Genomic DNA, 107,161 nt, shown 5'->3' with positions numbered 1-107,161 from the left:
GGTGGTGACCAGCTTCCGCCCGTTTCAGGATTGTTACCCAAAAGGGTGAATAAATCTACACTGGCACTCGTTTCACATAAAGTGATACTTCCATTACTTCCGGCATTTGGAATCGGATTAATCGTTACTGTTACGGTGGCTGAAGCAGGGGGACATTCAGTAGAAGAACTTACAGTATAAGTAAAAATATATGGACTTCCCGATAACGTTAATGAACTAACATCTAAAGTTCCTTGATGATTATTTGTTAGGAAAATTGGACCCGACCATACTCCCGTATTAAATGGAGATCCTCCCAAAGAATCAAATAAGTTGATTGGCCCACTAGATAATAACTGATCCTCACAAAATGAGACAGTTCCATTTGTACCAGCGTTATTTTGTGTTTGGATTGAAACAAGTACTTCAAATCGTTCAGAACTTTGACAAGGAGGATCAACGGTAGTAGCATAATAGGTTTGACCATCAACTAAAATAGTATCTAAAGGTAATGGTATTCCTGAAGTACTTGTTAAATACCAATTATTATTCCCAGATGCAATTAAATTAGCAACAGTAGGAGGATTTGAATTATCTTGACAGAAGATTTGAAGAGGAGGACCAGTTGGAACAGGCACAACTCCAAAAGTTACAAAAACTGTAAAACGAGATGTTTCACAACCGGTATCAGGATTAGTTTGGGATGCATAATATAACGTATTAGGAATCAAGACAGTTGAAGGATCTAAAGCTGTTCCTCCCGTAGGCACATTGTACCATCTAATATTATTTCCTACTAAAACTAAAGTAGATATAGTTGCAAGTTCAGGTGAATCTACACAAGGGCCTTGAAATGGAAGGCCTGTTGGAGCTGAATAAATTGTCACAACCACTCTAACTCGTGTACCACAATTTCCACCACTACTATCAGCAAAATAATCTTCTCCATTCACTAAACCAAGCCCAGATGCTAAAGGTGTCGTAGAAGTATCCGTTGCAAACCAAGCCACTCCACCACCATTGTTTGTAGCTTGTAAACTCGCAATTGTAGGTGATTGAACGTCACAAAAAGATTGACTCAAATTGGTGACTGTCGGACATTGAGCAATTGAAAAAGAGTAAAATAATAAAAACGATACATATAAAAATACCGTTTTCCAATTACCTTTGTTCCGATAAGTTTGAATTTTATTTTCTTTAGTTAAAAACATATATTGTCTAAACTTTTAGTTTACAATTTTTTTATCTGAATCAATATCATATTGAAGGATATAAGCTCCTTTATTAAAATATCCTCCATATTGATTTTTATAATATTGAAATGTATAATTTAACTGATTTGTTACTTCGTCTTTTGCCAACGTTTCTAAACTTTTATTTTGATAAAGTCGAATCAAAGCATCAAACGTAAGATCAAATCCTTGAATAATTATAGGCGAAGGAGCAATACCATAGTTTTGTTTACATTTATTTTCAAATACTTTTAAAGCAACTTGATTTTTTCTTTTGGAATAAGAAGGATAAATCATTTTCAACGCTTTAAATCGCATTTCCGACAAACTTTCATTGAGTACCAATTCTTTAGGTTTTAACAATGCTAATTGAATTTGATACTGTTGCATATCTTTCAATAAAGCGGTTGTTGTATTGAGAATCAAACCTGATTTATCAGTATTTAGCAAAACAAAATTAATTCTGTTCATTATTAGCTCTTTGTTGATTACTTCCTCCTCAAGAACACCTTTTGAGGAAGACTTGACAAATCTGGCTTTGGGAAAATGACTTTCTATAAAATCATGATTCAACGAACTTATTTCGTCACTTACAACAATTAGATTTCCATTTTTAGCAGCTATATAATTTAAAATCATGATAGCTAAATCATTTTGAGATGGAATACCCACATAAGTTGACCCAACTTTAGTATTACCTTCTTCAATTTGATTTACAATTAATGGAATATTGCTTTTGAGAGCAAAATCACTCAACTTCTCGGTATTTTTTTGATTTGAAAAATAAAACAATGCATTACTTTGCTGAAGATTTAATTTTTTCAAATTTGAAAAATCAATTCTTGCTTCCTTGTCAATTCCTAAAGTCACTAACTTTTCGTCTAAAGAAACTCCAAGTTTTTTTAAGGAATCAATGGCTATACTTGCTCCTAAATAAAATTCCATTTCTTCTTTGTATGAAATAGTTTGACTTGGTGATTTCAAATATGTCTCGTAACTTTCTTTTGAAAATGGAACAAGCAGAGCAATTTCTTTCTTCTCAATTTTATTTAATGAACTCACCAACCCTTTAACCTCGATGGTTTTTTCTAAAGCGGTACTTTTTTCAATTGAAGCTGGTTTACTTTCATTCATTTCAGTTTTTGCTACTACAGGAATAGCTGAAATTGCATTTGATGGTAATTTAATAATCGTTCCAGCTTTTACACCTTCATTCAAAATCGGATTAATTTCCAACATTTTCTCCTGACTAACTCCCGCTATTTTTGAAAGTCCAAATAATGTTTGTTTAGGTTGAATTTCATAATCTACCCAATCAGTTATGTTTGAAGCATTTGTTTCTTCAACAATAAGTTCTGATTTTGGCGTAGGTTTTACTTCACTATTTTCTGGTACTTCTTTTTTTGACTGAGCAGCTACTACTTCTTCTTTTGGCTCATCTTTTGCTGTTGAAATAACTTGTTTAGGAGTAATCTCATCTTTCTTAGTTATAACCTCTTGTTTTATTTCTTTAGAAGCAATTTCTTGATTTTTGGTGAAAGGTAAAACAACTTCATGACCAGTTTGCAACATTCGAACAATATGTGGATTCAAACGCTCTAACTCTTCAATGGTTACTCCATATCGTTTTGATAATCCATATTTGGTTTCTCCGGCTAAAACAATATGAACATTACTATGAGAAATTTCAGTTGTCTTTGTTTTTTGTTTTGTTGGAATTTTTAAAATTTGACCACTTCTTAAAATACTCTGCAAATTATTAACATCAATAAGCGTATTTACTGTTGTTCCATATCTTTTTGACAAACCATATAATGTTTCTCCCGGCTGAACTTCATAAGAAATATAATCAAAACTAACATTTGAATTTTCAGTTTGAATTGCTTTGGGCCTGCTATCTCTCCCTCCTTTAATTATTAGAAGATGACCTTCTTGAAGCATTCTCACAATATGTGGGTTTTGCCTTTCTAATTCTTCAATACTAACACCATATCTTTTTGAAAGTCCAAATTTGGTTTCACCTTGTTGAACGCGGTGTGATATTACTTCGTTTTCCTTATTAATTGAATTAGAAATTTGTTCTGGCTTATTCACAACTACCTTGGTCTGTGGAATAATTAAAACACTATTTTCTACAATTCCATTAACTAAATCAGGGTTGTTTTTGTAAAGATCATTAGGTGTAACTTTATATTTTTGAGCAATAGAAATTACTGTTTCATCTTTCTTAACAGTATGTTTTACAGCATTTTCTTGTGCTAAAGCGGTCCAACTAAACAATTGGAACACACCAAGAAACAGCCAGTAGTTTTTCTTCATAATTGAATTTGTAATCGGTAAATAAAAACTTACTTTTTAATCATTAAAAATACAAAAAAACCTCCAGAAGATAAACACTTCTGAAGGTTGTTATTAAGATTGTTATTAACAATTTTTTAATAGACAAAAATGGCTCTTTCGCCCATAAATTCATTTACTTGATCAGCCACTTCTTCAATGATTTCTTCATTAGTGTGGTTTTGAATTACTCTATCAATAAAGTCAACTACTGTTTCCATGTCTTTTTCAACCAAACCTCTAGTTGTAATTGCAGGAGTTCCAACACGAATTCCCGATGTAACAAAAGGTGATTTATCATCAAATGGAACCATATTTTTATTCACTGTAATTTCAGCCTTAACTAAAGCATTTTCAGCTTCTTTACCGGTAATATTTTTGTTGCGTAAATCAATCAACATCATGTGATTATCCGTTCCGCCGGAAATAATATCATAACCTCTTTTCACAAATGCTTCTGCCATCGCTTTTGCATTTTTTTGAACTTGAAGAGCATATCTAAAAAATTCATCAGACAAAGCTTCACCGAAAGCAACTGCTTTTGCTGCAATGATATGCTCTAAAGGACCTCCTTGATTCCCAGGGAACACTGCTGCGTCTAATAATGATGACATCATTCTGATTTCTCCTTTTGGTGTTTTGATTCCGAAGGGATTTTCAAAATCTTTTCCCATTAAAATCATTCCACCACGAGGTCCGCGTAATGTTTTATGTGTTGTAGTAGTGATGATATGACAATGTGGTACCGGATCATTCAATAATCCTTTGGCAATTAGTCCCGCAGGATGGGAAATGTCAGCTAACAAAATAGCTCCCACACTATCCGCTATTTCTCTAAAACGTTTAAAATCCATGTCTCGAGAATAAGCAGATGCCCCTGCGATAATCATTTTAGGTTGCTCTTGTATTGCTATTTCCTGAATTTTATCATAATTCAATCTTCCTGTTTCTTTCTCAACTCCATAAAAAACAGGTTGATATAATCTACCTGAAAAATTCACCGGAGAACCATGCGTCAAATGTCCACCATGAGATAGATCAAAACCTAGAATTTTATCACCTGGTTTCAAACAAGCAAAAAATACAGCTGTATTCGCTTGAGAACCTGAATGTGGTTGCACATTTGCATATTCAGCTCCAAATAAAGCTTTTGCTCGATCAATAGCAATTTGTTCAATTTGATCTACTACTTCACAACCACCGTAATAGCGTTTTCCGGGATATCCCTCTGCATATTTATTGGTCAATACAGAACCCGCAGCTTCTAAAACTTGATCACTTACAAAGTTCTCAGAAGCAATAAGTTCTAATCCATGAATTTGTCTGTCTTGTTCATCTAAGATGAGTTCAAAAATTTGTTCGTCGCGTTGCATTTGATAATATTTCGTTAAATTGAGCTCAAAAATACGAATTATGTTTGTTAAATTAATAGTAAACTATATATTTGATTGATAATTTTTCAACACAAAAAAATAAACAAAAATGCCCATAACTGCAAATAATCCTAATCGAAAATCTTGGCTTAACGTGCCTAAAGACAGTGATTTTCCTATTCAAAATATTCCATTTGGTGTTTTTTTAACCAAAGATGACATTATTACAATTGGTACAAGAATTGGAGATTATGCTATTGATTTAGGTGCCATGCAACAATTAAATTATTTTGAAGGAATTGAACTAACCGATGATATGTTCATGCAAGATACCCTAAATGATTTTATTTCTGATGGTAAAAAAACATGGCGATTGGTTCGAAACAGAATTGGAGATTTATTTGATATTGAAAACCCTAAGCTTAGAGATAACAAAGAACACCGAGATATCATTATTTTTAACATCAATGAAGTTGAAATGCAATTGCCGGTATTAATTGGTGATTACACCGATTTTTATTCCAGTAAGGAACATGCTACCAATGTTGGAAAAATGTTTCGTGACCCTGAAAATGCTTTGTTGCCAAATTGGTTACATATTCCTGTAGGATATCATGGAAGAAGTTCAACGATAATTCCTTCCGGTATTCCGGTTCACCGACCAATGGGTCAAACCTTACCGGCTGGAGAAACACAACCCGTTTTTGGACCATCACGTTTGGTAGATTTTGAATTAGAAACGGCATTTATTACCACTGATGCCAATATTATGGGAGAAAATATTCCGGTTGCAGAAGCAGAAGATTATATTTTTGGAATGGTATTATTGAATGACTGGAGTGCTCGAGACATGCAAAAATGGGAATATGTTCCGCTTGGTCCTTTTTTAGCAAAGAATTTTGCTTCTTCTATTTCACCTTGGATTGTAACGATGGATGCATTAGAGCCATTTAGAACAAAAGGACCAAAACAAGAACCTGCTCCACTTCCTTATTTACAACAAAAAGGAAAACACGCCTACGATATTAATCTAGAAGTTTATTTAACACCGAATAATAGCGAACCTAATTTAATAAGTTCTTCTAATTTTAAACACATGTATTGGTCAATGGCTCAACAATTGGCTCATCATACTTCTAACGGTTGTAAAGTAAATTCTGGTGATATGATGGGATCCGGTACCATTTCCGGTCCAACACCGGAAAGTTTTGGTTCAATGTTGGAATTAACTTGGGGTGGAAAAAATCCAATCAAATTATCCAACGGAACCGAACGAAAATTCATAGAAGACAATGATACCGTAACGATGAAAGGATATTGTCAAAATAGCCAAGTCAGAATTGGTTTTGGTGAAGTAACCAGTAGACTACTTCCAACGTTTGTAAGACAGTAAAATTTTGCTCCGGTTAATGACCGGAGTTTTTTTTAAATCTAATTTCTTTTTTCTATTCACTTTTTTCTATTCTCTTTTTTCTATTCTCTTTTTTCTGTTTTTACTTCTAATAAAGGCACATTTTAGCCCGGATTGAAGTGGGAAGCCTTTTGCAGGATTGTTGTATTTTTTCTTGCTAAAAAAGAGTGACCGCAGGAAACTCCTTTTTTGGCTTAGAAAAAAACAACAAGACAAAAAAGCTTGGAACGAAAAGCCGGATTAGCTTCAAAAAAATTATATTTGTAAGAAATTAAATCTCATGAAAAAAATTACATTTCTTTTATTGTTATTTTTTAGTTTTTCTTGTGGTGTAAAAAGCACGATGAAAATGCTCAATTCAGGTGATTATGACAGGGCAATTGCATCGGCGACCAGTAGTTTGCGAAACAATAAAAATGCAAAAGGGAAACAAGATTATGTGTATGTTTTAGAAGAGGCATTTGCTAAAGCTAAAGAGCGAGATTTACGAAATGTAGAAGCGTGGTCAAAAGAAAATAATCCAGCTAATTTAGAAAAAATATACAATACCTATCTTTCGCTTCACAACAGACAAGAATTGATTCGACCATTGTTGCCATTAAAACTTTTAAAGGAAGGTAGAGATGCCATTTTTCCGATGGATAATTATACAACTGAAATTTCAAACAGCAAAAATGCTTTATCTAATTATTTGTATACCCTTTCCAAAAACAATTTAAAGACGGCCAATAAATTACAAGCCAGAAAGATTGTGGATGATTTAGTGTATTTGAATCAAATTAATCCCGGATTTAAAGATGTAAACAATTTGATAGAAGAAGCCCGTTTTAAAGGTACTGATTTTGTACACGTTTATACAAAAAACGAAACCAATATCATGATTCCTAACCGCTTGCAAAATGACTTATTGGATTTTAGCACATACGGTTTAAACGATAAATGGACGGTTTATCATAGTAATAGACAACAAGGTATTACGTATGATTTTGGTATTATATTAAACTTTAGAGCAATCAATATTTCACCGGAACAAATCAGAGAAAAACAAGTTATTCAAGAAAAACAAATTAAAGACGGTGTAAAAAACTTGGTGGATGCTAATGGCAATATTGTACGTGATAGTTTAGGGAATCCTATAAAAGTAGATCGATTTATTACTGTGAAAGGAACAGCTTATGAATTTACACAATTTAAAGCTTGTCAAGTTACTGCGAAAGTGGATTACATTGATTTTAACAACAATCAATTGATTAACTCATTTCCCCTTGCAAGTGAGTTCATTTTTGAACACATTTATGCTACTTTCAGAGGTGATCGTCGAGCTTTTGACGAACAATATATCACTTATTTTGGCAAAAGAGGCGTTCCGTTTCCAAGCAATGAACAAATGGTTTTTGATACCGGTGAGGATTTGAAAATGAAGTTGAAGGATATTATTAGTAGGAATAGGATTAGAAGGTAATTCTTAAACAAAACGCTTCAAACTCTCTACATTTATTCCATCATGTGATTCATGATAAACACATTTTCCGTCTTTAATTAAAAGGATTTGTGGCGATTGATGCATCACTTCAAATCGATTTGCGATTTCGTTGGAAATGTTTCTGTATTCTAATAAGTCTAGAAAATACGATTGTAATTCTTCTTCTGAAAAATCATATTCGTTTTCAAAATTTTTCAATACAAACCTACTGATGCTGCATCGGGTGCTGTGTTTAAAAATCAAAACCGTTTGTTGATGCGATAACTCGATAAGTTCGTTGAGCTGACCTAAATCGGTGAGCATCCTCCATCCTACTTTGGATGGTTTTTCATTTTCTGAACTTCCGAATAAATTGGTAAAAAAACTCATTTTGTCTTATTTTAGGACATTTTGACTTGTTTTAGTCTCGATTTTGTGTGGCAATCAGTCATTTTGTCTTCTTTTTTGAATTGGAATACATATTGACATTAGGACAACAAAGATATTGAAAATCAATTTAGAAATCATCTGATAAAAATATAGTACTATGAATTTAAAAAATTTAACCATTAAATCGCAAGAAGCTTTGCAACAAGCTCAGCAAATTGCACAAGGTTTTGGTCAGCAACAACTGGAAAACGAACACATTTTCAAAGGAATTTTGGAAGTGGATGAAAACGTTGCTCCATTTATTTTGAAAAAAATGAACGTGAATGTGAACTTATTTTCACAGATTTTGGATAGCACAATTCAAAGTTTTCCAAAAGTTTCCGGAGGCGAGTTGATGCTTTCTCGTGAAGCAGGAACAATGCTAAACGAAGCTTCTATCCTTACCAAAAAAATGAACGACGAATATGTTTCTATCGAACATTTGATATTGGCCATTTTTAAATCCAAAAGTAAAGTTGCACAAATTTTAAAAGACCAAGGTGTAACCGAAAAAGGATTGGAAGCCGCCATTTCTGAATTACGAAAAGGCGAACGAGTTACTTCGGCTTCAGCTGAAGAAACGTATAATTCCTTGAATAAATACGCCAAAAACCTCAACGAACTAGCCAAAAACGGCAAACTCGATCCCGTCATTGGTCGTGATGAAGAAATCCGAAGAGTGTTGCAAATTCTTTCACGCAGAACTAAAAATAATCCGATGTTGGTGGGTGAACCCGGAGTTGGTAAAACCGCCATTGCCGAAGGTTTGGCACATCGAATTGTAGCTGGAGATGTTCCCGAAAATCTAAAAGAAAAAATCGTTTTCTCATTAGACATGGGAGCTTTGATTGCCGGAGCTAAATACAAAGGTGAATTTGAAGAACGTTTGAAATCGGTTGTAAAAGAAGTAATTAGTTCGGAAGGTGATATTGTACTTTTTATTGACGAAATTCACACTTTAGTGGGTGCCGGAGGTGGCGAAGGTGCGATGGATGCTGCCAATATTCTAAAACCGGCTTTGGCTCGTGGCGAATTGCGTGCGATTGGTGCAACGACTTTAGACGAATACCAGAAATATTTTGAAAAAGACAAAGCTTTGGAAAGACGTTTTCAGAAAATTATGGTGGATGAACCGGATACCGAAAGTGCCATTTCGATTTTGCGTGGAATCAAAGAAAAGTATGAAACGCATCATAAAGTGCGAATCAAAGACGAAGCGATTATTGCAGCTGTTGAATTATCACAACGCTATATTTCCAATCGATTCTTGCCGGACAAAGCCATCGATTTAATGGACGAAGCCGCTTCTAAATTGCGAATGGAAATCAATTCCAAACCCGAAGAATTGGATGTTTTGGATCGAAAAATTATGCAATTAGAAATCGAAATCGAAGCCATTAAACGCGAAAATGACGAAGCTAAACTGAAAATTTTAGGTCTGGAATTAGCCAACTTAAAAGAAGAACGCAACGAGATTTTTGCCAAATGGAAATCTGAAAAAGAAGTGGTAGATAACATCCAAAACGTGAAAATTGAAATTGAAAACTTTAAATTGGATGCCGAACGTGCCGAGCGTGATGGCGATTATGGAAAAGTTGCCGAAATCCGTTACGGAAAAATTAAAGAAGCTCAAGAGCGTTTGGATAAATTGCAAATGCAATTACAAGAAAATCAGTCGGGAACTTCCTTGATTAAAGAAGAAGTAACCCGAGAAGACATAGCCGAAGTGGTTGCAAAATGGACCGGTGTTCCCGTGACAAAAATGCTACAAGGTGAACGCGAAAAGTTACTAAAATTAGAAGACGAATTGCACCATCGTGTTGTAGGTCAAGAAGAAGCTATCGAAGCGATTAGTGATGCTGTTCGAAGAAGCCGTGCCGGATTACAAGACATGAAAAAACCAATTGGAACCTTTCTTTTCTTAGGAACAACCGGTGTTGGTAAAACCGAATTAGCGAAAGCCTTAGCCGAATATTTATTTGATGACGAAAATGCCATGACCCGAATTGATATGAGCGAATACCAAGAACGTCATGCCGTAAGCCGATTGGTTGGTGCTCCTCCCGGATATGTGGGATATGATGAAGGCGGTCAGTTGACCGAAGCTGTTCGACGCAAACCGTATTCAGTGGTTTTGTTGGACGAAATTGAAAAAGCTCATCCCGACACGTTCAATATTTTATTGCAAGTATTAGATGAAGGAAGATTAACAGACAATAAAGGTCGAGTAGCCGATTTCAAAAACACCATTATCATTATGACTTCCAACATGGGAAGCCACATTATTCAGGAAAAATTTGAAAATTTATCCGGTGGTACCGAGGCTTCGGTAGAAGCCGCAACCGAAGCTGCAAAAGTAGAAGTGTTGGGATTATTAAAACAAACTGTTCGTCCGGAGTTTATCAATCGAATTGATGAAATCGTCATGTTCACACCTTTATCCAATGCAAACATTAGAGAAATTGTGGGCTTGCAGTTAAAAAGTGTTACTAAAATGTTGGCTCAGCAAAACATCACGATGGATGCTACTCCGGAAGCCATTGATTATTTAGCCAAGAAAGGTTATGATCCACAATTTGGAGCCAGACCGGTAAAAAGAGTGATTCAACGTGAAGTTTTAAACAAATTATCTAAGGAAATTTTAAGCGGAACTGTTAAAACCGACAGCATTATTTTACTTGATAGTTTTGATAACGAATTGGTATTTAGAAACCAAAGTGAATTAGTAAAGTAAAAGTTTTCATAAATTGGTTAGTTAGGTTGAAAACACCAATTCAGCAATGAATTGGTGTTTTTTTTTATATCTTTAACAAAAGAAAACTTATGAACTATTTGTATTTATTTATCTTTTTTTTTTTACCGATTAGCCTATTTTCACAGGACTTAAACAAAGTGCCTAATCACTATAAATATGACAGTAAAACAATCAAATACCTTTTCTTAGATATTGATGGTACCGCATTAACTGAAGAAGAATATTATAAGAAATGGAGAGATACGAGTTTACATGTAACGGGTTGGCATTATATAAAAAAAGACAGTGGATATATTCATCGGCTTCACGATAAGGAGTTTAATTATTTTCAATTAGAATATCGTTCTTTCTTAGATTTGATTGAAAAAATGACGCAAAAAAAATTAAATGATAGTGCTTTAATCTTGATTGAGTATGTTTTTAAAGATGATTTATGTTCCAATAGTTCTACCAATTATTACCATAAAACTGCCATAGAAGAAAAAAAATATATGTCTAACCAGTATAAGAAGTTTTTTAAAAAACAGAACAAAAATTTGTATTATTTTGTTTTTTTTGAAGAGGGAATCGTTCTTCATAATTCTAAAAAAGAAGATGAATATTATTTTACGGATCAAAATAATGAACTTAAAAATACGTTCTTTAAAAACGAAACGCTTTGTGGTGCTTTAATGATTACCAATACAGATGCAAAAGCATTTGTTAGAAATGGAGAATTTCGTCCTGATCAAATGATTCATTATCTAAATCCAAAAGTTTGGAAAACTATTTTTTATGAAGATTAATATCAAATATTTTATTATTTTCTTGTTAATGTTTACTTCTGCCACTATAATAGCTCAAGAAGAACAATACCAGAAAAAACTTCATCATGTTAATACTGTAGAAAAAATCTTTTTGACTAATGAAGTAGAAATCCAACCCAAATTAATGTATGGCGAAAATGCGATGTATCGTTTCATGTCACGCAATTTTAAGTTTCCAAAAAATGAAAGTCCTGTAACAGAAATCATTTGTAGTTTTATTGTTGAAATAGACGGAACGATTTCTGACATCAAAGTGATTAATAATGTTCCTGAATCGTATCAAAAAGAGGTTATTCGCGTAATGAATAAGTTTGATGAACCTTGGTATCCGGCAGTAAAAGACAAAAAGCAAGTGCGATGCCAATACATACTTCCAATAAAAATCAACTTAATTTAAACCTTGAGAAGGTTAAAAAACCAATAAAGTTAGAATGAATTGACTTTAAAAAAGTAAATTTGTATTCATTCAAAAAAATTCAGTTGTGCGATTTACACTGCTTTTTATATTTATCTCACAATTACTTTTTAGTCAAAAGGTAAAATTTGAATCAGATATTAACGTGGCTTTTGATAAAGCAAAAAAAGAAAACAAACTTGTATTTGTTGAATATTATAATTCTACTTGTACTATTTGTTTAAGTATTGAACCTCTATTTGACAATGCAGAAATGGCCGATTTTTACAATCAACATTTTGTAAGTTACAAAATCAACACACGTGATGGAATGAAGTCAAAAGACAGTTTGTTTATGGCATCACAAAAATTAAAATTTCAAGGTGTTCCTTTTTTTCTGTTTTTTGATACGGAAAGAAATTTTGTGCATTATTCAGGTGCAAAAGCAGAAGTTGATTATCTCATCAATATTGGAAAAAAAGCTCTAAATCCGGAAGAACGAACAGGAAGTTTAGCAAAGAAATATAATAGTGGTGATCGAAGTATTAAGACACTTTACTCCTACTCAGATTTGGTTCAATTGTATCAAGATGTTGACTTGTGCAATACAATTTCAAACGAACTTTATCAAGTTTATCCAAAAGAAAACCTTAAGAATAATCAAAGTTATTTAATTTTAAAGAATACCGTAAATCATATAGATAATGGCTTTTTTCAATACTGGTATGAACATTTAGATGATTTAAAAGATTTTGAAAAAGGGGCTAAAAAAGGAACAGAAATAAAAGTTTTGGAAAAAATTCTGTTAGAATCTATCCAAAAAGATAAAGATAAATGGGATTTAGCAAAAATTCAAAAAGTAAAAGCTTACACTATCGGATTAGGATTATCCAAAACCGGAAATGATTTTTTATGGGAAGAAGAATCAAAAGCCTTAAAAAATGAAAAGAAAAGTGTAGAACTTTTTCAATTGATGTCTGAACTTTTAGAAGAAAATAAAAATAATGTATATGGAACATTATTTATAACTGAATTTTATTTAAAACTATTCAATAATAAAGTAGAATTGGAAAAATTATCTCTTGAATTAGATCATTTAAAATCAAAAGAAATGGAACCTGAACAAAAAGGAGATTGGTTCCTTCAAAAATTAATTATACTTCAAAAACTTCAACAAAAAGAAGCATTTTTAAAACTTAAAAATGAAGCTTTAACCTTTTATAAACAAAATCAATTGGATTTAAATTTAATAGAAAATTTATAAAAAAACACCAGCAATAAGCTGGTGTTTTACATTAAAAAAACTAACTAAAAATCCTCACCGGAAGGATAAATTCTATTAATTGGAATGTAAGTGTTTGATTTTAAAACAACTTTATCATCAGTAATACCCCAAATTGTTGTTTCCACAACTTTTTTAGAAGTATCATCTTCAAAAAATATGCGCATTTTATTGCGATACATATTTCCGTATGCCATACCTCGAACTAACTCTGCTATTCGTTTCCTTTTTAAAGATGTATCTTGTAAAACATCTTCTTCAGGAAAAGTATAATCACAGATTACCTCTTTCTCCACTGGTTCGAAGAAATATAAACTTGATGCAATCATATGATTTTAATTAATTGTAAAACTTAAACGTTTTGTATATTCTGTTTATGGGAATTCCTATACCACGCGTTAGAATAACACGATTTTTGGTTACACCACAAACTTTGGCTTCAACCACTTTTTTAGATTGGTTGTCTTCAAAGTAAATTTTGATTTTGAAATAATCCAAATTGCCGAAAGTAAGAGCCATCTTCAACTCGTTAAAACGTTGCTGAATTGCTTCATTTCTATTTAAAACATCTGATTTAGGAAAGATGAGAGATGAGATTCTCTCATTTTCAATGGATTCGTAAACAGTTGCCATAGTGCTAATTTTTGGTTAATAATAGATTTAAGGGGACTCAAATTTAACAAAAAAATAATATCTTTTACAAAAAGAACACTTTTTTTTAGCAGTTTTATTAATTTTTGTGGTTTACCGTAAAATATTTGTATAATTTAACATTCAAAACATAATTGAGATCATACAAAAATCAACAAAATAAAAAAGTGTATAATCGGAAGGATTATTAAAAAGAGAATAATTAAAAAATAAAAATAAAAAATCCCTTGAGCTTGGCTCAAGGGATTTTACTGTCGGGATGACTGGATTCGAACCAGCGACCCCTAGCACCCCATGCTAGTACGCTACCAGGCTGCGCTACATCCCGAAAAGAGATGGCAAAAGTAGTAGTTTAAAAGAATATCGCAAAAATTACTGAATAGAAATTTTCATTTTATTACTTTTATAAAAACTATTCTCATGAAATTTATTTTCTCATTTTTATTATTAGTTGTATTTCAAGTTTCAATTGCACAATCCGAAACTACTACCCTATACCTTATTCGTCATGCTGAAAAAGCAGATAGTACACAAAACCCTGAACTTTCTGATGAGGGTTTGAAAAGAGCTGTCAGGTGGACAAAATATTTTGAAAAAAAAAACATAGATTTCTTTTATACTACACTCACTCGAAGAACGCAAATGACTTGTAGTACAATAGCAACATCCAAACAAAAAGATATGATATTTTATGATGTAGCAAAATTTTCATTAAAAGAAATCATTGAAAAGCATTACGGTAAAACCATATTAATCGTGGGTCACAGCAACACTATTCCATCACAAATCAATGCATTTTTAGAAAAAGAAATTTATCCACAAATAGAAGATAATCAATTTGGAAATTTATATACTATTATAATTAGTGGAGATAAAATTGAGCACAAATTGACTCATTACAAATAAAAAACCACGAATTTCAAAATTCACACAAATTAATTTGTGCTTATTTAGGAAATTCGTGGTAAACTTTAAGCTATCAAGAATTATTGAACAGCAGTTAACGCATTGATAATTCCGTGACCAAATTGCGAATTTTTAGTTGGATAAAATTGGGATGATTGTTTCATTTTAGTCAACACTTGAGCTTTTGTCCAAGTTGGATTTTTAGCCCAAACCAATGCTGCTATACCAGCTGTTGTTGCAGTAGCAACAGATGAACCGCCTACGTAATCCGCTTGGTTGTTATAGTAGCTCAACACAGGTACTTTGTTTCCGGTTCCTGAACGTTCCATCATAATAGTAAAATCAATCTCAGCACCACTGTGACATACATCGCATTTTTGATAGGTTGATGCTTCTTTTATTCCAGTAACAGCAACAGTCTCCGGCATCCAAGCTGGAAAAATTACGCCTACAAAATTGGTGAATGAGGTTGACGTTCCTCCAGCACAAAAAATTAATTTTCCTTTGTTATTGGCGTAACGCACACCATCTTCTATTTTTCCAACAGAGAAAATATGCCCCATTGACATTGAAATTATCTTAACATCAGTACGATTTCCCAAAGCAGTGAAGGCATTTTTCACACCATTTTGTTCATGATATCCGTTTAAAACTACATCTGATGAAGCACGATAGGATACTAAATTTGCATTGTAGGCTACACCCATTGGTAAACCATTATTATTTCTTGGAGCTGTAGCAACTGATGCCATGCTTGTTCCGTGTCCACAAAGGTCATTTACACCATCTGTTGAAGTGGACCAAGGCCAAATGGAGTCAACATAAACACCATATTTTTGTACAAATCTTCCTGATGATTGACCCGTATTAAAGTTACCATTCATAAGCGTTTGTTGCGGAGATAATCCAGTATCAACCACACCAATTGTTACTCCAGCACCAGAAGATAAATTCCATGCCGATGGAATTGCGTGTTTATAAAATGCCCATGGAACTTGTGCATTTGGAGAAATTGTAGTTACATCTGAAGTACTAATTGTTGATGTACTATAACCACAACCAGAATCAGATTCCATTTGATTGTCTTCTGGATTTCCTTGATTTTCGATTGAAAAATAACGATAATCAGCCGGCTCAACATAACGAACAAATTTGTTTCGTCTTAAAGCCTCTAGTGTTTCTTGTTTGGTAATAACCACATCAATCAAATTCAAATATGTATCTTCTGAAAAAACCAATTTATCATTTTGATCTCCTTCATAACGTTTTAAAAGAGATACGATTTCATTTTGCATTTTTGTGGCATCCGGCGATTTTGTTCGGTCAAAATCATCTTTGTTTTTACCGAAACCAATAGTAACTAAATTTTTACTTTGTAAAACAGCACTCCAAAGCGTATGAGTATCAACCTCTCGCCAATAGAATTTTTTCCCATTTTGATTAAACGAATTAATTAAATCGTTGATTTGTCGAGCTGTTAATGGATCTTTTTGATTAGAAATCACGATTAACTCCTCACTTTTTTGATTTTCTTCTTGTGAACAAGAAATAGCAAATAAGCTAAATAAAACGGCTACTCTAAGTACATTTTTTATCATAAAATTAGTTTTTAATTCAAATATTAACGAATTTAATACTATTTTTTGAATTTTGAACGACAGTTAATAAAAAGTTAATAAAAAAATAAAGCCGAACGTTTTCACATTCGACTCTATCTTTCGGATTTACCCGATTACTAACCAATAATTTATTTAGAATTTCATTCCAAAACCTAAACCAATAATCCAAGGATTAATTTCAACTTCAGCTGGAATAGATAAACCTTCTGCTAAATTAGAAGCATCTACTGTTACATCCGTTTTTAAGAAAAGTCTTTTTACATCAAAATTTACAAAGTACTTTTCATTCAACATCACGTCAAAACCAACTTGTGCTGCAAACCCAATTGCATTATCATATTCAATTCCTTTAACAACATCTCCTTCTTTTACATTATAAAAAATTGTATAGTTGATACCGGCACCAACATAAGGTTTAAATTTTTTCTCTTTTAATGGAAAAAAATGATATTGAGCTGTTAACGTTGGAGGAAGTAACATTACACTACCTAAATCAACATCAAAACTAGTTGGACCGCCAATTGCAGAAATATCAGAACCAACTGTTCGAACATCATGTTTAGCTGTTCCTAAAATTAATTCAGCAGCAAAATTTTCAGTAAAGAAATAAGTGAAATCTAATTCCGGTACAATTGCGTTTGATATGTTTACATCTCCCCCAATAATTCCGATTGTTGCTTTTTCATTAGGAACAACACCAATTCCACGTAAACGAACTTGCCATCTACTAAAATCTTTATCACTTTTTTGCTCTTGTGCTTGGGTAAAATTTGTCATGAATAATGACGAAAGAATACATGCAATAACTATTTTTCTCATTTTGTATTTGTATTAAAATTACAGTTCAAATGTAAAATCAACTAATCTTATAAAACCTGATAAAAATCATTTACCAAAAAATAATTCTTAAGTAATAAAAGGGATAAAAAAAACACATTTTTATTTTACATTTGCATTCCTATGCAAAAAACAATAAACATACTCAATAAGCGAGCTAAATTTGACTATGAAATTATCGATCGGTATGATGCTGGAATTGTATTGACCGGCACCGAAATCAAATCAATTCGTTTGGGGAAAGCTTCTATTGCCGAAAGTTTTTGTGAATTTAGTAATAGTGAATTGTTTGTAATCAATTCAAACATCGAAGAGTATTCATTTGGCACGCATTATAACCATAAAGCAAAAAGCGAAAGAAAACTCCTTTTGAATAAAAAGGAATTAAAAAGTCTTGAAAAAGATTTACAAAACAAGGGATTAACAGTTGTACCTCTTCGTTTATATATCAACGAAAAAGGATATGCTAAAATGGAAATTGCTCTTTGTCGTGGAAAGAAAAACTATGACAAACGTGAAACCATTAAAGATCGCGACAGCAAAAGAGACATTGATCGGATAAAAAAGAATTTCTAATTTAAAATAAAGTTTAAAAAAGTATAAGATTATTTTGTATTTCAAAATTTATGACTAAATTTGTCATGACAAAATAATGAAGTATGAAAAACTTATTAAAAACAGCTCGTGAAAATAAAAATTTAAAAACTAGAGAAGTAGCTCAACTCCTTGGTATTGATCAAGCATTGATTAGTAAGTTTGAGAATGGAAACCGAAAACCTACTCGTGACCAAATAACAAAACTTGCCTCAATATTAGAAATAGATTATGAAACCTTGATGGTGGCTTGGTTAAAAGAAAAAATACTATATGAAATTGGAGATGATGAAAATTTTGGTCTAAAAGCATTGATGGTTGCCGAAAGCGAAATGAAATACAATGCCACTTTTAAGCGAGACACGATTTCAAATTCATTAAAAAGCATACTAAATGAAATTGATGTTTTAAAGAAAGTTTTAGATCAAAAAAGAGCATTTGACAGTTATAGAATTGCACAAGCACTAGAATTAGAATATACGTTTGAAAGTAATCGAATTGAAGGAAATACGCTAACACTCAGAGAAACAGATTTGGTTATTAATGAAGGTTTAACCGTTTCCGGAAAAAGTATGCGTGAGCATTTGGAAGCCATTAATCATCAAGAAGCGATTGGATATATTAAACAATTAATGGAAAAAGGATTTAGCTTTTCTGAACGAGAATTATTAACCATACATAATCTTATTTTAAGAGGAATTATTCCGGAAGATGCCGGAAGATATCGTCGCGTTCAAGTCATGATAAAAGGAAGCAGCCACATGCCACCTCAACCCTACATGGTTGCAAAAGACATGGAAGATTATTTTATTTGGTATGAAACCCATAAAAACAAATTGCATCCGGTGGTTTTGGCTGCAGAAATGCATGAACGATTGGTTACTATTCATCCTTTTATTGATGGAAATGGCAGAACCTCTCGTTTGGTCATGAATTTAATTTTATTGCAACACGGTTATGTTATTGCCAATATTAAAGGTGATTATGACAACCGAATGAAGTATTATAATGCATTAGAAACTGCTCAAACAAATGGCAATAAAGAAGATTTTTTGCTTTTTATTGCCCAAATTGAAAAGGAAAGTTTAGAGCGATATATCAATATTATTGGATAAAAAAAGCCCGCTTTTCGGCGGGTTTTGTTTTTACTTTTTGCTTAATTTCTTGGTTTGAATTTTATTTCCTTCTTTAATTTGGATTGTATAGATTCCTGATAGCAACTGATTTGTTTCGATGATTTCTTGATTAGTGATTTGTTTTTGTAAAACAAGTCGGCCTTGCATATCAAAAAGAGAAATTTGAGCAAAAGAGATTCCGTTTACAGAAAAACTTTTTGACATTGGATTTGGAACGACTTGAAAATTAGAAATGTCGAAATTGTTTGTTGCTAATGAACAATCAACTGGAGTTCCGGCAACAGACGCAAAAACACCATTGTTTACTGACCAATGTTCCCACGTTCCTCCTGAATTTGAACCACTTTGCCAATTGCTTAAATCAAAAAAATGATCTCCGGTCATTGTTCCTGGTACTTTATATACTTTTAAAGCTTGTCCGCCGTAATTCCAAGTCAACGGAGAGCCAGATTGAATAGTTTCTATATCGTTAGGATTACTACAATTGGCTTGCACAAAAAAAGCATATTCTTGATAGGCCGGATATTCGCCAAAAACTCTGGCTTTTCCGTTTTCGTCAATGCAAATTGCAACGTATTCATTGGCAGCAACTCCTTTTACTTCAAAATTAAAATCATTTTTAAATCGGGCAATAAAAGTGCTTTGTCTTCCTCTTCTGTCCGGATTATCATAATGCGTATCGGTAATCACATCTTCTAAAAACGGAACGGTAAGAAAATCATCGTAACCCAACGTTACATTGGGATGATACGGATTATTCATCGCCTGTGAAGATGTAACCGAACCATTTTGAGCATTGAAATATTTTCCACCCAAAATTGCCATTCCGGCACTTGTTCCGCCTATCGGTGCGTTTTTTACATTGATATGATGGTTTAATAAATCTTCTAAAGCATTATTTTTAAAATACGATACATAATTCCATTGATCTCCACCGGCAAACCAAATCATTTCGGCATTGGCTACTTTATCTAAAACGTAAGGATTTGTAGCTCCGGCAACGGATGTAATGACTAAGGTTTCTACAGAATTAACGGTAATACCTAGTTGTGAATATAAGTAATTATTGTACCCATTACTGCCCGAACTTCGCAAAACAAATACATCACCACCATTTGCTTTTTGAAGTAACCATTTCATGGCTTCATCATGTTCGGTAGCACCGCCCATTAAGCAAACTCCAAATTCTGGATTTGTGGTAATATTGGTTGTATTTCCGGTAAAATAGCTCGTATAACCTTGAGCATTTAAAAAGAATGGAGCAAGTAAAAAGAGTAATTTTCTAATCATAGCTTTAGTTTTTTATAAAAATAGTGAAAAAATCTTTTGGTTATTACGATATAATGGAAGTTGTATATTTTTTAGACCTGACAGGTTTTAAAAACCTGTCAGGTCTAAATTCGAAAATGAACAAAAGAAATTCAATCTTAAATTACATTCTAATTCTTATCTTCCAGCAACGGCACAAATCGAAATTCTCCAAATTCGTGTTTTTCAAATTGGGTTTCGTTTTTGCGAATTAGTAAGGTCATGATTTGCTCTTTTTCGCCGAGTGGAATGACTAACCTTCCTCCTATTTTTAATTGAGCCATTAATGGTTTTGGGATGATTGGTGCTCCGGCTGTTACAATTATGCTGTCAAACGGAGCATAGTTAGGTAAGCCTTTGTAACCATCTCCAAAAGTTAAAAGTTTTGGTCTGATACCCAATTTTGGCAACAATAAAGAAGTGGTTTTGAACAATTCGTTTTGGCGTTCTACGGAATAAATTTTGGCTCCCAATGTGCATAAAACAGCTGTTTGATAGCCGGAACCGGTTCCGATTTCCAGAATTTTATCGTCTTTTTTTACTTCTAATAATTGAGATTGAAAAGCTACGGTATAAGGTTGTGAAATAGTCTGCCCGGCACCAATTGGAAAAGCTTTGTCTTGGTAAGCAAATTGCTCGAATCCGGAATCAAGAAACAGATGTCGTGGAATTTTTTTGATGGCTTCCAACACATTTTTATCGGTTATTCCTTTTTCGGATAACAGCTTTACTAACTGATTGCGAAGTCCTTGATGTTTTTCTGTATCTCTCACTTGGGGTTTGGGTTTGTTTGGGTAAAATTAAAGTATAAATAGTGAACTTGCAAATGTTGGGAGATGGGAGTTGGGAGTTGGGAAAAACTGTGACTGATCCCGAAAGTTTTCGGGAGTGACTGAAAACTGAGACTGAAAACTGACTACTGAACACTCCCCTGCCCCCGATTGTAGTGGAAAGCATTTTGCAGGCCATTTGGTCATTTTCTTGACAAAAAATTGCGACCAGCGGAAGCACATTTTTTAGCTTAGAAAATGCCAAGTGGACAAAAAATCTTGTAACGAAAAGCGGGATAAGGCACAAAAAAATAGTGAATCAAGAATTTTGAATGATGATTTTTGAATTTTGATTGCAAGATGCTCTCATTATTACTATTTTTGATAAAATTTACATTTATGCTTAAAGTTGGCGTTTTGGGTGCCGGACACCTTGGAAAAATACACTTGCGATTACTTAATCAATCTTCCAAATACGAATTAGTTGGTTTTTATGACGAAAATGCTGAATATGCCGAGAAAATTGCGGCTGAATTTGGTTATAAACGTTTTGATACGATTGCCAAATTAATTCACGCTGTGGATGTGATTGATATTGTGACTCCTACGCTTTCGCACTATAAATGTGCTAAAGTTTCGATTAAATCGGGCAAACATGTTTTTATTGAAAAACCGATTTCTACCACGGTTGAAGAAGCGGAAGAAATCATTGCTTTAGCAAAAGAATACAATGTTAAAGGCCAGGTTGGTCATGTGGAGCGATTTAATCCGGCTTTTATTGCCGTGAAAAATCAAATTGACAATCCAATGTTTATTGAAACGCATCGTTTGGCGGAATTTAATCCGAGAGGAACGGATGTTCCGGTGGTTTTGGATTTGATGATTCATGATATTGATGCGATTTTGAGTGTGGTAAAGTCGAAAGTAAAAGCAGTTCATGCCAGTGGTGTTTCGGTGTTGAGTCAGTCGCCCGATATTGCCAATGCTCGAATTGAGTTTGAAAATGGTTGTGTAGCGAATGTCACTTCGAGCCGAATTTCGATGAAAAATATGCGAAAATCACGCTTTTTTCAAAAAGATGCGTATATCTCAGTGGACTATTTGGACAAAGTGTGTGAAGTAGTAAAAATGAAAGACGCACCGGAAGTTCCTGGAGATTTTGATATGATTTTGCAGAATGCTGAAGGTGTGAAAAAACAAATTTATTTTGACAATCCGGAGGTTTCGATGAACAATGCCATTTTGGATGAATTGGAAACCTTTGCTGACGCGATTAACAATAATACTACTCCGGTGGTAACGTTGGAAGATGGAACGGAAGCGTTAAGAGTGGCGTATATGATTATTGATTCGATGGAAGAAAAATAATTTGTTTCAAGTTTCAGGTTTCAAGTTTTTACGAAACCTGAAACTTGACACGAGCCTGAAAGGCGACTGGCGAAGCAAACCCGAAACAAAAACAAACTAAAATAAAATGAAAACAATCGCAGTAATTGGAGCAGGAACCATGGGTAACGGAATTGCCCACACCTTTGCTCAAAGCGGATTTACCGTAAAACTTATTGATATTTCTGAAAAATCGTTGGAAAAAGGAATGGCAACTATTGCATCCAATTTGGATAGAATGGTGACAAAAGGAACCATTTCGGAAGACGACAAGCATAAAACGATTTCAAATATTATTACTTATACCGACATCAAAGATGGTGTAGTGGGTACGGATTTAGTAGTGGAAGCCGCTACTGAAAACGTGGTATTAAAAATGAATATCTTTAAACAATTAAGTGAGGTTTGTGATCACAATGTGATTTTAGCAACGAACACTTCATCTATTTCCATCACACAAATTGCGGCTCAAGTGGTTCATCCAGAACGCGTAATTGGAATGCATTTTATGAATCCGGTGCCGATTATGAAATTGGTTGAAATTATTCGTGGTTACAACACTTCGGATGAAGTGACCAAAATCATCATGGATTTATCATTAAAATTAGGCAAAACGCCAACGGAAGTGAACGACTATCCCGGTTTTGTGGCCAATCGTATTCTAATTCCCATGATTAATGAATCTATTGAAACGTTATACAACGGCGTTGCCGGCGTTCAAGAAATTGATACCGTAATGAAGCTTGGAATGGCTCATCCGATGGGACCACTTCAATTAGCCGATTTTATTGGTTTGGATGTTTGTCTTTCGATTTTAAATGTGATGTATGATGGTTTCAAAAACCCAAAATATGCTCCTTGTCCACTTTTAGTGAATATGGTAATGGCCGGAAAATTAGGTGTAAAATCCGGAGAAGGTTTTTATGATTATTCGGAGAGTAAGAAAGCGGAGAAAGTTTCGAAGCAGTTTATAAAATAGAGTGATTAGTGAATAGTAATTAGTGATTAGCGGCCACTAATTACTATTCACTAGTTACTATTCACTTTAAATCATGAGCAAAATAATCCCCTTTAAAGCCGTTCGTCCCACTGCGGATAAAGTTGGCTTGGTAACGTGTAGAAATTATGACGATTACAGTTCGGCTGAGTTGGCGGCTTGGTTGAGTTTTAATCCGTATTCGTTTTTGCATGTGATTCATCCGGCGTATGTACATTCGCAAAAAATCACCTTAGATAAACGTTTCAAAGGTGTGGCTCATAAATACCAAGATTTTAAGACCGATGGTGTTTTTGTTGAAGAAACAAAACCCGTTTTTTTTGTATATGAAATTCATACGAAAACCAATTCATTTACCGGAATAGTAGCCGGAACTTCCATTGAAGATTACAAAAATAATGTCATCAAAAAACACGAAGACACGTTGCAATATCGTGTGGAATTGTTTAAAGATTATTTACATCAAACAGGTTTTAATACGGAACCGGTTTTAATAACTTATCCGGATAATAGTTCGATTAATCAATGGATTACTGAAAAGAAAAAAAGTATTCCACTATACAATTATTCCACCACAAACAAAGAGAAACATCAATTGTGGAAAATTGATAATGAAGCAGAAATTGAGTGGTTGCAAGAACAGTTTGACAAAATTCCGGAGTTGTATATTGCAGATGGTCATCATCGTTCAGCTTCGGCAGAATTATTACATGATGAATATAAAGCTGAAGGAAATGAAAACTTGAACTATTTCATGAGTTTTTTAATTGCCGAAAGTGAAGTAAAAATTTATGAATTCAATCGAATCATTCGCGATTTGAATGGATATGAAGTCAATGATTTTTTAGCCCAATTAGATGAACATTTTATCATCAAAAACAAAGAACAAGAATTGTGGAAACCGCAAAGTAAATTTGAGTTTGGGATGTATTTGGATGGGAATTTTTATGCTTTGTTTTATAAGTTGGAAAATAGTAATCCTACAATTTTAGAAAACTTAGATGCTCAAATTTTGTATGATAAAGTATTGCAACCATTACTTGGAATTGAAGATTTACGCAACGACGAACGCATCGAATACATTCCCGGAAAGCAATCCATTTTAACCATTAAGGAATTGATTGACGAAGGTGAATTTGAAGTTGGTTTTATGCTTTATCCTTCCGATATTTCAGAAATTAAAGCCTTGGCAGATAATAATTTGATTATGCCACCGAAAAGCACTTATATCGAACCGAAGTTTAGAAGTGGGTTGATGGTGTATGAGTTGTAGAGTAACGATTGATGATTAACGATTTTTGATTTAAGAAAAAAGAATATAGAAAAAAGAGAATAGAATATAGAAAAAAGAAATAGACAAATATTATAAACATTTTACGCCATGCAAAACACAATTGTATTTTATCAATCAGAAAAACAGAATGTAACTATCAATGTTACTTATCTCAACGAAAGCTTTTGGCTTTCGCAAAAAATGATTGCTCAACTTTTTGGAGTTGACAGAACTGTAATCACAAAACATCTAAAAAATATCTTTGAAACTAATGAATTAAACGAAGATTCAGTTAGTGCAATTTTTGCACATACTGCGGAAGACGGCAAAAACTACAATACAAAATTCTACAATCTAGATGCCATTATTGCCGTTGGCTACCGTGTCAATTCAAAAGAAGCGACACAATTTAGAATTTGGGCAACTCAAACATTAAAAGAATTTATCCTAAAAGGTTTTGTTTTAAACGATGAAATGTTGAAAAACGGAAAACCATTTGGTAAAGATTATTTTGATGAATTATTAGAGCGAATCAGAGAAATTCGTTCAAGTGAAAGAAGATTGTACCAAAAATTAGGCGATATATTTGAACAATGTAGTGCTGATTATGCTAAAAATGCGGAAGAAACTAAATTGTTTTTCAAAATGGTTCAAAATAAATTACACTTTGCTATTGCAGGAAAAACAGCAGCAGAAATTATTTATGAAAGAGCTGATAAAACAAAAGATTTTATGGGGTTAACCACTTGGAAAAACGCCCCAAAAGGGAAAGTTTTGAAAAGTGATGTTTCTATTGCTAAAAATTATCTGAACGAGAATGAAATAGGTGACTTGAATTTATTAGTCAGTGCTTTTTTGGATTTAGCCGAATTTCAAGCTCGTAGAAATCAAATCATGACGATGAAAGATTGGTTAGAACGCACCAACAAATTCTTAGAAAGTAATAGTTTAGATGTTTTACCAAATGCCGGAAAAATTTCACACGAACTAGCCATTGATAAAGCACATTCAGAATTTGAAGAATTTAGAATCATCCAAGACAAAAAATATATTTCTGACTTTGATGAAAGTATTAAAAATTTAAATAAATAAACTCAATTTTGTAATTTATAGAAGAAGAAATCACAATTAAAAATGAAAAAAATACTATTCTTTATTTTATTCATTAATTTTAGTTTTTCACAAAATGAAAAATTAACAATTACAAAAATTGATAGTATTTGTGAAGAAAATGGAATTTATGGAATATCAGAAGGTCATATTAAAATCAATAATGAAAAAAAGAAACTGATTGGATCGGGTAGATTTTCAATAAAAACATATTTAAATTACTATAATCAAGAATATTACAACAACTTAAGTCGAGAAGAAAAAAAAAGGTATAATAGAGAAAAAGACTCCGAATTAATTAGAGCAGATTACAATGAAAATATTTCATATGATGATAATAAACCGGAATCTATATTTGCTCAATTTTATTACTACAAGAACCAACTATTTTGTTTAAAATTAAAAATATCAAAAAATGAAAAAGTTTTAAACTTTTTACTTAATCAATCTGAAATTGAAAGTGAAAAGAAAATTAAGAATGAATTAGGTCTGGAATTAAATAATTGGATTATTGAAAAGAGTCGCGAAATACTCGAATTTCATAATAAATAGCATAAAATGTCAATATCAAAAAACCTATCTAAAATAAAATCTACCCTACCCTCCCACGTAACCCTAGTTGCTGTTTCCAAAACCAAACCGGTTGCAGATTTGATGGAAGCCTACCATGCCGGGCAACGCATTTTTGGTGAAAACAAAATTCAGGAAATGTCGGAAAAATGGGAACAAATGCCCAAAGACATTCAATGGCACATGATTGGCCATGTTCAGTCGAATAAGGTGAAATACATGATTCCGTACGTGAGTTTGATTCATGGTGTAGATAGTTTGAAATTGCTAAAAGAAATCAATCGTTTAGCTGCCAAATGGAAAAGAACAGTTGATTGTTTGTTGCAAATTCACATTGCGGAAGAAGACACAAAATTTGGTTTAGATGAAAAAGAAATACATGAAATTCTGAATTCAGAAGAATTGAAAACCTTTGAAAATATTCGTATTGTCGGTTTGATGGGAATGGCTACTTTTACTGAAAATCAAGAGCAAATTAAACGGGAATTTTTACATTTAAAAACTATTTTTGACCAATACAACCAACTGCAAACTGACAACTGTCAATTGACCACTTTATCCATGGGCATGAGTGGCGATTACCAACTCGCTATCGAATGTGGAAGTACGATGGTTCGGATTGGAAGTAGTATCTTTGGCGTTCGCTAATTTGCCAATTTGAAAATGTGCCAATTTGATAAGACTATAAACCGACAACATATAACAGACAACTGATTTGTACGCAATCTTAGACATAGAAACCACCGGAGGTCAATACAACGAAGAAGGAATCACCGAAATAGCCATTTATAAATTTGATGGTCATGAAGTCGTGGACCAATTTATCAGTTTGGTGAATCCTGAAATTCCGATTCAGCCGTTTGTGGTAAAATTAACCGGCATTAACAACGCCATGTTGCGTTCGGCTCCCAAGTTTTATGAAGTAGCCAAACGTATTATTGAAATAACTGAAGGTTGCATTGTGGTGGCTCATAATGCTTCGTTTGATTATCGAATTTTACAAACCGAATTCAGAAGACTGGGATTCAAATTTCAAAAACCAACGCTTTGCACGGTAGAATTATCCAAAAAATTATTACCTGGTCATGCTTCATATAGTTTAGGAAAATTGGTTCGTGCACTCGGAATTCCAATGGCCGACCGCCATAGGGCCAGTGGTGATGCGATGGCAACGGTGAAATTATTCAAAATGCTTTTGGCAAAAGATGTTGAAAAAGAAATTTTAAAAAGCTCCGTAAAAACCGAAATTAAATCGGGCATGTCGCCTAAATTATTGGATATTGTAGAAAATCTTCCCTCCAAAACCGGAATCTATTATATTCATAATGAAAAAGGGGATTTGATTTATATTGGTAAAAGCAAAAACATTAAAAAACGGGTCAATCAACATTTTACGGGTACCAATCGAAAAAGTAAAAAAATACAAATGGAAGTTTACACGGTTACGTATGAAGAAACCGGTAGCGAACTTATTGCTCTCTTGAAAGAAAGTGAAGAAATTAAAATCAATAAACCCATTTACAATCGGGCTCAACGAAAAACGCTATTTCAATGGGCTTTGTATCCTGTAAAAAATGAAAATGGGTACATTAGTCTTTCCCTCCAAAAAACAGATGGTCGTAAGAAAGAAATCACTTCATTTTCTTCCATTCAAGAAGGAAAAAATGCATTATTCAAAATAACAGACCAATATCATTTATGTCAAAAAATTAATGGTTTGTATGAAACACAAAATTCATGTTTCAAATATAAAATAAAAGAATGTGACGGAGCGTGTATTGGTGAAGTGAGTCCAGAAGAATACAACGAAAGAGTTCAGGAATTTATCGACAATAATGAGTTTGAGAGTCAAAACCGAATCATTATCGACCGAGGCAGAAGTTTGGAAGAACGTTCGGCTATATTGATTGAAAACGGTATTTATAAAGGATTTTGTTTTTTTGATTTGAATTATCAGATTACAAATGTAGAAGTGTTACAAAACATTATTATACCGATGCAAAATAATCGTGATACCAAAAATATCATCAATGGCTATTTGCGAAAGCACAAAGTCATGAAGATTATTCCGTTTTAATTTAAGTATATTTGTAGTAAAGCGTTGTAAAATGAAAGAAGCTAAATCGCAATTTGATGTATTCCGGCAAAAAGCCCATATCATCATTTATGGTACCAACACAGTAGCGGGACGCTTATTCGATTTAATTCTTTTAGCCTTAATTTTACTCAGTGTGGTTTTGGTCATGCTTGAAACCGTAACGGGCTTTGATGAAAAATACCATGACCAACTTATTTTATTGGAATGGACAATCACCATCTTTTTTAGTATCGAATATATTCTTCGGATTATTTGTATCAATAAACCTTGGCGATACATTTTGAGTTTTTATGGCATTATCGACTTAATCGCCATTTTACCGATGTATTTGTCATTATTTCTTATTGATACACATCTTTTTGTTATTATAAGAGCTTTACGATTGTTACGTTTATTCAAAATATTGAACCATCCTCACTTTTCGGGTCAGTCACAACATTTAAGAAAATCATTAATTGCCAGCAGAGGAAAAATTGTGGCATTTATGTATTTTGTTTTAATCAGTTGTATTTTGATTGGTTCGTTGATGTATGTTGTGGAAGGAAAAGAAGCGGGTTTTACCAGTATTCCAACGAGTATTTATTGGTGTATCGTTACATTAACTACAGTTGGTTATGGTGATATTTCTCCCATTACACCTTTAGGTCAATTTATTGCTTCGATTGTAATGATTATGGGTTACGGAATCATTGCCGTGCCAACCGGAATTGTTACGGCCGAAATAGCCAAAAATGAATACAAAAGAGGTCGTGATTCCAAAAGACATCATTGTATGAATTGTGGCAAAGATGACCATGGAGTTGATGCTAAATTTTGCTACAATTGCGGTGAAGAGTTAGACGAAAATTCATAAAATAGTGTGACAAAATCAAATTACCTAATTACAATTATTGGTCCAACGGCTATTGGCAAAACTGCTTTGAGTATTGCTTTAGCTCAACATTTTGGTTGTGAAATAATTTCGTGCGATAGTCGTCAATTTTTTAAAGAAATGAAAATTGGTACAGCTGTTCCCAATGATGAGGAATTAAAGGCAGCTAACCATCATTTTATTCAACATAAATCGATTTTTGAATTGTATAATGTTGGTGATTTTGAACGGGAAGCTCTTTTAAAATTGGATGAATTATTTGAAAAAAATAATATTCAAATTATGGTGGGCGGATCAGGTTTGTATGTAGATGCTATTTTGAAAGGTTTTGATGATTTTCCGGATATTGACCCAGCTGTTCGTGAGGAAATTAAAACAGATTATGAATCTAAAGGTTTGGAATTTTTACAGTACAAATTAAAAGAACTTGATCCTTTTTATTTTGAAAAAATAAGTTCTGAAAATCCGCAAACTTTGCAAAACCCGCAACGGATGATGCGATTTGTAGAAGTTTGTTTAGGAACCGGAAAACCGTATTCTTCTTTTTTGAATCAGAAAAAAAATAAACGAAATTTTATTCCGATTGTAATTGGGTTGGATGCCAATAGAGAAATAATGTATGAACGAATTAACCGAAGAGTGGATTTGATGATACAAGATGGTTTATTGGAAGAAGCCAAAAACGTGTACCCAAATAAACACTTAAATGCCCTGCAAACCGTTGGTTACAGAGAATTATTTGATTATTTTGAGGGTAAAACCAACTTAGATTTTGCCATTGATGAAATCAAAAAAAATACACGTCGTTTTGCGAAACGTCAACTCACTTGGTTTAAACGAACTGAAAATGTCAATTGGTTTGATTTTGAAACTGATGTGAATGAAATTATTATTTTTATACAATCCAAAATAAAAAAATAATGCCTATTTCAGCCCATTTTACCCCCGAATTTTCCAAGGAATGGGAAATCAATTTTATTCAATGCTATCCAAACGGACAGTTGAAACATACCGAATTGTGTAATATTTTGCAACTTACGGCAGGTTTACATGCCGAGTTGGGTGGATTGAGTTTTAGCGATATGCAAGTTTTTCATCAGGCTTGGGTATTGAGTAGAATGCGTGTAGAAGTGATTGATTTACCCAAATGGCGAGATGTGGTTACTGTAAAAACGTGGATTGTAGAAATGAAAGATTCGCGTTCGGTTAGGGCTTTGGAGTTGTATTTGGGTGACCAAAAATTGGCCGGAGCTCTTACTTATTGGGTGGTTATCAATACCGAATTACGGAAACCGGAAGCATTGGCTTTGCCATTTGAACATTTTACTTTTTATCCGGAGAGATTGCCGACAGTTAAATCTTTTGAGAAAATTGATTTGAATGTTGCTTTGCAATTTTTAAAACATAAAACCATTTTATTATCTGATTTGGATATTGTGAATCATGCCAACAATGTGAAATATTTAGAATGGTGTTTGGATGGTTTGAATGCCAATGTTATTTTGAAAAATAAAGTTCAGGCATTTGACATGAATTTTTTGAGGGAATTGCATTGGAATGACGAAATAGAAATACAAACTTCATTGGAAGAAAATCCGGAATTGATGACGGTGACCAAGAACGAAAAAAACAGTTTTGCACTGAAATTGGAATATAGCAGGTAATCCTACCCCAGATTGTAACGGAAAGCATTTTGGGTAAAAAAATCTAGAATTCTTAAAGCAAAAAAGCGACCAAAGGAAGCTCTTTTTGATTTGTAGAATTCTTTTTTTTTGACCAAAATCTTGTAGTGAAAAGCTGGAAAAAGGTTCAAAAAAAAGCTCCCAAAAATTGAGAGCTTTTCTAGTTACTAGGCAACTTTGTTTTTGATTACCAATCGGAAACCTTCGCCGTGAATGTTCAAAATTTCAACATCTTCGTCAGATTTAAGATACTTTCTCAATTTGGCAATATATACGTCCATACTTCTGGAAGTGAAATAGTTATCATCTCTCCAGATTTTGGTTAAGGCCAATTCACGTGGCATCAAATCATTTTCATGAAGAGCCAACATTTTTAATAATTCGTTTTCTTTAGGCGATAATTTGATTGGTTCATCATTACCAAAAGTCAAGAAACGTAATTTAGAATTCAAATGGAATTTACCAATTTGGAATTCGAATTTCAAATTATCAGTTTTGCTTTCTGATTGTTTGCGTTGCATAATGGCTTTGATTTTCATCAACAACACTTCAGAATCAAAAGGTTTGTTTAAATAATCATCTGCCCCCACTTTGTATCCTTTTAATACATCTTCTTTCATGGTTTTGGCAGTTAAAAAAATAAGCGGAACTTCCTTATTTTTTTCACGAATTTCTTTTGCAAGCGTATATCCGTCTTTGTAAGGCATCATTACATCTAAAATACACAAATCATAAGTGTCTTTTTTGAATTTTTCAAAGCCTTCCATTCCATTTTTTGCTAAAACAACATCAAAGTCGTTTAACATTAAATAGTCTTTTAATATCGCTCCAAAATTTGGATCATCTTCTACTAAAAGGATTTTTTTGTTTTCAGTTTCCATAGGTTAATCTATTAGTGGTATTTAATTTATTATAGGCAATTTAATAAAAAAGGTACTTCCTTTTCCCTTTTCGCTTTCAACGGATATTTCGCCGTTATGTTCTTCTACAATTCTTTTTACATAAGCAAGGCCTAAACCGTGCCCTTTTACATTATGAATATCACCGGTGTGTTCGCGGTAAAATTTTTCAAATATTCTTTTTTGAGCATTTTTAGACATTCCAGCTCCTTGGTCTTTTATTTTTATGATTAAAAATTCTTTTACATTTTCAGTATAAACGTCAATTTTTGGAATTTCGGGTGAATACTTAATAGCATTATCCAAAATATTAACCATGACATTTGTAAAGTGTACATCGTTTAAAAGTACGGTTGTTCGTATGGCCTCAAAATGTGTTGTAATGGTACCTCCTCTATCTTCAATAATTAGACTTACGTGATCAATAGCATCTTCAATTAACGCTAATGCATCATGTGGTTCTTTATTGATTTCCAATTCTTTCTTTTCTAATTTAGAAATACGCAACACATTTTCAACTTGAGCATGCATTCGTTTATTTTCATCTCTAATCATTTGAAGATAACGGAAAACTTTATCTTTGTCTTCAATTACTTTTGGATTTTTAATGGCATCTAACGCTAAATTGATGGTAGCAATAGGCGTTTTAAACTCATGCGTCATATTGTTTATAAAATCTGTTTTGATTTCAGAAATCTGTCGTTGTTTAAAAAACTGATTTAAGGCATTTACATAGGCAATAATAATAATGAGTGTAAACATCAACGAAATAGAAGCTATTCCGATTAAATCAGAAAAAATAAACTTCTTTTTTTCTGGAAAACTTACCAATAATTGATAGCGGCTAATTCCATCATTATCTGCAAAAACGGGAATGCTATAGGTATCATCCTTATTGAATTTAAAATTTTCAGACTTCACTTTAGTTGCGAGTCCGTTACTGTAAATTCCAAATTCAAATGGAGTAATTACACCATATTCATTTAATTCTCTCTTAAGAAGTTGTTGCAATTTTTCTTTTGAAACTCTACGCTGAATGGGATAAGTGGAGGCAATATCATTAAAGGATATATCATAAAGCAATTTATCCAAAATTTTTAAATCGCCTGATTTTTCAATCTTTACATCCGGATTTAATGCGTTTTGTAAATTATTTTTATCGATTCCGTTTAGATATACTTCTGTTTTTCTTTTGGAAGAAAAGCTTTTGACTTTTAAACTGTCACTTTTTTTATCAAAGAACGTAGGAGAAATAGTAAAATCTTGTGAACTTATACTATTCGAATAAATAATAGTTTCGTTGGTTTGAGCATTTCGTTGATAATAACCAAATTCTAAAAATTCTGAATTTAATTTATCACTTCCCGTACTATCTTTATATTCTTTTATTCGCTCTACAAAAGAGAGCACTTCTTGTTTTTGAAGCTGATCAGCAACGTTTCCCAACACTTGTTTGACATGAAACTTAAATTGCTCCTGATTGTTTTCTAAAGATGAATTGAACCAATAGACTTGAACAAAAATAATTCCAATAAGTGAAATACTCATTAAAAATATAAGTAGTCTAAATAACAATTTATTCATCGATACAAATTTAACATTTTAACATTTTGGATGTTAATAGATTAACCTAACATTAACATCCAAGCATTTTATTGTATTTTCTTCAACGCTTTAACAATTTCATCAACCTGATTTTCAGTAGATTCTAAAGTACTATTTTGAATAACATAATCACTATGCTTTATTTTAAAATCATCATCCAACTGATTTTTTATTCTATCCTTTATAGATTGTTCATTTGTGTTATCTCTACTAATAATTCTAGAAATACGTTCAGAAAGTGGTGCTGTTACGGTAATAACAAGGTCACAATCTTTGTTTCCGCCGGTTTCAAATAAGATAGCCGTTTCTTTCATTACAAAAGGGAAATCTCGATTTTTTTTAAGCCAACTCTTAAAATCTTCTTTAACTGCCGGATGCACAATTTGGTTTAAATCATTTAGTTTTTCTTTGTTGTTAAAAACTTTTTCTGCTAAAAATGTACGATTTATTTTTCCGTTATTGATGACTTCTTTTCCAAATTCATTCTCAATTGCTTGAATAATTTTGGATGTATTCATCAGTTTTTTAGCTTCCTCATCAGCGATATAAACAGGTATTCCTTTGGCGGCAAACATTTTGGCAACAGTTGTTTTACCACTTCCTATTCCTCCGGTTAAACCAATTAATTTTGACATGTTTTATTTTTTAAAAAATAATTCAGGTAAGGCTGATTCCGGTTTTCTTCTCAAAATTTGTACCAAAATAAATGATTTTAAAAAACCAATCCCGTAACCATAAAACTGAATAAACGTTGCGATTAAGGATAAAGACGCAATTTTTAAGCTTTTGTTACTCCACCATGAACTTATAAAAAGGGAGATGAAATACACTAAAAACACTAAAATTGGTAAGTAAAATGTAAAGAAAATTAACACTACAATTGAACCAATACATCCTAAAATAAAAATAGTTGGAAAGAAAAAAGTTAGTTTAGCATACTCCGGATACCAACTGTTTAAAATTGGTCTTGCCTTACCAAATTTATTAACTTGAGTAAGGAACTTTGACCAATCAATTCTTCTTTTATGATAAACAAAAGCATTTGGAATCAATTGAGTTTGAAATCCTAATTTCCACAAACGTATGGATAAATCAGGATCTTCCCCAGGATGAATATTTCCAAACCCATTTGAAGCTTCAAATGCTCTTTTTGAAATTCCCATATTAAAACTTCTGGGTTGAAACTTTCCAATTTTTTCAGATCCACCTCTAATTCCTCCAGTTGTAAAAAAAGAAGTCATCACAAAGTTGATAGCTTTTTGAATGTCTGAAAAAGAATCTAAAGCCTTATCCGGTCCACCATAACAATCTGTATAATTTTCATTTAAAACTGAATTTACTATTGAAAGATAATATTTTGGAATAATACAATCTGAATCAAAAATGATAAAATAATCACCATTTGCTTGCTGCATTCCAAAGTTTCTGGAATTACCAGGACCTGAATTTGGTTTAAAAAAGTAACGAATGGTTAATTGAGCCTTAAACTTTTCTACTATAGAATCGCATTTTACATTTGAACCATCTTCAACTATAATTATTTCATAGGGTTGATTATAATTTTGATGAACTAAACTTTCTAAAAGCTCATCTACTTCATCAGGACGATTATAGACCGGAATGATAATTGAAAAATGCATCTTAATGTTTTAACAAATATACGGCATAAAAAAAGCCACACAAATTGTGTGGCTTTAAAATTTAAAAAGATAAAACTATTGTTTTACAATTTTTATTGTTTTTTGAATATTGTCTTCAGTTGTAATTTTCACTAAATAAGTTCCAACTGATAATGATGATAAATCAATTTGGCTTTCATTAGCATTAATTGTTTTAGAAAGCAATTGTTGACCTAATAAATTTGTCACATTTACATTTCTAATTGAAGTTGAATAAGCAATATTCAAGATATCTTTTACAGGGTTTGGAAATGCTTTAAAATTATCTGCATCGAATGAAGGAGCACTTAATGATTCTCCACATAAAATTGTTCGAACACGGTTTACATCAGCTGTTTCACAATTGTCATTTAAGTGGATGTAAAAACGAATTACACCCGTAACATCTGATGTCCAAACAACTGGAGTTGTACCATAAACAATTGGAGTAGAACCATCTTCATTACCGATTGTAATAAAATCTGTAGCGACAGAACTATTGAAAGAATAAGTTTGACCTGAAGTAACATTCACATTAGAATATTCGCCAGCCCATGCATTATCGACAATTTGATTTGGAGTAGTACCATCACATGTTTGAGGTGTGTAAGTGGCTGCAGGGAATAATTCCCCGTCTAAACAGAATCCTGGCGAATTTTGAATAGTAAAACTCCATACCGGACAACCAACAGCAGTACCACCATCATTAAATGGAACGATTTGCCAATAGTAAGTTGTTCCATAAACTAAACCAGTAATATCAACAGTTAAAGCGTCTATAAATCCTAATAACACTAAATCATCAGGAGCTGTACCAAAATAAACATTATAACCATCAGGAATTCCACCTGTTGATGGTTCTGTCCAAGTAAAAGTTGCTCCTCCTCCAATCAATTCAACATCAACTTGACCGTCAGTAGGAGTAACAACATCTGAACAACCAGGTAATTCATTTAATGTCATGAATTCAAATGGTCCAGTCCATAAACTAAATCCGTCTCCTTCACAATTTGCTCTTACATAGAATGCATATGCTGTACCAGGTACTAAATCTGTCACAACATAAGGATTAACAACATTTGTAGCTGTTGGAGCTGTTGGCTCTCCACCACCTACTTCTCCTATATAAATATCCCAAGAAGTTTCGGCACATCCTGCATTCCAAGATAAAACTGCAGATGTTTGTGTAATTTGAGAAGCAGATAAATTTGAAGGTTGCGGACAAGCAACAGCGGCAGTAATTGTTACATCATAATCTTCTGTTTCACCCCAACCATAAGAAATACATGGATCAATTGAAGTACCTGTAGTGTTCCATACGTCTCTTACTCTCATTCTGTGTGTTCCTAGTGGTGGATTACAAGCTAAAGTAATTGAGAAAGAAGCAGAGCCGTCAGCAGGAATTGAAGCAGTTGTAAAACCAACTCTCTCTGAAGCTTCAAATAATCCATTGTCATTATAATCAATCCAAACTGCAACGTTTTGACCCCCAAATTCACCAACAGTAACATTTACAGTATAGGTGTTACCAGCTTGTAATTCTGCAGTATAATTTGGTTGACCAGTATAATATGTATAGGATGGACCTCCTGGTTCAGCACCAGAATTATTCGATAATGTAGTTCCGGTAATTTCGATATTTGAAATTAAATCTCCATCTACAGTTCCATTTGCATAAATTGGAGTACAATAACATTGGTTACCAGGATTTAATCCTACCATTACAGGAGTACTAGTAGTACTTGAAGCAGTAGGAACACAAGTTACAATACATTGATAATACGTTGCAGCATTTTGAGTCGTAGCATAAGTAGCATTTGTTGCTCCATTAATGTTTGTAAAATCTACACCATTAGCAGAAGACTGCCACTGATAAGTGATTCCACCTGCAGCAACAACATTTTGTAAACTCAAATTAAATGAAATTCCGGCACAAACAGAAGCTTCAGAAGAAACTGTATCTCCAGGAGCCGGAGCACCAGTACAATCAGATGAAGCTGTTACAACTAAAGTGTAATCTTCTACTTGGCCATAACCAGTTCCTAAACAAGGATTTAAATATTCAGTTGTTCCAAAAATCTTTTTTACTCTCATTCTGGTAGTTCCTCCCAAAGCACTGATTGGAACAACTAAATCTTGAGTAGCTTGAATAGCATCTAGACCAGTAGAATTTAGAATAGTTTGTGTAATTTCATACGTTTCACCTGGATCAGCAAAATCATTGTCTTGGTTCCAATCTACAAAAACCACAAAACGATTGGTGAAGTTTCCATCTGTATTTCCTTTTAAGGTAATGGTATACGTTTGACCAGCAGAAACTGCACCAGAAACTTGCGTATAATCTTCATGCGGTGTAGCACCGGCAACAACTTCACTTGAAGGACTATTAATCCCAGCAAAGTTAACAAGAGTAATTGGCTCAGTAGCAAACTGAAAAGCCAATGGCCCACAATATGGTGCGGGAAATTGGGCAAAAGCCAAATAACCGACCATCAAAAACAAATAAGTAATTTTTTTCATTTTTAGTTGTTTATTATTAATTCGATAAAGGTAAAAAAAATACCCATAATTGAAAAACTATGGGTATCATTTTTTATGTTAAATGTATTTATTCCTTTGTAAAATATTCCATAACATCTTGACTTACACCCATGTTTGAGAAACCACCATCATTGTATAAATTTTGTAATGTTACTCGTTTGGTCAAATCAGAAAACATGGCTACAGTGTAATTCGCACAATCTAAAGCTGTAGCATTTCCAAGTGGTGACATTTTATCAGCGTAGGTGATAAAACCATCAAAACCTTTTACACCTTGTCCCGCTGTTGTAGGGGTTGGCGATTGGGAAATGGTATTCACTCTAACTTTTTTATCTTTTCCAAAAAAGTATCCAAAACTTCTCGCGATGGATTCCAAATATGCCTTATTATCTGCCATATCATTATAATCAGGAAATACACGTTGAGCCGCCATGTAGGTTAATGCAACAATACTTCCCCATTCACTCATGGCATCTTTTTGATATAAAACTTGCATTACTTTGTGGAAAGAAACAGCTGAAACATCCCATCCTTTGTGCGTAAAATCATAGTTTTGATTGGTATAATGATTGCCTTTTCTAACGTTTACTGACATTCCAATGGAATGCAATACAAAATCTATTTTACCACCAAGTATTTCTGTAGCTTTTTCAACTAAATTTTCTAAATCTTCAAGTGATGTGGCATCAGCCGGAATAATTTGTGAACCTGTTTTATCAGCTAATGTTTTAATCGTTCCCATTCTCATTGCAATTGGGGCATTTGTTAACACAAACGTTCCTCCTTCTTCATGCACTCTTTCAGCTGTTTTCCATGCAATAGAATTTTCATCTAAAGCTCCAAAAATAATTCCTTTTTTACCTTTTAATAAATTATACATATGCTATATTTTTAATTGATAGACGGTTCAAATATAATCAAAAATTAGTTCAATAATGCTTTTGCATGATTAATAGCAGATTCAGAAATACTAGAACCGGAAAGCATTTGAGCGATTTCCAATACCCGTTCTTCAATGCTTAATTTTTTAATTTCTGTTTTTGTATTCAATTCATTATCAGATTTATAAACCTTATAATGCATATCCCCTTTAGCAGCAATTTGTGGTAAATGTGTAATGGCAAACAACTGCATTTTACCGCTCATTTCTTTCATGATTTCACCCATTTTATCAGCAATTTCACCTGAAACTCCTGTGTCAATTTCATCTAAAATTAATGTGGGTAAATTTGTATAATTCGCTAAAATAGATTTTACAGCCAACATAATTCGAGACATTTCACCACCGGAAGCAACTTTTTTCAATAAGCCAAAATCAGAACCTTTATTGGTTGAAATAAGAAATTGGATCGTATCTTTTCCGTTTGAATAAAAAACATTAGTAGCCGTAATTTTCAAATCAAATTGCACATTTGGCATACCTAATTGCACTAAAATTTTCACTAATAAATCATTCAATAATGGAATACTTTTTATCCTATTTTGATGAATTTTTGACGCTAATTCATTTAATTCTAATGTACAAGCTTCAATTGCTTTAAAAAGACTATCCTTTTGCTCTTCAAGAGTTGTAACAGAAATAACTTTGTTCTGCAATTCATTTTGAATTTGTAATAGTTCCTCAACAGAAGTAACCTGATGTTTCTTTTGTAAACTATTAATTACTTGTAATTTTTGATGGATATTTTCCAATTGAATAGGATCATGAACGACGGTTTCTGCCATTTGATTCATTTCAGCAACAATGTCTTTGAGTTCAATGGTCAAACTATCTATTCTATTAAAAAGCTCAGCATATTCATTAGAAAAAGTACTAATTTTTTGAATGGCCGTTTTCACTTCTTTTAAATGAACTAACAAACCAAATTGATCTGATTCTGCTAACGAAATTGATTTTTCAAATTGTTCTTTGATTAACTCAGCATGAGTCAATTTTTCTAAATCTGACTCAAGCTCAAGTTGCTCATTTTCAATTAACTTAGCCTCAACTAATTCATTGTATAAAAACGAATTATAATCTTGCTCTTTTAATGCAGCAGTTAACGAATTTTCCAACTCTTCAAATGAAGACTTTAATTTTCGAAACGCTTTTAACTTAAGTGTATAATTTTCTAGTAGAACTCGATTATCAGCAATGGCGTCAATTATGGCAAACTGAAAATTTTCTTCGGCCAACTCACTCGTTTGATGTTGTGAATGAATATCAATTAACATTTCACCTAATAAGACTAATTCTGAAAGATTTACAGGACTATCATTGATAAATGCTCTTGATTTTCCTGATGGAAGAATTTCTCTTCTTATGATTGTTTGTTCTTCATAATCTAATTCATTTTCATCAAAAAAAGACTTTAATTGATATTTTGAAATCATAAAAACACCTTCAATCACACACTTTTCGTCTTTGTTTTTAAGACTTGATAAATCAGCTCTTTTTCCTAATATTAATCCCAAAGCACCCAGCAATATTGACTTTCCGGCCCCAGTTTCACCGGTTATAATTGAAAATCCTTCCGAAAACGAAATGGATAATTCTTCAATTAAAGCAAAATTTTTAATGGTTAAGTGCGTCAGCATTAACAAAAAAAGGTTAGATTATGAAATTTATTCTACTAAAAAATTAGTTCTTAATTTGATTCCACTTAATGGAATTTGTAGGCGAAACTCGATTTAAATTATCGGTTAAATCAACCAAATCAACATTTGGTCCACCGCTAAAAATGGATAAAATTTCATCTGATTTTGCATCAAAAAAGACTCTTGTTAAATACGCATTTGGTCGTACTCTGTGAATCTTGAACAAGGTTGAAAGAGCCTCTTTAACGTTTTCTTTTCCTTTTTTTACATCATTTGCCATCTTATCCAATCCATTGGTATGGTATTCAAAAAAAGCTTGACGAACCGGATCAAAAGTTGAAGAAATCATATCATTTGCCAAAAAATAACGATTTAGCAAACCATCTGCTTGAGCCCATCCTTTATATCCTGAACCTTGAGCTAAATTTACAACATTTTGAGCCATATCTAAATATTGGTCTCCACCTCTAAACTCAAATGAATCTGCATCATAAGCCAAAATCATATAACTATAAAAGGCAATCATAGCAATTAAATTGGAATCAAAAGAATTAGGATTATAATTTAAACTTTCAAATTCTAAATATCTGAAGGAAAAATCTTTGTCATTAATATTCAAAATAGGAGTGCTATAAATGGAATTAAAAACCGGTCGAGAAGCTTGCACTTGAAGTGTAGCGGCAAAATTCGTATTATTTACTTCCGAAATATTGATAAAAAACGAACATTCAATTCTTTCGTTTTGTTCTATTGTTTGAGTGGTCCATTTTGTTTTGTTTATAAAATCATTAAGTGAGGTCTGTAATGTTTTAAAAACTTGCGGATTTACTGTAGTAACTTTATCAGAATTTATGGTTACAACAGCACTTAATTCTTGTGCTTTTCCTTCTAAAAGCAATGCTAAAAACAAGAAAGTGAAAACTTTATTCATTTTAAAATATTATTTTATCCAAAATATCTTTTGCTACTTCTTCTTTTGATTTTAGTGGCATCGGATTGATTTGAAATGATTTATCAATAAACGTAATTTTATTGGTTGATTTTCCAAATCCGGCTCCTTCATCATTGAGCGAATTTAAAACAATCAAATCTAAGTTTTTTTTCTGAATTTTCAACTTTGCATGCTCAATTTCATTTTCTGTTTCTAACGCAAAACCAATTAAAAATTGATTTTTCTTTTGTTCACCTAATGAAGCCAAAATATCTTTGGTTTTTTCTAATTCAATTGAAAAAGCCTCTTCTGTCTTTTTTATTTTTTGATTGGCTACTGATTTTGGACGATAATCAGCAACCGCAGCTGCTGCAATTGCAACATCTACCTCATTGTAATACCGATGACATGCTTCAAACATTTCTTCGGCGGTAGTTACTTTAATCAATTGCACATTTGAATGTTGAATGTTCAAATGTGAAGGTCCGCTGATCAAAATAACCTCTGCTCCTCGATTTGCAGCTTCCAAAGCTAAATCATATCCCATTTTTCCGGAAGAATGATTTCCTATAAAACGTACTGGGTCTATAGGTTCGTATGTTGGTCCGGCTGTAATCAGTATTTTTTTTCCATTTAATGGCAATTTACTACTTAAATCATTTTCTATGAATGCCAAAATATGTTCTGGTTCAGCCATTCTTCCTTCACCAGACAATCCGCTGGCAAGTTCACCCTTTTCTGCGGGAATCATACTATTTCCAAACAATTGTAGTTTATGAAAATTATCAATAGAAGTTGGGTGTTTATACATATCCAAGTCCATCGCAGGAGCAAAGTAAACCGGACATTTTGCGGAAAGATAAACGGCCATCAACAAATTATCACAATTACCGTTGGCCATTTTTGACAACGTATTAGCGGTTGCCGGAGCAATAATCATCAAATCTGCCCAAAGAGCTAGTTCCACATGATTGTTCCATAGCTCATTTTCTTCTTCGGTATAAAAAGTAGAAAAAACAGGTCTTTTAGAAAGTGTAGATAAAGTTAAGGGGGTCACAAAATCTTTAGAGGCAGGTGTCATGACCACTTGGACATCAGCACCTGCCTTTATAAAAAGTCTAACCAAATTTGCAGTTTTATAAGCGGCTATTCCACCGGTAACTCCCAGTAGTATTTTTTTACCTTTTAAAACTGACATAGGTTTTATTTTGTAGTATCTCTGTGATAAATCTTACCTTCTAACCATTCTTGAACGGCAAGAGCGTGTGGTTTAGGTAATTTTTCATAGAATTTAGAAACTTCAATTTGTTCTTTGTTTTCAAAGATTTCTTCTAAACTATCGTTGTAAGTAGCAAATTCATCTAACTTCTCGATTAATTCTTTTTTAATCTCAGAGTTAATTTGATTTGCTCTTTTGGCAATAATCGTAATTGCTTCATACACATTACCGGTATTTTCCTCTACAAGTCTTTTGTCATAGGTAATTGTGTTTACAGGAGCTGTTGTTTTCTTTAAATCCATGCTATCTTCTATTTAGAATATTGTTGTAAATTTTCATTAATTTTTGCCATCAAATCGTCGGCTTTTTCTGTGTATTCTTTTGTATTACTCATTCGAGTAAATTTTTCATATGCTTCCTTGGCGTTTAACAAACGTTCTTTCACTTTTTCAGGAACGCTATTTATGGCCAAATGATAAGCTGAATCAATTTTGTAATATAAAGCGGCATCTCTATATGGAGTTCCAGGATAATCTGCAATAAAATTTTCTAATGCAATCAAAGCCGATTTATAATCATAAATGGTATTGTATTGCTTGGCAATTTCAAATGCTTTCTTTTCTACTTTTTCTCTAAGCTCTTTAACAATAACATTTGCTTCAGACATATACGTTGACTCAGGATAATTATCGATAAATGCTTGCATTTTATCAATTGCTTTGTGCGTATCTGTTTGATCTAATGAATATCTAGGGGAAAGCTTTGAGTAGCAAAACGCTCCTAAATAAGCACATTCTTCTAATTTTTCACTTTTTGGATAGGAATTCGCAAAACTTTCAAATTGATAACCGGCTAAATAATATTGGTTGGTTTTATAATAACTTTGAGCAAACATATAAAACATTTTCTCGGCTTGAGGTTTACCTCTATAAGATGGTGCCATTTGCTCAAATAAACGTATCGCCTTATTATATTTACCGCTGTTGTATTTTTCCTCAGCAACACTATATTTTACTCCCATATCTTCACTTTTAAGTGCTTTCTGATAAGGAGTGCAAGATACAAGCACAATAAATAATAAAGATAACGTATAAAACTTATTCATTTGATGAATTTTAGTAATTGATTTTAATGCTAATTCAGCATCAAAAACCGAACTGCAAATTTAGTTATTAATTACAGACTACAAAACATTTTTTTTATCCTCTGAAATCGGTGTAAAAAAACAAAAAGATGCTCTATTAAAAGCATCTTTTATGTTTAGATTAACATTATTTTGCTGGTGGAGCTACCGGACTGACGAAATTTTTCATTTCATTGTCAAATAAGTACAATCCTCCTTTGTCATCACCAATTAAATTTATTTTATCTAATATATATCTTGCATTGGCTTCCTCTTCAATTTGCTCAGCCACATACCATTGCAAAAAGTTATGCGTAGCAAAATCTCTTTCGTCCAATGTAATACCAACTAAATCATTGATACTATTTGAAACTTTAATTTCGTGCTCTAACAATTGTTTGAACAATGCTTTATAATTTGATAAATCTAATTTAGGTTCTAAAGTTGCACAAACTTTAGCCTCTCCTCCTCTTTGGTTTACATATTTGATTAATTTCAACATGTGCATTCTTTCCTCATCAGATTGATTATACATAAAAGTAGAAATTCCTTCAAAACCTTGAACCTCAGCCCAAGAAGCCATGGCTAAATATACTTGAGAAGAATCTCCTTCCATTTTAATTTGAGCATTTAATGCTTCTAATACTTTATTCGATAACATGTTTTTATTTTTTTATTTAATTATTTACTTTTTTTACAAATTGTTGTAGTCGGTTCGCTAAATCTTCATTCACATTTACTAACGGTAATCGAACCACATTTTCACATAAACCTAATGCTTTGAAAACTTCTTTGATTCCGGCCGGATTACCTTGCTCAAAAATCATGTCAATTGCATCAGCTAGTTCGTAATGTAAAGCATACGCTTCATCTACCTTTCTATTCAAACCTAAGCGAACCATATCTGAAAATTGTTTCGGAAAACCTTCGCCAATTACCGAAATAACTCCTGCTCCACCCGCTAAAACCATTGGCAAAGTTACCATATCATCACCGGAAATCACAAGAAAATTTTTTGGTTTATGTTGAATCAATTTCATCGCTTGAACAATATCACCTGCTGCTTCTTTAATGGCTACTATGTTTTTAAAATCATTCGCCAAACGAATTACGGTAGATGGCAACATATTACTAGAAGTTCTACCCGGAACATTATATAAAATAATCGGTAAAGGTGATGCTTCTGCAATTGCTTTAAAATGCTGATAAATTCCTTCTTGAGATGGCTTATTATAATAAGGTGACACAGAAAGTACGGCCACAAAATCATTTAAATTTCTAGTTTTTAACTCTTCAACCACTTGAAGCGTGTTGTTCCCTCCTACACCTAAAACTAAAGGAAGACGATTTTTATTTGCATCAATTACCGTTTGAATGACCAATTCTTTTTCCGCAGAGGTTAAGGTTGCACTTTCAGCCGTTGTTCCTAAAACTACCAAATAGTCTATTCCATTATCAATTTGAAAATTCACTATTCTGGTTAACGCTTCAGTATCAACAGAAAAATCTTTTTTGAACGGCGTTATAAGTGCCACACCCGTTCCAATTAATGATTGCATATTATATTTTGTTAAGTATTTTTAAATATTTAAATAATTCTTCGGTAAAAAGTTGATAATTTTCCACTTTTGTATCAATCATAAAGTGATTTAACCTTTTGTCAACAGAAGAAAAACCCACTTTAAAATTTGCTTTTGAACCATGAGTGACAATGACCAAAGGTGTTTTTTTCAAATCATAATAATTGATTAACAAATCAAACGGTTGAGCTTTAAAATACACTACATCTTCTTTGTCAATGCTTCCCATCCAAGAAACATCTTTTTTACTGAAATGTGGATAATTAATTTCTTCCTTTTTTTTATACGCTTTTTTGTATGCTAAAACACTAATATTTTCTGGCAAAAAACCATATTCTACTAATAGTTTTATAAAATCATGTTTGTGTTCAAAATAGGTTTCATCAATCAAAACGCCAACTGTTTGAATTCGATTAGGCGAAATGTCGGTTGTAACATTTAATGCCTTTTTTTTAACGATTCTTTTTGCGGATAAATTCTTGAAAAACTTTAAAAACATTGTACCTTTACTTGAAATACAAATTTATTGAATTAAAGTCATTATTTAATGCGAAATCTTAAAAACAAAATCAATTTTATAAAACATTTAACCGTTTTCACATTTTTGTTCCTTTTATTGTTGGGTTGCAAAACTTCTTATCACAATTATAAAGTTGAAGGAAAACAAATTCCGATTGTCAATCTTCAAGAAGACCATTCCACTTTAGATGCATTTATTGCTCCATATCGCTCACACATCAACAAAGATTTGGACAGTATTTTAGCCTATTGCCCGGAAACGTTAGATAAAAGTAAAGGCGAATGGCAAACCAATATTGGTAATTTTATGGCCGATGTTTGCATGAAAGAAAGCAATATAATATTTGAAAAACGTTACGGAAAATCAATTGATATTTGTATACTCAATCATGGCGGAATTCGTTCGATCATTCCAAAAGGAAATGTAACTACCCGAACCGCATTTGAAGTCATGCCGTTTGAAAACAATATGGTTGTATTAGCTTTAAAAGGAAAAACCGTACGTGAAATAGTTAATTATTTATTGGTAGAAAAAAAACCACATCCTCTAAGCGGCATGGAATTAATATTGGACAAACAACTTCAAATCAAATCGATTTCCATTCAAAACCAACTTTTGGAAGACGATAAAACATATTATGTAGCAACCTCTGATTATTTAGCAAATGGGGGTGATAATATGGTTTTTTTTAAAGAGAATATTCGGTTTTTTGATTTAGAATATAAAATCAGAAACTTGTTAATAGATTATTTCAAAAAAGTGGATACACTTGAAATTTCAACCAAACCTAGAATAATTGTAGAATAAAATGAAAAGAAGAGATTTTCTTAAAAACACGTTAGCAAGTTCAACATTAGTTGGTTTAGGTGGACTTTCATTGAGTAGTTTTGACACACTAAAAACCAAAAAACTTACTATTTTGCACACTAACGATGTGCACAGTCATATTGATGCTTTTCCGGTAAACCATCCAAAATATCCTGGAATGGGTGGAGTGGTTCAACGTGCAAAACTGATTGAACAAATTAAAAAAGAAAATTCAAATGTTTTGTTATTAGATGCCGGAGACAGTTTTCAAGGCACTCCCTACTACAACTACTATGGAGGAGAATTGGAATTCAAACTGATGTCAAAATTGGGTTATGAAGCAACAACCATTGGCAATCACGAATTCGATAATGGAATTGATGGATTAGCCTCTCAAATGCAACATGCGAAATTCCAGATATTATCTGCTAATTATGATTTTAAAAACACCATCATGCATCCTTTTGTAAAACCTTATCAAATTTTTATGAAAGACGGTATCAAGGTTGGCGTTTTTGGTTTAGGAGTTGAACTAGCCGGATTGGTAGATAAAAAGATGTACAAAGAAACCGTTTATTTAGACCCGGTAGAAACATCAACTGAAATGGTTCGCATTTTGAAAAAAGTTGAAAAGTGTGATTTAGTGATTTGTTTGTCACATTTAGGATATTCTTATAATAATGAACCCAATAAAATTTGTGATCTAAAACTAGCTGAACTAACTCAAGATATTGATTTAATTATTGGTGGCCATACACACACTTTCATTGATAAACCGGTAATTGCAAAAAATGCAATTGATAAAGAAGTCTTAATTAATCAAGTGGGATGTTTTGGTATCAACTTAGGAAGAGTTGATTTTTATTTTGATAACGATTCCTCTATTGTTGCCAATGGAAAATCAATCCTTGTTTAGTTATTTATGTGTTTTTAAAGTATTCCATTATTTTTTTCCTTTTTAGATTCAACAAAAATGATGAATCGATAAAATGCGTAATAAGCAAAAGCGTTTAAACTCATCGCAATCGGTCTGAAAATTTTTAAATCGATATAAAATTTTTCAATGAAAATGATAAAATGCAGTGTAACAAATGACAAAACACAAATTAATAACCAAGAACTTACCGCACTATCATTCATTATATAGGTAGAAAGTGCCAATCCTCCCAATAACGAAATTAAACTATTGTGGACTATCATGATGTAATACACTTTTTCGTTTAATAAATCTGTATCAAAAAAGATGTAGAAAAAAATCAAGAAAAAAGGAACAGAAGCTAAGATTACTGGAATAAAATCTTTTATTTTCATCACTCTTATAATATAATAAATATTTATTAATCTATGAAAAATAAATACCACTAAACCAATGAAAATATAAAAAAGATCATTTGGTATAAACAACACATTCGTTAGTAAAGAAGTGGTGATAGTTAAGTAAAACAAAAGATCATTCTTTACAGAACTTTTAAAATATAAAACCATTAAAACAATGGAAATTAACGGTTTAAAAACATAAATCAAAGGTAAAATCCTGAAATATTCCGCAGTAACTTCTACTAAAGCTACACATAAAAGAAGAATGGTCCAAAACTTTAGATTTTTCATTTTAACAAGATTAAAAATCTGCTACTAAAATTACTAATTTTTTAATCAATATTAGTTTTATTTCAAAAAAAAGTAAACAAATAAAAAAAGTCAGGCAATAAACCTGACTTTTCTTTACTATCTGAATTTGAATTTTACTTCACTTCTTCAAAATCAACATCTTGAGTTTGATCACCACTTGCATCAGCTTGTGGTTGAGCTTGTTGTGCTCCTTGTCCTTCAGCTTGAGCTTTGTACATTTCTTCTGAAGCATTTTTCCAAGCTTCGTTGATTTTGTCTAATGCCGGTTGAATTACCGCAACATCTTTGGATTCAAATGCCACTTTCAATTCGGTTAAAGCCGCTTCGATAGGTTGTTTATTAGCATCTGATAATTTATCGCCAAACTCTTTCAATTGTTTTTCCGTTTGGAAAATCATACTATCTGCTTCATTCAATTTATCGGCTTTTTCTTTAGCTAATTTATCTGATTCAGCATTAATTTCCGCTTCTTTTTTCATTCTTTCGATTTCTTCCGGTGTTAATCCTGAAGAAGCTTCGATACGAATATCATGTGATTTACCGGTTCCTTTATCGGTTGCCGAAACTTTGATGATACCATTTGCATCAATATCAAACGTTACTTCAATTTGTGGTACACCTCTTGGAGCAGGCGGAATTCCATCTAAATGGAAACGACCAATTGTTTTATTGTCATTTGCCATTGGTCTTTCACCTTGCAACACGTGAATTTCTACCGATGGCTGATTATCAACCGCCGTTGAAAACACTTGTGATTTTTTAGTTGGGATGGTTGTATTCGACTCAATTAATTTGGTCATCACACTTCCCATAGTTTCAATACCTAATGAAAGAGGCGTTACGTCAAGTAACAATACATCTTTTACATCTCCGGTTAAAACTCCACCTTGAATAGCAGCACCAATGGCCACAACCTCATCCGGATTTACACCTTTAGATGGTTTTTTTCCGAAGAATTTTTCCACTTGCTCTTGAATAACCGGCATACGAGTTGAACCTCCTACTAAGATTACTTCATCAATATCAGAGGTAGATAATCCGGCATCTTTCAATGCTTTTGCAACCGGTTCCATCGAACGTCTTACTAAACTTTCAGCTAATTGCTCAAACTTCGCTCTGGTTAACGTTTTTACCAAGTGTTTTGGTCCGCTAGCGGTAGCCGTTACATAAGGTAAATTGATTTCTGTTTGCGTAGAAGAAGACAATTCAATCTTCGCTTTTTCAGCGGCTTCTTTCAAACGTTGTAAAGCCATTGGGTCTTTACGTAAATCTACTCCTTCTTCGCTGTTGAATTCGTTGGCCAACCAATCGATGATTACTTGGTCAAAGTCGTCACCACCTAGGTGTGTATCTCCATTTGTAGATAACACTTCAAAAACACCGTCCCCTAATTCAAGAACAGAAATATCAAATGTTCCTCCTCCTAAATCGTATACCGCTATTTTTTGATCTTTTCCGGCTTTATCCAAACCATAAGCTAATGCTGCCGCAGTAGGCTCATTGATGATTCGCATTACTTTTAAACCTGCAATTTCGCCCGCTTCTTTTGTAGCCTGACGTTGAGCATCATTAAAATAAGCCGGTACAGTGATTACCGCTTCTGAAACCGTTTGACCTAAATAATCTTCGGCAGTTTTTTTCATTTTTTGAAGCGTCATGGCTGACAATTCTTGTGGAGTGTAAAGACGACCATCAATATCTACACGAGGTGTATCGTTGTCACCTTTCACCACTTTATATGCCACATTTCCGGCTTCTTTAGAACTTTCCGAATATTTATTACCCATAAAGCGTTTGATTGACGCAATGGTTTTTGTTGGATTGGTCACTGCTTGTCTTTTGGCAGGATCACCTACTTTAATTTCCCCTCCTTCAACAAATGCAATTACTGATGGAGTTGTTCTTTTTCCCTCTGCATTTGCTATTACTACCGGTTCTCCACCTTCCATTACAGAAACGCATGAGTTAGTAGTTCCTAAATCGATTCCAATTATTTTGCCCATAATTATAAATTTGTATGCTTGTTTTTAATTTCGTTTTGTTAAACTTACTTCGCTAAATGACAAGTATTATGCCAAGACCAAAAACCAATAAAAATGTCATATTTTGACTGACGAATCAGAAAAAATATGACATTTTGACATTTTTTTTACTTTACTCTACCAAAAACAACGCGTTACTAAATAATAAATTGCCATTTTCCCAAAAACCTCTGAACAACGGATTATCAATCATGTAAATCACTTTTCCTTGTCCGTAATGATCAATAGCAAAAGTTACCGTTTCTTCTAATGACTTTTTCAATTTATAACCAATAAAACCGGAACTTTGATAATTTTTGGGGACATAAATAATATTTTGAGCTCCTTTCAACAACTTATATTTGTTTTCAGAAGTTTTCAAACTATAATATTGTTCTCCTAATCCATACGATAAAGGATGAGTTTTGTCTAATTTATTTTCAACAATTGCCCCCGGAACAAATGAAGAGATTGATCTTCTTTCTGCATTTTCAACTTCTAAAAACCGATCGGCAAGTTCTTGTTCTTCCAATATTTTTTGTGCTTGCGTTTTTTCGTCTTCGGTGGCAAATTTTGTTAAATGAAATCCTTCTCTGTCTTCAAATTGAGAAACTGCTCCGCCAATAGCAATCACTTTTCCTCCTCTGGCAATAAAATCATCTATTGTTTTCTTTTGGTTGTCTGAAAAAGAATACCATCCTTCCGGTAAAATTAAGGTGGTATATTCCGCTAAATTAACGCGATTAAAATTTTGAACATCAACAATACTGGTCGGATATTCAACCACTTGGTCCAAATAAAACCATACTTGTCCAAAATCAATGTTACTTACACCATTACCACTTAAAACCATCACTTTTGGAGCTTTTAACAAAGGATAATTTTCGCCTCCTAAATCGCCTCCTTTTTTAGCCATTCCGGTTTCAAGTACTTTATAATCGCTCTTTTCAGCTATAAGAGTAGCAACCTTTATTTCAAAATTTTCGACCTTACTATTATCACCTTTCGTCACAATTAATCCACCACGCTGAATCACAACATCACCAAAAGTGACTTCCTTTGAAGCATATCGTACTTTAATATTATTTTGATGTAAAAGACTCAGTACCCTTGCAGAAGAACGATTATTCCATGGAATATAGTACGCATAAACATTATTCGATTTTTCAGGATTAATAACTGACTGTTTTGATTTGGTTTTGAAGGCTACTTTACCTTTTAAAGCATAACTCTCAATTCCATAAGCATGAGGAAGCGACCAAGCCGTAATATCATAAGAAAGACTATCTGTTAATTTATGGTGAGGTTCAAATAAAACCTGAGCCAAAACTGCTCTTGGTTGGTCAACCGAAATGATAATGTCATTCGGTTCAACTGAAAATACTTTTTCAGCATTTGATTGATAATGATAACCGTTAAGTTTTCTTGATTCATCTGCAAAAGAAGCTTCAATTCGATTACGGTTTAATAGTTTTAAAAGTTCCGCATTTTTTGGATGATCTTTTACAATATAAGTTTGGTACTTTCCTTTTGGTTTAGTGCGACTGTCTTTGAAAAAATTTCTGAATTCTTTTGTTAACATTTCTTTTTGCACAAACGACAATTCAACTACTGCCAAAATTGCTTTGGTGTGGTGTTCCAAACGATCTTTTATGGTCAAAATATCGCCATTTTTCATCGTGACTGCTCTTCCTGCACCAATTCCACCTTGTTCATAGGTCATTCCAACCGCACCGTTATAGCAAGGATACGTATCGCCATAGCTTGGGTAAAATAAATCAAACCGTTCACCGGAGTAATACATCCATCCTTCTTTATCAAATTTTTTAGCGGTTAATTCTCCAATTTTTTTGTGAAAATCTCTCTGAAAAGGAGAAATTTGCTCATGATATGGCTCGGCTGCCGGTGGAAAAAAATAAGGTTCGTTATATCCCATTTCATGCACATCGGCATGCACCATTGGCATCCATTGATGGTATAAATCCATCCTCAACTGAGTTTCACGTTGGGTTTGCCAAGCCCAATCTCTGTTCAAATCATACACATAATGATTTTGTCTTCCACCCGGCCAAGGTTCCATGTGTTCGCGATCGTAAAGTCCGGGATGTGTTTTTGAACCGGAAACATCTCGTAACCAACTTGCATATCTGGAAAAACCATCCGGATTTAGACAAGGATCTAAAATAACAACAATATCTTCCAACCACTTTTTGGTTTCTTTGTTATTTGGATTTACCAACTCATACGCAACTGACAAAGCACTTTCAATTGCACCAATTTCATTTCCATGTACATTAAAACTTAACCAAACAACAGCTTTTGATTTATTATTGTTTTTGGTTGGAAACAATCCGATTTCATGTAAATGATTTCTTCGTATTTCCTCTAAATTTTTCAAGTTTTCAGGTGTAGAAATATAATAAGCATTCAGATTTCTTTCCTGGGTGGTTTCACCGTATTTTTCATGTTTTATCCAATCCGATTCTTTAACTAATTGTTGAAAATAAGCTTCAACTTGATGATAATGAGAAACCTGTTTTCCGTAATTAGGAAGAAATTCATAAGGTGATTTTGGCTGTGCAAAAGAGAATGTTATAATAAACAGTAAAATGGCAACTAAATATCGATTCATTATTTTAATTTTAAAAATCAAATATAGATTAAATTCTTTACGCTTTAACGATAGTAAAAGTTAAGAATAACAAAAAAATGATCAATGCAAAAATCCTATGTAGTGAATCATAAACAAAATCTTATATTTGCCTTACTCAAACGTTTTAGTTATGGAAGAATGTATTTCTGTTTTTGATATGTTAAAAATAGGTGTTGGCCCATCAAGTTCGCACACACTTGGACCATGGCGAGCCGCCGAACGTTTTTTAGCGGAATGTAGAACAGAAAACATGCTGAATCAAGCTATTCGAGTAAAAGTAGATTTGTTTGGGTCGCTTTCCTTAACGGGAAAAGGACATGCCACCGATTATGCTTTGATGCTAGGCTTAAGCGGTCAAGACCCGGAAACGATTCCGGTAGCCGATATTGATGGAATTGTTCAATCGATTAAAACAAACAAAAAAATCAATTTAGGAAATGAGATTCAACTTGATTTTGATGTTGAAAAAGATATTGTTTTCAACCGAAATTTTCTTCCTTTTCATGCCAATGGATTGACTTTTACATTATTTACAGCCGATATAGAATTTAGTGAAACCTACTACTCTATCGGTGGCGGATTTGTGGTAAAAGAAGAAAGAGAAAATGCCAAAAAGAAATTAGAAATAAAATGTGCTTTCCCCTATCCGATTCAAAAAGCAGATGAATTATTAGATTATTGCAAAAAAGAAAACAAATCGATTTCTGAAATTGTGTATGAAAATGAAAAATCGATGCGTTCCGAAGAAGAAATTAATCGCGAGTTGATGCGAATTTGGCATACAATGTTAGAATGTATTTACATTGGTTGTCATTCGGAAGGCATTTTGCCTGGAGGATTGAATGTGCGTCGAAGAGCGTATGATATGCATTTAGGGTTAAAAGGCGAACTTCCTTATTCTACTCCACAAGAATGGTTGGAAACCATCCGAAAAACAGAAGTAAAATTTCGACAAATTCTAAAATGGGTAAGCTGTTTTGCATTAGCTGTGAATGAAGTAAATGCTGCTTTGGGAAGAGTTGTGACTGCTCCTACCAACGGAAGTGCCGGTGTAATTCCGGCCGTTTTAATGTATTATTTAGTGATTGAAAACCACAATGCCGATGAAAAAGAAATCAAACAATTTTTATTGGTAGCCGGAGAAATTGGCAGTATCTTCAAAAAAGGAGCTACGATTTCTGCCGCTATGGGCGGATGTCAAGCCGAAATTGGCGTATCAAGTGCTATGGCAGCCGGAGCCTTGTGTGAATTAATGGGCGGAACACCGGCACAAGTAACGATGGCTGCCGAAATCGCGATGGAGCACCATTTAGGCATGACATGCGACCCGATTGGTGGTTTGGTGCAAATTCCGTGTATCGAACGCAATACAATGGGAGCGATTAAAGCCATTAATGCTGCTGAATTGGCCTTAGAAACCGATGCCAATAATGCGAAAGTTCCGTTAGATAAAGTAATTAATACCATGTGGGAAACAGCTAAAGACATGAACTCCAAATACAAAGAAACCAGCGAAGGTGGATTGGCTGTTGGGGTGAATTTAGCGGATTGTTAGTTATTTCCTCCTTGTATCCAAAATATAAACCACTTTCCAACCGTCATTTTCTTTATATAATTGAAAAGAATTTACTCCGGAATGGCTCAATTTATCATTTACATAAAACTCATAAGGCGTCCAAACGTGTGCCATTGTTCCATCAATTTGAACTTTGTAACTTAGAATTTTCTCTTCAAATTTCATGGATAATGGAATGGTGGCAATGGATTTATAAAAGTTAGCCGCTTTTTCAACGGAAAATTTTGCCCCTTTCTCCGATTCGGAAATAGAATGTAAAATCAAATTTTCGGAACACACTTTCTTTAATGCAATGGAATCGCGTTGATGAAAAGCGTTAAAAAATTTTCCGATTGTGAGTTGTATTTCACTTTCTTGAGAAAATGAAAATTGAAAAAATAATACTAAAATGAGGAATGAAACTTTTTTCATTTATCAAATTTTTAATGTGTTAGTAAATTTATAATCAAATACGTTACAATTCCGGCAACATATCCGGCAATGGCCAAGGGTGTGATTTTCTTTAAATACCACATAAATGTCATTTTTTCTTTTTCCATGATGGCGATTCCTGCTGCAGAACCAATAATCAACATACTTCCCCCGGTTCCTGCACAAAGTGCGATGAATTCCCAAAGCGAATGATCCATCGGATACTCAGAAAGTGTAAACATTCCTTGGGTAGCCGCTACTAAACTTCCATTATCAACTATTGAAGATAACACACCAATTGCAACAACCATAATGTCATTACTTGGTAAAGATTCTTGAAGAAAAAGAGACAACTTACTAAGGATTTGAACTTCCTGCAAAACATACACCAAAAGTAAAATTCCCATAAAATAAAGGATGGAACTAACATCTACTTTTGATAAAGCATAAGCAACAGAATATTTTTCTTTTTCATCTTGCGTTTTATTACGATGGTAAACAATAGAAACCAATGAAACAAATGCCAAAGCAATTAATACTCCAATAAACGGTGGCAATCCAGTTATTGATTTGATCACCGGCACCATTACTAATCCAAAAACTCCGGCTAGGAATACACTTAAACTTCCTCGCATTTTTTCCTCTTTAATTACTTCAGCCATAGAAAGTTGAACTCTTAAAATTGCAAATCCTTTCATTCGGTAACTGGCAATAAACAAAGGTACCAACAAACACATCAATGATGGTAAAAACAATGTTTTAACGATACCAATAGCACTTACTTGACCACCAATCCAAAGTAAAGTGGTCGTTATATCACCAATTGGACTAAAGGCTCCTCCAGCATTTGCGGCAATTACCACTATACCAGCCAAAATCATTCGGGTTTCACTCTTAGGCATCAACTTTTTAAGCAAAGTAATCATGATAATTGCAGTTGCTAAATTGTCTAACAATGCCGACATGAAAAAAGTAATTCCTCCAACAATCCACAATAATTTTAATACTGATTTGGTTCGAATTCTATTAGTGATGACAGAAAAACCTTTATGAATATCTATCATCTCTACAATAGTCATTGCCCCTAAAAGAAAAATCAATAGACCTGAAATTTCACCAAAATAAAAAAGTAACTTTTCAGAAACTTCATGCTTATCGCCTTCATAAAGCAAGGCATAAATAACCCAACACAATGAACCCGTAAGGATGGAAGTAATTGTTTTATTAATTCGAATTGGTGATTCAAAAACAATAGATAAATAGCCCAAAACGGCTAAGATAACAAGTATAGAAATCATTTTAATTTCATTTAGAAAAACTGAGCTAATGTAGTTAGTTTTCACATCCAAAATAAGGTTTCACTAAAATATTTTAAGACACTACTAAACATTCCTTACATTTGTATTTCGTTCCTTAAAAATTTAATAAAATGTCAACAGCAAAAAAAGATTACAAACGTATCACAACCAAATCCCTATTTGATATGAAAGCAAATGGCGAGAAAATTTCTATGCTTACGGCGTATGATTATACCATGGCTAAAATTGTAGATGCCGCTGGTGTTGACGTAATTTTGGTTGGAGATTCTGCCAGTAATGTAATGGCTGGACATGAAACCACTTTACCCATTACATTGGACCAAATGATTTATCATGCCAGTAGCGTAGTACGTGCATGCGAACGAGCTTTAGTGGTGGTTGACTTACCTTTCGGAACTTATCAATCTGACCCGAAAGAAGCTTTGCGTTCTGCCATTCGTATCATGAAAGAAAGTGGCGGACATGCCGTAAAATTAGAAGGCGGAAGCGAAATCAAAGATTCCATCAAAAAAATATTGAATGCCGGAATACCGGTAATGGGACATTTGGGGTTAACGCCTCAATCCATTTATAAATTTGGTACTTATACCGTTCGTGCGAAAGAAGAAGCCGAAGCGGAAAAATTAGTGGAAGACGCCAAACTTTTGGAACGAATTGGCTGTTTTGCTTTGGTTTTGGAAAAAATTCCAGCCAAATTAGCCCAAAAAGTAGCTGAAAGCATTTCGATTCCCGTAATTGGAATTGGTGCCGGAAGTGGTGTTGATGGTCAAGTTTTGGTTTTACACGACATGATTGGCATGACGCATGAATTTAGTCCACGATTCCTCAGAAGATACATGAATTTATATGAAGATATGACCAAAGCTATTGGGCAATATGTGACGGATATAAAAGCATTAGATTTTCCGAATGCGAATGAACAGTATTAATGTGGCAATGTGTCAATTAGGCAATGTGTCAATTAAATCGATGAGCTAATTTGAAGATGAAAATAGTTACAACCAAAGATAATTTACAGATTCTTCATGAAGATAATCATCTGATTGTTGTGAATAAAAGAGTTGGTGATATTGCTCAAGGTGATACTTCCGGTGACAAACCCCTACCCGACATCGTAAAAGAATACCTCAAAGAAAAATACAACAAACCCGGTGAAGTTTTTTTAGGCGTTGTTCATCGGCTTGACCGACCTACTACCGGCATTGTAGTTTTTGCCAAAACCAGCAAAGCTTTAACCCGCATGAACGATTTATTCAGTTCTCGGGAAACCCAAAAAACGTATTGGGCAGTAGTGAAAAACATGCCACCAAAAGAAGAAGATACTTTAATTCATTACATTAAACGAAACCCAAAAAACAATACATCAAAAGCTCATATCAAAGAAGTTCCGGAGAGTAAAAAGGCAAGTTTACATTACAAAGTAATTGCAACTCTAGATTATTATTATGTTTTGGAAATAGAATTGCACACAGGCAGACATCATCAAATTCGGGCTCAACTGCAAGCCATTGGCTGTTCCATTAAAGGCGATTTAAAATACGGTTTTGACCGAAGTAATCCGGATGGTGGTATTCATCTTCATGCACGAAAACTCAGTTTTATTCATCCGGTTTCAAAAGATGCTTTAACTATCGTGGCTCCGACTCCAAATGATGTCATTTGGAACACAATTAAAAACTAATTTCATTTTTTTTACGTTTATTTGTAGGGTAATTTTGATTTCAATTGTTTTACTTATAAACTTTATATCATGAAAAAACTAGTTGTATTGCTTTTAATTGGGTTAAATTTTTCAACATTTGCTCAAGAACATTTTGCAGGAATTGGAACTTCGAGAAGAATCAGTTTGTTAAATGGAACGTTTAATCCGGCTGAGTTTGCCAATTTGAGTTCAAAAGTTGATATTCAATTTTTTGCCACTAGTTTCAATGTTTCCAATAATAAAATTAGTTTTAGTGATATTTCAAGTGATGAAAACTTTGAAGATTTATTATTTAGAGGAAATGAGGCGGTTAATCTGAATTTTGAAGCTGAAATTCTTGGTCCTGGTGTTGCTTTTAGAATCAATAAATGGGGTTTTGGATGGAGTACAAAAGCATATGCAAAATTTAGATTAGTAGATATTGATGTAAATATTGGTGATGCCATTGTTAATGAAGGATTAAATTCGCTCTTGAATACGACTGTTTTAGATAGAAATAACAATCAAAGAATCATTGGAACATCTTATAGTGAAATGGCTTTTTCAGTAGCTCGAAATTTATGGGAAACTGACAAATATAAATTGAACGGAGGTGCAACTTTTAAATTATTGTTCCCGGGTTCTTATGCCAATTTTGGGGCTGATAGATTTAAAGGAACGATTACAACTATTGGTGGAAACACATTTTTATCTGATGCAAATGCCAATCTAAATTTTTCCTATTCCGGAAATCTTGCCGATGATTATTCTAATTTTGATGATTATTCAAGTTCTCTTTTTGGTGGATTAAATGGATTTGCGGTTGATTTTGGTGCAAGTTTCACGATTAAAGATGAAAAAGAAAAGGACGATTACAAATTTAATTCCGGATTTTCTTTTAGAAATTTAGGAAGTATGACTTTTAAAGATGATAATAATTCCAGTACCAATTATGCTTTAAATATTCCGGCGAACGAAAGCTTAAATTTAAATCAATTTGATGGTGTAAACAGTATTCGTGATATTGAACAAATTTTATTAGACAGTGGTTATCTAACTTCAACCACTCAAAATAACGACTTTAAAGTCAATTTACCTGCTGTTTTGAATGTTTATGCTGATTTAAAAATCATCTCAAAACTTTATGCATCAGCTTTTTGGCAACAAAAACTTACTGACAATGAAAAGAATGATCAAGTTACTGCACAAAATGTTTTTACACTAACACCACGATTTTCATTAAAACATTTTGAAATTTTTACTCCATTATCACAAACAGAAATTGCTGGTTTTAATGCCGGTTTTGGCTTAAGAGCGTACGGATTTTTCATTGGTTCAGGCTCAGCTTTTACAGCATTATTGAATGATAGCAAACAAGCTGATTTTTATTTTGGCTATCGATTGGGATTAGGAAAAATATAATTTATATATTTGAATTCATTCCCAAAAGTATCAAAATGAGTTCGCTCTCATCTGTTGAAAAAAGAAAAGTATTACTAAAAAAATTATTAGTTTCGATTCAAAAAAGAGAATCAGAGATTTGGAATGCTCTTCAAAAAGATTTCGGAAAACCCACTTTTGAAGGTTTTTTGACAGAAACCAATTATGTAATTTCAGATTTAAAATATACCATTGCTAATTTAAATAAGTGGAGTAAACCCAAAAGAGTTTGGCCGTCTATTCTAAATCTTCCTTCTTCTGAATTTATTTACAAAGAACCGTATGGAAGAGTTTTAATTATTTCTCCTTGGAATTATCCGTTTCAACTGGCTATTAGTCCGCTTGTTGCCGCAATTGCAGCCGGAAATTCGGTAGTTGTAAAACCATCTGAACTAACTTTTCATACCTCACAAATCATCACTAAAATTGTGGAAGAAGTGTTTGATGTAAAAGAAGCCGTTGTAGTTCATGGTGGTGCAGAATTTACGCAAACTTTATTAGCACAACGTTGGGATTATATCTTTTTTACAGGTAGTGTTGCTGTGGGGAAAATAGTAGCACAAGCCGCAGCAAAAAATTTAACTCCTGTAACCTTAGAATTAGGTGGAAAAAATCCTTGTATTATTGGAGAAGGTGCTGATTTAAGTATTGCCGCCAAACGAATTGTTTGGGGTAAGTTTGTAAATGCCGGACAAACCTGTATTGCTCCTGATTACATACTCGTTCAAGCGAAAGAAAAATACAATTTTGTTGAATTACTCAAACAAGAGATTACACTTGCTTATGGTGAAAATCCACAAGAATCAAAAGATTTAGCCAGAATAGTAAATGCACGACATTGGAAACGATTATCAGAATTAATTGACCCGGCCAAAATACTATTTGGAGGTCAAACAGATGAATTACAAAACTATATTAGTCCTACAATTATTGACGAACCAGAATTGGAAAGTCAATTGATGAAAGATGAAATTTTTGGACCAATACTTCCGATTATTTCCTATCATGACGAAAATGATTTACATAAAATCATTCACCGATATGAAAAACCTTTAGCTCTTTATGTTTATTCAAATGATAAAAAATGGGCAGAAAAAATAATTACTACCTTCTCTTTTGGTGGAGGATGTATAAATGATTGCATGATTCATTTTGTAAACAAACGTTTACCTTTTGGAGGTGTTGGTCATAGTGGCATTGGAGCCTATCACGGAAAGTTAGGTTTTGATACTTTTTCACATCATAAAGCAATCGTAAAAAAACCAACATGGGGAGATAATCCCATCCGCTATGCACCTTATAAAAATAAACTAAAATGGGTAAAAAAAATAATGAACTGGCTTTAAAAAAATAAATGATGAATAAAACAAATACTACTTTAAACGACGCACTTAACAAAGGATATGATTTAGATTTTGGAATTGTTTTTGAAAAAGCATTCGAAAATTATAAAAAAATTGCTTTAATCGGAGGTATAACCATCATATTAATTGTTATTCTTTTATTCGCTTTGTTTGGGACATTAATTGGCTCATTGGTGGGTTTAAATACCTTAACGGAAACCCTTACGGAGAATTCAATTTTAAATTTTGGCATAGAATACATACTGATATTTTTTGGAAGCATGGTGCTACTTTCAGCAATTTTAAGTCCAATAGGAGCAGGATTTTTAAAAATGGCACACTTAGCAGACCACAATCAAGACTTTTCGATTGGGACAGTATTTGAGTATTATAAAACAAAATATTTCAAAGAATTATTTTTCTCTACGTTTCTAATTACAATTGTTAATGTAGGTTTATCAACGGTATTAGATTATTTTGAAATACCCTTAATTGGAAGTTTAATTTCGTATTCCATTTCTTTTTTTACTTTTTTAACCGTTCCATTGATTATTTTTAGTGATTTATCTGCAATTGATGCCATTTCTACTAGTGCTAAACTCGTTACTAAACAACCAATCGTTATTATCGGTCTTGCTGTAGTAAGCTTTTTTCTGATTATGTTTGGGCTTATTGCTTTCTGTATTGGAGTCTTTTTCACGTTACCCTTTTGGTATTCATTAACCTATTCAATTTACAATCAGGCAGTTCCAATAAACAAAACATCAGAAATTGAAGAAATCGGATCATTTTTAGAATAGTTCATAAAATGTTGAAATAAAAAAAGAGTTGTAATCTGAATGCAACTCTTTTTTTTTATTTTTATAAACCAAATAAAATAAACAAATGCCCTTTATTGACGTATTGAAATTTATATTTCAACTTAAATGCTCTAGTATAGTTTCTCAACTGTATCCAAATTTTGTCCTATCAATTTCTTTAAAGTTTTTAAACATATCCGATTATATGATGAATTTCGCAATGTTAACATTGCTTTTTTTGCTAATCAGTATCATGATTTTGATTTTAAATAAACGAAAAACATCCATTTTAGATAGTTTCAAAACTGATTTTTCAGACATCACAAACGATGTGTATCTTTACCGCTTATATTTTTTATTTTTCGGTATATTAATTCCAACATGTGATATCGTTTTTGAGCTTTTCAACATCAGAAGTTACTCACTTTTACTTCAGAGTTTTACATTTGGCTCAGTCTTTTTAACTATCTATTTTTTAAGTTTTAAAATAAAATCAATTGAAAGACATCTAGCCGCAATATTTACATTCATGTATATTGTATTTTCAATTTTGGTTTTAATTAATTTTTTTACAAAATCATTTGAATTAGTTACCTACTCCGGAGTTTTAATCATCATTCTCTTTTCATATAATGTTTTCAATAATTATAAGTTCTATTTAGGATATATTTTAACAATTACCACTTTATTCATTTTTACTACTTTATTCCAACAAATTTCTACTAATATTGGAGTAATTACATTGGTTTATTGTTTATTGATTATTGTGATCAATCAAATGAAGCATTATGCCTTAATCAATAACAAAGAAAAATTTTACTTCACAAATGAAATTGTGAACAAAGGAAATTCATTAGTAATAGCTACAAAAAAGAATGGAGAACTAACCTATTGTAGCGAAAATGTAAAACATATTTTAGGATATTCTGTTGAAGATGTGCTGGGTATGGGTTTTTGGAAACTTACTGAAGACCCCGAATTTATTGGAGAAGCTTACCACAACGATTATCAAAAAGACCGAAATTACAGAAGGAAATTAAAGTGTAAAAACGGTCAATACAAATATATTCAGTGGGTTGATAAAGAATTTGGAAAAGACTTGTTTGTAGGAATTGGAATGGATGTTACCGTACAAATTGACATTGAAAACCAGTATAAAAACCTAGTTGAAACAGCCACCGATTTAATCTTTGAAACTGATGATGATGGTAAATTTATTTTTATCAATTCATTTACTTGTGAGCTTTTAGGATATAAATTAAAAGACTTAATGAATTTATATTTTGGTCAATTGGTAAGGGAAGATTACCGAGATAAAATTGTAAATTATTACACAGTTGATATTCTTGAAATGAAAGAAACTTTACCGTTAATGGAATTTCCAATTCTTAAAAAAAATGGTGAAGAGGTCTGGATATCACAAAAAGTCACAATCAAACGTAATGAAAATGGAAAAATAGTCGGATATACCGGAATTGCGAGAGATATTACCTTAATCAGAAGTCTAGAAATTGAAAGAAGCTCTCGTCAAGAAAAAATTAAAAAATATAATAATGCTCTTTCAAAACTCTCTACAACCAGCTTTGCTGTGTTTGAAGATATCACACCGGTAATTAAATTAATTTTTGAAAATGTTGCAAAAGCTTCCGGGATAAACAGAATTAGTTTTTGGAATTATTATTCAGATAGTATTCATTGCAGAGATTTATATGAATTAGATTTAGATAGACATAGCAATCACTTAATTTTATACAAAAAAGATTATCCAATCTACTTTGAATCCATTGAGAGAGAAGAAATTATTGTTGCCTCAGATGTTTCAAGACAAAAAGAAACTTCTGAATTTATTGACAGTTATTTTAAAGAACACAACATTAAATCTTTGCTAGATTACCCCGTTTTTATTGATGGTAAATTATACGGTATCATTTGTTTTGAAACTACCAATAGAAAAAGATATTGGGACAACGAGGACATTAATTTTACGCGTTCAGTTTCAGAAATTATTTCACTCGGTTTCGAAACCATCAAGCGAAAACAAATTGAAGATAACTTAGTTTATAAAAGTGAATTGTTGACTGCTGTGACAAAAATCTCTGAAAAAATATTGATCTCTAAAGATACTTTCAAAAACTTTGATGATATTCTTGCCACATTAGGAAATGCAACTAGAGCAGATAGAACTTACTATTTTGAAGCCGTTGAAGAGAAAAGAATAATATCACAAAAATTTGAATGGGTAAAAGGACAAATTGAACCTCAACTTGAAAATCCAGACTTGCAAAATGTTCCTTATGAGGTATTTTTAGATATTGTAATTCCATTAAAATCAAGTAAAGTTTACAATAAACTTGTAAAAAACATGTTCGAGAGTGATTTCAAAGAATTAATGAAATCACAAGATATATTATCTGTACTCATTTTTCCAATTCATGTAAAGAATAAACTTGTTGGAGCCATTGGTTTTGATGATTGCACTTCGGAAAGAATATGGTCTGAAGACGAAATAAACATCCTTCAATCGTTGATGAATAATATTTCATCTGCCATAGAAAGAGGTTTAAATGAGAGTCTTATCTATAGTAGTGAGGAACGTTTCAGGTTATTGGCAGATAATATTCCCGGAACCATTTATTTATCTAAATATGATTCAAAATTTACCAAAATATATCTGAATGATGAAATTGAAAAATTAACCGGTTACACAAAAGAACTATTTTTGAATAATGAAATTTCCTATTTAGATATTATTCATCCCGAGGATCGTGAAAGAGTTGTAAAAGACCAAAAATATGCCTTAGATAACAACCAAAAAATACATTTTATTTATCGAATAATTCATAAAGATGAGCGAATTGTTTGGGTAGAAGAATTTGGTGATGTGATAACAAAAAACAATCAAGTAGAATTTATCGAAGGAATTTTTATTGATATAACAGATAGAAAATTGCAAGAAGCAGCCATCAAAGAAAAAGAAATGGCAATTGCAGCAAACAAAGCAAAATCTGAATTTTTGGCCAACATGAGTCATGAAATTAGAACACCATTGAACGGCATCATAGGTTTTACAGACTTATTGATGAATTCTGATTTAGAAAAAGGGCAAGCAAAATACATGAAAACAGTAAATCAATCTGCCAAATCGTTGATGAGTGTAATTAATGATATTTTGGATTTTTCCAAAATTGAATCCGGTAATCTTGAATTGGTTATTGAGGAAACAAAAGTAAAAGAATTGGCCAGCGAAGTGATTGATACCATTAGATTTGAAGCCATTCAAAAGAAAATTGATGTTGATGTTCATGTCAATGCAGATGTTCCTAAAACGGTTTGGATAGATGCTGTGCGTTTGAAACAAATTTTAATCAATCTTCTTGGAAATGCTGTAAAATTTACTTCCAATGGAAAAGTTAAACTAAAAATTGAGGTAATAGATAGAATTACAACTCATCAAACCCGTCTTCGATTCTCTGTGATTGATACAGGAATTGGTATCAGAAGAGAAAACCAAGCCAAAATTTTTGAAGCATTCTCGCAAGAAGATAGTTCAACTACCAGACAATATGGCGGTACAGGTTTAGGTTTAAGCATTTCTAACAAATTACTTGCATTAATGAATAGTAAATTGGAATTGATTAGTGAACCTAATGTTGGCAGTACTTTTTATTTTGATGTTGATGTGCAATCGTCCAGTAAAGAAAAGATAACAAATCTTAATCTATTAAAAGTAGATGAAGAATTCGTTTATCAAAATTTTGATGCCTTACGTGTTTTAATTGTAGAAGATAATAACATCAATTCTTTACTGGCAAAAACGTTAATTAAAAAGATACTTCCCAATTCAAAAATCACAACAGTATCCAATGGTCAGGAAGCCATCGAAAAATTTGAAGTTGAACAATTTGATATTATTTTTATGGATATTCAAATGCCTTTGATGAATGGTTATGAAGCTACTAAAATAATTCGAACAATGAATCATGGAAAATCCATTCCAATTATTGCTCTTACTGCTGGAACTGTGATTGGTGAAAAAGAAAAATGCCTGGAAATTGGTATGAATGATTATGTTTCAAAACCAATTATCAAAGGAAGTTTGGAAGAAGTAATTGCAAAATGGGTTACATCCTAATTTTTTTGTACTTTTAATACATAAAACTATAAATTATGAAATGGGAAGGTAGAAGACAAAGCAAAAATGTAGAAGATCGCCGTGGAATGGGCAACACAGGAAAAGTAGTGGCTGGCGGTGGACTGATTGGTATTATTTTACTTCTTATCAATATGTTTGGTGGAGAAGGTGCTCAAAATCTAACACCAATATTAGAACAATTAAATCAACAACAATCTACAGAAAGCCCAGCACAACCTTTGAGTAAGGAAGATGAAAAAATGGGACAATTTGTATCAACGGTACTCGCTGATACCGAAGATGTTTGGCATAAAATTTTTGAAGAAAATGGTATGACCTACAAAGAACCTGGAATGGTGTTATTTAGAGGTTCTGTTCAAACTGAATGTGGTGGTGCAACATCCGCTTCAGGACCATTTTATTGCCCTGCTGATCAAAAAATTTATATGGATTTAGATTTTTTTGATGAATTACAAACGCGTTTCGGTGCCCAAGGTGGTGATTATGCCATTGCGTATGTCATTGCTCATGAAGTCGGTCATCATGTTCAAACCTTATTAGGAACTTCCGGTAAAGTAAGACAATTACAACAAAAATTAAGCAAAGCGGAAGGAAACAAACTTTCCGTTTCTTTAGAACTCCAAGCTGATTTTTATGCCGGTTTATGGACGCATTACAACCGAAAATATTTAGAAGAAGGAGATATTGAAGAAGCTCTTAGTGCCGCTCATGCAGTTGGAGATGATGCTATTCAAAAGAAAATGCAAGGTCATGTTGTTCCAGACTCCTTTACGCACGGAACTTCTGAACAACGAGTAAAATGGTTTGGAAAAGGATTTAAAACCGGAGACATCAAACAAGGAGATACGTTTGCAGCATTGAATTAATTTCAGTTTTCAAGCCTTTTATTGTTCATTTAAAAAATAAACCTTCCCTTTTTTTAAAACATTCGTAAATCGTTTTAAATTAGGGATTTTTTATGAAATGTTCTATCCTCAATGAAGCACACTTTAATACTTTTGCTTCCTAAAAAGCATTAAAATGAACGTTGGCATCGATAGTATTTCTTTTGATATTCCTAAACTCTATTTACCTATTTCTACACTTGCTAATAAGCGAAATATTGAACCTGATAAATTGATAAAAGGTCTCGGTTTACACAAAATGAGTTTTCCTGATCAACATCAGGACGTGGTGACCTTCGCAGCAAATGCAGGTTTAAAATTAATTCAACAAGAAAATATCAATCCATCTGAAATAGCTCGAATATATATAGGTTCAGAAAGTGGTGTGGATAGTTCAAAACCAATAGCTTCCTATGTTTTATCTTTATTAGAAAGTAAAGTAGGAATCGGTTCGTTTCGAAATTGTGATGTGGTTGATTTAACTTTTGCTTGTATCGGTGGTGTCGATGCTCTACAAAATTGTTTGGATTATATTCGTCTAAATCCAACAAAAAAAGCAATTGTCATTGCATCAGATAATGCCAAATATGATTTAGAATCCAGTGGCGAATATACCCAAGGTGCCGGTGCAATAGCAATGCTGATTTCTTCCAACCCAAGAATTTTGAGTTTCTCCAATGAAATTGGTATTTCCACCGAAGGTGTTTTTGATTTCTTTAAACCTAGAAGAAGTTTTGCTAAATCAGAAATAACTAACTCTAAAGATAATCCGGAATGGTTTGGTGTGTTAGAAAATGAAGTTTCTATTTATAAAGAACAGCCTGTTTTTGATGGTCAATATTCCAACCAATGCTATATCAATCGAATTACGGAAGCTTACGAACATTTTAAAAAAGAAAGCCAACAAACCGGAAAAGTCTATGAAAATTGGGTTTCCATTTTGATGCATCTACCCTACTGTTTTCAGGGAAGAAGAACATTCATTGAAATTTATGCGAATGAAAATCCTGAATTACTCAATAATCAAATTGGCGAAACTGAAAAAGACAAACTAAAAGCATTGACTAAAAGTTCAGAATATTTAGAACTCATTAATCAAAAAATTTATCCTTCTGAAATTGCTTCCGGTCAAGTAGGAAATATTTATACCGGTTCTATTTTCCTTGGGTTACTTTCTTCCTTATGCTTCCACGCAAAACAAAACACCAATTTAGAAAACCAAAAAGTAGGATTCATTGCCTATGGTAGCGGCTCTAAATCAAAAATGTTTGAAGCTACGGTTTGCGAAAATTGGAAAACAGTTATCAATCAAATTCATCTCTTTGAAACATTAGAAAATAATCACTCGATTGATTTTGAAACGTATGAAAAATTGCATAAAAAAGAATTACAACATTCTGTTTTAGCACCCAAAAATGAATTTGTTTTAGTTTCTATCGAAAAAGAAAATCCGGTTTTGGTGGGTGCGAGGTATTATGAGTTTATTGAGTAAATCATCCCAACCACCCATCTCTATCCAAACTCCGATATTGTATTGCCTCTGCAATATGATTCGGTTTAATATTTTCTGCAGCTTCTAAATCAGCAATGGTTCGGGCGACTTTTAAGATTCTATCATACGCTCGTGCGGATAAATTCAATCGCTCCATGGCTGTTTTTAATAATTGTAAAGAAGTATCATCCAACACACAAAACTGACGAATGTATTTACTTCCCATTTGGGCATTGTAGTGTAAATTTTCAAATGTTTCAAATCGTTGAGATTGAATTTGTCTGGCTTGTGTAACCCGCTTTCTAATTTCTGAACTGCTTTCAGCTTTTCGAGTTTCGGTTAATTTTTCAAACGGAACCGGATTTACTTCAATATGAATATCAATTCTATCCAAAAGCGGACCCGAAATTTTACTCAAATAACGTTGCATTTCTGCCGGAGAAGTACTAACCGGAGCATCAGGATCGTTAAAATAGCCCCCCGGACTCGGATTCATACTCGCCACCAACATAAAAGAAGAAGGATAAGTAATCGTAAATTTTGCTCTGGAAATGGTTACTTCTCTGTCCTCCAAAGGCTGACGCATGACTTCTAAGACTTCACGTTTAAACTCCGGTAATTCATCTAAAAACAAAACACCGTTATGGGCCAATGAAATCTCACCCGGTTGAGGATAACTTCCACCTCCTACTAAGGAAACCGAGGAAGCCGTATGATGTGGACTTCTAAATGGCCGTTGACTCATCAATCCGGCATCTTTAATTTTTCCGGCAACAGAATGAATTTTGGTGGTTTCCAAGGCTTCCTTCATCGTCATCGGTGGCAAAATACTCGGCATTCGTTTAGCTAACATGGTTTTTCCAGAACCAGGTGGTCCAATTAATATGATGTTATGACCTCCGGCAGCCGCAATTTCCATACAACGTTTGATTCCCTCCTGCCCTTTTACATCCGAAAAATCAAATTCCGGAAAATCTAATGTTTTTGAAAACTCCGTTTGTGTATCAATAACAGTTGGTTCTAAATCGCCTCTTCCTTCAAAAAAGTCAATGACTTGTAAAACATTTTCTACTCCGTAAACATCCAATCCTTCCACAATGGCGGCTTCTTTTACGTTTTGAATCGGAAGAATAAATCCTTTATAGCCCTCTTCTTTCGCTTTAATGGCAATTGACAATGCACCTTTTATAGGTTGTAATCCACCATCCAATGAAAGTTCTCCCATAATGATGTACCGATCTAATTCCTCCGCTTGAATTTGTCCGGTAGCAACCAAAATACCAATAGCAATCGTAAGGTCATAAGCAGAACCCTCTTTCCGCATATCAGCCGGAGCCATATTGATGGTGATTTTTTTAACCGGTAAAGAATAATTGTTGTTTTTTAGAGCGGCAGCAATGCGGTAACTGCTCTCTTTGATGGCATTGTCGGGCAATCCGACCAAGTGGTAGCCCACTCCTTTGTCAATATTTACTTCAACTGTAATCGTGGTGGCTTCAACGCCGAAAACGGCACTTCCAAATACTTTAACTAACATGGCGTATACATTTAATGTTACAAATATCACAAATTGATTTGAATAATTACTTTAATTTTGAAAAAAAAATTAAATGTGTAGTTCCAAATATCTCAAAATAGTATTGATTTTACTTTTACCCGCCTTTACTTTTTCACAAAATAAAATCACTGAAAAGCAACAAATTTGGTTGGGATATATCACACAAACTAAATTGACTAATCATCTTTCATGGTGGAATGATGCTCATTGGGTACCGGAGAGTTTTGGTATAGTTCGAACGGGATTAACTTATCATTTTGGAAAAAAAAAACAATTTACTACTACACTTGGATATGCCTTTGCTGAATTTTATCCACCCGAAGGAAAATCAACATTTAGACCGGAGCATCGACCTTGGGGACAATCAACTTATCAACATCAATCTAATTCCTTTACTTTTTTACTTCGATTACGATATGAAGCTCGTTATAGAGAAATTATTGTGGATGATAATTTACAAAATGAATTTAATTTCAATTATCGGTTTCGCTATTTGTTGCAAATGCGTTACTTTTTCAAAACAGAAAAAACCGGCAAACTATTTCTTACCGCTTTAGATGAATTACTTTTTAATGCCGGTAATGAAATTAAAAATGGCTTTCGATTGGACCAAAACAGAATTTCTGCCGGACTTGGATATCAATATAAAAATGTGACATTTCAACTAGCATACATGAATCAATTGATTGAATCGAATGTAGATAATACATTTAAATTGAACCACAATCTTCAATTTTTAGTTTTTCATAATTTTGATATAAGAAAAAAACAAATTAAAAAGTAAGTTTTTAAAACCATTGTTTGTGTTTTTTCGTAATTGGTGAAACCAATGAACATTAAATACACAAACTATGTTAACAGATTCAACCTACACAAAAGAAATTCAAAGAGTCAATGCCTTAAAAAGTTATTCAATTCTCGATACTCAGCCTGAAAAAGACTTTGATGATATTGCAGAATTAGCCTCACAAATTTGTCAAGTTCCCATTTCTGCCATTACGTTAATGGATAAAGACCGGCAATGGTTTAAATCAAAAGTAGGATTTGAAACCAATGAAATTCCTCGTGAAGAAGCATTTTGCAATCATTTAATGAATACAGAAGCTACTAAAATTGAGGTGCAAAATATGCATAAGGATAATAATTTCAATACGAATCCATATGTTGCAGGAGAGCCAAAAATTGCCTTTTATGCAGGAGTTTTATTGATTGATCCGGATGGTTATACATTAGGAAGCTTATGTGTGTATGATTTAGAACCCAAAAAGTTGACTGATTTTCAATTAAATGCTCTTGAAAAATTAGCCAACCAAGTCATTCAATTATTGGAATTGAGAAAGAAAAATGCTCAATTAGAAGAAAATAATGCCAGTTTAATGTCAAAATACAATGAATTAGAACAGTTTGCCAGAGTAGTTTCACATGATATAAAATCACCTTTAAATAATATTATTTCCCTAACAAATTTATTTCAAGAAGAATACGGCAACCAAATTGATGAAGCCGGAAACGAATATTTGGAATATATTTCGAAGTCTTCATTAGAATTGAAAAATTTTGTAGACGCTATTTTGATTTATTATAAAAGTGATACTATCAATACATCAGAAAAAGAAAAAATTGATTGGAAAGTTTTGTTTTCAAAAACTATTTCAATTTTAGACCCTAAAAATGAATATGAAATTACTTATCCATCTTTTGAATCGGTGGAATTATATTCTAATAAAATGGCAATGGAACAAATAATTTCCAATTTATTGAGTAATAGCATCAAATACAACGATAAAGAAAAGATCAAAATACAAATTGAATTAGAAGAAACCTCATCTGAAATACGATTAGCAATAAAGGATAACGGAATAGGAATTGCGAAAGAAGATTGCGAAAAAGTATTTTCATTTTTTACAACCTTGGGTAAAAAAGATCGCTTTGATAATGTCGGAACCGGAATTGGACTTTCAACTGTGCAAAAAATGGTTCACAAATTAGACGGTAGAATTGAATTAGAATCTGAAATTGGAGAAGGTTCTACTTTTACATTATATTTCAAAAAATAGTTAGTGAATTAGTTTACGTATTTAAATCGAAAAAGCCACTCTAAATGTGGCTTTTTGTATTTATTTTTTAAACTTGTCAATTCCGTTTCGTAACCATTTTTCGTATAAATCGATGTCTGGGTCATAACTTGCCGGTTCATCAGAAAGGGTATTTCCTTCAGTATCTAAAATCAAATAATACGGCTGAGCATTGGCTTTGTATTTAGTAATTTGAAAATCACTCCATTTGTTCCCGATGGTTTTGATTTTTTTGCCGGTTTCTTTGGAAACATATTTTTCGTTTTCAGCTAATTCCTTTTTGTCATCAACATATAAAGAAATTAAAACCACTTCATTTTTTAAAATAGAAAGTATTTTTTTATCTGACCAAACATAGTCTTCCATTTTACGGCAATTCACACATGCATATCCCGTAAAATCAAGTAAAATAGGTTTATTTATTTGTTTGGCATAAGCCAATCCATCCTCGTAATCATGAAAAGCAATAATTCCGTGCGGACCGGAATGAGCTCCTTTTGGCAAAGCTCCTGAATCTGATGAACCTCCTCCTCCACTCCCAATTCCGGTTGGACTTTCACTATAATTTAGTGGTGGTGGAAAACCTGAAATTATCTTTAATGGTGCTCCCCAAAGTCCGGGAATCATATAAATGGTGAAACTCAATACAAACAATCCCATAAATAATCTTCCAACGGAAATATGTGTGAGCGGACTATCATGAGGTAATGTAATTTTTCCGAATAAATATAAAGCCCAAGCTCCAAAAACGGCAATCCAAATCGCTAAAAAGGTTTCTCTTTCAAACCAATGTAATTGCAAAACCAAATCGGCATTGGATAAAAATTTAAACGCAAAAGCTAATTCTAAAAAACCAAGTGAAACTTTTACCGTATTTAACCATCCGCCCGATTTTGGTAAGGAATTCATCCAACCCGGAAATAATGCAAATAACATAAATGGCAATGCGATGGCTGATGAAAATCCTAACATTCCTACAATTGGAGCAATTCCGCCTTTGGAAGCCGCTTCTACAATCAAGGTTCCCACAATTGGTCCGGTACAAGAAAAGGAAACAATGGCTAACGCCAATGCCATAAAAAAGATACCAATTATTCCTCCTCTGTCCGCTTGACGATCGACTTTATTGGCCCAAGAATTAGGTAATACAATTTCGAATGCACCTAAAAATGAAGCAGCAAAAAAGACTAATAATCCAAAGAAAATAACGTTAAATGCCACACTCGTAGATAATTCATTCAATGAATCAGCTCCAAAGATTCCAGTAATTGCAGAACCTAAGGCTACATAAATTACGATGATTGAAATCCCATAAATGATGGCATTTTTAATTCCTTTGGCTCTGTCCTTGCTTTGTTTGGTGAAGAAACTCACGGTCATGGGTATCATTGGAAACACACATGGAGTCAATAATGCCGCAAAACCAGAGAAAAAGGCGATGATGAAAATGGTCCAAAGACCTTTTTGTTCTTCTTTTTTTGTTTCTTTATATATTTCGGTTTTTAATTCTTTTGAAGAAATATTCTTTTCGGCATTCACATTAACCTCAACAGAATCAATAGTTTCAACAACATTCTCTTTTCCAGGAAGTTGAAATTCAAAATTTTTAAATTGCTGAATACATTGTTCCAAGCATGCTTGGTATTCTACCTCAACTTTAATCGACTTTAAAGTAGGATTCGTAACTTTTACTAGTTGTGAAAATTGAGCTGAACCTTCAAACATGTATTCATCTACTTCGAAAATTTCGCTGTAAACTTTTTTATATTTACTTTCTGTTGTTTTACCGATTAATTGATAATTTCCTTTTGTATCGTTATAAATGAATACAGTTGGCAAAGAACCACCATCGGGAGTAAACTGTGAGAAAAAGTGCCAATCCTTTTGAATAGTTGCATCAAATTTTAAAAGAAATTCGGTATCTGATTTTTTTTCAATCGAAGTCTTCCATTTTACCGGATCTAAAATTTGTGCTTGTGTAATGGTTATTACAAAAAAGGAAAGTAAAGTAAAAAATAAATTCTTCATTATACTAATTGAATTTTTAGGATAGTTTGTGTGTTTTCGGTTATTTTAAATCGTACGTCCATTCGTTTTCCAACAAGCCAAACAATTTGATTTTTAGAACATAAAAGCCAAGTATTTCTCTTTTCGATCAGTGAAAATTTTTCGTCTTTAAAAAATTTACTCAACTTCTTTTTACCGTACATTCCAAAAGGGTAAAAATAATCACCTTCTTGCCATTTTCTAAGTTGTAAAGGAAACTTTAACGCATCTGCATCAACAAAGATAGTCTTTGTATCGGATTTTCCAATTTCACTTACATAACTTAACCGCATCTTTAAGGGAAAATTAAGTTCTGATTGGTTTTTATTAATAAAATATTCATCAAAAATTCTATCAGTTTTTGGTTCTATAATCAATGTTTCTCTGTCTTTTAGTAGACGAAAGTGTTCTGAAAAAATTTGTTTACCGGATTGAGCATTCACTAAATCATAAATATCTTGCCAAGCTGAAAATCCGAAAGGTTTCAGCCATTGATACAAATACGATTGATAATTAGGTAATTGCAGTAAATCGTTCAAATTGATTTTCTTTTGATTAGCAACATCTTGAACTACTTTTCGATACACAATTCGCGAAGCATCATCCACCAAACTTTGAGCTTGTTTGAGATTTTGAATGGTATTTTCAAACGAATCTAAAAAACTTGGATTCAACTCTTTTAAAAGGGGAACCACATGATGACGAATTTTATTTCGAAGATATTTATCCGAAGCATTACTGGAATCTTCTCGCCATTTTAACTGATTTTCGTTGGCAAATGTTTCAATTTCATCTCTGGAAAAAATCAATAACGGTCGAATAATTTTATCATTTTGGGAGGGAATTCCGGTGAGTCCATCCAAACCTGTTCCGCGAGAAAAATGGATTAAAAAAGTTTCCAATTGATCGTCTAAATGATGTGCAGTGGCTACAAAATCGAAATTTTCTTTGGCTAACAATTCATAAAACCATTCGTATCGCAACTTTCTGGCAGCGACCTGAATAGATAATTTTTCGTCTTCAACAAATTGCTGGGTATCAAATTTTTGAAAAAATCCCTGAATGGAATTTGCTTCACAATAGGATTTTACAAAATTTTCATCTTCATCACTTTCAACTCCCCTAAGTTGAAAATTGCAATGAGCCACCGCAAATTCTATATTTGTTTTTGAAATTAAATCCAACAAAACCATGCTGTCCAAACCACCACTCACTGCAATGAGTAATTTTGCCTTTTGCAGAAAAGGAAATTGTGCTGAAAGATGATTTTGGAATTTTGAAAGCATGCTCAAAAGTAAGGAATTTTATGGGAATGAAATAAATCTATTTCAACACCTCAAACATGGCCTTCGCTTTCAACAAGCATTCTTCATATTCGACTTCGGGAGTGGCTTCGGAAGTAATAGCACTACCCACTGAAAAAGATACATATTGATTTTTAGCATTATATAAAATGCTACGAATGACAACATTAAAATCAAAATCGCCATGGGGCGTAAAATAGCCAACTGCACCACTATAGAGTCCGCGTTTGGTTTCTTCTAATTCTTCTATAATTTTCATAGCCGAAATTTTTGGAGCTCCGGTCATGCTGCCCATCGGGAAAGTCGTTTTGATAATTTCTACAGCAGAAGTAGTATTTTCCACTTGAGAAACAACCGTTGAAATCATTTGATGAACTTGTTTAAAGGTATAAATGCCACATAATTCTTCTACCTCAACCGAACCTTTCGTAGATGTTCGTGATAAATCATTGCGAACCAAATCAACAATCATAATATTTTCGGCACGCTCTTTTGGATTATTTTCTAAATCAACTTTAGATTGCTCATCTAAAATGGGGTATGAATTTCTTCTGGCAGTACCTTTTATGGGTTGGGAAATTACTTTTGCACCTTTCTTTTTTAAATACCTTTCAGGCGAAGCCGATAATAAATACTGATGATAATTTTTAAAATAAACCGCAAAAGGTGGTTGTGAAATGGCGTTGAGCTTATGGTAAATTTCGATTGGATTAATAGTTGCGTCTTTCGCAAAAAATTCCATACAAAAATTGGCTTCATAAATGTCGCCGTGATGAATGTATTCAAGCATTTTTGAAACTTTTTGAAGATAAGCTTCTTTTGAAATGCGTTGCTGGATTTTAATTTCTCGCAAAGTCGCAAAGTCGCAAATTGAATTCGTATTAGAAATTGCTGAGAAATCTTCCTCTAATTCATCATCACACAAATTCAGATACTGCATTTCAACATGATTTTCTTTCAAAAAAAACAATTTCTTAGGTTGAAAGAAAAACAAATCCGGGAATGCTAACCCGTCAAAATTTTTAGAGGTCAAAGCTTCGGTATCATTTTTTAAATCGTACGACAAATAACCGAACAGCCAATCTTGCGTTTTACTTTGGTATTGATGTAAATCATCAAAAGCATTGTAAAAATCAGTTTTGATGGATGTAAAAGCATCCACAGCCAAAACTACCTCATAATTGGAATACTTTTGATGGTACTGGTTCGAATCCAAGAAAACAACTTCTCGAAATTGCTCACTCCAATGCAACAACTTCATTTTGAATTCTTGCGGATTTTCGATAGTAAAAACTTTTGAAGCTCTCAACATTAGGGTATTATTTACTGCAATCCGGCCTCAAATTGATGTAATTTTTCAATTACTTCTTTATTCATCGTAGGGTTGGATATTTTTTTATCCTCAATTGAAAAATTTTCATTAAATGACGCTAAGGCATGCGTATCTATAATTTCAGCACCAAATCGAGGAAGCATATTTTTAACCACTTCTAGTGAACTCATTCCGCCACGAGCTCCATTTGAAGTACTTAATAAAAATATTTTTTTACCTTCTAAAAACTTTCTGTCTAATCGGGATAACCAATCCAACACATTTTTAAAAAAGGCAGAAGGGTTACTATTGTGTTCGTTCACAGAAATAATGATACCTTTTGAAGCCTGAATGTGTTTGTATATTTGATTGATTGAGGATGGAAATCCGTTATCGCGTTGTTCATCCTCACTGTAAATTACCAAATCCATGTCGGATAATTTGAATAATTCAAACGAAGTATCTTTAAGTTGCGTAGTTAAATAAGTAACCAATTGATGGTTTATAGAGGTGGAAGAATTGCTTCCGGCGAAGGCAAGGATGGTTGACATAGAAAATATTTTTTTGTAAAATTACTGAAGAAATTTTGGATTACAATTTTAAATTTTTGAAATCATAAAAAACCCCGAAAAGCTATCTCTTCAGGGTTTTTCTATCTTAAACTTATTCTTTAAACATGCAAAGCTCTATTATCCGTAGCCGCTAAAGCTGCTTCTTTTATTGCTTCTGCAAAGGTGGGATGAGCATGACTCATTCTTGAAATATCTTCGGCACTAGCTCTAAATTCCATAGCAGTAACCGCTTCTGCAATTAAATCGGCACAACGCGGTCCAATCATGTGAACCCCTAAAACTTCATCGGTTTTGGCATCGGTTAAGATTTTCACAAATCCGTCTGTATCGCCACCGGCTCTTGCTCTTCCTAAGGCTTTGAATGGAAAACTTCCTGATTTGAAAGCAACACCTTCCTCTTTTAATTGTTCTTCTGTTTTTCCAACAGCGGCAACTTCAGGCCAAGTATACACTACACCCGGAATCAAATTATAATCGATATGTGGTTTTTGTCCGGCTAAAATTTCTGCTACCATTACGCCTTCTTCTTCCGCTTTGTGAGCTAACATGGCTCCACGAACAACATCGCCAATGGCATAAATGTTTGAAGCAGATGTTTGTAAATGATTGTTTATTTCAATCTGACCTCTATCCGTAACTTTTACACCGGCTTTTTCGGCATTCAATCCATCGGTATAAGGTCTTCTTCCCACAGAAACCAAGCAATAATCACCTTCTAAAGATAAGATTTCTCCTTTTGGCGTTTCGGCTTCCACAGTAACGGCTTTACCTTTTCTGGTTACTGATTTAACTTTATGGGAAGTATAGAATTTCATACCTTGCTTTTTCAACACTTTAGTCAATTCTTTCGATAATGACGCATCCATTCCGGGAATAATTCTGTCCATGAATTCCACCACAGAAACTTGTGCTCCTAAACGAAGGTACACTTGACCCAATTCAATTCCGATAACACCACCTCCAATGATAACTAAATGTTTTGGAACTTCTTTTAATTTTAATGCTTCCGTAGAAGTGATTACACGTTCTTTATCTAAGGAAATAAATGGCAGATTCGAAGGTTTTGAACCCGTTGCAATAATGGAATATTTGGCTTCAATCGTTTCAGATGAACCATCATTTTTGGTTACTTTCACGTGGGTAGCATCTTCAAACGAACCAACTCCTTCAAAAACGGTAATTTTATTTTTATCCATCAAAAACTTAATTCCGCCTGTAGTTTGATCCACCACAGCTTGTTTTCGACCAATCATTTTTTCAAGGTTAAGTTTCACTTTTCCAACTTCGATACCGTGCTCTTCAAAGTGAGCCACTGCATCGTGATAGTGATGAGAAGAAGAAAGTAACGCTTTAGAAGGAATACAGCCTACATTTAGACAAGTTCCGCCCAAAACCGAGTATTTTTCGATAATTGCAGTTTTAAATCCTAATTGTGCACAACGGATGGCGGCAACATATCCGCCAGGTCCTGAACCGATTACGGCCACGTCAAATTGACTCATATATTTTTATTTAGTAGTTGAAAATCAGTTAAACGATTGCAAAATTACGAATGTTTTTTGTGACTTCTATAGATTGAATTGTGAAACTTTAGCTAATTTGCTATAGTTCAATCAAACATTTAATAAAGAATTGATTTTCAATAATTAACATTGAAAACGTTTTCGTAGATTTCTTCCAAAAATGATATTTATCAGGTTTATTTAAAGTCTAAAGTCGGAAATTTGATTCAGAAATAAATGAAATCACAACCTTAATAATCAACTACTATGAAAAACATTAAAGTCATTCAGGAACTTCACGATTTAGGAATCACCGGATACCATGAAGTAGTGTACAATCCTTCTTATGAAGAATTGTTTCAAGCAGAGACTTCTCACATGAGAAAAGGATATGAAAAAGGTGCTTTAACCGATACTGGTGCTGTTGCCGTGAAAACAGGAATTTTTACCGGACGTTCACCTAAAGACAGATATATTGTAAAAGATGAAATTACGAAAGATACCATTTATTGGGATGACAAAGTAAACTTTCCAACCTCACAAGAAGTGTACAGTGAATTGAAATCATTGGTTTTAAAACAGCTTTCTACTTCCAAAAAATTATATGTGGTAGATGCTTTTTGTGGAACCAATCCAGACACCCGTTTGAAAGTGCGTTTTGTAATGGAAGTAGCTTGGCAAGCTCATTTTGTAACCAATATGTTCATTAGACCTTCTATTTATGAACTAGAAAATTTTGGTAAACCTGATTTTATTGTGATGAATGGTTCTAAAACCACCAATCCGAATTGGAAAGAACACAGTTTAAATTCTGAAAATTTCATTGTTTTTAATTTGACTGAAAGAATTCAAATTATTGGTGGAACCTGGTATGGTGGCGAAATGAAAAAAGGAATGTTTGCAATGATGAATTATTATCTTCCTTTAAAAGGAATGGCTTCCATGCACTGCTCTGCCAATGTGGGTGAAGAAGGCGATGTTGCCGTTTTCTTCGGTTTATCCGGAACTGGAAAAACCACTTTATCTGCCGACCCAAAACGCTATTTGATTGGTGATGATGAACACGGCTGGGATAATAATGGCGTTTTTAATTATGAAGGGGGATGTTATGCTAAAGTTATCGATTTAAGTGAAGAAAACGAACCCGATATTTGGAGAGCCATCAAACGTGATGCTTTGCTAGAAAATGTGGTGGTAAATGAATATGGCGAAGTGGATTATTACGATCATTCCATTACCGAAAATTCAAGAGTTTCTTATCCCATTTATCACATCAACAAAATCGTACTTCCTTCTAAAGCCGGACATGCGAAGAAAATTATTTACTTATCAGCCGATGCATTTGGGGTGTTGCCTCCGGTTTCTATATTAGACGACGACCAAGCTCAATACCATTTCTTATGCGGTTACACATCAAAATTAGCCGGAACAGAAAGAGGAATTACTGAGCCACAACCTTCTTTCTCTCCTGCCTTTGGTGAAGCATTTTTAACCTTACACCCAACGATGTATTCTAAAACCTTAATTGGAAAAATGAAAGAACACGGAGCCAAAGCCTATTTAGTAAACACAGGATGGAACGGAACCGGAAAACGAATTTCATTGAAAAACACGCGTGCCATAATTGATGCTATTATAAACGGTGAAATTGACAAAATGGAAACAAAACACATTCCGTTCCTAAATTTAACTATTCCGGTTGAATTGCCAAATGTTGACAAAGGCATTTTAGACCCAAGAGATACGTATAAAACAGAAGAAGAATGGGAAGTGAAAGCCAAAGATTTAGCTACTCGATACATTAAAAACTTTGAGCAATACACCAATACTGAAGAAGGTAAAAAATTGGTGTATGCCGGACCAACATTAGAAACGGTTTTAGCCTAACTTAATTTAACTAACGTAACTTTTTCAAATCCTGACCGTTTTTCTGTCAGGATTTGATTTTTTTAACGATAAATATTCTCTTGACTCAGAATATGTAGTACCTTTGCGGGCTATTTTATTGAAATGAGATTACATAGAAATTTAGTTTACACTACCATTGACTCGTTGAATGCTATTTTCAACGAAGGTGAATATGCCGATAAAGTGGTAGCAAGAGCTTTAAAAAAGGACAAACGTTGGGGAAGTTCCGACAGAAAGTTTGTTGCAGAAACCATCTACGAAATTGTGAGATGGAAGCGTTTATATGCTGAAATTGCCGAAGTAAAAGAACCTTATGACCGTGATGATTTATGGCGAATGTTTGCTACTTGGGCTGTTCTTCGAGGATTTACTATTCCCGATTGGAGACAATTGGAAGGAACACCACAACGCAAAATCAAAGGTCGTTTTGATGAATTATCAAAAATCAGAAAATACCGTGAATCTATTCCGGATTGGATGGATGAGTTGGGTGTAAAAGAATTAGGCGAAGAACTTTGGACCAAAGAAATTGCGGCTCAAAATCAGCAAGCTCAAGTAATTCTTCGTGTAAATACCTTAAAAACTACAAAAGAAAAATTACGTGCCATTCTAATGGATTTAGAGATTGCTACGGATTTTTTAAAAGACCAACCCGATGCTTTAGTATTGAAAGAAAGAGCCAATGTTTTTTTAACCGATGCGTTTAAAGAAGGTTTATTTGAGGTGCAAGATGCCAGTTCACAACTAGTTGCCGCGTTTTTAGATGTAAAACCCGGAATGCGAGTGGTTGATACGTGTGCAGGAGCCGGCGGAAAAACATTACACATGGCTTCGTTAATGCAAAACAAAGGTCAGCTAATTGCGATGGATTTATACGAAAGTAAATTGAAGCAATTGAAACTTCGTGCCAAACGAAATGGAGCTTTTAATATCGAATACAGAATTATTGATTCGACAAAAGTCATCAAAAAATTATATGACAAAGCGGACAGAGTTTTAATTGATGCTCCTTGTAGCGGATTGGGTGTTTTAAAACGAAATCCGGACAGCAAATGGAAATTGCAACCCGAATTTATTGACAACATTCGCAAAGTGCAAGCCGAAGTTTTAGAAAGTTATTCCAGAATTGTAAAGCCCGGCGGAAAGTTAGTTTACGCCACTTGTTCTGTCTTACCTTCTGAAAATCAAGAACAAGTTAAGCATTTCTTAACAACCGAAAACGGAAAAAACTTTACCTTTGTAAAAGATCACAAAATTTTAGCCTCAGAATCTGGTTTTGATGGGTTTTATATGGCCTTATTAGAACGAAAATTATAATTACTATGAAATTTAAAATTACCTTTTTATTCATTTTTTCAACACTTATTGCACTTGCTCAACCACCAGCTGGATATTATAATTCAGCTACCGGAACCGGATTTACATTAAAAACACAATTGTACGATATCATCAAAGATCATAACGACCAAGGATATAATATGATTGATAATTTTTTTCCAATTGCCGATTTAGATGTTTATTATGAAAATGATAATACAATTTTAGACATTTATTCTGAACGACCAACTGCTCAAGACCCATATAATTTTCTGGTATCCAATGCATGTGGAAACTACAGTGGCGAAGGAGATTGTTATAACAAAGAGCATGTGATTCCTCAATCTGTATTTAGTTCAAACACTCCAATGAGAGGTGATGCTCATCATTTATTACCAACTGATGGTCGCGTAAATGGTTTCAGAGGAAATTATCCTTACGGAATTGTCGGTTCCAATTTAATTTCTCAATCAGGTATTTCTAACCCAACTATGAATGGTTCTAAAGCAGGAAACGGTATTAATACCGGAATTGCAGCAGGTTTCTCGGGAGTCGTTTTTGAACCAATTAATGAGTTTAAAGGTGACATTGCACGCATTTATTTTTACTTTGTTACCCGATATGAAAATTTAGTTGCCAATTGGTCATCGTATGCCATGTTTGATGGAAGCTCGAATAAAGCAATTGCAGATCCTTTTTTGGCTATTTTATATGAATGGCACATTAATGACCCTGTTTCGCAAAAAGAAATTGATCGAAATAATGATGTTTTCCAATACCAAGGAAACAGAAATCCATACATTGATAATCCGCAATGGGTACAATCTGTTTGGGGTAATTTTTTATCTACACCAACGTTTAATGAGACAATGCAAGTGAGTGTTTATCCCAATCCAACCTATTCAAATGCGGTAATTATTGAAAGTGAAAAGGATATTTCTGAAGTTAACTTATTCAATTTAAATGGACAACTTGTTCTAAAAGTGCAAAAACCAAATCGAATGAATAATCAATATCGATTTGAAAATTTAACAAGTGGTTTTTATCTTTTAAAAATAAACGCTGAAAACGAAAGTGTCACAAAAAAGTTAATTGTAAATTAAAATATAGTAAAAACCTTCTCCAATGAGAAGGTTTTTTTATACTTTTAAACTTTAAATTTTAGCATGCAAAAAGTTTTCAATCAACTGATAAAATGGACTATTCTTTGTCTAATCATTGGAATTCTATCCGGATTAGCTTCTGGATTTTTTCTGTATAGTTTAGAATTAGTCACCCAACTCAGAGAAGAAAATCTATGGATTATTGCTTTTTTACCACTAGGTGGATTGTTAATTGGCTTTAGTTATCACAAATATGGAACGGTAGCAGTAAAAGGCAATAATTTAATTTTTGACGAATACAACCATCCGCAAAAAAAAATACCATTCATCATGTTTCCTTTGGTGCTTTTCGGAACATTAATTACCCATTTATTTGGCGGTTCTGCCGGTCGTGAAGGAACAGCAGTACAAATGGGAGCTGTTATTGCAGACCAATGCAAACGTTGGTTTACCGTTTCTTCGGAAGAACGAAGAATACTTCTTATTTGCGGAATTAGTGCCGGATTTGCTTCTGTTTTTGGCACTCCTTTAGCAGGAGCAATTTTTGCAATAGAAGTATTATTTTTTAGTAAAGTTAAATTCAAAAGCATTTTACCCTCCTTTTTGGTTGCTTATATTGCCTTTTATACCGTAGAGTTTTTACCCATTCATCATACCCATTATGCTATTCCAACCCTCCCTGAACTTTCATTGGAAACGATAGGTTGGTCTATTTTAGTTGGAATACCTTTTGGATTGACAGCTATGCTTTTTTCAAAATCTACACATGCTTGGCATCATCTATTCAAAAAATATATTCATTTTCCTCCTTTGCGTCCTTTTATTGGTGGAATAATGATTGCTTCCGTAGTATTTTTCATGGGTTCAACCAAATTTATTGGACTGGGAATTCCAACTATTTTAGATGCTTTTCAAAACCAACAAATCATTTATATTTTTTTGTTAAAAATCCTTTTTACCGGATTTACACTTGGAGCGGGTTTCAAAGGAGGTGAGGTAACTCCCCTATTTTTCATTGGAGCAACTTTAGGAAGTTTTTTGTCAACTCTTGTACCTTTGCCGGTAGCACTTTTGGCCGGAATGGGTTTTGTTGCCGTTTTTGCGGGTGCTACTCACACTCCTATTGCTTGTACAGTCATGGGTATTGAACTATTTGGAATTGAAGCAGGTGTTTATCTGATGTTAGCGTGTTCAATAGCTTACTTTTTTTCAGGTGAAATAGGAATTTATACCTCACAATTAGTGGAAGGTCCAAAAAGGAAACTATACAATAAATTTCGTAGAAAAATAATAGAAGACTTGTAACGAAATTTTCATTATTCTGAGAAAAAAAGTACCTTCGCAAGCTATGGAATTATATCAAATAGAGGAATTAAAAAAATTACTCGAAAAGCCAAAAAAAATTGCCATTATCCCTCATCGCAATCCTGATGGGGATGCTATGGGTTCTTCTTTGGCTTTATACAATTTTTTACTGAAATTAAACCATCAGCCAACTGTAATCTCACCAAATGAATTTCCTGATTTTTTGGCTTGGTTACCAAATTCAGAAAAGGTATTAACTTTTGAAAAAGATAAAGCTCACACCACAGAAGTGCTAAAATCTGCTGAACTCATTTTTACATTAGATTTTAACGCCTTGCATCGAACAGGAGAAATGGAAAAAGTATTGGCTGAATTGAAAGTTCCTTTTGTTATGATTGACCATCATCAAGCTCCTGATGATTATGCTTTAGTTACGTTTTCTGATACCAATTATGGTTCTACTTGTGAAATGGTTTTTGATTTCATTTCTGATTTGAATCAAAAAAATCTAATCGATACAACAATTGCAACGTGCATTTATACCGGAATTGTAACTGATTCTGGCTCGTTTAAATTTCCTAAAACAACTGCAAAAACACATCGTATTGTGGCAGATTTAATTGATGCCGGTATTAATAATTCAGAAATTCATCACTTATTGTTTAATAATAATTCGTATGAAAGTCTTCAATTACTCGGAAAAGCATTGCAAAATATGAAAGTACTTAAGTCGCATAAAACTTCGTATATCACGTTAACCCAAGAGGAATTAGATCAATTTCACTTCAAAAAAGGAGATACGGAAGGAATTGTAAACTCTGGCCTTTCGATTAAAAATGTAATTCTAACTGCCATTTTTATTGAAAACAAGGAAGAAGGTATTATCAAAATTTCATTACGTTCAACGGAAGATTTTGATGTAAATGAATTAGCAAGATTACATTTTAATGGTGGTGGTCATATCAATGCGGCTGGAGGAAAATCTTTTGATTCCATGAAAGAAACTATTTTGCGTTTTGAAGAAATTGTACGTAATCATCCAAATTTGAAATAATGAAAAATAAAATAGTTTTATTTGGATTTCTTTTTGGCTTACTTTTTGTCATTGGTTGTCAAGAACAAGAAGCTAGAAGACCTATAAAAAAATCAACGGGAAGTTTTATCAAAGAATCTATTCAACGCAACAAAAAATTGATTGCTTTGGAAGAAAAGAAAATAGATTCAATCATAAAGAAAAATCCTGACAAAGAATTTATTGCTTCTAAAAAAGGGTATTGGTATAGTTATGAGATTAAAAATGAAACCGATACATTAAAACCTAAATTTGGAGACATCGTAAAATTTGATTACGAAATATATGATTTAAATGACAATATTATTTATACCGCTTTAGAATTGAGACCTCAAAAGTATTATGTTGACAAACAAGAAATTATGATTGGATTACGAGATGCAATCAAACTAATGCATAAAAATGAAAAGATAATGTTTTTATTTCCTTCTCATTTGGCCTTTGGCTATATTGGAGATAAAAACAGAATTGGTCCAAATGTGCCAATTAAATGTATTGTTACTGTTAATGAAATTATTCACGAAAAAGATATTACCAACAAAACTAACTAATATAAATATGAGAATTTTAAAAGTTTATGTATTCAGTCTTTTTGCTTTATTTTTAACGAGTTGCGGAAAAGATTACGACCATTTAGGCGATGGAATTTTTGCTGTTTTCACCACTTCAAAAGGAGAAATTGTGACCCAATTAGCCTATGAAAAAGCTCCAATTACGGTAGCAAATTTTATTTCCTTAGCGGAAGGAACAAATACACATGTTACAAATGAAGCAAAAAAAGGGACTCCTTTTTATGATGGATTAACTTTTCACAGGGTTGAACCTAATTTCGTGATTCAAGGTGGAGATCCGGCCGGTGACGGAAGCGGTGGTCCGGGATACAATTTTATGGACGAAATTACGGATTTATCACACGAGGGTCCCGGAATTCTGTCTATGGCTAATGCAGGTCCTGGTACTAACGGTTCTCAATTTTTTATTACTTTGGCAGAAACTAAATTTTTAGATGGAAGACACACTGTTTTTGGTAAAGTAGTTGAAGGTCAAGAAATCGTGAATGGAATTGTAGCCGGTGACAAAATAGAAACGGTAAAAATTATTCGTAATGGAGAAAATGCCAAAAAGTTTGATGCGGTTAAAGTATTCAATGACCGTTTAAAAGTTGAAGCTGAAAACAGAAAAATAGCGGATAAAAAAGCTGCGGAAGAAAAAGCAGCATTTTTAGCTCAATTCAAAGATGTCATTGATGAAAAAATTGCCTTTTTTGAAACGCAGAAAAAAAATGCACAGAAGTCTTCAACCGGATTAGAAGTTGCAATTGTACAAAAAGGTAAAGGTAAAAAACCTTCAACCGGCAGTACCGTTTATGTTCATTATGCCGGATATTTTGAAAATGGTGAACTTTTTGATACAAGCTATGAAGACATTGCAAAAAAGTTTGGTAAATTCAACCAACAAAAAGCAGATGCTAAAGCTTATGTACCGTTCCCTTTTGAATATGGAAACAAAACCGGTTTGATTCCGGGATTTATTGAAGGTTTAGAAAAAATGAATATTGGAGACAAAGCTCTAATCTTTATTCCATCGCATTTAGGATATGGAGAAGCAGGAGCCGGTGGAGTAATTCCGCCAAACACCAATTTGATATTTGAATTAGAATTATTAGAAAACGCACCAAATAATTAAACCTATGAAAAAAATAATTTATGTTTTAATTTTTACCTTTTCAATTGTTGCTCAAGCACAAAAAGAAAATGGAATTTATGCCGAAATCAATACCATCAAAGGGAAAATCCTCTTGAAATTGGAATATGAAAAAACACCTATTACAGTCGCTAATTTTATTGCTTTAGCAGAAGGAACCAATCCTGATGTAGCAGAAAAATTCAAAGGAAAACCTTATTTTAACGGATTAAAATTCCACAGAGTGATTGCCAGTTTTATGATTCAAGGGGGCGATCCTGATGGAAATGGTTCAGGTGGACCAGGATATAAATTTTTTGATGAAATTACCGATTTAAAACACGATAAACCGGGTATTTTATCTATGGCTAATGCTGGTCCGGCTACAAACGGATCTCAGTTTTTCATTACTCACGTTCCTACTCCCCATTTAGATGGAAAACACACTGTTTTTGGACATGTAATTGAAGGACAAGAGGTTGTTAATGCAATTGCACAAAATGATGTAATGGATAAAATCACCATTATTCGTGTAGGTGAAGCAGCCAAAAAATTTGATGCTCCAAGTGTATTTAAAAGTCGTTCTGCCATTGAAGAAGCGATGAAGAAAAAGAAAGAGGAAGATTTAATTAAAGAAAAACAACAGTTTTTTGATTTTGTAAAGAAAACCTATCCAAAAGCAACTATTTTACCTTCTGGTTTAGCGTATATTCTTGAAAAAGAAGGAACTGGAAATAAAGCTGTTGCCGGAAATACTGTTTCTGTTCATTACTTAGGCGAATTAGCCGATGGTAAAAAGTTTGATAGTTCATATGACCGAAATCAACCCATAGAATTCAAATTGGGTCAACGAATGGTGATTCCGGGTTGGGAAGAAGGTATTGCTTTATTAAACAAAGGTGCCAAAACAAAATTAATTATTCCGTATTGGTTAGCTTATGGCGAAAGCGGAAGACCACCTGTTATTCCTGCAAAAGCAACCTTGATTTTCAACACGGAATTAGTTGAAATAAAATAAAAAAATAGAAAGCCGAAGATTTTTCTTCGGCTTTTTTCATGCTTAAAATTTCCAATCGAATTCATCTAAATTTTTAACGACTGCTCCCATTTCTACTTTAACAATTTCGCCAAATTCAACTTGAAAAATAATCCAATTGTCCTCGTTAAAAAAATTAGTTTGAATGTCGAAGGATTCTTTTTCAAAAGTATTTATTCCCTTTTTGGAAAGCATCGGTTGAAGTTCTTCAATAGATTTTCCGATGATTTGATACCCAAATAAAGTTGCATCTGAATGAGAACAAATGATATATCCTAAACGTAAATCTTCTTCTTCATAAAAAGTCAAACGCATTTTCAACTCATTATATACCCAAATTACATTTTCATCTTCGTCTTTAAAGATTAAATTTGGTTGTCCATAAAGAGATTTCACATTGTTTTCTTTCATTCCGAAAAGCAATTGATTTAATCCAAATGTTGGTTTTAGTTCTATCATTATTTTTCAGTTAAAATTAATTTTTTGGTCAAGTTATTAAATCGGATGAATAAAAAAGTAGCCGCTGCGGTAAGTCCGGCCAGTAAACCAATCCAAACACCAATCGCTTTTAAATCCGTGTATAATCCTAAATATATTGAAATAGGAAAACCAATAATCCAATACGCTACAAAAGTGATATACATTGGAATTTTCACGTCTTGCAATCCACGTAGAGCTCCTAAAACAACGACTTGTAAACCATCTGAAATTTGAAACAAAGCGGCTACCAAGAGCAATTGTGATGCAATCTCAACTACTTCAAGATTATCGGTAAAATACTTTGTTTGTTCCATATCTAAGAAAGTAAGAGGCAAAACTGTATGGAAAACTACAAATAGAATAGCGAATATAATTTCTAAAATAGTTGCCAATAAAAAAATAGAAATGGCTACATCTCTCAGCTTTTTATAATCTTGTAATCCTTTTTGATTGCCTACGCGAATCATGGCAGTAACGCTTAATCCCATCGCAAACATAAAGGTTAATGAAGCCAAACTTAATGCAATTTGGTTTGCAGCCTGACTAGTTGTTCCAATCATTCCGCAAAGCCAAATGGCTCCGGTAAATAATGCTACTTCAAAAAACATTTGCATAGCAGACGGAGTTCCTAAATTGATGATTTTTTTGATCGTAGATTTTGAGATTTCCTCCCAACTGAATTTTTCAAAATAAGGATGAAATTTCGGTTTTTTAACCATCACATAATGCATAAAAGCGAGCATCACAATACGTGAAGTAATGGTTCCGATTGCAGCTCCAACGATGCCCATTTGAGGAAAAATCCAAATTCCGAAAATCAGAAAATAATTAATGATTACGTTTACAATATTCCCAATAATGGTTGCCCACATCGAATATTTGGTTTCACTTTTTCCATCGGCAAATTGTTTATAGGCTTGAAACATGATCAACGGAATGAGCGAAAAAGCAACAATATCCAAATAGGGTTTTGCTAAATTCACCACTTCTTCCGGTTGTCCCATGAAGCTGATGATTGGTTTTGCGAAAAAAATCATTAGAAATAACATAATTCCCAGTAAAGTACACAAAAACAATCCGTTGTGAAAAGCACTTCTACCCTTTTCAATAGAGTTAGCTCCATCCGCTTCCGCAACAATAGGTGTAATGGCGGTGGAAAAACCTATTCCTAACGACATGGCAATGAAGATAAAACTATTCCCCAAGGATACAGCCGCTAATTCTTTTGGGCCAAGTTGACCAACCATTGCATTGTCTACGATACCAACGACTGTATGACCCAACATTCCAATGATAATTGGATAAGCAAGACGAAGGTTATATTCAAACTCAGCCGTATATTTTTTGAGATTCATTTTTTACAAATTGGGCACAAAAATACGGTTTTAATAATGAACTTAATGGCTCTTACATCAATTTGTATTCGGAATTTTTAGCGAAAAAGAAACGGGTTTGTAGTCGATGAGTTTAATCAATTTTCTTTCATCTTTTGCTTCTAAAACTAAGAAATTTTGGTCTATTTTGTAATTTTGACACCACTCATATGGATGTAAAGAAGAAAATTTAAAAGCGTGAAAAAGGTTTAAATCATTCGGCTTTACAATCATTCTTACTTTACTTGTTGGACGCTTTTTTTGAGGAGATTTAAATATTTTAAGCGTCATTTTTTTATTTTCAACAACATCGTTTAAATCGGTCTCAATTATCATTACTTCATCTCGCATAGAAGACGTTAAAGGTTTTGTTTCCAAATATATAAAGTCAAAATCTGAATTGCCTATCTGATTAACTTTAAAAGTATGAAATGTATTTAATTTTAAATCATATAAATAGGCTGAAGTAAACTCTTTTTTTAGAAATACTGATAAATAATAAGTATTGTCAACTGAATTAATATAGCAAAGTCTATTTGTTTTTGAATATTCATTACTAACATTATAGTGAGTAAACACATCAAATGTATATTCTTTTTGGGCTTTTAGAGAAATTACAAAAAGAAATAAAAATAGGGAAATATATACTTTCAATCTCATTGTTCGGCTTCCAATTGTTGTTTAAAAATATGAATATGTTCTTTCACTTTATCATCCAATTCCGGTTCTTTAATTTCCGTATATTTTTGGAGCTCTTCCAAAATGGTTTTTGCTACAATATATCTAGCGGTTTCTTTATTATCGGCTGGTACAATATACCAAGGAGCATGCGATTTAGAGGTTTTATTTATAGCCTCTTCATAACACGTTTGATACTGTTCCCAAAGTGCTCTCTCTTTTAAATCACCAGGGGAAAATTTCCAGTTGTGTTTTTCTGTTTCTAATCTTCTTAACAAACGTTGCCGCTGTTCTTCTTTACTCAAATGCAAGTAGAATTTTAAGATAATTATACCGTTTGATGCTATATGTTTTTCAAAAGCATTTATACTTTCAAATCGATTCTCCCAAAAAGTAGGTGTGATAGCATCAACAGATTCAATACCGGGAATATTTTCGTTGAGAATATATTCGGGATGAACTCGCGTTACTAAAACATTTTCATAATGCGTTCGATTAAATACGGCAAATTTTCCTTTTTCGGGTAAAGCCAAATAATGCCGCCACAAATAATCATGTTCCAACTCAGTTGAATTTGGTGTTTTAAAACTATGCACCACTACTCCTCTGGCATTAAACTCTTTAAAAACTTCACGAATCAAACTGTCTTTTCCGGCTGTATCCATTCCTTGTAAACAAATTAAAACTCCATAACGATTGTGTGCATATAATTTATCTTGCAGTTTACTCAGTTTTTCTCTAGTTTTTTGCAACAACTTTTCTTTCTTTTTTTCAGAAGTTTCAATATCTAAAAAAGTTGGAGTATTAGCCAGACTTATTTCTGACTCTACTCTAAATTGTTCAGGTTTTATATTTTTCATTTGGAATGGATTAGATTGATTAATTTTACACCAAAGTACAAAAAAATATGGACAAAATTAAATTAGAATTATTTTTTAAACTTGTTGGTCTCGGGGCAACATCCGGATTAGTGATCGATGGAGACTCACTATTTCTGATTTCAGACAATGGTTCTTTTTTATATGAATACCATTTTCAATCCTCAAAATTGGAGAGCATTCGTCTATTTGAAAATAGTCAGGCTAACCTTTTGAAAAGCGAAAAACTCGACTTTGAATCGATAGTAAAACACAACTACTCACTATTTCTATTTGGTTCAGGTTCTACAGAAAAAAGAATGACAGCTGTTGAATATAATTTGAAAAACAAGAACATCAATACAATTGATTTAACACCTCTTTTTACTCAAATAAAAATCTCAACCGGAATTGACAGCAAAAACATAAACATAGAAGGAGTAGTAAAATACAATAAAAAGTGGCTTTTCTTTCAACGAGGAAATGGTACTGCGGCACAAAATGGTGTGATTCAGTTTGAGAATACGTTCATCAACCCAACAAAAATGAATTTTATTCCGATTGTTCTACCACAATTTAATAATGTGAATGCCACTTTTACTGATGCAATTCTAGTAAAAGATAAGATTTATTTTTTGGCAACTGCAGAAAATTCAAATTCCACTTATGAAGATGGAAATGTTTTAGGAAGCTGGATTGGCATATTAAATGCTGATACTTTACAACTTGAATTTTATGCTCAAATTAGTAACCAAAATAAAATGGAAGGAATTACATTGTATAAAAATTCAAAAGCAGAAATTGAATTTTTACTTTGTGAAGATAATGATACGGATATTTTAGAAGCAGCTTTTTACAAATTAACCATAAAAAAAACCACTCGATAACGAATGGTTCTTCTTAGGTTAAGGTAAATTCGGGGCAAAATTACCTTTTCATAAAAATGTTGGTGTAGTATTTTTTTCCGTTGTTAGGATTTGTTTTAATTGATATTCCAAAATGAGTATAATCACCTTCAATGTTTTCTTTGTGAGCATCACTAGCTAACCAAGCGTTTAATACTCCTCCATTAGATTGATAGTTGTAAGCAACATTCTCACTCACTTGTCTTGCACCAAGAACTTGTTTAATATTACTAGCTCTTTGCTCAAAATATTGGTGACCTACAACATCATTTTCGATCATGTAGTCGTTGTGCTCAGAAGATTTGTATGAAATGTGATTGATAGGTTGAAGCTCGTTTAAACCTAAACTAGCTCTATGCTGATTGATTCTACCCATAAGGTCTAATTCAGTGTCAGAATAAGAAAAATTTTCAACGATTGGAGCTGCAGTTTCTTCAGAAGAGTCAGAAGAACAAGATACCAAAGTGAACACGATTGCTAACGGCAACAATGCTCTTAACATTTTTGCTTTCATAGTAGTAGGTTAAGTTTTTAAAAGTAGATGTGGGGCAAATACCTTTATGTTGTTTTAATTATTTTTAATTAAAGCGTTAAAATAGATGTGGGGCAAATATCTTTATGCTATTAATAAGAACGTTTCGTTTGATTTGATGAGTCAATATTACTACTATGTCGTTAAAGTGCAAAATAAAATCGATGAAATGCGTGTTTTTTTTATATATTAATCTTTTTTCTTACATATTAAGGTGCTAATCTTTCCATTTTCCATGCGTAATCGGTTTGTAATTGATACCGAATTCGGTCATGTAATCGGTTCGGACGACCTTGCCAAAATTCTACTTCTTGTGGTCGCACTAAAAATCCGCCCCAAAAAGTTGGTCTAGGAATTTCTTTCCCCTCAAAAGTAGATTCCAAAACTTTCAACTTCTCTTCTAAAACAGTTCTGGAGGCAATTACCCTACTTTGGTTGGAAACAATTGCACCTAATTTACTTCCGTCCGGACGCGAATCAAAATAATTATCAGAAAGTTGAGCAGAAGTTTTCTCGGCAATTCCTTTAATAATAACTTGCCTTTCCATAGAATGCCAAAAAAAGGAAAGACAAACATGTGGGTTAACTTCAATAGCTTTCCCTTTTTCGGATTCGTAATTAGTGTAGAAAATGAATCCTTCTTCGTTGAATTTTTTTAACAAAACCACACGAGCTTTCGGAAATCCATCCAAACCGATAGTAGAAACGGTCATGGCATTGACTTCTTCAATATCACTTTGTTCTTCGGTTTCATAAAACCAACGGTGAAACAAATTGATAGGATCTTCCGGAATATTGGTTTCGAGAAGTTCACTTTTTTCGTATGATTTTCGGTAATTGCTAAGATCTTTCATTTTTTTGAGGTGATAAGGTTTTGAGGTACTGAGGTACTAAGGTACTGAGTGGCTAAGGTACGAAAAATGGTGAATAGTTTACAGTCTCAGTTGACAGTCTCAGTTGGCAAACAACAGTCTACAGACAACAGAAAACTGACAACAGACAACCGATTAAAACTCAAACACCTTTCCATCATCCGCTAAAAGCACATTAGGGAAAATAGTTTCTGCTTCAGTTTTGAATAACTCTATAGATTCGTAACGAGTGGAATAATGACCAAGCACAAGTGTTTTTACATTAGCTTTTAAAGCGATTGTAGCTGCTTGTTTGGCTGTCGTATGCATTGTTTTTTCGGCAAGATGTGCTTCTTTTTCTAAAAAGGTAGTTTCGTGGTACAAAACATCTACATTTTTAAGTTGAGGAATCAAATCTTCATCATACACCGTATCAGAACAAAACGCATAACTTTTTTCGTGTTCAGGATTAAATGTGATTTCTTGATTACGAATTAGTGTTCCATTATCTAAAGTAATATCGCCACCGTATTTTATTTTTTGGTAATAAACAACATCAATTCCGAGGTTTTGAATTTTATCGATATTGAGTTTTCGCTCTTTATTTTTTTCTTGGAATAAAAATCCGTTCGTGTAAATACGGTGTTTAAGCGGAATGGTTTTGACAATCACTTTTTCATCTTCAAATAAAATTTCACTTTCTTTTGAGTCTAATTCATGAAAATAAAGATTGTAACCTGTATAGGAATTTCCGGCACGCAATTGCAATAAAATCAACTCTTTGATTCCTTTTGGTCCGTAAACATGCAAATCACTTTCTCGATTGAGTAACATGAAAGTAGAAATTAATCCCACCAAACCAAAAAAATGATCACCATGCAAATGCGAAATAAAGATGTGATTGATTTTGGAAAATTTGATTTTGTTTTTCCGCAACTGCACTTGTGTTCCTTCTCCGCAATCAATCAAAAACATACGGTTTTTAATTTCTAACACTTGTGAAGTGGGATTCGTAATGGTGCGAGGTGTGGCGGCGTAACAGCCGAGGATGGTGAGTTTCACTATTTTTTTGTTTCAGGTTTCAGGTTTCAGGTTTCAACTTGAATAACTATGTTAAACATTTCCAACTCCTAACTTTTTACTCCCAACTAAAATTAAAATCCCAAATCCCGTTCGATTTCTTCCATCTCGATGATGTCGTGAGCTTCTAAAAGTGTGGGGACAACAGTTAATTTGGTCGGAATGGCATTAAAATCAATTCCATCAGCTACAATTACAAAAGATTTTTTTCCTTTTTTATGTGTTTTTGATAAATCGCCAAACAGCTTAATTTGTTTTAAGTCAACCGATTTATCCATCGACATGTCCAAAATCAAATTCTGATTTTTAAAACTGTTGTGTTGCGTGGTGACTTTTTCAAGAAAAGCTACACAATCGCCTTGAGTGTTTTTTAGAATGGTAGTATGTCCTTTTTGATCGACTTTCATGTATTTTGAGGTGCTGAGGTACTAAGGTTCTGAGGTTCTAAGTTACAAAAAATTATTTAATTTTTGAAGCCAAAAGATAAATAACTGCCATTCTAATCGCAACTCCATTTTCAACTTGTTCTAAAATAACCGATTGTTTGGAGTCGGCTACATCACTTGTGATTTCAACACCTCGGTTGATTGGCCCGGGATGCATGATAACGATTTCTTTGCTAAGTGAATCCAAAAGTGCTTTATCCAAACCATATTGCTGAGCATATTCTCGGGTGGAAGGAAAATAATTCACATCCATTCGTTCGTTTTGCACACGAAGCATATTGGCTACATCACACCATTCTAATGCTTTCCTCAAATTGGGTTCAACCGAAACGCCTAGACTTTCAATATGTTTTGGGATTAATGTTTTGGGGCCGCACACCTTCACTTCAGCTCCTTGCATTTGCAAAGCAAAAATATTGGAAAGTGCTACTCGGGAATGCAAAATATCGCCAACAATCACCACCTTTTTTCCTCCTACTTCGCCCAATCGTTCTCTGATGGAATAACTATCTAATAAAGCTTGCGTAGGATGCTCATGAGCACCATCTCCGGCATTGATAATACTTGCTTTTACGTTTTTTGAAAGAAAATAAGCTGCTCCGGGATTAGCGTGACGCATCACGACCATATCCACTTTCATTGCCAAAATATTATTGACCGTATCAATTAAGGTTTCTCCTTTTTTTACGGAGGATTGAGCCGCAGAAAAACTAATTACATCAGCAGAAAGTCTTTTTTGAGCGAGTTCGAAAGATAATTTGGTTCGCGTACTGTTTTCAAAGAAGATATTGGCAATGGTAATATCCCGCAAAGACGGCACTTTTTTTATCGGACGATTAATCACTTCTTTAAAATGATCGGCAGTTTCAAAAATAAGTTGAATATCTTCCGGTTGAAGGTATTTGATGCCTAATAAATGGTTGACGCTTAATTCTTTCATTCTAGATTTTTCGATTATTCGATTATTCGATTTTTGGATTTTTCGATTTTTGGATTTTTCGAACTTTCTAACAATCTAAAAATCCGGTAATCTAATAATCCTTTTAAACTAAATATACAGTGTCTTCGCCTTCATTCTCAGTCCAGCAGACTTTTACTTTTTCATTGTTGATGGCATCTACCTGTCTTCCTCTGTAATCGGGTTGAATGGGCAAATGGCGACTAAAACGTCTATCAATGAGAACCAAAAGCTCAATTTCACTTGGTCGTCCGAAAGATTGAATAGCGGTTAAAGCGGAACGAATGCTTCTACCGGTATATAAAACATCATCAATGAATATGACTTTTTTATCTTCTACAATAAAATCAATTTCGGTTTTGTTGGCTTCCAATGGCTTTTCGCCCCGACGGAAATCATCTCTAAAAAAAGTGATGTCTAACAAACCGAATTTTATAGTATTAATATTGTATTCTTCCTGTAATATTTTGACAATCCGTTTGGCTAAAAAAGAACCACGCGGTTGTAATCCTATAATAATCGTATCTGAGAAATCTAGGTGTTTTTCAATCAGCTGACAGGCCAAACGATGGAGAATGATATTGACTTCTTTGGAAGTGAGCAATACTTTTTGACTCATGGTAGTGTTGTTTGGAGTGTAAAGATATACTTTTTTTGTGACTTATTTTTTAAAAAAAATCCCGAAACAACGTCTCAGGATTCCATTTATAATTAGCTATACATTTTCTTTCTTAATTCTTTGATTTTATCATCTTCTAAATATTCATCAAAAGTCATGTAGCGATCTATTACACCATTTGGTGTAATTTCAACTACACGATTGGCAACGGTTTGAGCAAATTCGTGGTCATGCGTGGTAAACAAAACCGAACCTTTAAAATTCTTTAATGAGTTATTAAACGCTTGAATCGATTCCAAATCCAGGTGATTGGTTGGTTCATCAAGCATTAACACGTTGGCACGAAGCATCATCATGCGAGAAATCATGCAACGCACTTTTTCTCCACCGGATAAAACACGTCCGGTTTTAAGAGCTTCTTCACCGGAAAAAATCATTTTTCCTAAGAATCCACGAACATACACTTCATCACGTTCTTCTTCTGTTTTTGCCCATTGACGTAACCAATCCACTAAGGTGTAATCATTTTCAAAAAACGAGTGATTATCAGCTGGTAAATAAGATTGCGTAGTCGTAATTCCCCAATCAAACGTGCCGGAATCTGCTTTTAAATTTCCGTTCAAAATTTCATAAAAAGCGGTGGTAGCACGAGAATCTTTTGAAAAAACGACTACTTTGTCGCCTTTTGCCATGTTTAAATCAATGTTCTTAAACAATGTTTCACCTTCAAGTGAAGCACTTAAACCTACCACATTTAAAATTTGATCGCCGGCTTCACGTTCTTGGTCAAAAATAATGGCCGGATACCTTCTGCTGGACGGTTTGATTTCATCTAAATTTAATTTTTCAATCATTTTTTTACGCGAAGTAGCTTGTTTAGATTTAGCTACGTTGGCACTAAAACGACGAATAAATTCTTCAAGTTCCGCCTTTTTCTCTTCAGCTTTTTTGTTTTGTTGAGCACGTTGTTTGGCGGCTAACTGACTACTTTCGTACCAGAATGTATAGTTACCGGAATAGTGCGTAATTTTTCCAAAATCAATATCGGAAACGTGTGTACAAACCGCATCTAGAAAGTGACGGTCGTGTGAAACCACCAACACAGTATTCTCATAATTCGCCAAGAAGTTTTCTAACCAACCAATGGTTTCAAAATCCAAATCGTTGGTAGGCTCATCCATAATCAACACATCCGGATTACCGAAAAGAGCCTGAGCCAAAAGTACACGCACTTTTAGTTTTCCTTCCATTTCACTCATTAATGTATAATGATAATCGGCAGTAATACCTAAGTTAGATAACATCGATGCAGCATCAGAATCGGCATTCCAACCGTTCATTTCTTCAAACTGCACTTGCAATTCTCCAATTCTATCCGCATTTGAATCATTATAATCGGCATACAAAGCATCCATTTCAGCTTTAACGGCATATAATACTTTGTTTCCCATTAAAACCGTTTCTAAAACGGTATGCTCATCGAACATGTTGTGATTTTGGTTCAAAACTGACATTCTTTTTCCAGGCTCAAGAATTACTCTACCGGAAGTGGGATCCATATCTCCTGAAATAATTTTCATGAAGGTAGATTTTCCGGCACCATTGGCACCGATAATTCCGTAGCAATTGCCTTGTGTAAAGGTAACATTTACCTCATCAAACAAAATTCTTTTGCCAAATTGAACCGATAAATTTGAAACTGTCAACATGTTTTTTTATTTTTTAAAAAGCGTTGCAAAAGTAGAAAAAATAAAGCACTTTTGACACACCGTTATTTAGAATAAATATAGGTTTAATTTAACTGTCTGTTAACAAGCTTTAAACATTAGAAAAAATACTTTTGTTACAAATAATACCACAAAATGATTGCCTATTCAAAAAAAATACTCTTTCTCTTCTATAGCTTTGCCATCATATCTATTGTAGGATGCAAAAAAGATTTTTCAGAAGATAACTTTGTTGCCTATTTTGGTGGAGAAGTTATTAATCCGAAAAATAACTATGTGTTGTTTATGAAAGATGATGAAGTGATTGATACACTTTACTTAAACAACAAAAATCAATTTTTTAAGCAATTCGATTCATTGTCACCCGGCATGTACACTTTTAAACATGAACCGGAGTATCAATATGTATATTTTGATAAAAATGATAGTTTGATGGTGCGAATCAATTCAGTTGACTTTGACGAGTCAGTTGTTTTTTGTGGGAGAGGTGATGAAAAGAACAATTTTTTAATGGAATTGTATTTAAAAAACGAGGACGATAAAAACAAAATGTTTGATTTGTTCGACTCACCTGTAAATGATTTTATCAAGAATATCGATTCTTCTTTTAAAACCAGAAAAAGGTTTTATGAAAAGAAAAAAGAGAATTTGAAATGGAATGATGATTTTGACTTATATGCTAAATCCATGTTAGACTTTCATCATTTTGCCAAAAAAGAGATATACCCGATGGCTCACAAAATGAGAACGGGTGAAAATGTTACTTCTCAATTACCTCCTAATTACTATAACCACAGAGGTAAGATTGATTTCAACAACAAATTACTGACCACTTATTCTCCATTTGTTCGTTATTTGACACACATGATGAGTAATGTTTCTTTTCATGAATTAAAAGAAACAAATCTTGAGGAAGATGTTTTGGAACTTCACTTGCATAAATTAAATATAGCAGATACTCTATTTAAAAATGTAAAAACTCGCAATAAAATTTTGAATAATATTGCCTTCTCTTATTTGTTAGAAGACCAAGACGTTTCAAAAAATGCAGTTTTTCTTGAACGTTATAATCAATTGAGTTCAGATAAAGAAAAGATTAACGAAATAAATAAAATTGGCGTATCTATTCAACAATTAAAAAAAGGCAATGAATTACCTGAAATACCATTGATTGATTTAAATGGGAAGAAAATCAGTAGTAAATCTATTTTAAATAAAAAATCTGTTGTTTTCTTTTGGACCAAAAATGCAGATTCACACATGGTCTCTGCTCATAAGAAAGCATTGGATTTCATGAAAAAGAATCCTACCTACCAATATATAGCCATTAATATGGACGATAATCAAGGTGAATGGAAAAAAATATTGGAAACTCATCAGTTTGGTAATATTAATGAGTTTAGAGCGAATGACTTTGAAGAACTAAAAGAAAAATGGGTAATTACTAAACTTCACCGTGTAATTCTTTTAGATGAAAACGGAAAAATAGACAATGGATTTGTCAATCTTTTTGATGTAAAGTTTGAGAAATTACTTCACTAAAAAAAAATGCCTCAACTTTCATTGAGGCATTTTTAATTTATATAATTTGTTATTGATTTGCTTTCGCGTGATCAGCTAAAAACTGAGCTAAACCAATATCTGTCAACGGATGTTTTAATAAGCCTAAAATAGCTGATAAAGGTCCGGTCATCACATCTGCACCAATTTTAGCACAATTCACAATGTGCATCGTGTGACGAACAGAAGCCGCTAAAATTTCTGTTTGATATCCATAATTATCATAAATCTCTCTGATTTCTTCAATTAAGGCTAGACCATCGGTAGAAACATCGTCTAATCTTCCGATAAATGGCGAAACATAGGTTGCTCCTGCTTTTGCAGCCAACAGAGCTTGTCCGGCAGAAAAAACTAAGGTTACGTTTGTTTTAATTCCTCTGTCTGAAAAGTATTTACAAGCTTTCACCCCTTCTTTGGTCATTGGCAATTTTACTACGATTTGTTCGTGTAATTCTGATAACTCCTCACCTTCTCTAATCATTCCATCATAATCGGTGGCAATTACTTCGGCACTTACATCGCCATCTACAATGTTACAAATATCTACATAATGCTTCAATACATTATTCTTTCCGCTGATACCTTCTTTGGCCATCAAAGACGGATTGGTGGTTACACCATCTAAAACGCCTAATGCCTGAGCTTCTTTGATTTGTTCTAGGTTAGCCGTGTCAATAAAAAATTTCATATCTGAGTTGTGTTTTTAATTCGGTTGCAAAATTAGGAAAACAATTTCAATGTCAATATCAATGTCAATAACAAATTGAAAAGTCAATAGAATCTATTGCCACAAATTACTATTCACTAATCACAAATTACTTTAACTTATAGTGCTTCATCAACATTTTTTCATACATTTTATCCGGTAAAATGCGTTTTAAAACAACTGAAAATCGTTGGAGAAAACTACCCACTTTATAGTGTACATTGGGTTGAGCCGTTTCAATTATTTTATGAATAGCAAACGCCATTTCATTCGGGTTACTTCCGGAATCCACGTGTTCATCCATCATTTTTAGTGTATTTCCGTAGGGGATTTTATACTCAGAATCTTCTTTTAAAGGAGCATGATAACGACCGGAAGCTATATTGGTAGCAAAATCTCCCGGTGCCACATTGGTTAATTGAATTCCGAATGGTTTTACTTCCATGCGAATGGCTTCGGTGATGAGTTCAAGAGCTCCTTTAGAGGCGGAATACACACTTCGATACGGCAATCCCATATAACCGGCAATGGATGTAATATTGATAATTAAACCCGATTGTTGACTTCTCATTTGAGGCAAAACGGCTTTTATCACTTCAATCGGACCAAAGAAATTAGTATCAAAATTGTTTTTGATTTCTTGGGTGGGAATTTCTTCCAGCGGACCGGTAACTCCGACTCCGGCATTGTTAATGACCACATCCAACTTTCCTTCTTTTTGAATTAATTCAGAAACGGCAGTTTTGATACTATCTACATCACGCACATCCAATTGCAACAAAGGAAAAACGGAATCTTTCACTTGATTTGGATTTCTGCTTGTTCCATAAACAATATATCCTTTTTGATGCAAAAAAGTACCGATGGATTTACCTATTCCGGAGGAACCGCCTGTGATGAGAATTACTTTTGACATGGTTGGGTTAAAAGGACAAATATAGTGATTAGTGATTAGTGATTAGTAATTAGTGATTAGTTTATCCCCAAACCTGCATTTTCACTCAAAACCACTTCACCCTTTACAATTTTTGAACCATTGAAGGTATCATTTGCAATTAAGTTGGCTCCATCTAAATCGAGATAATCGGCAAAAGAAGCCAAGACTATTCCGGCAGAAATACCAACGGTTGATTCGGTCATGCAGCCGATCATGATGTTGAAATGCATTGCTTTTGCTTTTTGTAGAATAGCTAATGAGGGAGTCAATCCGCCACATTTCATTACTTTTATGTTTATCGTTTTGTAATGAGGTTTCAATGATTCCAAATCATCAATGGATTGCACATCTTCATCCGCCATCCAATTGGTATAACTGTTACGGGATAAATGTTTATAGTTTTCTGCCCCTTTTGGCATTGGTTGTTCAAAGTATAAGAATTTTGCTGAAAGTGGGTCGTTTTGAATCAATTCACACGTTTCCAACGAAAAACTGCCGTTAGAATCGATGCTGATGTTCTTTCCGGTGGCCAACAATTTATCCCGCAAGGAAGTGGACCACAAATTGACTTTTACTTTGCAATATTCCCAATCGGATTCGATAATTTTTTGGAGTTGAATGGCTTCCTCATCCATACTAATCGTTATGGAAGACTGTGGAAAATGAGTGATTGGCAAGTGGTTTAACTCGGCAAATGTTTTGTTATGTAGTTTTCCAAACACATCCCAAAACGCACAATCAATGGCGGATTGTAAAAAAGGATGCAAAGAGAAAGTTTGAAGTTTATTGAAAAAATCTAAAGGATGTTCAATGGGTAAGTGATTTACAAAAGGTTGGATTCGTTTCAAATCCTTGACAAAATCATCCAAATGAATGTGATAATAATCAATTTCGGTACATTCGCCGTAACCGGTTTTTCCTTCTCTTTCAATCGAAACAATCAATGCTTTTCTGAAATCATATACACCATAGGCAATTTTGAACGGTTCTTTCAGTTGGTGGTGGACTATTTTCCAATTTATTTTCATTCGTCAAGTTTAGAAAAATAAAAGTTAGTAAAAGAAAGGTAAAGAAATGAATAAAAAGTAAAACCGGATAATTTTTACCCTATACGTCACATAAGTTCAATACATAAAAATTGTTTACAAGTAAAAACTTATATGACTTACATGGTTATTAAAATGGTGATAATAAATTTGATTGAAGAGAAAAAAATGGCAAGCGACCTACATCGCACCGCTACAACCGCATACCTTTGCTGTGTTCCCACCCTGGAGGAGTTTGCAGGAGCTGGTCGTGTAGGACTTGCCGGTGCAAATATACAATCTTTTTATGTTTTTGCAAGGAAAATAGTTCGTTCAAATTGCTATATTTGTCCCACTTATACGATTTACCAACATGAAAAAACATAACTTATTAGCCTTCATTTTATTAGCTTCTCTTTTTATCGCTTGCGAAGACAAAGAAAAAGATAAGTCAGGATGGTTTGTGTTGAGCACTACCGACAACAAGGCTCAATTTACCTCTGATGAAACAGCCACGTTATCCATAACGAATACAAAAAATAAAACGGTTGACAGTATTGTTTTCTTTAGTAATGATCAACGAATTGGTGCGGTAAAAGGAACATCACCTTTTCAATATCGGTTAGCAGAGGAAAAACTGGGTTACCTCAACCTGAAAGCAACAATTTATTTTGAAAAGGAAACTGCTGAAAGTACGCATCGCATAGAATTGATTTCGAATATTGAGCCAAAGTTGTTGAAGTATACCTTAGTAAACACTTATCCTCATGACATCAAAGCGTACACACAAGGATTAGAATTTCATCGTGATACGTTATATGAAGGAACCGGAAACGGAGCCGGAAATACAACCGGAATTAAAGGAGTTTCGAGTTTGCGTAAAACGAATTATAAGACTGGAGAAGTCTATAAAATTGTTAGCTATCCTGATGCTATTTTTGGAGAAGGCATCACCATTTTGAATAATAAAGTGTATCAACTGTCGTGGCAAAATTTAGTGGGTTTTATTTATGATGCCGATACGTTCAAAGAAATCAAACGATTTGATTATGCCAAACGTATTGATGGTTGGGGTTTGTGTAACGACGGTCAAAAACTTTATCAATCGGACGGTACAGAAAAAATATATACGCTAAATGCTGAAACGCAACAAATTGAAGGACACATCAATGTTTATTCAGGAACCAATAAAATTAAAGCTGTGAATGAATTGGAATGGATTGACGGTAAAATCTACGGCAACATTTACCAAAAAGACGCTATTGCTATTATCAATCCAAAAAACGGTGCGGTGGAATCCGTAATTTATTTGGGAGATTTGAAGAAATTGGTTACTCAACATCCTGATATTGATGTGCTCAACGGGATTGCTTATAACCCCAAAACCAAAACCCTTTTTGTAACGGGGAAGAATTGGGATAAAATGTTTGAGATTCGGGTGGAGGAATAATTTGGCAATGAGCCAATTCGGCAATGTGGCAATGTGGCAATGTGTCAATTAAGCGATTTGGAAAAGTAATTGTAACTTGATTTTTAAGGTAATAATTTAAATTATTTCTTTTTCGAACCCTCTTGAATTTCATTATACATGTTTTTCATTCTTATTTCAGTAGTCTCTCTTTCATTACCACAAAAATAAAAAAGGCCATTGCTTTTTCTTCTATCTAAATATTGGAGAGCTTGTTCAAATTCATGTTCTTCAATTGCAATTGCTGCAAGTGACATTAAACTGTCATTGATCGTAAATTTCCATTTGTTATTTTCTAAATTCAAAATACTTAGAAACATTTCTTTCGCTGCTTTTTTATTGTCTAGTTGATATTCAAAATGAGCTTTCTCATAGAGAGCTAGCACATAATAATCTGAATAAGGATAATTAGTTATTAAATCATTAAAATAAACCAATGCCTGTGAAACAATAAAATTATATGTTTCTTGTGTTACTTTTTTCCGTTCAAGATTAGTTGAATTTAAATTTTCAAAGAAATAATAATCCTCATGTAAAAGAGCTATAATTGCCTGACCCTTTTCATAAAGAACTTTATCTTCCATTGACTTACTCTCTTGTCCAAAGATGAAATTTGTAATTAGTAGAAATAATATAACTGAAAGTTTATTCACATTTAGATTTTAATATCAATAACAGAACTAATTTATTGAAAAAATATTGCAATCTTATTTCTAAGTGACGGAAAACAAACAACAGACAACCGTCAACAGACAACCGTTTAATGAAACTCCCCAAACACCTTTGTGGCTTCATTGTAAGCACTTTCAAAACTCATTGGACTGGTGTTGGTATTTTCTTTTTGGGTGGTGAAATAGGATAGTAATTTTTCGGTAGGCATGTTTCCTGTGAGGTCATCTTTCGCCATGGGGCAACCGCCAAATCCTTGAATGGCTCCGTCAAAACGGCGACAACCGGCTTTGTAGGCCGCATCTACTTTTTCAAACCATTTGTTGGGTGTGGTGTGCAAATGGGCTCCAAACTCAATTTCGGGATATTTGGTAATCAGGTTCGAAAATAAATAATCAATGACTTCGGGTGTTGAACTTCCCACAGTGTCAGATAATGATAAAATTTTTACTCCCATGCCGGCTAATTTCTCCGTCCACTCCCCTACGATTTCCACGTTCCATGGGTCACCATACGGATTTCCGAAACCCATTGATAAATACGCCACCACTTCTTTGTTAGATTGGTCGGCTATTTCCAAAATTTCTTGTAAAGTGATGATGGACTCGGCAATGGTTTTGTGCGTATTTCGCATTTGAAAATTCTCCGAAATCGAAAACGGAAAACCCAAATACTGAATTTCTTTGTGCACCGTGGCCAGTTCTGCCCCTTTGGTATTGGCGATAATGGCTAATAATTTGCTGCGGGTTTGCGATAAATCCAATCGAGCCAATACTTCTGCGGTATCCGCCATTTGTGGAATCGCTTTGGGCGAAACAAAACTCCCAAAGTCCAGTGTATCAAAACCTACCCGCAAGAGCGATTGCAAATAAAGCACCTTTCGTTCGGTAGGAATAAAGGTTTTAATGCCTTGCATGGCATCACGTGGACATTCAATAATTTTTATTGGTTGCATAGATGCCCAAATATAAGGAAGAATTTTGGAAATTTAAAAAAGGTTTAAATGTTTAAAAGTTTAAGGGTTTAAAAGTTTAAAGGGAACACAGATTTTAAAAATTGGGGAAATTGGGAAAAATGGTTTAAAAGTTTAAGAGTTTAAGAGTATAAATGTTTAAAAGTTTAAGGGTTTAAGGGTTTAAAAGTTAAAAAGGGAACACGGATTTTTAAAATTGGGAAAATGGTTTAAAAGTTTAAAAGGGAACACGGATTAAAAATTAGGAATATGGTATAGTGATAAAAAAATTGCTAATTCATCGTTGTGAAACTTTGTGATTCCATTGTGAGACTTTGTGTAACCCTTAACTCAAAATCATTACTGCAATCCCTATAAATGCTACAATCTGAAACCATTTTAAAAAAACAGCAAACGTTTTATTGTTTCTGATAACTTTTGTTAGTTGGTCTGCTACAATACTCACTAATGTAAAAATGACAAAGGCTTGCATCATAAAAACCAAGCCCAGCATGTAGATTTGTTGTGTCACCTTTCCGGCTTGTTCGTCAATAAAACCCGGAAAAAAAGCCAGAAAAAAAAGGGTCACTTTTGGGTTTAATACATTCATGATAAACCCTTGCTTTACCAATGAAAAAAGCGATTTTTTGGTGTTTTGATGGGTCGATAATTCAATCGTATCCGGAGCTTTATACACTTGATAGGCAATCCAAAGTAAATAGGATGCTCCCGCTATTTTAATGCCTAAAAACAATGCCTCCGATTGTTGAATCAGAGCTGAAATACCTAAAGCAATTAAAGTAGTATGCACCAAAATCCCACTCACTAAACCAGCTGCGGTTGCAATGCCGTATTTTTTCCCGTTGGAAATGCTTTGGGTCAGGACGTAAATTATGTCCGGTCCGGGTGAAAGAGTTAAGGCGATGGATGCGAGGAGGAAGGGGAGCATTGATGTCGGTTGTCGGTTGGAGGTTGGAGGTTGGAGGTTGGAGGTTGTCTGTTTTCGGTTGTCGTTGATGTTTTAAAATTGAATCAATAAAAATCAATAGAAATAATAAAGTGGGAGTGTTCAATAAACTGTGTCATTTCATTTTATTCTATCACTAAAATACGCATTTAAATCATTTTGAATAGCAGACCAGTGAAAAATTTGTCCATTCCATCTAGTTTGTGCATTCATAATAGCTAAGTATACCTGTTTTAGGATTGCGTTTTCTGAAGAGAATGCACCTTTAGTTTTGGTTACTTTTCGTATCATTCTGTGATAACTTTCTATTGGATTTGTTGTGTACATTAGTCTCTTTAAATGAGGTGAATACTTGTAAATATTAGCTAGTCTATCCCAGTTTTTATCCCAGCTCCTAAATATTGCAGGGTATTTTTTATTCCATTTTTCTCTGGCAAGTTCAAGAGCT

General features: G+C 33.3%; 96 protein-coding genes, 1 tRNA gene and 1 other RNA gene. 43 read left to right on the top strand and 55 right to left on the bottom strand.

From position 1 onward, the window contains the following. The 3 genes from H601_RS0110140 to glyA all read right to left on the bottom strand — a co-directional run. Positions 1–1,190 (bottom strand): hypothetical protein (locus tag H601_RS0110140; RefSeq protein ID WP_026711420.1); only part of this gene is annotated, 1,190 nt, incomplete at its 3' end. A gap of 15 nt (positions 1,191–1,205) precedes the next feature. Then, entirely contained in the window at positions 1,206–3,530 is a 2,325-nt protein-coding gene (locus tag H601_RS0110135; RefSeq protein WP_026711419.1) for a LysM peptidoglycan-binding domain-containing protein, read from the bottom strand. 116 nt (positions 3,531–3,646) lie between these two features. Then, complete coding sequence (gene glyA / locus H601_RS0110130) at positions 3,647–4,921, bottom strand: serine hydroxymethyltransferase (RefSeq protein WP_026711418.1); 1,275 nt, start codon at positions 4,919–4,921, stop codon at positions 3,647–3,649. A gap of 109 nt (positions 4,922–5,030) precedes the next feature. On the opposite strand from glyA, the gene fahA reads away from it, so the two are divergent. Both fahA and H601_RS0110115 read left to right on the top strand, forming a co-directional pair. Then, complete coding sequence (gene fahA, locus H601_RS0110125; RefSeq protein WP_026711417.1) at positions 5,031–6,314, top strand: fumarylacetoacetase; 1,284 nt, start codon at positions 5,031–5,033, stop codon at positions 6,312–6,314. 298 nt (positions 6,315–6,612) lie between these two features. Further along, the gene (locus tag H601_RS0110115) at positions 6,613–7,794 is read left to right on the top strand and encodes a hypothetical protein (RefSeq protein ID WP_026711416.1); all 1,182 of its coding nucleotides are present in this window, start codon (positions 6,613–6,615) and stop codon (positions 7,792–7,794) included. 3 nt (positions 7,795–7,797) lie between these two features. On the opposite strand, the gene ytxJ is transcribed toward H601_RS0110115, so the two are convergent. Further along, on the bottom strand, positions 7,798–8,184 hold the full coding sequence (gene ytxJ, locus H601_RS0110110; protein ID WP_026711415.1) for a bacillithiol system redox-active protein YtxJ: 387 nt from the start codon (positions 8,182–8,184) through the stop codon (positions 7,798–7,800). Between the two features lie 157 nt (positions 8,185–8,341). Here ytxJ and clpB point away from each other — a divergent pair, with 157 nt between their 5' ends. The 4 genes from clpB (at position 8,342) to H601_RS0110090 (ending at position 13,442) form a co-directional block, all read left to right on the top strand. After that, on the top strand, positions 8,342–10,957 hold the full coding sequence (gene clpB, locus H601_RS0110105) for an ATP-dependent chaperone ClpB (protein ID WP_026711414.1): 2,616 nt from the start codon (positions 8,342–8,344) through the stop codon (positions 10,955–10,957). 158 nt (positions 10,958–11,115) lie between these two features. After that, positions 11,116–11,763, top strand: a complete 648-nt coding sequence (locus H601_RS0110100; protein ID WP_156900384.1) for a hypothetical protein — start codon at positions 11,116–11,118, stop codon at positions 11,761–11,763. Next, positions 11,753–12,181: an energy transducer TonB gene (locus H601_RS0110095; RefSeq protein ID WP_026711412.1), complete on the top strand. Its 429-nt coding sequence runs from the start codon at positions 11,753–11,755 to the stop codon at positions 12,179–12,181. Before H601_RS0110100 ends, H601_RS0110095 begins: the two co-directional genes overlap by 11 nt. A gap of 85 nt (positions 12,182–12,266) precedes the next feature. After that, positions 12,267–13,442 carry a DUF255 domain-containing protein gene (locus H601_RS0110090; RefSeq protein ID WP_169628264.1) on the top strand — a complete coding sequence of 392 codons (1,176 nt, stop codon included), beginning with the start codon at positions 12,267–12,269 and terminating at the stop codon, positions 13,440–13,442. A 44-nt stretch (positions 13,443–13,486) separates the two neighbouring features. On the opposite strand, the gene H601_RS0110085 is transcribed toward H601_RS0110090, so the two are convergent. From H601_RS0110085 to H601_RS0110075, 3 genes are all read right to left on the bottom strand, one after another. After that, a complete protein-coding gene (locus H601_RS0110085) occupies positions 13,487–13,789 on the bottom strand; it encodes a hypothetical protein (RefSeq protein WP_026711410.1) in 303 nt (100 codons plus the stop codon). A 10-nt stretch (positions 13,790–13,799) separates the two neighbouring features. Continuing rightward, on the bottom strand, positions 13,800–14,093 hold the full coding sequence (locus H601_RS0110080) for a hypothetical protein (RefSeq protein ID WP_026711409.1): 294 nt from the start codon (positions 14,091–14,093) through the stop codon (positions 13,800–13,802). A gap of 272 nt (positions 14,094–14,365) precedes the next feature. Further along, positions 14,366–14,439, bottom strand: a tRNA-Pro gene (locus H601_RS0110075). Positions 14,440–14,531: 92 nt separating this feature from the next. Here H601_RS0110075 and H601_RS0110070 point away from each other — a divergent pair. Then, positions 14,532–15,017, top strand: coding sequence for a phosphoglycerate mutase family protein (locus H601_RS0110070; RefSeq protein ID WP_026711408.1), 486 nt, complete (start codon positions 14,532–14,534; stop codon positions 15,015–15,017). 80 nt (positions 15,018–15,097) lie between these two features. Here H601_RS0110070 and H601_RS0110065 read toward each other — a convergent pair whose 3' ends face one another. Together H601_RS0110065 and H601_RS0110060 are read right to left on the bottom strand one after the other, a co-directional pair. Next, positions 15,098–16,615 carry a S8 family peptidase gene (locus H601_RS0110065; protein WP_026711407.1) on the bottom strand — a complete coding sequence of 506 codons (1,518 nt, stop codon included), beginning with the start codon at positions 16,613–16,615 and terminating at the stop codon, positions 15,098–15,100. Positions 16,616–16,768: 153 nt separating this feature from the next. Then, positions 16,769–17,455, bottom strand: coding sequence for an OmpW/AlkL family protein (locus tag H601_RS0110060; protein ID WP_026711406.1), 687 nt, complete (start codon positions 17,453–17,455; stop codon positions 16,769–16,771). 141 nt (positions 17,456–17,596) lie between these two features. On the opposite strand from H601_RS0110060, the gene smpB reads away from it, so the two are divergent. Then, the gene (gene smpB / locus H601_RS0110055) at positions 17,597–18,049 is read left to right on the top strand and encodes an SsrA-binding protein SmpB (RefSeq protein ID WP_026711405.1); all 453 of its coding nucleotides are present in this window, start codon (positions 17,597–17,599) and stop codon (positions 18,047–18,049) included. 83 nt (positions 18,050–18,132) lie between these two features. After that, positions 18,133–19,182: a Fic family protein gene (locus tag H601_RS0110050; RefSeq protein ID WP_026711404.1), complete on the top strand. Its 1,050-nt coding sequence runs from the start codon at positions 18,133–18,135 to the stop codon at positions 19,180–19,182. A 30-nt stretch (positions 19,183–19,212) separates the two neighbouring features. Here H601_RS0110050 and H601_RS15555 read toward each other — a convergent pair whose 3' ends face one another. Further along, complete coding sequence (locus H601_RS15555) at positions 19,213–20,493, bottom strand: cyanophycinase (protein ID WP_035655827.1); 1,281 nt, start codon at positions 20,491–20,493, stop codon at positions 19,213–19,215. Positions 20,494–20,642: 149 nt separating this feature from the next. After that, complete coding sequence (locus H601_RS0110040) at positions 20,643–21,284, bottom strand: protein-L-isoaspartate(D-aspartate) O-methyltransferase (protein ID WP_026711403.1); 642 nt, start codon at positions 21,282–21,284, stop codon at positions 20,643–20,645. A gap of 396 nt (positions 21,285–21,680) precedes the next feature. On the opposite strand from H601_RS0110040, the gene H601_RS0110035 reads away from it, so the two are divergent. From H601_RS0110035 to H601_RS0109990, 10 genes are all read left to right on the top strand, one after another. Further along, positions 21,681–22,649 (top strand): Gfo/Idh/MocA family protein, encoded by a 969-nt coding sequence (locus tag H601_RS0110035; protein ID WP_026711402.1) that lies wholly within the window; start codon positions 21,681–21,683, stop codon positions 22,647–22,649. Positions 22,650–22,755: 106 nt separating this feature from the next. Next, positions 22,756–23,646 carry a 3-hydroxyacyl-CoA dehydrogenase family protein gene (locus H601_RS0110030; protein ID WP_026711401.1) on the top strand — a complete coding sequence of 297 codons (891 nt, stop codon included), beginning with the start codon at positions 22,756–22,758 and terminating at the stop codon, positions 23,644–23,646. Between the two features lie 73 nt (positions 23,647–23,719). Beyond that, entirely contained in the window at positions 23,720–24,937 is a 1,218-nt protein-coding gene (locus tag H601_RS0110025) for a DUF1015 domain-containing protein (protein ID WP_026711400.1), read from the top strand. A gap of 108 nt (positions 24,938–25,045) precedes the next feature. Then, a complete protein-coding gene (locus tag H601_RS0110020; protein WP_026711399.1) occupies positions 25,046–26,029 on the top strand; it encodes a virulence RhuM family protein in 984 nt (327 codons plus the stop codon). Positions 26,030–26,071: 42 nt separating this feature from the next. Beyond that, positions 26,072–26,599 (top strand): hypothetical protein, encoded by a 528-nt coding sequence (locus H601_RS0110015; protein WP_026711398.1) that lies wholly within the window; start codon positions 26,072–26,074, stop codon positions 26,597–26,599. 6 nt (positions 26,600–26,605) lie between these two features. Then, positions 26,606–27,265: a YggS family pyridoxal phosphate-dependent enzyme gene (locus tag H601_RS0110010; protein WP_026711397.1), complete on the top strand. Its 660-nt coding sequence runs from the start codon at positions 26,606–26,608 to the stop codon at positions 27,263–27,265. A gap of 67 nt (positions 27,266–27,332) precedes the next feature. Next, a complete protein-coding gene (locus H601_RS0110005) occupies positions 27,333–28,694 on the top strand; it encodes an exonuclease domain-containing protein (RefSeq protein ID WP_026711396.1) in 1,362 nt (453 codons plus the stop codon). A gap of 31 nt (positions 28,695–28,725) precedes the next feature. After that, a complete protein-coding gene (locus H601_RS0110000) occupies positions 28,726–29,568 on the top strand; it encodes an ion transporter (protein WP_026711395.1) in 843 nt (280 codons plus the stop codon). A 6-nt stretch (positions 29,569–29,574) separates the two neighbouring features. Continuing rightward, positions 29,575–30,507 (top strand): tRNA (adenosine(37)-N6)-dimethylallyltransferase MiaA, encoded by a 933-nt coding sequence (gene miaA, locus H601_RS0109995; RefSeq protein ID WP_026711394.1) that lies wholly within the window; start codon positions 29,575–29,577, stop codon positions 30,505–30,507. After that, complete coding sequence (locus tag H601_RS0109990; RefSeq protein ID WP_026711393.1) at positions 30,507–31,250, top strand: acyl-[acyl-carrier-protein] thioesterase; 744 nt, start codon at positions 30,507–30,509, stop codon at positions 31,248–31,250. The genes miaA and H601_RS0109990 overlap by 1 nt, the downstream gene beginning before the upstream one ends. 185 nt (positions 31,251–31,435) lie before the next feature. Here H601_RS0109990 and H601_RS0109980 read toward each other — a convergent pair whose 3' ends face one another. The 14 genes from H601_RS0109980 to H601_RS0109915 all read right to left on the bottom strand — a co-directional run bounded on the left by H601_RS0109980 (position 31,436) and on the right by H601_RS0109915 (position 45,900). Next, positions 31,436–32,149, bottom strand: a complete 714-nt coding sequence (locus H601_RS0109980; protein ID WP_026711392.1) for a response regulator transcription factor — start codon at positions 32,147–32,149, stop codon at positions 31,436–31,438. Positions 32,150–32,170: 21 nt separating this feature from the next. After that, positions 32,171–33,751: a sensor histidine kinase gene (locus tag H601_RS0109975; RefSeq protein ID WP_026711391.1), complete on the bottom strand. Its 1,581-nt coding sequence runs from the start codon at positions 33,749–33,751 to the stop codon at positions 32,171–32,173. A 68-nt stretch (positions 33,752–33,819) separates the two neighbouring features. Next, complete coding sequence (gene coaE, locus H601_RS0109970; protein WP_026711390.1) at positions 33,820–34,407, bottom strand: dephospho-CoA kinase; 588 nt, start codon at positions 34,405–34,407, stop codon at positions 33,820–33,822. 3 nt (positions 34,408–34,410) lie between these two features. Continuing rightward, positions 34,411–35,412 carry a glycosyltransferase family 2 protein gene (locus H601_RS0109965; protein WP_026711389.1) on the bottom strand — a complete coding sequence of 334 codons (1,002 nt, stop codon included), beginning with the start codon at positions 35,410–35,412 and terminating at the stop codon, positions 34,411–34,413. Positions 35,413–35,487: 75 nt separating this feature from the next. Then, a complete protein-coding gene (locus H601_RS0109960) occupies positions 35,488–37,950 on the bottom strand; it encodes a GEVED domain-containing protein (RefSeq protein ID WP_026711388.1) in 2,463 nt (820 codons plus the stop codon). A gap of 88 nt (positions 37,951–38,038) precedes the next feature. Continuing rightward, the gene (locus tag H601_RS0109955; protein ID WP_026711387.1) at positions 38,039–38,851 is read right to left on the bottom strand and encodes an enoyl-ACP reductase FabI; all 813 of its coding nucleotides are present in this window, start codon (positions 38,849–38,851) and stop codon (positions 38,039–38,041) included. A gap of 44 nt (positions 38,852–38,895) precedes the next feature. Beyond that, on the bottom strand, positions 38,896–40,548 hold the full coding sequence (gene recN / locus H601_RS0109950; RefSeq protein WP_026711386.1) for a DNA repair protein RecN: 1,653 nt from the start codon (positions 40,546–40,548) through the stop codon (positions 38,896–38,898). A gap of 43 nt (positions 40,549–40,591) precedes the next feature. Next, entirely contained in the window at positions 40,592–41,479 is an 888-nt protein-coding gene (gene porD, locus H601_RS0109945) for a type IX secretion system protein PorD (RefSeq protein ID WP_026711385.1), read from the bottom strand. A 1-nt stretch (position 41,480) separates the two neighbouring features. Then, entirely contained in the window at positions 41,481–42,677 is a 1,197-nt protein-coding gene (gene coaBC, locus H601_RS0109940; RefSeq protein WP_026711384.1) for a bifunctional phosphopantothenoylcysteine decarboxylase/phosphopantothenate--cysteine ligase CoaBC, read from the bottom strand. A gap of 5 nt (positions 42,678–42,682) precedes the next feature. After that, a complete protein-coding gene (locus H601_RS0109935) occupies positions 42,683–43,000 on the bottom strand; it encodes a DNA-directed RNA polymerase subunit omega (RefSeq protein WP_026711383.1) in 318 nt (105 codons plus the stop codon). Positions 43,001–43,008: 8 nt separating this feature from the next. Next, positions 43,009–43,803, bottom strand: a complete 795-nt coding sequence (locus H601_RS0109930; RefSeq protein WP_026711382.1) for an outer membrane protein assembly factor BamD — start codon at positions 43,801–43,803, stop codon at positions 43,009–43,011. A gap of 166 nt (positions 43,804–43,969) precedes the next feature. Continuing rightward, on the bottom strand, positions 43,970–44,482 hold the full coding sequence (locus H601_RS0109925; protein ID WP_026711381.1) for a ferritin: 513 nt from the start codon (positions 44,480–44,482) through the stop codon (positions 43,970–43,972). Between the two features lie 16 nt (positions 44,483–44,498). Then, positions 44,499–45,380, bottom strand: coding sequence for a 4-hydroxy-tetrahydrodipicolinate synthase (gene dapA, locus H601_RS0109920; protein WP_026711380.1), 882 nt, complete (start codon positions 45,378–45,380; stop codon positions 44,499–44,501). Between the two features lies 1 nt (position 45,381). Next, positions 45,382–45,900 (bottom strand): DUF6913 domain-containing protein, encoded by a 519-nt coding sequence (locus tag H601_RS0109915; RefSeq protein WP_026711379.1) that lies wholly within the window; start codon positions 45,898–45,900, stop codon positions 45,382–45,384. A gap of 48 nt (positions 45,901–45,948) precedes the next feature. On the opposite strand from H601_RS0109915, the gene H601_RS0109910 reads away from it, so the two are divergent. Both H601_RS0109910 and H601_RS0109905 read left to right on the top strand, forming a co-directional pair. Next, entirely contained in the window at positions 45,949–46,728 is a 780-nt protein-coding gene (locus H601_RS0109910) for a 5'-nucleotidase C-terminal domain-containing protein (protein WP_026711378.1), read from the top strand. 1 nt (position 46,729) lies between these two features. Continuing rightward, complete coding sequence (locus H601_RS0109905; protein ID WP_026711377.1) at positions 46,730–47,644, top strand: bifunctional metallophosphatase/5'-nucleotidase; 915 nt, start codon at positions 46,730–46,732, stop codon at positions 47,642–47,644. A gap of 14 nt (positions 47,645–47,658) precedes the next feature. Here H601_RS0109905 and H601_RS0109900 read toward each other — a convergent pair whose 3' ends face one another. The 3 genes from H601_RS0109900 to H601_RS0109890 all read right to left on the bottom strand — a co-directional run bounded on the left by H601_RS0109900 (position 47,659) and on the right by H601_RS0109890 (position 53,010). Then, positions 47,659–48,336 (bottom strand): hypothetical protein, encoded by a 678-nt coding sequence (locus tag H601_RS0109900; protein ID WP_026711376.1) that lies wholly within the window; start codon positions 48,334–48,336, stop codon positions 47,659–47,661. Positions 48,337–48,470: 134 nt separating this feature from the next. Continuing rightward, positions 48,471–50,360 (bottom strand): molecular chaperone DnaK, encoded by a 1,890-nt coding sequence (gene dnaK / locus H601_RS0109895; RefSeq protein ID WP_026711375.1) that lies wholly within the window; start codon positions 50,358–50,360, stop codon positions 48,471–48,473. A 151-nt stretch (positions 50,361–50,511) separates the two neighbouring features. Then, the gene (locus H601_RS0109890; protein ID WP_026711374.1) at positions 50,512–53,010 is read right to left on the bottom strand and encodes a M14 family zinc carboxypeptidase; all 2,499 of its coding nucleotides are present in this window, start codon (positions 53,008–53,010) and stop codon (positions 50,512–50,514) included. 151 nt (positions 53,011–53,161) lie between these two features. Here H601_RS0109890 and H601_RS0109885 point away from each other — a divergent pair, with 151 nt between their 5' ends. Then, the gene (locus tag H601_RS0109885) at positions 53,162–54,586 is read left to right on the top strand and encodes an L-serine ammonia-lyase (protein WP_026711373.1); all 1,425 of its coding nucleotides are present in this window, start codon (positions 53,162–53,164) and stop codon (positions 54,584–54,586) included. Here the strand turns inward: H601_RS0109885 and H601_RS0109880 are convergent, their stop codons facing one another. Next, positions 54,587–55,018 (bottom strand): 3-methyl-2-oxobutanoate hydroxymethyltransferase, encoded by a 432-nt coding sequence (locus tag H601_RS0109880; RefSeq protein ID WP_026711372.1) that lies wholly within the window; start codon positions 55,016–55,018, stop codon positions 54,587–54,589. Positions 55,019–55,029: 11 nt separating this feature from the next. Then, positions 55,030–56,316, bottom strand: a complete 1,287-nt coding sequence (gene nhaD, locus H601_RS0109875) for a sodium:proton antiporter NhaD (protein WP_026711371.1) — start codon at positions 56,314–56,316, stop codon at positions 55,030–55,032. A gap of 131 nt (positions 56,317–56,447) precedes the next feature. Between nhaD and panB the strand changes: the two genes are divergently transcribed. The 8 genes from panB to H601_RS0109835 all read left to right on the top strand — a co-directional run bounded on the left by panB (position 56,448) and on the right by H601_RS0109835 (position 68,130). After that, positions 56,448–57,266 carry a 3-methyl-2-oxobutanoate hydroxymethyltransferase gene (gene panB / locus H601_RS0109870; protein ID WP_026711370.1) on the top strand — a complete coding sequence of 273 codons (819 nt, stop codon included), beginning with the start codon at positions 56,448–56,450 and terminating at the stop codon, positions 57,264–57,266. A gap of 56 nt (positions 57,267–57,322) precedes the next feature. Then, complete coding sequence (locus H601_RS0109865) at positions 57,323–58,018, top strand: RluA family pseudouridine synthase (RefSeq protein WP_026711369.1); 696 nt, start codon at positions 57,323–57,325, stop codon at positions 58,016–58,018. 69 nt (positions 58,019–58,087) lie between these two features. Then, entirely contained in the window at positions 58,088–59,440 is a 1,353-nt protein-coding gene (locus tag H601_RS0109860; RefSeq protein WP_026711368.1) for a DUF5723 family protein, read from the top strand. Between the two features lie 35 nt (positions 59,441–59,475). Next, positions 59,476–60,804, top strand: coding sequence for an aldehyde dehydrogenase (locus H601_RS0109855; protein WP_026711367.1), 1,329 nt, complete (start codon positions 59,476–59,478; stop codon positions 60,802–60,804). 11 nt (positions 60,805–60,815) lie between these two features. Beyond that, on the top strand, positions 60,816–61,601 hold the full coding sequence (locus H601_RS0109850; protein ID WP_026711366.1) for a hypothetical protein: 786 nt from the start codon (positions 60,816–60,818) through the stop codon (positions 61,599–61,601). Positions 61,602–62,130: 529 nt separating this feature from the next. Further along, a complete protein-coding gene (locus tag H601_RS0109845; RefSeq protein WP_211223543.1) occupies positions 62,131–65,733 on the top strand; it encodes a PAS domain S-box protein in 3,603 nt (1,200 codons plus the stop codon). Positions 65,734–65,768: 35 nt separating this feature from the next. After that, positions 65,769–66,620, top strand: coding sequence for a KPN_02809 family neutral zinc metallopeptidase (ypfJ, locus tag H601_RS0109840; protein ID WP_026711364.1), 852 nt, complete (start codon positions 65,769–65,771; stop codon positions 66,618–66,620). 154 nt (positions 66,621–66,774) lie between these two features. Continuing rightward, positions 66,775–68,130: a hydroxymethylglutaryl-CoA synthase family protein gene (locus H601_RS0109835; RefSeq protein ID WP_026711363.1), complete on the top strand. Its 1,356-nt coding sequence runs from the start codon at positions 66,775–66,777 to the stop codon at positions 68,128–68,130. 1 nt (position 68,131) lies between these two features. Here the strand turns inward: H601_RS0109835 and H601_RS0109830 are convergent, their stop codons facing one another. Then, positions 68,132–69,667: a YifB family Mg chelatase-like AAA ATPase gene (locus H601_RS0109830; RefSeq protein WP_026711362.1), complete on the bottom strand. Its 1,536-nt coding sequence runs from the start codon at positions 69,665–69,667 to the stop codon at positions 68,132–68,134. A gap of 73 nt (positions 69,668–69,740) precedes the next feature. On the opposite strand from H601_RS0109830, the gene H601_RS0109825 reads away from it, so the two are divergent. Together H601_RS0109825 and H601_RS0109820 are read left to right on the top strand one after the other, a co-directional pair. After that, the gene (locus H601_RS0109825; RefSeq protein ID WP_026711361.1) at positions 69,741–70,472 is read left to right on the top strand and encodes a DUF2490 domain-containing protein; all 732 of its coding nucleotides are present in this window, start codon (positions 69,741–69,743) and stop codon (positions 70,470–70,472) included. A gap of 67 nt (positions 70,473–70,539) precedes the next feature. After that, a complete protein-coding gene (locus tag H601_RS0109820) occupies positions 70,540–71,745 on the top strand; it encodes a sensor histidine kinase (RefSeq protein ID WP_026711360.1) in 1,206 nt (401 codons plus the stop codon). A 60-nt stretch (positions 71,746–71,805) separates the two neighbouring features. Here the strand turns inward: H601_RS0109820 and H601_RS0109815 are convergent, their stop codons facing one another. From H601_RS0109815 to lpdA, 5 genes are all read right to left on the bottom strand, one after another. Further along, entirely contained in the window at positions 71,806–73,791 is a 1,986-nt protein-coding gene (locus tag H601_RS0109815) for a protein-disulfide reductase DsbD family protein (RefSeq protein ID WP_026711359.1), read from the bottom strand. Next, positions 73,791–75,095, bottom strand: a complete 1,305-nt coding sequence (gene tilS, locus H601_RS0109810) for a tRNA lysidine(34) synthetase TilS (RefSeq protein WP_026711358.1) — start codon at positions 75,093–75,095, stop codon at positions 73,791–73,793. The genes H601_RS0109815 and tilS overlap by 1 nt, the downstream gene beginning before the upstream one ends. 37 nt (positions 75,096–75,132) lie before the next feature. After that, positions 75,133–76,422, bottom strand: a complete 1,290-nt coding sequence (locus H601_RS0109805) for an anthranilate synthase component I family protein (RefSeq protein WP_026711357.1) — start codon at positions 76,420–76,422, stop codon at positions 75,133–75,135. A gap of 14 nt (positions 76,423–76,436) precedes the next feature. Next, the gene (locus tag H601_RS0109800; RefSeq protein ID WP_026711356.1) at positions 76,437–76,976 is read right to left on the bottom strand and encodes an NADPH-dependent FMN reductase; all 540 of its coding nucleotides are present in this window, start codon (positions 76,974–76,976) and stop codon (positions 76,437–76,439) included. Between the two features lie 119 nt (positions 76,977–77,095). Continuing rightward, positions 77,096–78,499 (bottom strand): dihydrolipoyl dehydrogenase, encoded by a 1,404-nt coding sequence (gene lpdA, locus H601_RS0109795; protein WP_026711355.1) that lies wholly within the window; start codon positions 78,497–78,499, stop codon positions 77,096–77,098. Between the two features lie 267 nt (positions 78,500–78,766). On the opposite strand from lpdA, the gene pckA reads away from it, so the two are divergent. From pckA to H601_RS0109755, 8 genes are all read left to right on the top strand, one after another. After that, on the top strand, positions 78,767–80,386 hold the full coding sequence (gene pckA / locus H601_RS0109790) for a phosphoenolpyruvate carboxykinase (ATP) (protein ID WP_026711354.1): 1,620 nt from the start codon (positions 78,767–78,769) through the stop codon (positions 80,384–80,386). 123 nt (positions 80,387–80,509) lie between these two features. Further along, entirely contained in the window at positions 80,510–81,724 is a 1,215-nt protein-coding gene (locus H601_RS0109785; protein ID WP_026711353.1) for an RsmB/NOP family class I SAM-dependent RNA methyltransferase, read from the top strand. 5 nt (positions 81,725–81,729) lie between these two features. Further along, positions 81,730–82,827, top strand: coding sequence for an endonuclease (locus H601_RS0109780; protein WP_026711352.1), 1,098 nt, complete (start codon positions 81,730–81,732; stop codon positions 82,825–82,827). 63 nt (positions 82,828–82,890) lie between these two features. Continuing rightward, positions 82,891–84,132: a voltage-gated chloride channel family protein gene (locus tag H601_RS0109775; RefSeq protein ID WP_026711351.1), complete on the top strand. Its 1,242-nt coding sequence runs from the start codon at positions 82,891–82,893 to the stop codon at positions 84,130–84,132. Between the two features lie 43 nt (positions 84,133–84,175). Then, complete coding sequence (locus H601_RS0109770) at positions 84,176–85,186, top strand: DHH family phosphoesterase (RefSeq protein WP_026711350.1); 1,011 nt, start codon at positions 84,176–84,178, stop codon at positions 85,184–85,186. Next, positions 85,186–85,755: a gliding motility-associated peptidyl-prolyl isomerase GldI gene (gldI, locus tag H601_RS0109765; protein WP_026711349.1), complete on the top strand. Its 570-nt coding sequence runs from the start codon at positions 85,186–85,188 to the stop codon at positions 85,753–85,755. The genes H601_RS0109770 and gldI overlap by 1 nt, the downstream gene beginning before the upstream one ends. A 7-nt stretch (positions 85,756–85,762) precedes the next feature. Then, complete coding sequence (locus H601_RS0109760; RefSeq protein WP_026711348.1) at positions 85,763–86,890, top strand: peptidylprolyl isomerase; 1,128 nt, start codon at positions 85,763–85,765, stop codon at positions 86,888–86,890. Positions 86,891–86,894: 4 nt separating this feature from the next. Then, positions 86,895–87,905, top strand: coding sequence for a peptidylprolyl isomerase (locus tag H601_RS0109755; protein ID WP_051220716.1), 1,011 nt, complete (start codon positions 86,895–86,897; stop codon positions 87,903–87,905). Between the two features lie 42 nt (positions 87,906–87,947). Here H601_RS0109755 and H601_RS0109750 read toward each other — a convergent pair whose 3' ends face one another. Genes H601_RS0109750 through H601_RS0109735 form a run of 4 tightly spaced genes read right to left on the bottom strand, consistent with a single transcriptional unit; the run spans position 87,948 to position 91,314 of the window. After that, on the bottom strand, positions 87,948–88,382 hold the full coding sequence (locus H601_RS0109750; RefSeq protein WP_156900382.1) for a hypothetical protein: 435 nt from the start codon (positions 88,380–88,382) through the stop codon (positions 87,948–87,950). Continuing rightward, positions 88,382–89,758: an MATE family efflux transporter gene (locus H601_RS0109745; RefSeq protein ID WP_026711345.1), complete on the bottom strand. Its 1,377-nt coding sequence runs from the start codon at positions 89,756–89,758 to the stop codon at positions 88,382–88,384. Before H601_RS0109745 ends, H601_RS0109750 begins: the two co-directional genes overlap by 1 nt. 57 nt (positions 89,759–89,815) lie before the next feature. Beyond that, positions 89,816–90,436: a hypothetical protein gene (locus H601_RS0109740; RefSeq protein ID WP_026711344.1), complete on the bottom strand. Its 621-nt coding sequence runs from the start codon at positions 90,434–90,436 to the stop codon at positions 89,816–89,818. Then, complete coding sequence (locus H601_RS0109735; protein WP_026711343.1) at positions 90,433–91,314, bottom strand: PPK2 family polyphosphate kinase; 882 nt, start codon at positions 91,312–91,314, stop codon at positions 90,433–90,435. Before H601_RS0109735 ends, H601_RS0109740 begins: the two co-directional genes overlap by 4 nt. A gap of 47 nt (positions 91,315–91,361) precedes the next feature. Here H601_RS0109735 and H601_RS0109730 point away from each other — a divergent pair, with 47 nt between their 5' ends. Continuing rightward, the gene (locus H601_RS0109730) at positions 91,362–92,198 is read left to right on the top strand and encodes a DUF6929 family protein (protein WP_026711342.1); all 837 of its coding nucleotides are present in this window, start codon (positions 91,362–91,364) and stop codon (positions 92,196–92,198) included. Positions 92,199–92,238: 40 nt separating this feature from the next. Here H601_RS0109730 and H601_RS0109725 read toward each other — a convergent pair whose 3' ends face one another. From H601_RS0109725 to H601_RS0109695, 7 genes are all read right to left on the bottom strand, one after another. Continuing rightward, complete coding sequence (locus H601_RS0109725; RefSeq protein WP_026711341.1) at positions 92,239–92,730, bottom strand: CAP domain-containing protein; 492 nt, start codon at positions 92,728–92,730, stop codon at positions 92,239–92,241. Between the two features lie 227 nt (positions 92,731–92,957). Next, the gene (pdxH, locus tag H601_RS0109720) at positions 92,958–93,602 is read right to left on the bottom strand and encodes a pyridoxamine 5'-phosphate oxidase (protein ID WP_026711340.1); all 645 of its coding nucleotides are present in this window, start codon (positions 93,600–93,602) and stop codon (positions 92,958–92,960) included. A 153-nt stretch (positions 93,603–93,755) separates the two neighbouring features. Then, positions 93,756–94,661: a ribonuclease Z gene (locus tag H601_RS0109715; protein ID WP_026711339.1), complete on the bottom strand. Its 906-nt coding sequence runs from the start codon at positions 94,659–94,661 to the stop codon at positions 93,756–93,758. A 92-nt stretch (positions 94,662–94,753) separates the two neighbouring features. Next, positions 94,754–95,086 carry a hypothetical protein gene (locus H601_RS0109710; protein ID WP_026711338.1) on the bottom strand — a complete coding sequence of 111 codons (333 nt, stop codon included), beginning with the start codon at positions 95,084–95,086 and terminating at the stop codon, positions 94,754–94,756. A 52-nt stretch (positions 95,087–95,138) separates the two neighbouring features. Further along, on the bottom strand, positions 95,139–96,065 hold the full coding sequence (locus H601_RS0109705; RefSeq protein ID WP_026711337.1) for an aspartate carbamoyltransferase catalytic subunit: 927 nt from the start codon (positions 96,063–96,065) through the stop codon (positions 95,139–95,141). A 103-nt stretch (positions 96,066–96,168) separates the two neighbouring features. After that, positions 96,169–96,702, bottom strand: coding sequence for a bifunctional pyr operon transcriptional regulator/uracil phosphoribosyltransferase PyrR (gene pyrR, locus H601_RS0109700; RefSeq protein ID WP_026711336.1), 534 nt, complete (start codon positions 96,700–96,702; stop codon positions 96,169–96,171). Between the two features lie 92 nt (positions 96,703–96,794). Further along, complete coding sequence (locus H601_RS0109695) at positions 96,795–98,411, bottom strand: ABC-F family ATP-binding cassette domain-containing protein (protein WP_026711335.1); 1,617 nt, start codon at positions 98,409–98,411, stop codon at positions 96,795–96,797. Positions 98,412–98,564: 153 nt separating this feature from the next. Here H601_RS0109695 and H601_RS0109690 point away from each other — a divergent pair, with 153 nt between their 5' ends. Next, on the top strand, positions 98,565–99,971 hold the full coding sequence (locus H601_RS0109690; protein ID WP_026711334.1) for a TlpA family protein disulfide reductase: 1,407 nt from the start codon (positions 98,565–98,567) through the stop codon (positions 99,969–99,971). Between the two features lie 49 nt (positions 99,972–100,020). Here H601_RS0109690 and fsa read toward each other — a convergent pair whose 3' ends face one another. The 4 genes from fsa to ffs all read right to left on the bottom strand — a co-directional run bounded on the left by fsa (position 100,021) and on the right by ffs (position 102,943). Beyond that, complete coding sequence (fsa, locus tag H601_RS0109685; protein ID WP_026711333.1) at positions 100,021–100,677, bottom strand: fructose-6-phosphate aldolase; 657 nt, start codon at positions 100,675–100,677, stop codon at positions 100,021–100,023. 127 nt (positions 100,678–100,804) lie between these two features. Further along, a complete protein-coding gene (locus tag H601_RS0109680; protein ID WP_026711332.1) occupies positions 100,805–101,611 on the bottom strand; it encodes an SDR family oxidoreductase in 807 nt (268 codons plus the stop codon). A gap of 56 nt (positions 101,612–101,667) precedes the next feature. After that, positions 101,668–102,660: an enolase C-terminal domain-like protein gene (locus tag H601_RS0109675; RefSeq protein ID WP_026711331.1), complete on the bottom strand. Its 993-nt coding sequence runs from the start codon at positions 102,658–102,660 to the stop codon at positions 101,668–101,670. A 184-nt stretch (positions 102,661–102,844) separates the two neighbouring features. Further along, positions 102,845–102,943, bottom strand: an RNA gene (gene ffs, locus H601_RS16360) — signal recognition particle sRNA small type. 87 nt (positions 102,944–103,030) lie between these two features. On the opposite strand from ffs, the gene H601_RS0109665 reads away from it, so the two are divergent. Then, positions 103,031–104,107 carry a glutaminyl-peptide cyclotransferase gene (locus H601_RS0109665; protein ID WP_026711330.1) on the top strand — a complete coding sequence of 359 codons (1,077 nt, stop codon included), beginning with the start codon at positions 103,031–103,033 and terminating at the stop codon, positions 104,105–104,107. Positions 104,108–104,208: 101 nt separating this feature from the next. Here the strand turns inward: H601_RS0109665 and H601_RS0109660 are convergent, their stop codons facing one another. The 4 genes from H601_RS0109660 to H601_RS15545 form a co-directional block, all read right to left on the bottom strand. Further along, entirely contained in the window at positions 104,209–104,709 is a 501-nt protein-coding gene (locus tag H601_RS0109660) for a tetratricopeptide repeat protein (RefSeq protein WP_026711329.1), read from the bottom strand. A 176-nt stretch (positions 104,710–104,885) separates the two neighbouring features. Continuing rightward, complete coding sequence (locus H601_RS0109655) at positions 104,886–105,749, bottom strand: hydroxymethylglutaryl-CoA lyase (protein ID WP_026711328.1); 864 nt, start codon at positions 105,747–105,749, stop codon at positions 104,886–104,888. A gap of 343 nt (positions 105,750–106,092) precedes the next feature. After that, the gene (locus tag H601_RS0109650; protein ID WP_026711327.1) at positions 106,093–106,695 is read right to left on the bottom strand and encodes a LysE family translocator; all 603 of its coding nucleotides are present in this window, start codon (positions 106,693–106,695) and stop codon (positions 106,093–106,095) included. A gap of 138 nt (positions 106,696–106,833) precedes the next feature. After that, the coding region (locus H601_RS15545; RefSeq protein ID WP_026710537.1) for a transposase at positions 106,834–107,161 on the bottom strand (328 nt) is incomplete at its 5' end.

It is taken from the genome of Flavobacterium filum DSM 17961, assembly GCF_000425465.1.
Classification (GTDB): domain Bacteria; phylum Bacteroidota; class Bacteroidia; order Flavobacteriales; family Flavobacteriaceae; genus Flavobacterium; species Flavobacterium filum.
Note: the sequence above shows the minus strand (reverse complement) of the source record. Positions and strands in the feature narration are given on the sequence as shown.

What these genes read in the sequence shown, in the direction of transcription:
- H601_RS0110135 (WP_026711419.1), bottom strand. Translation starts at nt 3,530, where the DNA reads ATGAAGAAAAACTACTGGCTGTTTCTTGGTGTGTTCCAATTGTTTAGT.
- glyA (WP_026711418.1), bottom strand. Translation starts at nt 4,921, where the DNA reads ATGCAACGCGACGAACAAATTTTTGAACTCATCTTAGATGAACAAGAC.
- fahA (WP_026711417.1), top strand. Translation starts at nt 5,031, where the DNA reads ATGCCCATAACTGCAAATAATCCTAATCGAAAATCTTGGCTTAACGTG.
- H601_RS0110115 (WP_026711416.1), top strand. Translation starts at nt 6,613, where the DNA reads ATGAAAAAAATTACATTTCTTTTATTGTTATTTTTTAGTTTTTCTTGT.
- ytxJ (WP_026711415.1), bottom strand. Translation starts at nt 8,184, where the DNA reads ATGAGTTTTTTTACCAATTTATTCGGAAGTTCAGAAAATGAAAAACCA.
- clpB (WP_026711414.1), top strand. Translation starts at nt 8,342, where the DNA reads ATGAATTTAAAAAATTTAACCATTAAATCGCAAGAAGCTTTGCAACAA.
- H601_RS0110095 (WP_026711412.1), top strand. Translation starts at nt 11,753, where the DNA reads ATGAAGATTAATATCAAATATTTTATTATTTTCTTGTTAATGTTTACT.
- H601_RS0110085 (WP_026711410.1), bottom strand. Translation starts at nt 13,789, where the DNA reads ATGATTGCATCAAGTTTATATTTCTTCGAACCAGTGGAGAAAGAGGTA.
- H601_RS0110080 (WP_026711409.1), bottom strand. Translation starts at nt 14,093, where the DNA reads ATGGCAACTGTTTACGAATCCATTGAAAATGAGAGAATCTCATCTCTC.
- H601_RS0110070 (WP_026711408.1), top strand. Translation starts at nt 14,532, where the DNA reads ATGAAATTTATTTTCTCATTTTTATTATTAGTTGTATTTCAAGTTTCA.
- H601_RS0110065 (WP_026711407.1), bottom strand. Translation starts at nt 16,615, where the DNA reads ATGATAAAAAATGTACTTAGAGTAGCCGTTTTATTTAGCTTATTTGCT.
- H601_RS0110060 (WP_026711406.1), bottom strand. Translation starts at nt 17,455, where the DNA reads ATGAGAAAAATAGTTATTGCATGTATTCTTTCGTCATTATTCATGACA.
- smpB (WP_026711405.1), top strand. Translation starts at nt 17,597, where the DNA reads ATGCAAAAAACAATAAACATACTCAATAAGCGAGCTAAATTTGACTAT.
- H601_RS0110050 (WP_026711404.1), top strand. Translation starts at nt 18,133, where the DNA reads ATGAAAAACTTATTAAAAACAGCTCGTGAAAATAAAAATTTAAAAACT.
- H601_RS15555 (WP_035655827.1), bottom strand. Translation starts at nt 20,493, where the DNA reads ATGATTAGAAAATTACTCTTTTTACTTGCTCCATTCTTTTTAAATGCT.
- H601_RS0110035 (WP_026711402.1), top strand. Translation starts at nt 21,681, where the DNA reads ATGCTTAAAGTTGGCGTTTTGGGTGCCGGACACCTTGGAAAAATACAC.
- H601_RS0110030 (WP_026711401.1), top strand. Translation starts at nt 22,756, where the DNA reads ATGAAAACAATCGCAGTAATTGGAGCAGGAACCATGGGTAACGGAATT.
- H601_RS0110025 (WP_026711400.1), top strand. Translation starts at nt 23,720, where the DNA reads ATGAGCAAAATAATCCCCTTTAAAGCCGTTCGTCCCACTGCGGATAAA.
- H601_RS0110020 (WP_026711399.1), top strand. Translation starts at nt 25,046, where the DNA reads ATGCAAAACACAATTGTATTTTATCAATCAGAAAAACAGAATGTAACT.
- H601_RS0110015 (WP_026711398.1), top strand. Translation starts at nt 26,072, where the DNA reads ATGAAAAAAATACTATTCTTTATTTTATTCATTAATTTTAGTTTTTCA.
- H601_RS0110010 (WP_026711397.1), top strand. Translation starts at nt 26,606, where the DNA reads ATGTCAATATCAAAAAACCTATCTAAAATAAAATCTACCCTACCCTCC.
- H601_RS0110000 (WP_026711395.1), top strand. Translation starts at nt 28,726, where the DNA reads ATGAAAGAAGCTAAATCGCAATTTGATGTATTCCGGCAAAAAGCCCAT.
- H601_RS0109990 (WP_026711393.1), top strand. Translation starts at nt 30,507, where the DNA reads ATGCCTATTTCAGCCCATTTTACCCCCGAATTTTCCAAGGAATGGGAA.
- H601_RS0109980 (WP_026711392.1), bottom strand. Translation starts at nt 32,149, where the DNA reads ATGGAAACTGAAAACAAAAAAATCCTTTTAGTAGAAGATGATCCAAAT.
- H601_RS0109975 (WP_026711391.1), bottom strand. Translation starts at nt 33,751, where the DNA reads ATGAATAAATTGTTATTTAGACTACTTATATTTTTAATGAGTATTTCA.
- coaE (WP_026711390.1), bottom strand. Translation starts at nt 34,407, where the DNA reads ATGTCAAAATTAATTGGTTTAACCGGAGGAATAGGAAGTGGTAAAACA.
- H601_RS0109965 (WP_026711389.1), bottom strand. Translation starts at nt 35,412, where the DNA reads ATGCATTTTTCAATTATCATTCCGGTCTATAATCGTCCTGATGAAGTA.
- H601_RS0109960 (WP_026711388.1), bottom strand. Translation starts at nt 37,950, where the DNA reads ATGAAAAAAATTACTTATTTGTTTTTGATGGTCGGTTATTTGGCTTTT.
- H601_RS0109955 (WP_026711387.1), bottom strand. Translation starts at nt 38,851, where the DNA reads ATGTATAATTTATTAAAAGGTAAAAAAGGAATTATTTTTGGAGCTTTA.
- recN (WP_026711386.1), bottom strand. Translation starts at nt 40,548, where the DNA reads ATGCTGACGCACTTAACCATTAAAAATTTTGCTTTAATTGAAGAATTA.
- porD (WP_026711385.1), bottom strand. Translation starts at nt 41,479, where the DNA reads ATGAATAAAGTTTTCACTTTCTTGTTTTTAGCATTGCTTTTAGAAGGA.
- coaBC (WP_026711384.1), bottom strand. Translation starts at nt 42,677, where the DNA reads ATGTCAGTTTTAAAAGGTAAAAAAATACTACTGGGAGTTACCGGTGGA.
- H601_RS0109935 (WP_026711383.1), bottom strand. Translation starts at nt 43,000, where the DNA reads ATGGATTTAAAGAAAACAACAGCTCCTGTAAACACAATTACCTATGAC.
- H601_RS0109930 (WP_026711382.1), bottom strand. Translation starts at nt 43,803, where the DNA reads ATGAATAAGTTTTATACGTTATCTTTATTATTTATTGTGCTTGTATCT.
- H601_RS0109925 (WP_026711381.1), bottom strand. Translation starts at nt 44,482, where the DNA reads ATGTTATCGAATAAAGTATTAGAAGCATTAAATGCTCAAATTAAAATG.
- dapA (WP_026711380.1), bottom strand. Translation starts at nt 45,380, where the DNA reads ATGCAATCATTAATTGGAACGGGTGTGGCACTTATAACGCCGTTCAAA.
- H601_RS0109915 (WP_026711379.1), bottom strand. Translation starts at nt 45,900, where the DNA reads ATGTTTTTAAAGTTTTTCAAGAATTTATCCGCAAAAAGAATCGTTAAA.
- H601_RS0109910 (WP_026711378.1), top strand. Translation starts at nt 45,949, where the DNA reads ATGCGAAATCTTAAAAACAAAATCAATTTTATAAAACATTTAACCGTT.
- H601_RS0109905 (WP_026711377.1), top strand. Translation starts at nt 46,730, where the DNA reads ATGAAAAGAAGAGATTTTCTTAAAAACACGTTAGCAAGTTCAACATTA.
- H601_RS0109900 (WP_026711376.1), bottom strand. Translation starts at nt 48,336, where the DNA reads ATGAAAAATCTAAAGTTTTGGACCATTCTTCTTTTATGTGTAGCTTTA.
- dnaK (WP_026711375.1), bottom strand. Translation starts at nt 50,360, where the DNA reads ATGGGCAAAATAATTGGAATCGATTTAGGAACTACTAACTCATGCGTT.
- H601_RS0109890 (WP_026711374.1), bottom strand. Translation starts at nt 53,010, where the DNA reads ATGAATCGATATTTAGTTGCCATTTTACTGTTTATTATAACATTCTCT.
- H601_RS0109885 (WP_026711373.1), top strand. Translation starts at nt 53,162, where the DNA reads ATGGAAGAATGTATTTCTGTTTTTGATATGTTAAAAATAGGTGTTGGC.
- H601_RS0109880 (WP_026711372.1), bottom strand. Translation starts at nt 55,018, where the DNA reads ATGAAAAAAGTTTCATTCCTCATTTTAGTATTATTTTTTCAATTTTCA.
- nhaD (WP_026711371.1), bottom strand. Translation starts at nt 56,316, where the DNA reads ATGATTTCTATACTTGTTATCTTAGCCGTTTTGGGCTATTTATCTATT.
- panB (WP_026711370.1), top strand. Translation starts at nt 56,448, where the DNA reads ATGTCAACAGCAAAAAAAGATTACAAACGTATCACAACCAAATCCCTA.
- H601_RS0109865 (WP_026711369.1), top strand. Translation starts at nt 57,323, where the DNA reads ATGAAAATAGTTACAACCAAAGATAATTTACAGATTCTTCATGAAGAT.
- H601_RS0109860 (WP_026711368.1), top strand. Translation starts at nt 58,088, where the DNA reads ATGAAAAAACTAGTTGTATTGCTTTTAATTGGGTTAAATTTTTCAACA.
- H601_RS0109855 (WP_026711367.1), top strand. Translation starts at nt 59,476, where the DNA reads ATGAGTTCGCTCTCATCTGTTGAAAAAAGAAAAGTATTACTAAAAAAA.
- H601_RS0109850 (WP_026711366.1), top strand. Translation starts at nt 60,816, where the DNA reads ATGAATAAAACAAATACTACTTTAAACGACGCACTTAACAAAGGATAT.
- H601_RS0109845 (WP_211223543.1), top strand. Translation starts at nt 62,131, where the DNA reads ATGTATATTGTATTTTCAATTTTGGTTTTAATTAATTTTTTTACAAAA.
- ypfJ (WP_026711364.1), top strand. Translation starts at nt 65,769, where the DNA reads ATGAAATGGGAAGGTAGAAGACAAAGCAAAAATGTAGAAGATCGCCGT.
- H601_RS0109835 (WP_026711363.1), top strand. Translation starts at nt 66,775, where the DNA reads ATGAACGTTGGCATCGATAGTATTTCTTTTGATATTCCTAAACTCTAT.
- H601_RS0109830 (WP_026711362.1), bottom strand. Translation starts at nt 69,667, where the DNA reads ATGTTAGTTAAAGTATTTGGAAGTGCCGTTTTCGGCGTTGAAGCCACC.
- H601_RS0109825 (WP_026711361.1), top strand. Translation starts at nt 69,741, where the DNA reads ATGTGTAGTTCCAAATATCTCAAAATAGTATTGATTTTACTTTTACCC.
- H601_RS0109820 (WP_026711360.1), top strand. Translation starts at nt 70,540, where the DNA reads ATGTTAACAGATTCAACCTACACAAAAGAAATTCAAAGAGTCAATGCC.
- H601_RS0109815 (WP_026711359.1), bottom strand. Translation starts at nt 73,791, where the DNA reads ATGAAGAATTTATTTTTTACTTTACTTTCCTTTTTTGTAATAACCATT.
- tilS (WP_026711358.1), bottom strand. Translation starts at nt 75,095, where the DNA reads ATGCTTTCAAAATTCCAAAATCATCTTTCAGCACAATTTCCTTTTCTG.
- H601_RS0109800 (WP_026711356.1), bottom strand. Translation starts at nt 76,976, where the DNA reads ATGTCAACCATCCTTGCCTTCGCCGGAAGCAATTCTTCCACCTCTATA.
- lpdA (WP_026711355.1), bottom strand. Translation starts at nt 78,499, where the DNA reads ATGAGTCAATTTGACGTGGCCGTAATCGGTTCAGGACCTGGCGGATAT.
- pckA (WP_026711354.1), top strand. Translation starts at nt 78,767, where the DNA reads ATGAAAAACATTAAAGTCATTCAGGAACTTCACGATTTAGGAATCACC.
- H601_RS0109785 (WP_026711353.1), top strand. Translation starts at nt 80,510, where the DNA reads ATGAGATTACATAGAAATTTAGTTTACACTACCATTGACTCGTTGAAT.
- H601_RS0109780 (WP_026711352.1), top strand. Translation starts at nt 81,730, where the DNA reads ATGAAATTTAAAATTACCTTTTTATTCATTTTTTCAACACTTATTGCA.
- H601_RS0109775 (WP_026711351.1), top strand. Translation starts at nt 82,891, where the DNA reads ATGCAAAAAGTTTTCAATCAACTGATAAAATGGACTATTCTTTGTCTA.
- H601_RS0109770 (WP_026711350.1), top strand. Translation starts at nt 84,176, where the DNA reads ATGGAATTATATCAAATAGAGGAATTAAAAAAATTACTCGAAAAGCCA.
- gldI (WP_026711349.1), top strand. Translation starts at nt 85,186, where the DNA reads ATGAAAAATAAAATAGTTTTATTTGGATTTCTTTTTGGCTTACTTTTT.
- H601_RS0109760 (WP_026711348.1), top strand. Translation starts at nt 85,763, where the DNA reads ATGAGAATTTTAAAAGTTTATGTATTCAGTCTTTTTGCTTTATTTTTA.
- H601_RS0109755 (WP_051220716.1), top strand. Translation starts at nt 86,895, where the DNA reads ATGAAAAAAATAATTTATGTTTTAATTTTTACCTTTTCAATTGTTGCT.
- H601_RS0109750 (WP_156900382.1), bottom strand. Translation starts at nt 88,382, where the DNA reads ATGATAGAACTAAAACCAACATTTGGATTAAATCAATTGCTTTTCGGA.
- H601_RS0109745 (WP_026711345.1), bottom strand. Translation starts at nt 89,758, where the DNA reads ATGAATCTCAAAAAATATACGGCTGAGTTTGAATATAACCTTCGTCTT.
- H601_RS0109740 (WP_026711344.1), bottom strand. Translation starts at nt 90,436, where the DNA reads ATGAGATTGAAAGTATATATTTCCCTATTTTTATTTCTTTTTGTAATT.
- H601_RS0109735 (WP_026711343.1), bottom strand. Translation starts at nt 91,314, where the DNA reads ATGAAAAATATAAAACCTGAACAATTTAGAGTAGAGTCAGAAATAAGT.
- H601_RS0109730 (WP_026711342.1), top strand. Translation starts at nt 91,362, where the DNA reads ATGGACAAAATTAAATTAGAATTATTTTTTAAACTTGTTGGTCTCGGG.
- H601_RS0109725 (WP_026711341.1), bottom strand. Translation starts at nt 92,730, where the DNA reads ATGAAAGCAAAAATGTTAAGAGCATTGTTGCCGTTAGCAATCGTGTTC.
- pdxH (WP_026711340.1), bottom strand. Translation starts at nt 93,602, where the DNA reads ATGAAAGATCTTAGCAATTACCGAAAATCATACGAAAAAAGTGAACTT.
- H601_RS0109710 (WP_026711338.1), bottom strand. Translation starts at nt 95,086, where the DNA reads ATGAAAGTCGATCAAAAAGGACATACTACCATTCTAAAAAACACTCAA.
- H601_RS0109705 (WP_026711337.1), bottom strand. Translation starts at nt 96,065, where the DNA reads ATGAAAGAATTAAGCGTCAACCATTTATTAGGCATCAAATACCTTCAA.
- pyrR (WP_026711336.1), bottom strand. Translation starts at nt 96,702, where the DNA reads ATGAGTCAAAAAGTATTGCTCACTTCCAAAGAAGTCAATATCATTCTC.
- H601_RS0109695 (WP_026711335.1), bottom strand. Translation starts at nt 98,411, where the DNA reads ATGTTGACAGTTTCAAATTTATCGGTTCAATTTGGCAAAAGAATTTTG.
- H601_RS0109690 (WP_026711334.1), top strand. Translation starts at nt 98,565, where the DNA reads ATGATTGCCTATTCAAAAAAAATACTCTTTCTCTTCTATAGCTTTGCC.
- fsa (WP_026711333.1), bottom strand. Translation starts at nt 100,677, where the DNA reads ATGAAATTTTTTATTGACACGGCTAACCTAGAACAAATCAAAGAAGCT.
- H601_RS0109680 (WP_026711332.1), bottom strand. Translation starts at nt 101,611, where the DNA reads ATGTCAAAAGTAATTCTCATCACAGGCGGTTCCTCCGGAATAGGTAAA.
- H601_RS0109675 (WP_026711331.1), bottom strand. Translation starts at nt 102,660, where the DNA reads ATGAAAATAAATTGGAAAATAGTCCACCACCAACTGAAAGAACCGTTC.
- H601_RS0109665 (WP_026711330.1), top strand. Translation starts at nt 103,031, where the DNA reads ATGAAAAAACATAACTTATTAGCCTTCATTTTATTAGCTTCTCTTTTT.
- H601_RS0109660 (WP_026711329.1), bottom strand. Translation starts at nt 104,709, where the DNA reads ATGGAAGATAAAGTTCTTTATGAAAAGGGTCAGGCAATTATAGCTCTT.
- H601_RS0109655 (WP_026711328.1), bottom strand. Translation starts at nt 105,749, where the DNA reads ATGCAACCAATAAAAATTATTGAATGTCCACGTGATGCCATGCAAGGC.
- H601_RS0109650 (WP_026711327.1), bottom strand. Translation starts at nt 106,695, where the DNA reads ATGCTCCCCTTCCTCCTCGCATCCATCGCCTTAACTCTTTCACCCGGA.